General features: G+C 59.4%; 92 protein-coding genes (2 of these 92 cut by a window edge). 53 read left to right on the forward strand and 39 right to left on the reverse strand.

The genetic code is table 11. The features are described 5' to 3' along the window. Positions 1 to 916, forward strand: partial view of a hypothetical protein gene (locus AABB31_RS10070; RefSeq protein WP_342078852.1) — the 3' portion only. 35 nt of this gene lie to the left of the window's left edge; the window shows 916 of its 951 coding nt (coding positions 36–951); its start codon lies beyond the left edge, outside the window; its stop codon occupies positions 914 to 916. On the opposite strand, the gene AABB31_RS10075 is transcribed toward AABB31_RS10070, so the two are convergent. Then, positions 913 to 2,493 (reverse strand): hypothetical protein, encoded by a 1,581-nt coding sequence (locus tag AABB31_RS10075; RefSeq protein ID WP_373635703.1) that lies wholly within the window; start codon positions 2,491 to 2,493, stop codon positions 913 to 915. The two genes, AABB31_RS10070 and AABB31_RS10075, sit on opposite strands and share 4 nt — an antisense overlap. Before the next feature lie 194 nt (positions 2,494 to 2,687). Here AABB31_RS10075 and AABB31_RS10080 point away from each other — a divergent pair, with 194 nt between their 5' ends. Next, a complete protein-coding gene (locus AABB31_RS10080; protein WP_342078277.1) occupies positions 2,688 to 3,671 on the forward strand; it encodes a glycosyltransferase in 984 nt (327 codons plus the stop codon). 21 nt (positions 3,672 to 3,692) lie between these two features. After that, positions 3,693 to 5,801, forward strand: a complete 2,109-nt coding sequence (locus AABB31_RS10085; RefSeq protein WP_342078276.1) for an NAD-dependent epimerase/dehydratase family protein — start codon at positions 3,693 to 3,695, stop codon at positions 5,799 to 5,801. Between the two features lie 44 nt (positions 5,802 to 5,845). Here AABB31_RS10085 and AABB31_RS10090 read toward each other — a convergent pair whose 3' ends face one another. After that, positions 5,846 to 7,111, reverse strand: a complete 1,266-nt coding sequence (locus tag AABB31_RS10090; RefSeq protein ID WP_373635704.1) for a glycosyltransferase — start codon at positions 7,109 to 7,111, stop codon at positions 5,846 to 5,848. 92 nt (positions 7,112 to 7,203) lie between these two features. After that, positions 7,204 to 8,064, reverse strand: coding sequence for a glycosyltransferase family 2 protein (locus tag AABB31_RS10095; protein WP_373635705.1), 861 nt, complete (start codon positions 8,062 to 8,064; stop codon positions 7,204 to 7,206). A gap of 152 nt (positions 8,065 to 8,216) precedes the next feature. Between AABB31_RS10095 and AABB31_RS10100 the strand changes: the two genes are divergently transcribed. The 6 genes from AABB31_RS10100 (at position 8,217) to AABB31_RS10125 (ending at position 22,512) form a co-directional block, all read left to right on the forward strand. Beyond that, positions 8,217 to 8,975 (forward strand): WecB/TagA/CpsF family glycosyltransferase, encoded by a 759-nt coding sequence (locus AABB31_RS10100; protein ID WP_342078271.1) that lies wholly within the window; start codon positions 8,217 to 8,219, stop codon positions 8,973 to 8,975. Positions 8,976 to 9,247: 272 nt separating this feature from the next. Next, the gene (locus tag AABB31_RS10105; protein ID WP_373635706.1) at positions 9,248 to 15,700 is read left to right on the forward strand and encodes an SDR family NAD(P)-dependent oxidoreductase; all 6,453 of its coding nucleotides are present in this window, start codon (positions 9,248 to 9,250) and stop codon (positions 15,698 to 15,700) included. Position 15,701: 1 nt separating this feature from the next. Next, complete coding sequence (locus AABB31_RS10110; protein ID WP_342078270.1) at positions 15,702 to 16,715, forward strand: glycosyltransferase family 2 protein; 1,014 nt, start codon at positions 15,702 to 15,704, stop codon at positions 16,713 to 16,715. Positions 16,716 to 16,752: 37 nt separating this feature from the next. Continuing rightward, positions 16,753 to 21,354, forward strand: coding sequence for a MupA/Atu3671 family FMN-dependent luciferase-like monooxygenase (locus AABB31_RS10115; protein WP_373635707.1), 4,602 nt, complete (start codon positions 16,753 to 16,755; stop codon positions 21,352 to 21,354). Then, positions 21,351 to 22,025, forward strand: coding sequence for a 4'-phosphopantetheinyl transferase (locus AABB31_RS10120; RefSeq protein WP_373635708.1), 675 nt, complete (start codon positions 21,351 to 21,353; stop codon positions 22,023 to 22,025). The genes AABB31_RS10115 and AABB31_RS10120 overlap by 4 nt, the downstream gene beginning before the upstream one ends. A gap of 133 nt (positions 22,026 to 22,158) precedes the next feature. Next, complete coding sequence (locus tag AABB31_RS10125; RefSeq protein WP_342078267.1) at positions 22,159 to 22,512, forward strand: hypothetical protein; 354 nt, start codon at positions 22,159 to 22,161, stop codon at positions 22,510 to 22,512. Positions 22,513 to 22,549: 37 nt separating this feature from the next. Here the strand turns inward: AABB31_RS10125 and AABB31_RS10130 are convergent, their stop codons facing one another. After that, a complete protein-coding gene (locus AABB31_RS10130) occupies positions 22,550 to 24,961 on the reverse strand; it encodes a tetratricopeptide repeat protein (RefSeq protein WP_373635709.1) in 2,412 nt (803 codons plus the stop codon). 143 nt (positions 24,962 to 25,104) lie between these two features. Further along, positions 25,105 to 25,797 (reverse strand): sugar transferase, encoded by a 693-nt coding sequence (locus AABB31_RS10135; RefSeq protein WP_342078264.1) that lies wholly within the window; start codon positions 25,795 to 25,797, stop codon positions 25,105 to 25,107. 519 nt (positions 25,798 to 26,316) lie between these two features. Between AABB31_RS10135 and AABB31_RS10140 the strand changes: the two genes are divergently transcribed. Genes AABB31_RS10140 through AABB31_RS10150 form a run of 3 tightly spaced genes read left to right on the forward strand, consistent with a single transcriptional unit; the run spans position 26,317 to position 29,548 of the window. Further along, entirely contained in the window at positions 26,317 to 27,180 is an 864-nt protein-coding gene (locus AABB31_RS10140) for an ExeA family protein (protein ID WP_373635711.1), read from the forward strand. Then, a complete protein-coding gene (locus tag AABB31_RS10145) occupies positions 27,177 to 28,706 on the forward strand; it encodes a lipopolysaccharide biosynthesis protein (protein ID WP_342078262.1) in 1,530 nt (509 codons plus the stop codon). Before AABB31_RS10140 ends, AABB31_RS10145 begins: the two co-directional genes overlap by 4 nt. 2 nt (positions 28,707 to 28,708) lie before the next feature. Continuing rightward, positions 28,709 to 29,548, forward strand: coding sequence for a CpsD/CapB family tyrosine-protein kinase (locus AABB31_RS10150; RefSeq protein ID WP_342078261.1), 840 nt, complete (start codon positions 28,709 to 28,711; stop codon positions 29,546 to 29,548). On the opposite strand, the gene AABB31_RS10155 is transcribed toward AABB31_RS10150, so the two are convergent. Then, positions 29,542 to 30,126, reverse strand: coding sequence for an isopropylmalate isomerase (locus tag AABB31_RS10155; protein ID WP_342078260.1), 585 nt, complete (start codon positions 30,124 to 30,126; stop codon positions 29,542 to 29,544). The genes AABB31_RS10150 and AABB31_RS10155 overlap by 7 nt on opposite strands. Positions 30,127 to 30,372: 246 nt before the next feature. Between AABB31_RS10155 and xrtD the strand changes: the two genes are divergently transcribed. From xrtD to rfbA, 8 genes are all read left to right on the forward strand, one after another. Then, positions 30,373 to 31,968, forward strand: coding sequence for a VPLPA-CTERM-specific exosortase XrtD (gene xrtD / locus AABB31_RS10160; RefSeq protein WP_373635712.1), 1,596 nt, complete (start codon positions 30,373 to 30,375; stop codon positions 31,966 to 31,968). An 84-nt stretch (positions 31,969 to 32,052) separates the two neighbouring features. Continuing rightward, positions 32,053 to 32,892, forward strand: a complete 840-nt coding sequence (locus AABB31_RS10165; RefSeq protein WP_342078257.1) for a 2OG-Fe(II) oxygenase — start codon at positions 32,053 to 32,055, stop codon at positions 32,890 to 32,892. A gap of 170 nt (positions 32,893 to 33,062) precedes the next feature. After that, positions 33,063 to 33,665, forward strand: a complete 603-nt coding sequence (locus tag AABB31_RS10170) for a polysaccharide biosynthesis/export family protein (protein WP_342078256.1) — start codon at positions 33,063 to 33,065, stop codon at positions 33,663 to 33,665. A gap of 28 nt (positions 33,666 to 33,693) precedes the next feature. Further along, positions 33,694 to 35,070 carry a hypothetical protein gene (locus AABB31_RS10175; protein ID WP_342078255.1) on the forward strand — a complete coding sequence of 459 codons (1,377 nt, stop codon included), beginning with the start codon at positions 33,694 to 33,696 and terminating at the stop codon, positions 35,068 to 35,070. Between the two features lie 135 nt (positions 35,071 to 35,205). Further along, positions 35,206 to 35,784 carry a dTDP-4-dehydrorhamnose 3,5-epimerase gene (gene rfbC, locus AABB31_RS10180; protein WP_373635713.1) on the forward strand — a complete coding sequence of 193 codons (579 nt, stop codon included), beginning with the start codon at positions 35,206 to 35,208 and terminating at the stop codon, positions 35,782 to 35,784. After that, positions 35,781 to 36,824, forward strand: coding sequence for a dTDP-glucose 4,6-dehydratase (gene rfbB / locus AABB31_RS10185; protein ID WP_342078254.1), 1,044 nt, complete (start codon positions 35,781 to 35,783; stop codon positions 36,822 to 36,824). Before rfbC ends, rfbB begins: the two co-directional genes overlap by 4 nt. Continuing rightward, positions 36,821 to 37,681, forward strand: coding sequence for a dTDP-4-dehydrorhamnose reductase (gene rfbD / locus AABB31_RS10190; RefSeq protein WP_342078253.1), 861 nt, complete (start codon positions 36,821 to 36,823; stop codon positions 37,679 to 37,681). The genes rfbB and rfbD overlap by 4 nt, the downstream gene beginning before the upstream one ends. Then, positions 37,678 to 38,553, forward strand: coding sequence for a glucose-1-phosphate thymidylyltransferase RfbA (rfbA, locus tag AABB31_RS10195; protein WP_342078252.1), 876 nt, complete (start codon positions 37,678 to 37,680; stop codon positions 38,551 to 38,553). The genes rfbD and rfbA overlap by 4 nt, the downstream gene beginning before the upstream one ends. Positions 38,554 to 38,562: 9 nt before the next feature. Here the strand turns inward: rfbA and AABB31_RS10200 are convergent, their stop codons facing one another. The 4 genes from AABB31_RS10200 to iolD all read right to left on the reverse strand — a co-directional run bounded on the left by AABB31_RS10200 (position 38,563) and on the right by iolD (position 43,156). After that, positions 38,563 to 39,396, reverse strand: a complete 834-nt coding sequence (locus tag AABB31_RS10200) for a class II fructose-bisphosphate aldolase (RefSeq protein ID WP_342078251.1) — start codon at positions 39,394 to 39,396, stop codon at positions 38,563 to 38,565. A 65-nt stretch (positions 39,397 to 39,461) separates the two neighbouring features. Then, positions 39,462 to 40,301 carry a 5-deoxy-glucuronate isomerase gene (locus AABB31_RS10205; protein WP_342078250.1) on the reverse strand — a complete coding sequence of 280 codons (840 nt, stop codon included), beginning with the start codon at positions 40,299 to 40,301 and terminating at the stop codon, positions 39,462 to 39,464. Between the two features lie 9 nt (positions 40,302 to 40,310). Beyond that, entirely contained in the window at positions 40,311 to 41,291 is a 981-nt protein-coding gene (iolC, locus tag AABB31_RS10210) for a 5-dehydro-2-deoxygluconokinase (protein ID WP_342078249.1), read from the reverse strand. Next, positions 41,291 to 43,156: a 3D-(3,5/4)-trihydroxycyclohexane-1,2-dione acylhydrolase (decyclizing) gene (gene iolD / locus AABB31_RS10215; protein WP_342078248.1), complete on the reverse strand. Its 1,866-nt coding sequence runs from the start codon at positions 43,154 to 43,156 to the stop codon at positions 41,291 to 41,293. Before iolD ends, iolC begins: the two co-directional genes overlap by 1 nt. 115 nt (positions 43,157 to 43,271) lie before the next feature. Between iolD and AABB31_RS10220 the strand changes: the two genes are divergently transcribed. The 3 genes from AABB31_RS10220 to AABB31_RS10230 are packed head-to-tail and all read left to right on the forward strand — an operon-like array spanning position 43,272 to position 46,468. Further along, positions 43,272 to 44,369 carry a Gfo/Idh/MocA family oxidoreductase gene (locus AABB31_RS10220; protein WP_342078247.1) on the forward strand — a complete coding sequence of 366 codons (1,098 nt, stop codon included), beginning with the start codon at positions 43,272 to 43,274 and terminating at the stop codon, positions 44,367 to 44,369. A gap of 23 nt (positions 44,370 to 44,392) precedes the next feature. After that, positions 44,393 to 45,283, forward strand: a complete 891-nt coding sequence (locus AABB31_RS10225; protein WP_342078246.1) for a TIM barrel protein — start codon at positions 44,393 to 44,395, stop codon at positions 45,281 to 45,283. Positions 45,284 to 45,310: 27 nt separating this feature from the next. Next, entirely contained in the window at positions 45,311 to 46,468 is a 1,158-nt protein-coding gene (locus AABB31_RS10230) for a Gfo/Idh/MocA family oxidoreductase (RefSeq protein ID WP_342078245.1), read from the forward strand. 2 nt (positions 46,469 to 46,470) lie between these two features. Here the strand turns inward: AABB31_RS10230 and AABB31_RS10235 are convergent, their stop codons facing one another. Further along, positions 46,471 to 47,478 (reverse strand): LacI family DNA-binding transcriptional regulator, encoded by a 1,008-nt coding sequence (locus tag AABB31_RS10235; RefSeq protein WP_342078244.1) that lies wholly within the window; start codon positions 47,476 to 47,478, stop codon positions 46,471 to 46,473. A gap of 101 nt (positions 47,479 to 47,579) precedes the next feature. Next, positions 47,580 to 48,254 (reverse strand): aspartate/glutamate racemase family protein, encoded by a 675-nt coding sequence (locus tag AABB31_RS10240; protein ID WP_373635801.1) that lies wholly within the window; start codon positions 48,252 to 48,254, stop codon positions 47,580 to 47,582. Between the two features lie 138 nt (positions 48,255 to 48,392). Between AABB31_RS10240 and AABB31_RS10245 the strand changes: the two genes are divergently transcribed. From AABB31_RS10245 to AABB31_RS10265, 5 genes are all read left to right on the forward strand, one after another. Next, the gene (locus tag AABB31_RS10245; RefSeq protein WP_342078242.1) at positions 48,393 to 49,679 is read left to right on the forward strand and encodes an FAD-dependent oxidoreductase; all 1,287 of its coding nucleotides are present in this window, start codon (positions 48,393 to 48,395) and stop codon (positions 49,677 to 49,679) included. A 3-nt stretch (positions 49,680 to 49,682) separates the two neighbouring features. Continuing rightward, positions 49,683 to 50,672: a TRAP transporter substrate-binding protein gene (locus tag AABB31_RS10250; protein ID WP_342078241.1), complete on the forward strand. Its 990-nt coding sequence runs from the start codon at positions 49,683 to 49,685 to the stop codon at positions 50,670 to 50,672. 69 nt (positions 50,673 to 50,741) lie between these two features. After that, the gene (locus tag AABB31_RS10255) at positions 50,742 to 51,263 is read left to right on the forward strand and encodes a TRAP transporter small permease (RefSeq protein WP_373635714.1); all 522 of its coding nucleotides are present in this window, start codon (positions 50,742 to 50,744) and stop codon (positions 51,261 to 51,263) included. Positions 51,264 to 51,267: 4 nt separating this feature from the next. Continuing rightward, positions 51,268 to 52,581, forward strand: a complete 1,314-nt coding sequence (locus AABB31_RS10260; protein ID WP_342078240.1) for a TRAP transporter large permease subunit — start codon at positions 51,268 to 51,270, stop codon at positions 52,579 to 52,581. Positions 52,582 to 52,587: 6 nt separating this feature from the next. Further along, positions 52,588 to 53,508: a hypothetical protein gene (locus tag AABB31_RS10265; RefSeq protein ID WP_342078239.1), complete on the forward strand. Its 921-nt coding sequence runs from the start codon at positions 52,588 to 52,590 to the stop codon at positions 53,506 to 53,508. 204 nt (positions 53,509 to 53,712) lie between these two features. Here the strand turns inward: AABB31_RS10265 and AABB31_RS10270 are convergent, their stop codons facing one another. The 10 genes from AABB31_RS10270 to AABB31_RS10315 all read right to left on the reverse strand — a co-directional run bounded on the left by AABB31_RS10270 (position 53,713) and on the right by AABB31_RS10315 (position 63,659). Beyond that, a complete protein-coding gene (locus AABB31_RS10270; protein WP_342078238.1) occupies positions 53,713 to 54,204 on the reverse strand; it encodes a copper chaperone PCu(A)C in 492 nt (163 codons plus the stop codon). Between the two features lie 106 nt (positions 54,205 to 54,310). After that, positions 54,311 to 54,448, reverse strand: coding sequence for a cbb3-type cytochrome oxidase assembly protein CcoS (ccoS, locus tag AABB31_RS10275; protein WP_342078237.1), 138 nt, complete (start codon positions 54,446 to 54,448; stop codon positions 54,311 to 54,313). Continuing rightward, complete coding sequence (locus AABB31_RS10280) at positions 54,445 to 56,562, reverse strand: heavy metal translocating P-type ATPase (RefSeq protein ID WP_373635715.1); 2,118 nt, start codon at positions 56,560 to 56,562, stop codon at positions 54,445 to 54,447. The genes ccoS and AABB31_RS10280 overlap by 4 nt, the downstream gene beginning before the upstream one ends. Beyond that, on the reverse strand, positions 56,559 to 57,011 hold the full coding sequence (locus tag AABB31_RS10285; protein ID WP_342078235.1) for a FixH family protein: 453 nt from the start codon (positions 57,009 to 57,011) through the stop codon (positions 56,559 to 56,561). Before AABB31_RS10285 ends, AABB31_RS10280 begins: the two co-directional genes overlap by 4 nt. Next, positions 57,008 to 58,417, reverse strand: coding sequence for a cytochrome c oxidase accessory protein CcoG (ccoG, locus tag AABB31_RS10290; RefSeq protein WP_342078234.1), 1,410 nt, complete (start codon positions 58,415 to 58,417; stop codon positions 57,008 to 57,010). Before ccoG ends, AABB31_RS10285 begins: the two co-directional genes overlap by 4 nt. Before the next feature lie 144 nt (positions 58,418 to 58,561). Then, positions 58,562 to 59,425: a cytochrome-c oxidase, cbb3-type subunit III gene (gene ccoP, locus AABB31_RS10295; protein WP_342078233.1), complete on the reverse strand. Its 864-nt coding sequence runs from the start codon at positions 59,423 to 59,425 to the stop codon at positions 58,562 to 58,564. Beyond that, positions 59,418 to 59,657 (reverse strand): cbb3-type cytochrome c oxidase subunit 3, encoded by a 240-nt coding sequence (locus tag AABB31_RS10300; RefSeq protein WP_342078232.1) that lies wholly within the window; start codon positions 59,655 to 59,657, stop codon positions 59,418 to 59,420. The genes ccoP and AABB31_RS10300 overlap by 8 nt, the downstream gene beginning before the upstream one ends. Positions 59,658 to 59,664: 7 nt before the next feature. Beyond that, positions 59,665 to 60,390: a cytochrome-c oxidase, cbb3-type subunit II gene (gene ccoO, locus AABB31_RS10305; protein WP_342078231.1), complete on the reverse strand. Its 726-nt coding sequence runs from the start codon at positions 60,388 to 60,390 to the stop codon at positions 59,665 to 59,667. Positions 60,391 to 60,400: 10 nt separating this feature from the next. Continuing rightward, positions 60,401 to 62,005 (reverse strand): cytochrome-c oxidase, cbb3-type subunit I, encoded by a 1,605-nt coding sequence (gene ccoN, locus AABB31_RS10310; protein WP_373635802.1) that lies wholly within the window; start codon positions 62,003 to 62,005, stop codon positions 60,401 to 60,403. Between the two features lie 136 nt (positions 62,006 to 62,141). Next, positions 62,142 to 63,659 (reverse strand): trimethylamine methyltransferase family protein, encoded by a 1,518-nt coding sequence (locus tag AABB31_RS10315; RefSeq protein WP_373635716.1) that lies wholly within the window; start codon positions 63,657 to 63,659, stop codon positions 62,142 to 62,144. Between the two features lie 181 nt (positions 63,660 to 63,840). Between AABB31_RS10315 and AABB31_RS10320 the strand changes: the two genes are divergently transcribed. The 21 genes from AABB31_RS10320 to AABB31_RS10420 all read left to right on the forward strand — a co-directional run bounded on the left by AABB31_RS10320 (position 63,841) and on the right by AABB31_RS10420 (position 94,452). After that, positions 63,841 to 66,276 (forward strand): FAD-dependent oxidoreductase, encoded by a 2,436-nt coding sequence (locus tag AABB31_RS10320; protein WP_342078230.1) that lies wholly within the window; start codon positions 63,841 to 63,843, stop codon positions 66,274 to 66,276. Then, positions 66,263 to 67,825 carry a trimethylamine methyltransferase family protein gene (locus AABB31_RS10325; RefSeq protein ID WP_342078229.1) on the forward strand — a complete coding sequence of 521 codons (1,563 nt, stop codon included), beginning with the start codon at positions 66,263 to 66,265 and terminating at the stop codon, positions 67,823 to 67,825. Before AABB31_RS10320 ends, AABB31_RS10325 begins: the two co-directional genes overlap by 14 nt. Positions 67,826 to 67,938: 113 nt before the next feature. Next, positions 67,939 to 70,998, forward strand: coding sequence for a hypothetical protein (locus AABB31_RS10330; RefSeq protein ID WP_342078228.1), 3,060 nt, complete (start codon positions 67,939 to 67,941; stop codon positions 70,996 to 70,998). After that, positions 70,988 to 71,437: a hypothetical protein gene (locus tag AABB31_RS10335; RefSeq protein WP_342078227.1), complete on the forward strand. Its 450-nt coding sequence runs from the start codon at positions 70,988 to 70,990 to the stop codon at positions 71,435 to 71,437. The genes AABB31_RS10330 and AABB31_RS10335 overlap by 11 nt, the downstream gene beginning before the upstream one ends. Positions 71,438 to 71,520: 83 nt before the next feature. Next, on the forward strand, positions 71,521 to 71,835 hold the full coding sequence (locus AABB31_RS10340) for a hypothetical protein (protein ID WP_342078226.1): 315 nt from the start codon (positions 71,521 to 71,523) through the stop codon (positions 71,833 to 71,835). Continuing rightward, complete coding sequence (locus tag AABB31_RS10345) at positions 71,832 to 73,088, forward strand: ATP-binding cassette domain-containing protein (protein ID WP_373635717.1); 1,257 nt, start codon at positions 71,832 to 71,834, stop codon at positions 73,086 to 73,088. The genes AABB31_RS10340 and AABB31_RS10345 overlap by 4 nt, the downstream gene beginning before the upstream one ends. A gap of 2 nt (positions 73,089 to 73,090) precedes the next feature. After that, positions 73,091 to 74,935 (forward strand): hypothetical protein, encoded by a 1,845-nt coding sequence (locus AABB31_RS10350; RefSeq protein ID WP_373635718.1) that lies wholly within the window; start codon positions 73,091 to 73,093, stop codon positions 74,933 to 74,935. A 24-nt stretch (positions 74,936 to 74,959) separates the two neighbouring features. After that, positions 74,960 to 75,967 carry a trypsin-like peptidase domain-containing protein gene (locus AABB31_RS10355; protein WP_373635719.1) on the forward strand — a complete coding sequence of 336 codons (1,008 nt, stop codon included), beginning with the start codon at positions 74,960 to 74,962 and terminating at the stop codon, positions 75,965 to 75,967. Positions 75,968 to 76,182: 215 nt separating this feature from the next. Next, positions 76,183 to 76,869, forward strand: coding sequence for a hypothetical protein (locus AABB31_RS10360; protein ID WP_342078218.1), 687 nt, complete (start codon positions 76,183 to 76,185; stop codon positions 76,867 to 76,869). Between the two features lie 11 nt (positions 76,870 to 76,880). Continuing rightward, complete coding sequence (locus AABB31_RS10365) at positions 76,881 to 78,716, forward strand: S1C family serine protease (RefSeq protein ID WP_373635720.1); 1,836 nt, start codon at positions 76,881 to 76,883, stop codon at positions 78,714 to 78,716. Further along, entirely contained in the window at positions 78,713 to 80,014 is a 1,302-nt protein-coding gene (locus AABB31_RS10370) for a hypothetical protein (protein ID WP_342078215.1), read from the forward strand. Before AABB31_RS10365 ends, AABB31_RS10370 begins: the two co-directional genes overlap by 4 nt. 14 nt (positions 80,015 to 80,028) lie before the next feature. Further along, positions 80,029 to 83,187 carry a virulence factor SrfB gene (locus AABB31_RS10375; RefSeq protein WP_373635721.1) on the forward strand — a complete coding sequence of 1,053 codons (3,159 nt, stop codon included), beginning with the start codon at positions 80,029 to 80,031 and terminating at the stop codon, positions 83,185 to 83,187. Continuing rightward, positions 83,184 to 85,847 carry a virulence factor SrfC family protein gene (locus AABB31_RS10380; protein ID WP_373635722.1) on the forward strand — a complete coding sequence of 888 codons (2,664 nt, stop codon included), beginning with the start codon at positions 83,184 to 83,186 and terminating at the stop codon, positions 85,845 to 85,847. The genes AABB31_RS10375 and AABB31_RS10380 overlap by 4 nt, the downstream gene beginning before the upstream one ends. Positions 85,848 to 85,851: 4 nt before the next feature. Further along, positions 85,852 to 86,976: a hypothetical protein gene (locus AABB31_RS10385; protein WP_342078210.1), complete on the forward strand. Its 1,125-nt coding sequence runs from the start codon at positions 85,852 to 85,854 to the stop codon at positions 86,974 to 86,976. A 26-nt stretch (positions 86,977 to 87,002) separates the two neighbouring features. Then, entirely contained in the window at positions 87,003 to 88,898 is a 1,896-nt protein-coding gene (locus AABB31_RS10390; protein ID WP_342078209.1) for a vWA domain-containing protein, read from the forward strand. 3 nt (positions 88,899 to 88,901) lie between these two features. Then, entirely contained in the window at positions 88,902 to 89,642 is a 741-nt protein-coding gene (locus AABB31_RS10395; RefSeq protein WP_342078208.1) for an ATP-binding cassette domain-containing protein, read from the forward strand. Continuing rightward, entirely contained in the window at positions 89,639 to 90,835 is a 1,197-nt protein-coding gene (locus AABB31_RS10400) for an FtsX-like permease family protein (protein WP_342078207.1), read from the forward strand. Before AABB31_RS10395 ends, AABB31_RS10400 begins: the two co-directional genes overlap by 4 nt. Continuing rightward, the gene (locus AABB31_RS10405) at positions 90,832 to 92,403 is read left to right on the forward strand and encodes an SUMF1/EgtB/PvdO family nonheme iron enzyme (protein ID WP_342078206.1); all 1,572 of its coding nucleotides are present in this window, start codon (positions 90,832 to 90,834) and stop codon (positions 92,401 to 92,403) included. Before AABB31_RS10400 ends, AABB31_RS10405 begins: the two co-directional genes overlap by 4 nt. A 20-nt stretch (positions 92,404 to 92,423) precedes the next feature. Beyond that, positions 92,424 to 93,158, forward strand: a complete 735-nt coding sequence (locus tag AABB31_RS10410; RefSeq protein ID WP_342078205.1) for a hypothetical protein — start codon at positions 92,424 to 92,426, stop codon at positions 93,156 to 93,158. Between the two features lie 38 nt (positions 93,159 to 93,196). Then, a complete protein-coding gene (locus AABB31_RS10415) occupies positions 93,197 to 93,943 on the forward strand; it encodes a hypothetical protein (RefSeq protein WP_342078204.1) in 747 nt (248 codons plus the stop codon). Then, the gene (locus AABB31_RS10420) at positions 93,940 to 94,452 is read left to right on the forward strand and encodes a hypothetical protein (RefSeq protein WP_342078203.1); all 513 of its coding nucleotides are present in this window, start codon (positions 93,940 to 93,942) and stop codon (positions 94,450 to 94,452) included. Before AABB31_RS10415 ends, AABB31_RS10420 begins: the two co-directional genes overlap by 4 nt. A 22-nt stretch (positions 94,453 to 94,474) precedes the next feature. On the opposite strand, the gene AABB31_RS10425 is transcribed toward AABB31_RS10420, so the two are convergent. From AABB31_RS10425 to AABB31_RS10495, 15 genes are all read right to left on the reverse strand, one after another. Further along, positions 94,475 to 95,302, reverse strand: a complete 828-nt coding sequence (locus AABB31_RS10425; protein ID WP_342078202.1) for a 3-keto-5-aminohexanoate cleavage protein — start codon at positions 95,300 to 95,302, stop codon at positions 94,475 to 94,477. 9 nt (positions 95,303 to 95,311) lie between these two features. Continuing rightward, on the reverse strand, positions 95,312 to 95,914 hold the full coding sequence (gene pcaG, locus AABB31_RS10430) for a protocatechuate 3,4-dioxygenase subunit alpha (RefSeq protein ID WP_342078201.1): 603 nt from the start codon (positions 95,912 to 95,914) through the stop codon (positions 95,312 to 95,314). A 2-nt stretch (positions 95,915 to 95,916) separates the two neighbouring features. Next, positions 95,917 to 96,624, reverse strand: a complete 708-nt coding sequence (gene pcaH / locus AABB31_RS10435; protein WP_373635803.1) for a protocatechuate 3,4-dioxygenase subunit beta — start codon at positions 96,622 to 96,624, stop codon at positions 95,917 to 95,919. A 14-nt stretch (positions 96,625 to 96,638) separates the two neighbouring features. Next, entirely contained in the window at positions 96,639 to 97,019 is a 381-nt protein-coding gene (gene pcaC, locus AABB31_RS10440) for a 4-carboxymuconolactone decarboxylase (RefSeq protein WP_342078199.1), read from the reverse strand. A 26-nt stretch (positions 97,020 to 97,045) separates the two neighbouring features. Continuing rightward, complete coding sequence (gene pobA / locus AABB31_RS10445) at positions 97,046 to 98,215, reverse strand: 4-hydroxybenzoate 3-monooxygenase (protein ID WP_342078198.1); 1,170 nt, start codon at positions 98,213 to 98,215, stop codon at positions 97,046 to 97,048. Between the two features lie 115 nt (positions 98,216 to 98,330). Continuing rightward, the gene (locus AABB31_RS10450) at positions 98,331 to 99,344 is read right to left on the reverse strand and encodes an ABC transporter ATP-binding protein (protein WP_342078197.1); all 1,014 of its coding nucleotides are present in this window, start codon (positions 99,342 to 99,344) and stop codon (positions 98,331 to 98,333) included. Further along, positions 99,344 to 100,606 (reverse strand): hypothetical protein, encoded by a 1,263-nt coding sequence (locus tag AABB31_RS10455; protein ID WP_342078196.1) that lies wholly within the window; start codon positions 100,604 to 100,606, stop codon positions 99,344 to 99,346. The genes AABB31_RS10450 and AABB31_RS10455 overlap by 1 nt, the downstream gene beginning before the upstream one ends. Positions 100,607 to 100,610: 4 nt before the next feature. Beyond that, positions 100,611 to 101,825, reverse strand: a complete 1,215-nt coding sequence (locus AABB31_RS10460; RefSeq protein WP_342078195.1) for a carbohydrate ABC transporter permease — start codon at positions 101,823 to 101,825, stop codon at positions 100,611 to 100,613. Beyond that, on the reverse strand, positions 101,822 to 103,066 hold the full coding sequence (locus tag AABB31_RS10465) for a sugar ABC transporter permease (protein WP_342078194.1): 1,245 nt from the start codon (positions 103,064 to 103,066) through the stop codon (positions 101,822 to 101,824). The genes AABB31_RS10460 and AABB31_RS10465 overlap by 4 nt, the downstream gene beginning before the upstream one ends. Before the next feature lie 72 nt (positions 103,067 to 103,138). Then, the gene (locus AABB31_RS10470; RefSeq protein ID WP_373635723.1) at positions 103,139 to 104,491 is read right to left on the reverse strand and encodes an ABC transporter substrate-binding protein; all 1,353 of its coding nucleotides are present in this window, start codon (positions 104,489 to 104,491) and stop codon (positions 103,139 to 103,141) included. Positions 104,492 to 104,524: 33 nt separating this feature from the next. Then, positions 104,525 to 105,619, reverse strand: coding sequence for a substrate-binding domain-containing protein (locus tag AABB31_RS10475; RefSeq protein WP_342078193.1), 1,095 nt, complete (start codon positions 105,617 to 105,619; stop codon positions 104,525 to 104,527). 113 nt (positions 105,620 to 105,732) lie between these two features. After that, the gene (locus AABB31_RS10480) at positions 105,733 to 107,991 is read right to left on the reverse strand and encodes a PAS-domain containing protein (protein ID WP_342078192.1); all 2,259 of its coding nucleotides are present in this window, start codon (positions 107,989 to 107,991) and stop codon (positions 105,733 to 105,735) included. Beyond that, positions 107,991 to 109,145 carry an FIST N-terminal domain-containing protein gene (locus tag AABB31_RS10485; protein ID WP_342078191.1) on the reverse strand — a complete coding sequence of 385 codons (1,155 nt, stop codon included), beginning with the start codon at positions 109,143 to 109,145 and terminating at the stop codon, positions 107,991 to 107,993. The genes AABB31_RS10480 and AABB31_RS10485 overlap by 1 nt, the downstream gene beginning before the upstream one ends. Before the next feature lie 36 nt (positions 109,146 to 109,181). Beyond that, positions 109,182 to 109,877, reverse strand: coding sequence for a response regulator transcription factor (locus AABB31_RS10490; protein ID WP_342078190.1), 696 nt, complete (start codon positions 109,875 to 109,877; stop codon positions 109,182 to 109,184). Positions 109,878 to 109,997: 120 nt separating this feature from the next. Further along, complete coding sequence (locus tag AABB31_RS10495) at positions 109,998 to 111,761, reverse strand: PQQ-dependent methanol/ethanol family dehydrogenase (RefSeq protein WP_342078189.1); 1,764 nt, start codon at positions 111,759 to 111,761, stop codon at positions 109,998 to 110,000. Positions 111,762 to 111,954: 193 nt separating this feature from the next. Between AABB31_RS10495 and AABB31_RS10500 the strand changes: the two genes are divergently transcribed. The 4 genes from AABB31_RS10500 (at position 111,955) to AABB31_RS10515 (ending at position 114,644) form a co-directional block, all read left to right on the forward strand. Beyond that, positions 111,955 to 112,479, forward strand: coding sequence for a hypothetical protein (locus tag AABB31_RS10500; RefSeq protein ID WP_342078188.1), 525 nt, complete (start codon positions 111,955 to 111,957; stop codon positions 112,477 to 112,479). A gap of 73 nt (positions 112,480 to 112,552) precedes the next feature. Beyond that, complete coding sequence (locus AABB31_RS10505; RefSeq protein WP_342078187.1) at positions 112,553 to 113,524, forward strand: ABC transporter substrate-binding protein; 972 nt, start codon at positions 112,553 to 112,555, stop codon at positions 113,522 to 113,524. Positions 113,525 to 113,570: 46 nt separating this feature from the next. Beyond that, a complete protein-coding gene (locus AABB31_RS10510; protein WP_342078186.1) occupies positions 113,571 to 114,191 on the forward strand; it encodes an ATP-binding cassette domain-containing protein in 621 nt (206 codons plus the stop codon). Positions 114,192 to 114,323: 132 nt separating this feature from the next. Then, positions 114,324 to 114,644: a hypothetical protein gene (locus tag AABB31_RS10515; RefSeq protein ID WP_342078185.1), complete on the forward strand. Its 321-nt coding sequence runs from the start codon at positions 114,324 to 114,326 to the stop codon at positions 114,642 to 114,644. Positions 114,645 to 114,656: 12 nt separating this feature from the next. Here AABB31_RS10515 and AABB31_RS10520 read toward each other — a convergent pair whose 3' ends face one another. Both AABB31_RS10520 and AABB31_RS10525 read right to left on the reverse strand, forming a co-directional pair. Beyond that, the gene (locus AABB31_RS10520; protein WP_342078184.1) at positions 114,657 to 115,193 is read right to left on the reverse strand and encodes a sel1 repeat family protein; all 537 of its coding nucleotides are present in this window, start codon (positions 115,191 to 115,193) and stop codon (positions 114,657 to 114,659) included. Between the two features lie 59 nt (positions 115,194 to 115,252). Beyond that, on the reverse strand, positions 115,253 to 115,343 hold the 3' portion of the coding sequence (locus AABB31_RS10525; RefSeq protein ID WP_373635724.1) for an ABC transporter permease. 701 nt of this gene lie beyond the right edge of the window; 91 of the gene's 792 nt are visible here — the last part of the coding sequence; the start codon falls outside the window, past its right edge; its stop codon occupies positions 115,253 to 115,255.

Raw genomic sequence — 115,343 nt, forward strand, 5'->3', positions numbered from 1 at the left:
AGTTCTTTCTATTCTGGTACTGGCGGCCATTGCCGTGGTGATACGTCTGGCGATCCCGCGCGGTCTGGACCAGTCGCGTTTCGACGCGCTGTATGAAACCCCGCAGGCCGTCGCACCTGGCCCGCAGCGGGTCTTCCATCTGGGGCATAGTCTGGTGGGTCGTGATATGCCCGCAATGCTCGCCCAGCTGACCGGACAAAGCCACCGATACGAAAGCCAACTTGGCTGGGGCACCCCGCTGAAGGCGCATTGGGATCCCGACACGCCGATCAATGGCTTTGCCGAAGAAAACGACCATCCCCGCTATCGCGATGCCAAGGAAGCGCTCGCATCCGCAGAGTATGACGCGCTGATCCTGACCGAGATGGTCGAGATCAAGGACGCCATCAAACATTTCGACAGTCCCGCATATCTGAGCAAATGGGCGGATGCCGGTTGGGCGGCAAAACCTGAACTGCGCGTCTATCTTTACGAGACATGGCATCCGCTGGACGACCCGGATGGATGGCTCGCCCGGATTGACGCGGATCTCGCCCGCCATTGGGAGGGGCAGATCCTGCGCCCCGCGCTCGCTGATCGTGAGCCTATCCGCCCGATCTATGTCATTCCCGCCGGGCAGGTGATGGCGCAATTTGTCCGCGCGGTCGAAGATCAGGGCGGCGTTGATGGTATCACCAACCGACAGGACCTGTTTTCCGATGAAATACATCTAAGCGATCTGGGCGCCTATCTGGTCGCGCTAACCCATTACGCAGTCCTTTATCAAAGCTCGCCGATTGGACTGCCGCATCAGCTTGTCCGGGCAGACGGCACGATGGCTGATGCCCCGACAGAAGAGGCCGCCCGCCTGATGCAGGCGACCGTCTGGGACGTGGTCCGCAATTACCCGCGCGCCGGATTGCCAGATAACAGCTAGCGCCGCACCCGGCGTTTCGGTCCGCCAGCGCCTGCGGCGACCATATCCGGCGCGATATCAGGTTCCGCATGTTGTCCGGGCATGCCACGGGGTTTGCGCACAATCAGACCATTTGATGCGGGCGTCGCTGCTGGTGTTGCGGTTTCAACATCGCGCGGTACATCGGCCGCGGGCGTCCCTTCCCTGACCGCGATAAAGCGCCCGACCAGCGCGCCCGCGATCAACCATGTGAACGGGCGCATGCCCGAATTGGGCAGCATGTCGATCATGTTTGCGGTCAGCACAATCGCCAGACCGGCGGTGGCGACGGACACATCCAGCCTGCGCGCGTGAAGTGCAAACAACACAAGGGGTACGGTCAACAACCCAAACTGGGCAAGATAACCGACCCAGCCCGCCGTACCGATAATAATGATCCAGATCCCATCCGTGACGCTGGTCATCTCGCCGGTCACGCTGTCGTAGATTTGATTGCGCCCCCAGCTGCCCCAACCCAAAAGCGGACGTTCGTTCGCCTTGGCCAGCAGCGTGTCTTCGTTATCCAGTCGGAATTCCAGCGATTGGGCCCGATCCTCGCTGTATTGCAGGGCGATTTCGTGGATTTCATCCGTTGGAATATAGCCCGCACCGCGCAGAACCGGATAGAGCAGTACGACAACCGCCATCACCGCGGCGACCAAAAGCTGTGTCCGCACCCGTGTGAACAGCACCACAGGCAACAGCAGAACCGCGATTACAAAGGCGCCGACACTTTTGAACATGTAAAGCGACATCAGCAGCCAAATCGTGCAGAACGCCCAAAAAAAGGAACTCTCACCAACTGATTTCGCGTGCCGCCACATTGCCGCAGCCGACAGGATTGCCAGGGTCATGAAGATACCCAGGATCAAGCCGTGGCTGAGAAAAACCAACGGCCGAAAGCCCCCGGCCCGAATGTGCTGCAAGAAGGAATGCGGGAAAAACCCGTAGAACATCCGGTTCAGCTGCGGGCTCATCCGGACCTCGTAAAAGCCCAAAACCGTATATGCCATCAGCGATAGAACCAGAACCCGCAGGATGACGACATGGCTTTCCGGGGTCGTCAAAAACCGTCGGCCCACAAAAAACGGCAATAGCACAAACGCCTTGCCGCCGATCATCGACAGCGCGTCATAGACACGAAGCCCGGGGATGTAGGTGGGCCCTGCAAAGATCGGGTCGCTGTTATTCATGACCGTCATCAGCGGGGTGATAATCACAATCGCCAGCATGATATTGGTGACCAGCCGCATCTTTGACTTTCGGGCCGGTGGCGCAGACGGTGCCACTGGCACACCGGACGCATTGGCCGCCCATTGCCGGGCTTGTTCTGCCTCGCGCAGTTTGACGAAGGCCATGATCGCGACCATGAGCGACGTCAGCTCGTATTTCGAGATTGTCGGCAATGCGGGCAGATCAATCTCGACCCGTAGCGGCAACATCAAAAAGCCCACGAGCATCGACCAGACGATGGCAGGCACCAGATCCAGCTTGCGGAAAATCAGGAACACCACAAGCGGCCAGGAAAAGAAAACAAGATACGCAATAATACTCGGCATGCGATCTTAAACCATTTTTGGGCCGATTCTGGCTAGTAAAAAGGCCGTATATTTGGCAATCGCAGCGTGGTTGTTGCCGCATTTGCAAAGAATTCGCTGCGTTTGCGAAAAAGCCGTTCTGCAATTGCATCACTTGCCGGGACAAGTGCCTGCGCGTGTTGGTTTGCGGTCAATTAATGAGTAAGGACCTTGCGATGAGTAATATGTTGGCAAATTACGGTGTTGTGGCCATCGGGCGCAATGAAGGCGACCGGTTGGTCCGCTGCCTGAATTCGATCGCGGGCGGCGATGTCCCGGTTGTGTATGTCGATTCCGGATCGACCGATAACAGTGTGTCCTTCGCCAAAGGTCTTGGCGTTGAGATTGTTGATCTGGATATGTCAGTGCCCTTCACGGCAGCGCGTGCGCGCAATGCGGGGTATCAGGCGCTTGTCGCCAGTCATCCAACGCTTGAATATGTCCAATTCGTGGATGGGGATTGCGAGGTCGAGGCTGATTGGCTTGCCAAGGCTGCCGACACGCTGACCGCGGATCCGAAACTGGGGGTGATCACCGGCTGGCGGTCTGAAATCAAACCCAATGACAGTGTCTACAACGCGATCTGTGATGACGAATGGCATGCGCCCGCCGGACCGATCACCGCCTGTGGCGGCGACATGATGGTCCGCCGCACCGCCTATGATGAGGTCGGTGGCTTTGAAGATACCGTGATCGCAGCCGAAGATGACGAGTTTTGCATTCGCATTGGTCAGGCCGGTTGGACATTGCGGCGGTTGCCCCTGTCGATGACCCGGCATGATGCCGCAATCCGCAGTTTCACCCAGTGGTGGCGGCGGGCGACCCGGGCGGGCCATGGATTTGCACAGGTGGGCGACATGCATGCGGGCTACTTTGCCGCACCCCGCCGCCGGGTGTTGCTCTACGCCGGTGTCATACCGGCGATCTTCTTGATTGGGCTGGTGTTTTGGTGGCCGATGGCCCTTGGGGCGCTGGCGATTTACGCGGCCTCTTATGTCAAAACGGCCCGCGACCTGATGCGATCAGGAAAATCCAGAAATCAGGCCTTGCACCATGCGGTGTTCATGGTGATATCCAAGTTTCCCAACATGATTGGGTTTGTGCAGTATTACCTGCGCAAGAGGCGTGGCGCTGCCATGCAGATTATCGAGTATAAGTGATTTAAGTTCAGGACTTTGAAAATGACCCAGAAAGAAATGCGTGTTGGCCTGATCGGGGCCGGATATATCGCGTCCCGCCATGCCTCTGCCGTTGAACTGAACAAACAGGGCCGGGTCACGGCAGTTTGCGACGTCTCGGAAACAACCGCGCGCGAATTTGCAGGCAGTATCGGGGCGCAGCCCTATACATCGGTGGATGATATGATCGCTGCCGGCGTTTGCGATATCGTGCATATTCTGACACCACCGCACACCCATGCGCCGCTGGCCATCCAGTGTTTGAATGCCGGCCTGCACGTTTTTGTGGAAAAACCCTTTGCCCTTTCAAGGGACGAGGCTGCAGCAATCCTTGCTGCCGAAGAAGCCTCGGCCGGCCAAATTGCGGTGTGTCACAACTTCCTTGGGCTGCCATCTTATGCCAAGCTGAAAAAGCTGGTCGCCGATGGCAGCATTGGCCGGATCGACACGGTCGAGGTCAACTGGCGGTTCCCGCTGACCCCATTGCGGTCTGGGCCCTATAATTTGTGGATGCTGCGCGAACCGCAGAACCTCTTGTTTGAAATCGGCCCGCATCTTTTTGCCTTTGCAACCGATCTGGGCGGCGCATTGACCGATATTCAGGTATCGACCGGCAAGCCTATCACGCTGCCGGGCAATCTGGGGGTCAGGCATCAGACATGGCGGGTTCTGGCCAAAGCGGGCAGCATTGACGTGGCCATCAACATTTCGCTGGTCGAAGGGGTGGATGACCGTTCCGTCTATGTACGTGGCACCAACGCCGTTGCCCGACTGGATTATGCGCAAGACACCTTGAACATGCGCTACGAAAACGCGGCCGAGCTGGTCATCAGCCCGCTGTCGCAGCAATTGTCACAGGCCGGACAGAATATCAAAAACGGGGCCGTCAATGCGGCCAAGCAGCTGACCTCGCTCAATCGCAAGAACCCTTATGATCTGAGTTTCACCAACACGGTGCAGGCCATCTACACCGCACTTTCGGCCAACAAACCGATGGATGCCCGGTTTTCCGGTGATGCAGCGGCCACGGTCGTCAAGAATATCGCAGCCGTGGTGAACAGCGCGCCTGCGGCGGCCATTGCCGATATTCCAGCGGCCCCGGCGGGCAGTCCGAACCCCACCGTATTGGTCGTTGGCGGCACCGGCTTTATCGGGCGCCACCTGACCCGGTCGCTTGTGGCATCCGGTCGCGATGTGCGCGTGCTGTCGCGTGGCGCGGGCGGGCCCTTTTCTGACCTGTCTGACCGGGTTGAAATGTTTGCCGCATCGCTGAAAGACGCCGAAAGTCTGGAAAAGGCCATGCAGGGCATCGACGTGGTGTATCATCTGGCCAAGTCCGATAACGCCACTTGGGAAGGATATCTGGAAAACGATATCGGCGTCACCGAACGGCTCGCCGAGGCCGCGATGAAAGCCGGGGTCAAACGGTTCATCTATACCGGGACCATTGCGTCATACGACATGTCCGATCCGGCCCAGACCATCACCGAGGCATCCGGGTTCGGCGACGATATCGAATCGCGCAACCTCTATGCCCGCGCCAAGGCGCTGAGCGAAGAGCGGTTGATGGACATGCACCAGCTGCGCGGTCTGCCACTGGTTATCGCGCGGCCCGGTATTGTCATTGGCGAGGGCGGCCCGCTGCAACACTGGGGCATCGGCAAATGGAACGGCGCAGGTGCGGTCCAGCTTTGGGGGAATGGCAAGAACATCCTTCCCTTCGTGCTGATTGACGATGTGTCCGATGCGCTGATCAAGATGATCGACCGCGACGATATCCTTGGCAAAGACTATAACCTGATCGGCGAACCGATGATGACAGGCCGCGGTTACTTTGACGCCATTCACCAGTCGATGAATGCACGACTGCGGGTCAAAAGCTCGTCTTTCATTGCGCTGCATCTGATTGAAAAGCTGAAATATACGTTGAAAAAGAACGTCTTGCGCAAGCGGAACCTGTCGCAGATCTCACTGGCTGACTGGAAATCGCGCGGGCATCTGTCGCCATTCGACAATAGCAAGGCCAAGGCAGATCTGGATTGGCAGCCGGTCCGCGACAAGGATGAATTCATCCGTCGTGCCATTGTCGAGGCTAATCTTTTCGGGTTCTAAAGCAGTCAGGGCCGTCGCTGATTTTGCGACGGCCCAACCTGAAATCAAGCCAGGTCTTCATCAGGGCGCAACTGCCCGTCCCGGGCCGCACCGCGCAGGACCTGCAGCAGCCAGCCCGCCTCTTTATGAATGTCGTATTGATCGACAACCGTCCTGCGGCCGACCTGCCCCATGCGCTGGCAAAGTGCGGGGTCTGACAAGAGCTGATCCAGACGTGCGGTCAGCGTCGGCACATCGCCGGGTTGGGTCAAAAATCCCGAGACGCCGTCTTCGACCAGTTCGGATATCCCCGCAACCCGCGAGCCGATGACGGGAATGTGGCTGGCCATGGCCTCCATCAGGACGACGGGGACACCTTCGGCAAAGCTTGGCAAAACAAGCATATCCGCCTCTTCCAGCAGGTCGGCAACCTCGGCCTGGGTCTTGTAGCCGGCGAATGTGACCGTTTCGGCAACACCTAGTGATTTTGCCTGCGCCTCAAGCGCGCCGCGCGCCACCCCATCGCCTACAATCGTCATCGTTGCGTCAGGATGCTTGTCCTTGATCGCGGCAAATGCCTCCAGCAGGAACGGGCCGCCCTTGACCGCATCAAGCCGACCAACAAACAGGATGCGTTTGCCAAAATGATCACGCGGCTTGCGCCCGTAATTGTCTGGCAGAACGCCGCAATGCACGATGCTGATCTTTGACCAATGGGACTGATCTGAAAACAGCATCAGTTGCGAGCGGCAGAAATGGCTGATGCTGACCACATATTTGGCGCGGGCGACCTTTTCATCAATCCGCCAGCGTTCCGGTTCGAAAAAGATCGCCGGGCCATGTTCAGTAAAGCTGAACGGGATGCCGGAAATCTCGCTGGTCAGCATCGCAACCGTGCCGCTGGAATTGGCAAAGTGGTTGTGCAGATGCACTGCACCTTCGGATTTCAGATGCCGCGCCAAAACGCCCGCTTCGGCGAAATAGAACATTTGATAAAGCAGTGCCTTCAGGCCGGGTTGCCGTGTGCGAAAGGCAAGCCGCAAGGCGGAAAACCAACGCCCCGGCGCGTTCTTGAGCGCGCTTAGATGCGCACCGAACAACCGCTGGGGCGCGCGGGCCGCGTCAAGAATACAAAAAGTGTTGGCCTGCTCTTCAAGCTGATCATCGACCACATCCTTGGGGTTGGCCCGGCGCACGGTGCAGGTCAGCACCTCGGCCCCATGCGCGCGCAGCGATGCAATCTCGCGCTGGATAAACGTATGCGAGACCTTCGGATACTCGCCGGTCAGGTACGCAATCTTGCCATGGGCAGGGATAACAGGGTCGGACATCATCAAAATACTCTCGCTTTATAATATCGGCTAAATCCCGCAGCCGGGCCGGGCTGTCAAAGCAAATCGGCGTGGCAGCGACCGGCTGTGACTTATCGGCCTCGGGTCCATTCCTTGGATTGGCGGCCCATGCGCACCATGACATGCACGCTCATATAGACAGCAAAGGCCATTGGCATCCGCAGGGCCATGGATAACAGATCCTGCTTGCGCAGGCGTGCCTTGCCCTCGTTTTCGATCAATCCGGGATATTTCTGGGCAATCTCAGCGACACCAATATCCTGCCGGCGGCGCACCCGGACCAAGTTGCCAAACCCTTCCACCATGGGCCAGATATAGGTCGCCGGAACCTCAACCCGCTCGGCCGGGGTAAAATTCAACCGGACAAAGGTATCGTCGGAAATGATATCAGGGAAAGCGCCCCAACGGGCGCGACCGGCAGCGTTGACCGCGAAAAACCCGGCCCCCACAGCGCCGGATTTCACAAAGGGCAGCTGCGTCCAGATGCGCGCATAGGCGCGGGTCACCCAGGTCTGGGCCGGGGCGACCACCAACGTGCCTGTCGCATAAAGCCCGGCATCATTGCGCAAGACCTGCCGAATTTGGCCAAGCAACTCTGGACTACAGATCACGTCAGCATCCAGATAGATGCGACAACCGCCCCGGGCCTGCGCGTCTGCCGCATTCAGCGCACCAAGCTTGCCACCATCGGCAAGGTCCAGCACGACAAGCGACCAGCCTTTATCGGCAAAGGCCTGCGTCTGTTGCTGTGCAACGTTGACGGTTTGATCCGTACATGCATTCGCGGCGACAATCACCTCGACCGGGCCGGCAGCATCCGATTGCGTCAAAAGGGCCGTCAGACAGGCGGTGATCAAAGCCTCCTCATTTCGCGCGGCGATAATAACGGTTATAATGTCGGAAGTATCCGTCTGTGTTTGCAACTGGTTCATCGTCAAAATCTCAAAAAAATCAGGATCAGTATCCGTCGCGGTCACTTGGGTTGGACAGCACCGCCCTGCTGTGACATGACAATGACGGTTTTTGCAAACATTAGATGCAAGCAGGCCTGCCCTGCGTGATATTTTAGCCGCCGAGGATACGTATGACCGACAACCCGATTGCCTATGTCAATTTTCCAGATCGCGCGGCCCTGCTGGATGATCTGACCACGCGGATGGTGGCGCGCACCGGGTTTACCGTCGCCACGATCAACCTTGACCACATCGTCAAGATGCGCAGCGATCCGGCGTTCGAGGCGGCATATGGGCGCCACAGCCACATCGTGGCAGACGGCAATCCGATTGTGTGGCTGGCCAAGCTGGCCGGGCGCAAGGTCGATCTGATCCCCGGATCGGAACTGATTGCCCCACTGGTCGCCATCGCCGCCGACAAAGGCGTGCCCATCGCATTGCTCGGGTCGACCGAGGCGACGCTGGATTTGACGGCGCGACGCTTGCAGGATCAGCACCCCACATTGAAAATCGTCGCAAAAATCGCCCCGGCCTTTGGTTTTGACCCGCAAGGTGATGCGGCAGCGGCCGCATTGCGCGAAATCGACCAAAGCGGCGCGGGACTTTGTTTTCTGGCACTTGGTGCGCCCAAGCAGGAAATGCTTGCGATCCGCGGGGCCGATCTTGCCCCCGGCTGCGGGTTCGTTTCCATCGGCGCGGGCCTTGATTTCATTGCGGGCCATCAAACCCGGGCGCCGGTCTGGGTCCGAAAGCTGGCGCTGGAATGGTTCTGGCGCATGATGACCAACCCCAAAAGACTGGCCAAGCGGTATGCGCTTTGCGCAGCTGTCCTCCCGGGTCTTGCGCTGGCATCATGGCGAAAACCGCAAAGCGCGCAGCCAGATACCTGATTCGCCTGCGGCCAAATCGGCATGGCAAGTGCGGATCCGGTGACTTGAGCAGAACACCGCAGCAATCGCATGTTTCTGCCAAGCCACAATTTTGGCATCCGTTAACGGAGAAAAGTGTTAACAGTTCATTAATTTGTGAAAACGGGTTAGAACGGTGCGTGCTGACTCGTCATTTTAAAGGTCTGGTGTGAGCAGGTTGGTTTGCCTGTCTCAAATTTGCCAAAAGTTAGTTTTAGAACAGGATCGAAGATTCTGTCGGGAAGTATGAAGTAATGAGTATGGACGGACGCGAAAACGACATTGCAATTGTCGGGATGGCTGCGCATTTGCCTGGTGCGGATGCGGTGGCGACCTATTGGCAGAACCTGCGCGATGGCAAATCCGCAATTCGCAAGCTGGACGAGGCCACGCTGCTTGAAGCGGGCGAAAGCCCTGACCGCATGCGTCATCGCAACTATGTGTCCGCTGCTGCCATGCTTGACGGGTTCGAAATGTTCGACGCCGATTTCTTTGGCCTATCCCCCAAGGAAGCCGCCATCATGGACCCCCAGCACCGCCAGTTTCTGGAAGTGTCATGGGAAGCGTTCGAAGATGCAGGCCATCCGCCCGAGACATTTACCGGCCCGATTGGCGTTTTTGCGGGCTGCGGGATGGGCAGCTACTTCTATTTCAATGTCTGCTCGAACCCTGATCTGGTCCAAAGCACCGGCATGTTCCTGCTGCGTCACACCGGCAACGACAAGGATTTCCTGTCCACCCGGGTCAGCCATGTCTTTGACCTCAAGGGGCCGTCGATCAGCATGCAGACGGCGTGTTCAACCTCGCTTGTCGCCGCGCATTATGCCTGTCAGGCGCTGCTGAACGGCGAATGCGACATGGCGCTGGCCGGTGGGGTCACAATCGAGCTGCCCCACGGGCGCGGCTATATCTTTGAAGATGGTGAAATCCTGTCCCCTGATGGCGAATGCCACGCCTTTGATCATCGCGCCGAAGGCACCGTATTCGGGTCGGGCGCGGGCGCGGTCGTCTTGCGCAGACTGGAAGACGCGATTGCCGATGGCGATCACATCTGGGCCGTGATCAAGGGATCAGCCGTCAATAACGATGGCTCTGCCAAGGCTGGATATCTGGCCCCCAGCGTGGAAGGTCAGGCCGCCGCGATCGCCGAGGCGCATGCAATGGCCGGCGTCACCGCCGACACGATCGACTATATCGAATGCCACGGGACCGGCACCTATCTGGGTGATCCGATTGAAGTTGCCGCCCTGACCAGCGCCTTTCGCGAAACCACAGATGAGACGCAATTTTGCAAAATCGGCTCGGTCAAAACGAATATCGGCCATCTTGATACAGCCGCAGGGGTCGCAAGCCTCGTCAAGACCTCTATGTCGCTGCATCACAAGCAGATCCCGCCCAGCCTGGGCTATGAAGCGCCAAACCCGTCCATTGATTTTGACAACAGCCCGTTCAGCGTGAATGCCGAGCTCAAGGATTGGACGTCGCATAAGGGACCACGCCGCGCGGGGGTGAATTCGCTGGGTGTTGGTGGCACCAACGCACATGTCATCCTGGAAGAAGCCCCCGAACGGCCCGCCTCGGACGAATCCGATTGGCCATTTCACATTCTGACGATCTCGGGCCGCTCGAAAGCGGCACTTGATGCCAATAGTGCCGCGCTTGCCGCGCATTTGCGCGACAATCCCGATATCAACCTCGCCGATGTCGCATTCACCCTCAAAGAGGGCCGCCGCGCCTTTGAAAAGCGGCGTGTCATCGTTGCTGAAACGGCCGCAGAGGCTGCGGATATCCTGGAAGAGGCCGACCCGCGCCGTGTCTTCTCGCACACGGAACTGTCCAATCCGGACGTGGTTTTCATGTTCCCCGGCGGTGGCGCGCAATATGTGAACATGGCCCGCGATCTGTACGAGACCGAGCCGGTGTTTCAGGACTGGATGGATCAGGGTCTTGATATCCTGCAACCCAAGCTGGATTACGACATTCGCGCCCTCTGGCTGCCCGAGGCGGGGGCCGAGGACGCAGCCGCCAAGGAACTGCAGAAACCATCAGTGCAATTGCCGCTGATCATGATCACCGAATATGCGCTGGCGCAGCTTTGGATGTCATGGGGCGTGACCCCTGCCGCCTTTGTTGGCCATTCGATGGGCGAAAACACCGCTGCATGTCTCGCAGGTGTCATGACCTTTGAGGATTGCATCGGGCTGGTTCATCTGCGTGGGCAATTGTTTGATACTGTCCCCGCCGGTGGCATGATCAGTGTGCCGCTGTCGCTGGACGATCTGCAGCCTTTCATGGCCGATGATCTGGACGTGGCCAGCGTCAATGCGCCCGGGCTGACCGTGCTGTCGGGCCCGCAAGCGGCCCTTGACGCGCTGACCACCCGCCTGACGGAAGCTGAGGTTGAAAGCCAGCGGATCCAGATTGATATCGCCGCCCATTCGCGCATGCTGGAACCGATCCTTGATCGCTTTCAGGCCTATCTCGCATCAATCCAGCTGAATGCACCGCAAATCCCGATCATTTCCAACCGCAGTGGCGTGGAACTGACCGATGCAGAGGCGACAGATCCCGCCTATTGGGTTGCCCATCTGCGCAACACGGTGAATTTTGCCGATTGCATCACCACCCTGTCCGAAAAACCCAACCGCATCTATATCGAGGTGGGCCCCGGCAAGGCCCTGTCATCCCTGACACAGGCCCATGGCGCCGTGCCTGGCCAGCAGGTCATCAGCACCCTGCGCCACCCCAATCAGGACATCGCCGATGACGCCTATTTCATCAGCGTGTTCGGCCGCTTCTGGGCGCTGGGATATGAACTGGACTGGAGCCAGATCTGGGGCGAGGCCAAGCGTCATCGCCTGCCATTGCCCACCTACGCCTTTCAGCGAAATCCATATTTCATCGCGCCCGGCACCGCCGAAACCGCACTGGCGCCCGCGTCCTTGCCGATGCGGGTCGAAGATGTGTCCGACTGGGCCTATCGCCCGGTCTGGCATAACCGACTGCCGCAGATTGATGTCGCGGTGGACGGCACATTCAGCATCGACGGCGCGCCCGTTGCCCCCCAAAGCTGGCTGATCTTCATGGATGAGGCCGGCGTTGGCGCCAAGCTGTCTGCCCGTTTGACAGCGCAAGGTCACAGCGTGACCGAAGTGCATGCCGGCGACAGCTTTGGCCGGACAGCAGATGGCAATTACGTGCTGGCGCCTGAACGGGGCCGGGAAGGGTATGACCAACTGATCGCCGATCTTCTGGCCAGCGGGCGTGCGCCCGCCCGGATCGTGCATCTATGGCTGGTCACGGCGGCCGAAACATTCCGCCCCGGTGGCAGTTTCTTCCACCGCAATCAGGAACAGGGGTTTTACAGCCTGATGTTCCTTGCGCAGGCCCTGTCGGATGAAAGCCTGCCCAAACCGATCCATATTACTGCCGTCACAAGCGGGGCGGCATCGGTCAATGGCGAGGCCCTGCCCTATCCCGAGAAATCCACGATCATGGGGCCTGCCCGCGTGATGCCCCGCGAATTGCCCGGCGTGACCTGCGCGGTTGTCGATGTGGCCCTGCCCAAGGGTCTGGGAAGTCGGCGCAAGGGGCGCGATGGCGGCCTGGATGACTTGGCAGAGCGGCTGTTGCAGGACGCCATTGCCAAACCGGCCAATACCGTAGCCGCCTATCGCGGCGCCCAGCGGCTGGAATTGTCCTATCAACCCGCCCCGTTCCCGCAGGTGGAAACACATAAGGTGCGCGACGGCGCTGTCTGTCTGATCACCGGCGGCTTTGGCGGGATCGGCCTGACACTGGCTGAAAACCTGATCCAGACCCGCAACGCAAAGATCGTCCTGCTGTCACGCAACCCGCTGCCTGACGCCGCTGATCGCGCGGCCTATCTGCGTGACAATGGCCCGTTTGACAGTATCTCGCGCCGCATCACCGCCGTCCAGCGGCTCGAGGCATTGGGCGCCGAGGTGATGACCGTCGCCGCTGATGTGTGCAATCTGGAAGACATGCGCGCCATGACCGAACGGGTCAAAGACCGGTTCGGCAGTCTTGATGTGGTGATCCATGGCGCTGGTGTCATTGCCGACGCGCCATTGCTGACCAAGGACCAGTTCGAGGTCGAGGCCGTCTTTGCGCCCAAAATTCACGGCACGCAGGTGTTGAATACCCTGTTCCCGGATGGCGCGCTCGATCTGATGGTTGTGTTTGCGTCATCCTCCACCGTCACCGCCCCTGCTGGCCAGGTCGATTATGTGGCCGCCAACACATTCCTGAACGCCTTTGCCCAAAGCAGGCAGGGCGGCAAAACAGATGTTGTGGCGATCAATTGGGGGATCTGGTCAGAGGTCGGGATGGCCGCGGACGCGATGGCCGAAAGGCTGGGAACGGGTGCGCCTGCACCAGCGCTCCCGGTCGATGCGCCGTTGCTGGACGAGACGACATTTGACCGCGACGGCAACCGGATCTTTACCGCCACCTATGATGTGGGCGCCTGGATCATGGACCAGCACCGCACCATCGACGGGCAGGCGCTGTTGCCCGGCACCGGCTATCTGGAACTGATCACCCAGGCGTTGCGCGCGCAGGGCGAAACCGGTCCTTTCGAGATCAGCGATCTCTATTTCTTCCGCCCGCTTGATGTGTCCGACACCGGATCGCGCAAGATGCAGCTGCGGCTGACCCGGACAGAGGCGGGCTATACTGTCACGATCCAAAGCGATGTGCGCGTGGGCAGCCGCGAGGGGTTCGCGCTGAACGCGCAGGCCAATATCGCACTTACTGACAAAAGGGCCCCTGCCCCGCTAGACATAGCCGCCGTCAAGTCCCGCTGCCCCCAGAAACATGCCGACGATCCAAACGGGCATCGGTCACCGCAAGAGGAACACCTGAATTTCGGGCCCCGGTGGCGGGTTCTGCGCACGATGGCCTACGGGTCCGGCGAAGGGATTGCACAACTGGCCTTGCCCGCCGTTTTCCGCAGTGATCTGACAGATGGATATCACCTGCACCCCGCGCTGATGGATCTTGCCACAGGCTGGGCGATGCAATTGATCGACGGATATCAGGCCACCCATCTTTGGGTGCCGGTATCTTATGGCAGCGTTCAGATCTTTGGCCCGCTTCCCGCCGACATCTATAGCCATGTGCGCAATGCCGGCGCGAACACCACCAGCAATCCGTTTGCCAGCTTTGACATCACCCTGACGGATGCGGATGGGCATATTTGCCTTGAAATCAAGGGCTTCACGATACACCGACTTGAAGGCGGCTTTGCCGCAACCAAAGCCCCAAGCCCAAGCGAGGTTGAATTCCTCGACGGAGATCCGGCGGCAGACAAGCCACTGTCACCGGCCGAAGAACGGTTGCAGCACAATATCAGCCAGGGCATTCAGCCCGCAGAAGGGGCGGACGCGTTTGCGCGCGCTGTCTCTGCCGGGATGGGTCAGGTGGTGATTTCATCCCTCGATCTGCCGACATTGATTGCACAGGCCAATATCGTGGATGCAGGCGATGCGGGCGACGGGCAGAAATTCCAGCGGCCTGAACTGGACAGCGAATACGTGGCCCCGTCGACCGATATCGAACGCACCCTTGTCGGGTTCTGGGAGGATCTTCTGGGTGTCGATCAGGTTGGGGTGGCTGACAGCTTCTTTGATCTGGGCGGTCATTCCCTGATCGCCGTCCGCCTGTTTGCGATGATCAAAAAGGCGTATCGGACCGAATTCCCGATCTCGGTGTTGTTCGAAGCACCGACAATTGCGCAATGCGCCGCCCTGATCGCCGAACGGACCGGTGGTGACACAGACACGGACGGTGCCGCCGAAGGCAGCGGGCAAAAGGCCGCCCCAAAGCGCCGCTTTACCCATCTGGTCGCCATGCACAAAGGCGAGGGCGGACCAAAGACGCCGTTCTTCCTTGTGGCTGGCATGTTCGGCAATGTGCTGAACCTGCGGCACCTGGCGCATCTGATCGGGCAGGATCGCCCCTTTTACGGGCTTCAGGCGCGTGGGCTTCTGGGAGACGAGCCCCCGCATGAAACCCTGGCCGAAGCCGCAGCAGACATGATCAAGGAACTGCAACAGGTGCAGCCACATGGCCCCTATATGCTGGGTGGTTTCTCTGGCGGGGGTCTGACCGCTTACGAGATGGCGCACCAGCTTGAGGCGATGGGTGAAACCGTCAGCGTCGTGGTGATGCTTGATACGCCATTGCCCATGCGGCCTGTGCCAAACAAGGTCGACAAGGCCCTGATCAAGCTGCACGAGCTGCGGGCCAAGGGGCCGAAATATTTCATCGAATGGGCCAAGAACCGGATCGCCTGGGAGTTGGGCAAGAAGGACCGGGCAACCATTGTCCGCGCCGACGATAACCAGTTCCAGGATGCCGCAATCGAGGCTGCATTCTACAAGGCCCTGCCGCAATTTGATCTGCGCCCATGGGATGGGACTGTCGCGCTGTTCCGGCCCCCGCTGGATAAATTCTACAAGGTGTCGGGCGGCAAATGGATCTCGGCAGGGAAGGAATATGTGTTTGAAGACAATGACTGGGGTCGCTGGTTGTCGGATCTCGAGGTGATCGAGGTTCCGGGCGATCATGACAGTATGGTCCTGGAACCCAATGTGCGCGTCCTGGCTACGAAGATGAAAGCGATCATCGTCGCTGCAGAGGCGGATGAACCGGTGGACGTGACAAAGATGGCGGCAGAATAAAATGTCAGACCCAACCCTGTGGACCATTATCCTCAACTACAAGACTGCCGAAATGACCCTGCAATCCGCCGAGGCGGCGCTGCGCGAAATGGCCGGGATCAACGGCCAGATCATCATTGTCGACAACGACTCGCAGGATGGATCGTTCGAGGCGCTTGAAAAAGGTGTCGCCGACAAGGGGTGGGACCGGGTCAAGGTCGTGCAATCCGGCCATAATGGCGGTTTTGGTGCCGGCAATAATTTCGGGATCCAGCACGGTCTGCGCGGGGGGCCACCCCCCGATTATGTCTATATCCTGAACTCCGACGCGTTTCCCGATGCGGGTGCGATCAAAATCCTGCTCGATCACCTTGAGGCCAACCCAAAGACCGGCTTTGCGGGCAGCAACATCCACGGCCCCGACGGGGACTGGCATTGCACCATCTTCCGCTATCCAACCATCTGGAGCGAGCTGGAAGGTGCCGCCAAGACCGGCCCGATCACCAAATTGTTCAAAAAGCACGTGATCCCGCAACCGCTTCCGGCCGGTCCGAAAGAGGTGGATTGGCTGGCCGGGGCAAGCATGATGATGCGCTACGATACCCTGGCCGAGATCGGGCTTTTTGATGAAACCTTCTTTTTGTATTTTGAAGAAACCGATCTGTGCCGTCGGGCCAAACTGGCCGGTTGGCCAACGGTTTATCTGCCAGACAGTCAGGTCACCCATATCGGGTCGGTCTCCACGGGCATGAAAACATGGGCGCGCAAGCCAAGCTACTGGTTTGATTCCCGTCTGCATTATTTTGTCAAAAATCATGGGGCGGCCTATGCGGCCGCTGCGACACTGGCCCATGTGGCAGGCGGGCTGATCTGGCGGCTGCGCTGCCTGATCCAGCGCAAGGATGTCCAAAGCGAAAGCCATTTCCTGCGCGATCTGATCCGGCATGATCTGGGGGCGGCCCTCCGCCGGGCCAAACCAGCAGCGGCCAAGGCCGCGACCCAAAACACACCCTCGGTGCAGCCGGGGCGTATCTGAATTTGCCCATGACGGGACACGCATATTGGAGCCACCTATGAGCAGCTTTTCCTGCATCCTGATCGGAAATGAAAGCCTTCTGACCCATTGTGGCGATATGCTGCTGTCGCAGGGCCACCAGATCAACACGGTGGTTACCCGCGATGCCGATATCCAGATATGGGCGCAGGAAAAGGGGATCGCCACAACAACACCGGGTGCCGGACTGGCAGGGCGTCTTGGCCCCTGCGATTGGGTGCTGAGCATTGCGAACCTGTCGATTGTGCCAGACGATGTGATTGCGCTGGCCGATAAGGGTGCGGTGAATTTCCATGACGGCCCGCTCCCGCGTTATGCGGGGTTGAACGTGCCGGTCTGGGCGATCCTGAACGGGGAAACGCAGCACGGCATCACCTGGCATATGATCGAAGGGGGCGTTGACGAGGGGGCGATCATCGAGCAGCGCATGTTTGACATTGCTGCCGATGAGACTGCGCTGACGTTGAACGCAAAATGCTTTGCCGCTGCCATTGATGGGTTTGAGGCGGTGATCGCCCAATTGGCGACCGGCGCCCCGGCCACCACGGCGCAGGATTTCACGGACCGCCAGTTATTTGCGCGTGCGGATCGCCCCGCAGCAGCCGGGGTTCTCGATTTCACCACCGACACCACCACCCTGTTGCGCATGGTGCGCGGGCTTGATCACGGGCATTACTGGAACCCGCTGACATGCCCTAAAATCATGATTGGTGATAAGGCTGTCGTTGTCGGAAAAGCAGAGATTGCCGAAGGCAGCGGCGCGCCCGGCACTATTCTGGCCGCAGACACTGATGCGCTGACGGTTGCTACCGCAAATGCTGCGATCCGCCTGTCCGATCTGAAAGATGTCAACGGACAACCCCTGGCTGGTGCGGCCATGCCCGCGCAGGGCGATGTTTTGACGGCGCCCGATGCCGCGGCACTGACATCGCAAATGGCACAGATCGCCCCAGGCGAGCTGCATTGGCGCCGGATGCTCAAAACGGCAAGCCCGATGACCCTGGCCGAGATTTGCGAAGGCGCCGACGGCACCCCGGCGCAGCAGCCGATCAACAGCAATCTGCCGCCAGAACAGCTGATCACCGCCTTCTACTGCCTGATGTCCCGGCTCAGCGAAGAGGGCAATATCAGCCTTGCATTGCACGGCAATGGTCTACCGGACGCGCCCGGCATCCTGAGCCGTTGGGTGCCGCTCTATGCACCGGGTGAAACGGTGCGTGATGTCGCCGCCAATCTGGCCGAAGAGCTGAGCTTTGCCACCAAACATCCCGCATTTGCGCTGGACCTTGTGGCGCGCGATCCAGAGATCGAGACCCTTGCGCAGCCGCAGGTCGGTATCGCGCTTGGCGGTGACGGGCTTGTTGACGGGACCGCGGTCACCATGGTCTGGGGCGATAATGGCCCCGCCCTCGCCTATGATACGGCGCGCATTTCCGACGCCGGGGCCGCCCGGATCATTGACCGGCTTGGCTGCCTGGCAACGGGTTTTGCCGAGGATGCGCGCGTCGCTGACCTGCCGATCATGCCCGAGGCCGAGCGCGCGATGGTGCTGCATGAGTGGAACCAGACGGGCACCGCATATGACCCGACGCCCATGCATCAGATGTTCGAGGCGCAGGTATCGCGCACCCCCGACGCAACCGCGCTTGTCTTTGAAGGGGCGACGTATACTTATGCCGCGCTGAACGCGGCCGCCAACAAGACAGCCCACATCCTCAAGGAAAGTGGTGTCAGCACCGGCACGATGGTGGGTCTGCACACCCACCGCTCCGCTGAAATGCTGATCGGTGCATTGGCGATCCTGAAGGCCGGTGGCGCCTACGTTCCGATGGATCCCGCCTTTCCCGCAGACCGGATCGCCTACTATATCGCGGACAGCACGGCCCCCATCATCGTGACCCAGTCCGATCTGGCCGCCAAGCTGCCCCCGCATCAGGCGCAGGTTCTGTCCATCGACACTGATCCGCGCCTTGCGGCAGCACCAAATACCAATCCTGACAGCGCCTCTGGTGCGGACGATCTGGCCTATATGATCTACACCTCCGGCTCGACGGGCAAACCCAAGGGCGTCATGGTTGAACACGGCAACGTTGCCAATTTCTTTGTCGGCATGGATGACCGGATACCGCATGATGGCGACGGGGTGTGGCTGGCCGTCACAAGCCTGTCATTCGATATCTCGGTTCTTGAACTTTTCTACACGCTGGCCCGCGGTTACAAGCTGGTCATCTCGGGGGACGAAAGCCGCGCGCTTGTCTCTGGCGGGACAGGCGGGGCCGTGCCGGTCAGCGACCAGAATATGGATTTCAGCCTGTATTACTGGGGCAATAATGACGAAGTCAGCGACAATCGCTATGAATTGCTGATCGAGGGTGCGAAATTTGCGGACGCCAACGGGTTTTGCGCCGTCTGGACGCCCGAGCGGCATTTCCACGCCTTTGGCGGCTCGTACCCCAACCCATCGGTGACCGGTGCGGCTGTTGCCTCTGTCACCAAGAACCTTGCGGTGCGCGCAGGATCCATTGTCGCCCCGTTGCACCACCCGGCCCGCATCGCCGAGGAGTGGGCCGTGATCGACAACCTGACCGGTGGGCGTGTGGGGCTTGCCATGGCTTCAGGCTGGCAGCCGGACGATTTTGTGCTGCGTCCCGAAAACACCCCGCCTGATAACAAGCCCGCGCTTGCAGATGCCATCGACAAGGTCCGCCGTCTTTGGGCCGGTGAAACGGTCGAATTCGAACGCAAAGACGGCAAGATGCATGGGGTGGTGACACAGCCACGGCCCGTATCAAAGAAAATCCCGATGTGGGTGACCACCGCGGGCAACCCCGCGACATGGGCGCAAGCTGGCGAGGTTGGGGCCAATGTGCTGACCCATCTTCTGGGCCAAAGCATTGATGAGGTTGGCGAAAAGATCAAAGTCTACCACGATGCGCTGCGCAAGGCCGGCCACGATCCCAAGGATCACAAAGTGACGTTGATGTTGCACACGTTCCTGGCGGATGACCGGGAAAAGGCCCGTGACATCGCCCGCGAGCCGATGAAAGACTACCTGCGCGCAGCGGCCGGTCTGATCAAGCAATATGCCTGGGCTTTCCCGGCCTTCAAGAAACCTGAAGGGGCCGCGAACCCGATGGATATTGATCTGGGGTCACTGGAACCGGACGAGCTTGAAGCGATCCTTGATTTTGCGTTCCTGCGCTATTTTGACGATTCCGGTCTGTTTGGCACGGTTGATGACGCGGTCGCCCGTGTTGAGGCGCTTAAGAAAATTGGCGTCGACGAGGTGGCCTGCCTGATCGAATACGGGATCGACACCAAAACCGTTCTGGACGGGCTGCGTCCGCTGGCACAAGTGCTGGCCGCTGTAAATGGGCCAGTGGCCGAAATTGCCGCCGATGATTTCTCGATTGCCGCCCAGATCAAGCGCCACAAGGTAACCCATCTGCAATGCACCCCAAGCATGGCGCGGATGATTTGCATGAATGATGACGCGGCAAACGCGTTGTCCCATGTCAAACATCTGATGATCGGCGGCGAGGCTTTGTCGGGCTCGCTGGTTGCCGAACTCAACGGGTATACAAGCGCAAGCGTTGAAAACATGTATGGGCCGACCGAAACAACGATCTGGTCCACGACCCAGACTGCATCTGCCGATGATGGCATCGTCAATATCGGCAAACCGATTGCTAATACCCAGATCTATGTGCTCGACGAGGCGCAGCAGCCCGTACCCATCGGGGTGCCGGGTGAACTTTATATCGCTGGTGATGGTGTCACGCGTGGCTATTGGCAGCGGCCGGAACTGACAGCAGAACGATTCCTGCCCGATCCGTTTGTCCAGACAGACAAGCCCGGACCGCGCATGTACCGCACCGGTGATCTGGTTCGGTGGCGCGCTGATGGGCGGGTCGATTTCCTTGGCCGGACGGATCATCAGGTCAAGGTACGCGGCTACCGCATCGAACTGGGTGAGATCGAAACCCGGCTGGAGGCCGTCCCGGACGTGACCCAAGCCGTTGTCATGGCCCGCGAAGACACCCCGGGCGACACGCGATTGGTTGCCTATATGACGACGTCAGGCCCAACCGATGACAGCAAACTGCGCACCCATCTGGCCGCTGACCTGCCGGCCTATATGATCCCGGCACATTTCGTGACCTTGCCCGCATTTCCGCTGACTCCCAACAAAAAGGTCGATCGCAAGGCGCTGCCCAAACCAATTGCCGCGCGCCCCGCACCACCGCCAAAACCCGTGGTTGCTGCGACACCGACCGCGGCTGGAACGGACGTTGTGGATGCAATGACGCAGATATGGTCGGGCATTCTTGGCGTCGCCAAGATCGGGCCAGACGACAACTTCTTTGCCCTGGGCGGTCATTCGCTTTTGGCGGTGCAGGCCCATCGCGACATGCGCGATCAACTCGGGCTGACGCCCCTGTCGATCACCGACATTTTCAGGTTCCCGACAATCGGCGGCCTGACCCAGCATCTGGGGGTCGGCGCGGCGCCCAAACCGGCCGCCGCACCAGCGGCCGTGGCCGGCCGCGCGCAAACCCGCGCGGATGCAATGGCCCGCCGGCGGAACATGCGGGCCAATCGGGCTGGCAGCAATAGATGAGCAGCAGCGCGGGCAGCTTGCCCGCCCTCGCGACTATGGCGGCCGGGATGTTCCCGCCGCCCTTTGTCGTTGCGGTCACTGATCCGCGTGCTGACTATCCCGATCTGCACCCGACCGAAGCGCCGCACACAAGCGGTATGATCGCAAAGCGTTTGCGCGAATTTCGCGCCGGGCGGCATGCGGCGCGAACGGCGATGCGCGAATTGGGGCTTTCTGATCCTGCTGTGCCGGTGGGACCGGATCGCGCCCCAATCTGGCCCGATGGGATCAATGGCAGCATCACCCATTGTGACACGGCCTGTATCGCGATTGCACATCGGGGTCGCGAAACCGTCGGCATCGACATCGAGCCTGATCAGCCCCTGCCTGACGAACTGATCGACCTGGTTTGCAGTCCAGCCGAACAGGCACGACTGGCCACGGCGGATAGAGGCCGCATGGCGCGCGTGATTTTCAGCGCGAAAGAGGCCGTGTTCAAGGCGCAATACCCAATCACACGGCAAATGATTGACTTCAACGCGATGGACATCACGCCCGATCTGGCCAATCAGAAGTTCCTGGCCGTGTTCCAGACACCCGTCGGGCTCTTCGAAAAAGGATTCGCGATAACGGGTCGAATCGCCTTGGAAAACGGGTTTATCCTGTCCGGCATGACGCTCAACCCTAGGTAAGCCCAAAATTTAGGCGGAAAAATAAGCGGCCATTTGCCACGCTTGGGCAGGAAACTGCCGTATTCAGCCGAATTATGCGCAGACCGTGGAAAATGAGACGAAATTTACCAATTGTTAAGACTATCGGGAGGCAATGGAGTGGCGAGTTTCGTCATCGCACATCGTCTTCGGTGAAACGTTAACTTGGAAACAGGCTCATATGCCCGGACAGAACAGATCAAACGCCGACGCTGACAACATGGAATTCCATGGGGGAAATCCGTTGGTTACCGCAATCTTGGCGGGTGTGGTCGCTGGTACCGGTGCCAATATCGCGGCGCTGCTTCTGGGGCAAGGTTTCTTTTCAGCCCTCTTGTGGCATAGCCTGATTGGGGCCATGGCGTTTTTTTTGGCTCTGTTCCACGGAATGACCAAGAAACCAACTATTGCTAAAATGTCCACTCGCCCAGAGCGTGTGGCAAGCCGGGTCAAGACTGCTCACTACTAGACAGGTTTCATAGGACCGCGTCGGCACCGAGCGCTATCTACTGATCAATTTGGCCCAGCAATTCCTGCGCATTCGCGATCTGCGGCAATCCGCTGCCCTCACCCAGAATGATGGCCCGCGACAAAAGCCGCCGTGCGTCCTCTGAACGTTCCAGCGCGAGGTAGGTCAGGCCAAGGTGATAATGGGTCAACGCATCATCAGGAAGGCCGGCAACGGCGGGTTCCAGATGCGCCAAGGCATCCTCGTAATCCCCCTGACGGTAGGCAATCCATCCGACCGTGTCCTGAAATTGCGGCAGATCAGAGCTTCGCAGCCGCGCGGCAATACGTTTCGCCCGATCCAGGCTCTCTTCATCGTCGCGATGAGTTGTAATCAGGCTGGCAAGGTTGTTCGCAGCAATCAGATTATCAGGATCCCGTGCAAAGACCCCATCATAAATCGCGATGGCATCCGCGATGGCACCTGCGTTTTCCAGCCGCGAGCCCTTGATCATATTTGCCATGACAGCCTCTGGCGCGGCGGCAAGGACCTCATCAAGGATGGCCCCTGCATCCGCATCACGTCCCTGAGACATCAACAGGCCGTAGAGCCGCCCGAGCACCTGTTCGTTCAGCGGGGTCTCTTGCAGCAATTCACGGTAGATGGCCTCGCCAGTTGCGGGGTCTTCCAGCAACACATGGATATCCGCTTCCAAAAAGCGCAACAGCGGATTGTCAGGGGTTTCCGCCAACTCTTGCTTGAGGAAAGCGCGCGCGTCATCCAACCGGCCGGATCTGATCTGCGCCTCGACCAACTGGGCCTTGGCGGCCATGCTGGTCGCACCATCAGCAATCATCTCTTCCAGCACCTGTCGGGTTTCGTCAAAACGCTCTTGCCGGTTTAGCAGCGTGATGCCGATCTGGCTGGCCAGTGCTGTTGTCTCTGGCGTGTCCAAGGCCCGAAGCTGCCAGATAACGCGGGTGACGCCGTTCCAGTCCCCCTGGCGAAGCTTGATGTCAGCCATGGTAGACAGCAACTGCGTATTCTGCGGCGCAACTGTCAACGCGCTCGCGATGACGGCCTCGGCGGAATCGACACGGTCGCGGTCCAGCAGGAATTCCGCATGAAGCAGTGACGGCGCCGGCGCCTGCCGCGACACCTCGACCGCCAGCGCATAACGTTCGCCCGCCAGATCAAGATCGCCCGCCCGCTCATGCGCGCCGCCGATGGCCGTGATCAAACCGACATCGCGGGGGGCCTGTGCAAGAGCCTGCCGCAAGACGATAATCGCCTGCTCTGTATCGCCTTCGGTAATCAGCCACGCCGCCTGCATTCGCAACGCATCCACATGACCAGCATCTTCGGTCAGAACCTCGGTGACGTATCCTTTCGCCTCTTCGGTGGCACCCTGATTGCTTAGCATGCGGGCCAGAACGATCTTGGCATCACGCAGGGCGTCGGTGCTTTCAGTGCCGGCAATCACATCCTTGATCTCGGCGATGGCCGCATCCGCGCCATCGGGTTGCGAGAACGTCATGGTCGCGCGCAGCACACGGTATCTGGCATTGTCCGCTTCGGTCGAAATCAGGCGATCCAGTTCCGCGATGGCATCTTCGGCACTTGCCGTTTGCTGCAGAAAATCAACGACCGCCACTTTCTGGGCCGGGGTCGCGCCGTTAGCCTCGGCGCGGCTGCGCAAAAGGGCCTCCGCCGCAGCGACGTCATTCTCGGAAAGATACCAGCCAATCAGTTCTTTTTGTATCTCGGCATTATCGGGGAATTGGGCCGCCATATCTTCCAGCGCTGCGCGGGTGCGCGCAGCATCCTGGCTTGCGTTGAAAAGGCCAACCCGAATGATGTGCAGTTCCGATTGCGCCGGATCAATCTGCAAACCGTCTTCAACGGCTTTGATCGCGGCCGGAATTTCGCCCTGCATGATGGCATTGTCGATGACAACCTTGCGCGCGATCACGCTGGCGGGATCTTCGGCCAAGGCGGCGGCGGCAGTTGCCGCCGGGCCCGCAGCAGAGCGTTCTGCAATCACGGCGTCGCGGTACTCAAGCATCGCTGTTGTGGCGACGACGCGGTTATCCTCGGGGGCAAGACGTTCAGCGGACCGGCCAAAGCTATCCGCTTCCTCCCAGTTATTGCTGAGGATGGCGAGTTCGGTCAGTGCGATCAGCGCCTCGACATCACCCGGGTCCTGCTCGATCAGGTGGACATATTGGCCATAGGCATCGGCAATGAACCCACGGTCGCGTTGAACCTGGGCATAGACGAGGCGGGCCTCTTGGTGTTTCGGATTGCTTTGAAAGACATTGCGGAACTCGATCAAGGCACGATCAACGTCCCCCTCCTCCAGCAAGGCCATGCCGGATTGGAAGTACCGTTCTGCCCGTTCCTCGGCGCTTTCGCAGGCAGCCAGGGCAAAGAACAAAAGAAATGTGAATTTCAGCGGAAAACGCAGCATGTCAGGCAACAACTTTATCAGGGCAAAAACAAAAACGCTGGTCGCGCTATCGCCCGTTGAGACGGGGGTCAAACACGACCAGCGTAGATTGCAAGAAATCTGCGGTCAGACTGCAAAAGTCAAATCAAATCCGGGGTCAGGGTTTAGTAGCCTGTCCCGCGGACAACGACGCCAACCGTGGCGACAAGGATGCGGCAGTCTTCGACAAACGACATCTGCTGATGATACTTGGTGTCGAATGATGCCCGGGCTGCAAAGGTGCAGTTGTTCCGGTCAGAAATCTGCCACAGACCTGTCAGGCCTGGACGCATCTCATAATATGCCTGTCCTTTGTACAGATCTTTCTGATCCGTCATCATCGGACGTGGGCCAACCAGGCTCATATCACCGCGCAGAACGTTCCAAAGCTGCGGCAACTCATCAATCGAGGTTTTGCGCAGGAATTGACCGATCTTCGTGATCCGCGGATCATTTTTCAGCTTCTGATCCTTGTTCCACTCGCGTGCAACAGCAGGATCAGCCTTGATCAGCTCTTGCAGGCGCAGTTCGGCATTCGGCACCATTGTCCGCAGCTTCCAGAGCTTGAAGACTTTACCGTTCAGACCAATGCGCTTCTGGCTGTAAAGCGGCGAGTGGCCATCACGCGCAATCAGCAGTGCCACCACAATCAGGATCGGCAGGATAAAGGGCAGCGACAAAAGGATGCAGAGCGTGTCAAATCCACGCTTAACGACAGACTGGTATACAAAAGAAGGTTTGGCGGCGGAGGTCGTCTGATTTTGGACGTATACGAGTTCGTCACTTGCGCTGCTACGTGCAGCCTGATGATTGAACATTATATTACTCTCTCAAATCGTCTTAAACACATGGCAAATCAGCCATTACTCACATTACGAGGCGTTGGGCGGTCTTGATTGGAAACCGTTCTACATCGTTGAGCCTGAATTGGCTCGGGCCGACATTAACAAAAAATTAATGCCGTTGGGAAGGGCTTGATTACGTTTTTGGGGGTATTCCTTACTTATTCAATTTTAAGTTGTATTCACGTGACAGCATTAGTTCGCCCGGCGCAAGAATGCAGCAAAAACGAAATAATTGGCGCAAAAATCGGCACAGTGATATCCCAATAGGGCGATTCGACGGTGCGAAGCATGCCCGGTTTTTGCTGCAATTTTGCCACATTTCTTTGTACCTATGGCGCCACACAGCCCGTCGGCACAGCCATCATCGCCCGGAACTGGTTCATTTGTCACATTAACAGTATTTCTTTTGTCACCGACCATCGCTTCGGCTAACAGCACTCTGCATAATATGAGACCTGACAGAGCGCAGCGAGTACATCGGCACCCAATCTTATGAGTAACGCACTGAATTTATATAACGAGCATTTCGGGCTGTCAGAGCGGCCATTCTCGCTCTCGCCTGATCCGGATTTCCTGTATTGGACGGACGAGCACAAGCGCGCCTACACCATGCTGGAATATGGTGTGGCGACCCGTGCGCCGATCACCCTGATCACGGGCGAGATCGGCGCGGGCAAGACCACCTTGATGCAGCACCTTCTCAACAACCTTGATGATGACCTGACGGTCGGGCTGGTCGCCAACGCCCATGGGGACAGGGGCGAACTTCTGCGCTGGGTCCTGATGGCGCTGAACCAACTCACCGAGCCCAGCGCCAACTATGTTGATCTCTTTACGAAATTTCAGGAATTCCTGATCGCTGAATACGCGGCCGGACGCAGCGTCATGCTGATCTTCGACGAAGCCCAGAACATGAGCCGCGAGTCGCTGGAAGAATTGCGGATGTTCACCAATATCAACGCAAACAAGGATGAACTGCTGCAGTTGATCCTGATCGGACAGCCCGAATTGCGCGACATCATCCGCAGGCCCGACATGCGGCAATTTGCCCAACGGATCGCCGCCAGCTTTCACCTGACCAACATGGATGAAAAAACGGTGTACTCTTATATCGTACACCGTCTTGAACGGGTGGGCGGGCGCGAACATATGTTTAGCAGGAAAGCGGCCAAACTGGTGTATCAGGAAACCAACGGGATACCGCGGCTGGTCAACCAGCTTTGCGATCTTTGCCTGCTCTACGCTTGTATCGCCAAGCGCGAAATCGTCGGCGTGGAACATGTACGTTCCGTGCTTGCCGACGGGGCCTATTTTGGACCGAATGCAAACACCGCCGGGGACGACAGCACGATATGATTGCTGACATCAAGTTCTACATCTCACTCTTTTTCAGGCGTCTGCATTATTTTTTGCTGATCCTGATCCTGTGTACCGCCACCGGTCTCGTGCTGGCGCTGACCCTGCCGCCGGTTTACCGGGCAGAGGCCCGTTTGCTGGTCGAGTCACCGCAAATTCCTGATGATCTGGCCGCCTCGACCGTTCGCGCCGGCGCGCCCGAGCTTTTGCGGGTGATTGAACAGCGCCTGCTGACCCGCGCCAATCTGCTTGATTTGGCCCGTCGCTTTGATGTCTATCCGCCCGATAACGACATGAGCGCGGACGAAATCGTGCGCGACATGCGCGACCGGATCGGTATTGGCCTACCCTTGGACGGTGAAACCACCGGGCTTGTGTTTATCGCCTTTGACGCATCAACCGCCGAAACTTCGTCGGAAGTGACCAATGATCTGCTGACACAGATCCTTCAGCAGAATGTCGAGTTGCGGACAACTGTATCAGGCCAAACCCTTGATTTCTTTGAACAGGAAGTCACCCGGCTTGACGCGCAACTGGCCGCGCAGGGTGCGCGCATTCTTGAATTCAAGCTGGAACATAAAGACGCCCTGCCGGAAAGCCTCGATTATCGCCGCACCCGGCTATCGGCGCTGCAGGAACGTGTGCTGCAAATTGATCGCGAGTTGGCGGCGCTTTCGGACAGGCGGTCCCGTCTGGCTGAACTGTTTGAACTGACCGGCAGAGTTGACCTGAATGAGGCCAGCCTGCCCCCAGAAGAGCGCCAATTGCGCGAACTGCAGGAACAGCTTGCCTCGGCGCTGGTGATTTATTCGGCAACCAACCCGCGGGTGCGGTCGCTGCAGGCCCAGGTCGCTGCATTGGAAGACCTTGTCGCCCAGCAGCGCGAGGACAATAGCGGCAGCCGAAACGAGTTGCTGACGACCTATGACCTGCAAATCTCGGATATTGATGGCCAGATCAACTTTCTTGCCGAACAGAAGTCGCTTGTCGAAACCGAAATGGAGCAGCTGCTGGTCTCGATCAACGCCACGCCGGAAAACGCGATCACGCTGGGCACGCTGGAACGCAACTACGAGAATATCCAGACCCAGTTTGACCAGGCGACAGAAGCATTGAGCGAAGCCCGCACAGGTGACCGGATCGAGGCATTGTCAAAAGGTCAGCGGATCGTTGTGATCGAACAGGCCAGTCCGCCTGCGGGGCCGTACAAGCCCAACCGCAAGCTGATTGTTGCCGCCGGTATGGCAGGCGGCATGGCTGCGGGCGGTGGTCTGATCCTGCTGCTGGAACTGCTGAACCGGTCAATCCGCCGCCCGGTCGAGATCACCAACGCCTTGGGCGCAAAGCCATTTGCAAGCCTGCCCTATCTGACCACCGGCAAGCAGCGCGCTACCCGGATGTTGATCATCCTGCTGATTTTGACGGCTGTTGGCCTCGGCGTGCCGGCAGCGATCTATTATGTGCATATCGAGATCATGCCCATTGACCTGATCATCGACAAACTCATCGACATGGCGGGGCTCTAGCTATGGATCACATTCGCGCAGCCATCGAACAGGCCCGCAAAGAGCGCATGGCCGTCAAGGCAAAGGCAAACGAGCCTGAGAAGCCCGAAAAGCTTGACGGCAAGCGCATGGCCGAGCAGGGCAATGTCGTGCTGGAACGGGCCTGGCAGGCGCTGCCCGCCTTCACCGTCAAGCCCAAGCGTCTGGTCCGCAACCGCATCATGACCTACGAGGCCAACGCAGAGGCAACCCCGTTTGATGTGGCCCGGACCAATCTGCTGCACGAGATGCGCAGCAAGAGCTGGCGTCGCGTTGCGATCACCTCGCCCAGCAGCAAATGCGGCAAGACGACAATGTGCCTGAACCTGGCATTCAGTCTGGCCCGGCAGCTGGATATCCGGGTGATGGTGGTCGAACTGGACTTGCGCCGTCCTTCTATCGGGCGCCTTTTGCGCGTTCCGAACAGCACCAGCTTTGCCGATGTTCTTGGGGCAAAGGCAAAAGTGCAGGACAGTATCCAGCGGATCGGCCCCAACCTTGCCTTTGCCTTGGCCAATGGCCCCGTCCGCAGCCCTGCCGAATTGCTGCAAAGCGTTGTCGCAGGCCGGGTCATGGACGCGATCGAGGAACGCTATAAGCCCGACGTGATGATCTTTGACATGCCGCCCATGTTGATCGCCGACGATACAATGGCGTTTATTGATCAGGTCGACTGCGCCCTGCTGGTTGCCGCCGCCGAGGCCACGACCATGGCCGAAATCACGCGCTGCAAACAAGAGCTTGATAGCCGTACCAACCTGATGGGCGTTGTTCTGAACAAGTGCCGCTATCTTGACGGGACCGAGGCCTATGGCAGCTACTGATCGACCGCGCCGCGCCGCATATTGATCAGCGCAGCCAGCAGAATCAGTACGGGGCCCGTGATCTCAAGCGCCCAGTTCACGCGCACCCCCTGAACCCGCATATTGATCAGCGCATCCATGCCGTGAAACCCAACCGCGCGGACCGCCACAAAGCCCAGGACAAAGATCAGCCCGATCAGTGCCAGACCATTGCGCCGCAATGTCCCCCGCACGATTGTCCACAACAGCAGCGCAAAGAGCAGCATGAATGCAAGGATCGCCACGATAAAGGCAACCTGCACCACGCGCCGGTTTTCGTACCAGCCCTGCAATTGTGCGGCACAACGCGCTGATGCGGTCAGCAAGGACTGCAGATCAAGTTGCTTGTTGACCGCCAATGCCAGCAAAACCAGTCCCAACGCCCGCCAAAAGAACTTTTCACGGCGCGCAGTGTACCACGGGAATGCGGTTCGGCCCGCCGCGACGAAACAGATCAGCCCGACAAGCAGATAAAGCCCGACGATGACCCACCCCGTGACGCCCGGATCGCCGATCCCCACCTGCCATGTGCGCAAGGCGCAATTCCAAATGGTATTCATCTCCGGACCTCGGCCTGTCTGACGTCGTAGCGTTGCCTTTCACATTTATGAAACGCCGCAATGCCAAAGGTAAAGGTCTGTGTCTGCAAGTGGCCACAGCAGCTCACCCCCACGTTGAGCGCTGCGCCATACTCACACCTGACCAAACAAATATGTCGCAAAGAACGCGCTTTTGCCTTAAGATAAACGTGGTGCAACGATATAAGCACCGCATGTATTTTGATTTTTGAGTGATTAGTGCGCCTGATGTCTGACTCACATACATTGTCACAATCCAGATTGATCCCCGGCGCATTTGCGACCCGGGGCATGTTCTGGTTTGTTCTCATGGTCATCGCGGCGACAGTGTTCTTTTTCGACGGAATAAGAGAGTTGTTCGTGGCCTGGCAGTTGCCGGAATACAGCCACGGCCCGATCATCCCGCTTTTGTCGCTGCTGCTGTTCCTGCGGCAACTGAAAACCGAACCGATCCACCACACACCCGTCACCGACAGGGGGCCGGGCATTGCGCTGCTGGTCTTTGCGCTGCTGCTGGCATTTGCGGGCAAGATCATCGGGATCGGCGATATCGTCACTTACGCGCTTATCCTGTGGGTCGGTGCGGTGCTGCTGATCTGTTTTGGCTGGAAACAGGGCAAGGCTTTCTGGCCACCAGTCTTTCATCTGATCTACATGCTGCCCCTGCCCGGCGCCTTGTATTATGGGCTGTCCACCTATCTGCAGGGCGTGTCATCCGAACTGGGCGTGTATTTTCTGCGCCTGCTCAACGTGCCCGTCTTTCTGGAAGGCAACATCATTGATCTGGGGGTCTACAAGCTTCATGTGGCCGAGGCCTGTTCCGGGCTGCGCTATCTGTTCCCGATCCTGAGCTTTTCCTACATCTTTGCGGTGCTCTATCGCGGATCAAACTGGCATAAGGCGATCCTTTTGCTGGCCGCCGCACCGATCACCGTCCTGATGAATTCGGTCCGGATCGCGATTGCCGGTGTGATCGTCAATCAATACGGCGTGTCCCATCTGGAAGGTTTTTCGCATTTCTTTGAAGGATGGGTGATCTTTGTCGCCTGCATCGCATTGTTGTTTCTGCTGGCATGGGCGTTGCTGTTCTTCCGCAAGGATCGGGTCAGCCTGCCACAGGCGCTGGATCTGGACACGAGTGGGCTGGGCGCGCAGGCCATGCGCCTGCAATATATCCAGCCATCTCGCGCCCTGATCGGGGGGGCTATCGCCCTCGCGGTACTGGCAGCCGTCTGGCAGGCCATCCCGGCCCGCGAACCCGTGACCGTTGCACGTGACCCGTTTGCGCTGTTCCCCACAAGCGTCGGCGCGTGGGACACAGGCGCCCAGCGCAGCCTTGATCCGGCCATTGAACAGATTCTGGCGGCTGACGACTATTATTCCACCGAGATGCGGCATGCCTCGTCAGGCGCATCGGTAGACCTATTCCTTGCGTGGTATGCCAATCAGGAAAACGGCGGCGTGCACTCGCCCGAGGTTTGCCTGCCCGGCGGTGGCTGGGAAATCGCCGCGCTCGAACAGATTGACGCGCCATTTGCAGCCGATGCGCCATTCCGGCTGAACCGCGCCATCATCCAGAAAGATGCAACCCGGATGCTGGTCTATTACTGGTTCGAGCAGCAGGGCCAGCGGACGGCATCGGGTCTGACTGCCAAGTTGCAGTTGTTGCAGGGCAAGATCGCCAATGGACGCAATGACAGCGCCATCGTGCGGATCATCACACCGATTGAGGGTGCAGGCGACATGCCAAATGCCGAAGCCCGGCTGAACGATATTGGCCGCGATTTGATCGGCCAGTTACCGCGGTTCATTCCAGATGTCTGAAACCGGGGATCATATAAGGACCTAGCCACAACATCGCTTTTGCGAGGGAGGCGTAGAAGCGGTGTCATTCCAAAGGGGGAAAAAATGAACACACCAGTCTACGCCATGGACCCCGAGACATTTTTGGTCTCGACCGCCGCTGCACGCGAAGCCGCGGCACCCCACGCAGACGCATATCAATCCCAGACACCCTATCCCCACGGATCATTTGAAAACTTCCTTGATCCGGCGATCCTGATGAGGGTCAAGGAAGAGCTGCGACAGCTTCCGGAGGCGGAATCAAGTTTTGACCGGGCGCAGGAAAAGCTCAAAACCAGCTACATCCCCGAACGCCTGCCCAGCTATACGCGCAATCTGTTCTACGCGCTGAATTCCCGGCCCTTTGTCGCATTTCTGGAAGAACTGACAGGCATCAAGGGGCTGATCCCTGACCCCTATTTCATCGGGGCCGGCATCCATGTGGTCGCAAATGGCGGGCATCTGGATATTCACGCCGACTTTAACCACCACGGCAAGATGAACCTGGAACGGCGGCTGAACGTGCTGATCTACCTGAACGAGGACTGGGAAGAAGCATGGGGCGGGTCGTTCGAAATCTGGGATAAAGAGATGAAAGGCAAGGTAAAAAGCTTTGTGCCACTCTTTAACCGCATGGTCTGTTTCAACACGTCGTCGGACAGTTGGCACGGCAATCCGGAAACCGTGAACAACCCCAACGGGGACCCGCGCATGTCAATCGCGCTTTACTATTACACCGCCTCTTGGGACGCGTCGCGCAAATCGCATAGCACTTTGTTCAAACCCCGGCCTGGCACGGCCGACCAGCGCGACAGAATAGAGGCCCGGCATGCCACAATGCAGAACCTGTTGCCACCATTTGTCTATCGCCGGGTCGCCAATCGCCTGCGTCGCCTGGGTATCTGAGAGGGGGCAGCCCCATATAGCGAAGCGTTGCCTTAACGTTACGCTTCGCCCCGCAACTTTCGGAGGCAAATGAATTTCGCTTTAAGTAAGTCAGTTAAGGGCCTAGACTCAAACACGGATTCAGTTTGATCAATGCCCACACCGCAAAAAGAAGGGCCAAGAGGGAAGTTATGAGCAAATTCTTACGTGCGATATGCACCGCAATGATTGTCGTCCCGCTGATGACCGTGATGGCCTCGGCGCAGAGCGACTACCGCGTCAGAAGCGACGATGTCCTGCAGCTGGAAGTGCTGGAAGACCCCAGCCTGAACCGGGACTTGCTGGTGCTGCCTGATGGGCAGATCAACGTGCCCTTTGTCGGCAACGTCCGCGCCCGTGGGCGCACCCTGGCGCAGATCAAAAGCACCGTCATGAACGCACTGGCGCCCAGCTTTGCAGAGCCACCGAATGTTTTCATCGGCCTGCGCGCGCTGGCTGATATCGAAGACCCCGAGCCGGTGACAATCGACGTCTATGTCATTGGCGAGGTCGAAACCCCAGGCAAGCGCGAGATTGAACCCGGCACGACCGTTCTTCAGTTCCTCGCAGAGATGGGCGGCTTTTCCACTTTCGCGGCGACCAAGCGTATTCAGCTGCGCACATCACGGACAGGGGTCGAACAAGTCTATAATTTCAACTATCAAGATGTTGAGCTGGGCGGCGGCAAAGGCACGACCACGATCATGGCGGATGGCGACGTGATCATCGTGCCGCAACGGCGCTTGTTTGAATAAATAAGGGGTTTTTGTGGTGGGGAAAAAGTTGTGTATGCGCTCCGGTCTGGTCGGGGCGCTGGCCGTTGGTGCGACGCCGGGATTTGCGCAGGATGGCGGCATTCAAACGACATTCGGTATCGCACAGAGTATCGAAGGCGTGCGCAATCCTGCCTTGGCCATCCCGGCCGAGGACGCCGATATCGCGGCCACAACCACCCTGTCCTACAGCATCGTCAGCGAAACACGCACCCAACTGTTCCGCTTCGGCGCGGATAGCAGCTTTCGCATCGAATATGACGACGATGATGAACTCATCGGCGAATTCGAAGCACCAACACTGACATTCGGCTATACGCGGGCTGGTGCCACATCGTCCTTCTCGGCCTCGGCCCGGTTCCTGCGCGAAGAAATCGACAGCGCGCCGGATTTCTCGGATTTTGTGACCGATGATGGCATCCTCGAAATTCCGGATGATTTCACCGATCTGTCCGGAACCGGGCGTCGGACAGGCTATACGGTCGCCTCAATCCTGACCCTAGGCCGCGACCGCCCCCTGGGGTTCGAGTTCGAGATCGGCACAAGCGGTGTTCTTTACGAGGATGTGACCGATCCAGATCTGACTGATGTGACCAATGTGTCAGCCCGTGTCGGGACATTGCTGCGCTTTTCCGACGTTCTGTCGGGCAGGTTGTCATATGGTTATTCGCTGACCGAAGAAGATGACACCGCCGAAACCGTCCGGCGGACCCAAAGCATCGGCGCGGGCCTAACCTACAACCTGTCCCCGCGCAGCACGTTTGATATCGGGATTGGCGCCGAACAGACCGAAACCGAGGTCACAACAGGCACAAGCGAGGTGGACGGGCTGACAGGTCGGCTTGGCTACCGGCAGGTGATGCCAAATGGTGACCTGACGGCCGTTCTTGATGCCAGCCGCGATGTTGCCGGCGATCTTTTGTTGGAATTCCGGCTTGGGCGCAGCCTTGCATTACCGACCGGCACCCTGGCGGTCAGTGTGGGTGCCACCCGTCCTGATGGCGACGACCCTGCATTTATCGGCACGGTCGACTATACATATATTCTGCCCGATCAGCGTATCCTGCTTCGCCTTGATCGCAGTGTGACCATTGACCTGGAAGATGACATCAGACGGCGCACCCTGCTGGGGGCGTTCTACAGCTACGACATCAACCGTTTCTCCAGCCTCAGCCTTGGGATCAGCCACATCGTGGCCGAGGAAAGCGACGCAGCTGGCCGGGTCGAGCGGACCGACCTGACCGGTTCATACAGCTACGCGTTGACCGCCGATTGGGATCTGAGCGCAGGTTTTGCGTATAGCGTCCGAGACGAGGAAGCTGTGGGCGAGGCGGACTCGTCGCTGATCTCTATCTCGCTATCGCGTGAATTCACCTCGCGGCGCTGACCGCGGGGGCGGGGCCAAACCGTAGCACCCCAGACACGGATCGCTTCGCTGACGCAAAAAACCGGTTTGAGGCGTGGCATTGACCGACCGCATCCCCTATGACGATCAGCGTAAGTTTTAGGTATTTTAAGAAGGTTGGCTGCGTTGATTGAACAGACAGCACTGCCCGGTGTCCGGATCATTTCACCACGATGGTTCGCCGATAATCGCGGCGCGTTTTGCGAAACATATAATCAGGAAAGCTGGGCCAAGCTCGGCGTGACCGAAACATTCGTTCAGGACAATCATTCGGTCAGCCGTGATATCGGCACGGTCCGTGGCCTGCATTTCCAAAGCCCCCCCAGCGCACAAGCCAAACTGGTCCGTGTGATCGTGGGCGCAATCTGGGATGTCGCCGTTGATATCCGCAAGGGCTCACCCACCTATGGCAAATGGGTCGGCGTTGATCTGACGGCCGAAAACAAGCGCCAATTGCTGATCCCGGCAGGGTTTCTGCACGGGTTCGTCACCCGCGCGCCCAATACAGAAGTGGTCTATAAATGTTCTAGCACCTACGCGCCCGCGACCGAGGGGGCCGTACGCTTTGATGATCCGGAACTGAATATCGACTGGGGCATCCCCGGCAGCAACGCCGTTCTGTCTGACAAGGACGCCGTTGCCGGCCGCTTTGCCGACCTCGACAGCCCGTTTGCATTCGAAGGGGACGTGCAATGAAGATTCTGATCACCGGCGGCGCGGGTTTCATCGGCTCTGCCGTTGTCAAAACCGCCATCGCCCAAGGCCATCAGGTCGTGAATGTTGACAGTCTGACCTATGCGGCCTGTCTGGCCAGCCTTGATGATGTCAAAGATAACCCCGCCTATGCCTTTGCGCAGGTCGATATCTGCGACCGGGCCGCGCTGAATACGGTGTTTGCCGATCATCAGCCCGACGCCGTGATGCATCTGGCCGCTGAAAGCCACGTGGACCGGTCCATCGACGGGCCAGAGACTTTTGTGCAGACAAATGTCATGGGCACCTTCCATATGCTCGAGGCCGCCCGCGCCCTGTGGGAAGCAAAAGGCCGCTCCGCCGATTTCCGGTTCCACCATATTTCCACCGATGAGGTCTTTGGCAGTCTGGGCGAGACCGGCAAGTTTGACGAAGAGACCCGCTACGACCCGCGATCGCCCTATTCGGCCAGCAAGGCGGGCAGCGATCATCTGGTCCGCGCCTGGCATGAAACCTATGACCTGCCGGTTGTGCTGACGAACTGTTCCAACAATTACGGCCCCCGGCAATTCCCGGAAAAGCTGATCCCAGTCACGATCCTGAACGCCATGGCAGGCAAGCCCTTGCCGATCTACGGCGCTGGCCTGAACGTGCGCGATTGGCTGCATGTAGATGATCACGCCGAAGCCCTGTTGCTGGTGCTGACAAAAGCAGCACCCGGCGCGACCTACGCGATTGGCGGCGAGGCTGAGGCCCGCAATATTGATATCGTCAAAACCATTTGCGACATCCTTGACCGCAAACGGCCCGGCAACGCGCCTTACGCCGATCAGATCACCCATGTCACCGACAGACCCGGCCATGATCAGCGCTACGCCATTGATCCGTCCCGGATCAAGGCAGACCTGGGCTGGACCCCTGCGCATAGTCTGCAACAGGGGCTCGAGGAAACCGTGGACTGGTATCTGAACAACACCGCATGGTGGGAACCTTTGCAGGCCCGCGAAGGCGTGGGGCAGCGCCTTGGTCAGGGCAAATCATGAAAATCCTGGTTTTCGGGAAAACCGGGCAAGTGGCCCGGGCGCTGACCGATGCAGCGCCAGCGCACGGCGTGGATCTTGTCATGTTGGACCGGCGCATGGCTGATCTGTCCGCACCTGAAAGCTGTGCCAGATTGATCGCCGAAACGGACGCCGACGCCGTGATCAACGCCGCCGCATGGACAGCCGTAGATGCCGCCGAAGAGGCGGAGGCAGACGCAACTGTTGTCAACGCCGCTGCACCGGGTGCCATGGCAGCCGCCGCTGCCGCCCGCGATCTGCCGTTCATCCATATTTCGACCGATTATGTCTTTTCGGGTGCTGAAGGCCCGGCATGGAAGCCTGACGATCCCACTGCCCCGTTGGGCGCCTATGGCCGCAGCAAGCTGGCAGGCGAACAGACCGTGATGGCCGCCAATGGCAACGCCGTCATCCTGCGGACGGCTTGGGTGTTTGACGCGGATGGCAAGAACTTTGTGACCACCATGCTGCGCCTTGGTCAAACGCATCCGACATTGCGTGTGGTGGCCGATCAGTTTGGCGGGCCGACCCCTGCATCCGCGATTGCGGACGCATGCCTGCGGATTGCGCAGGCGTTGCATGATGGCGTCGGGCAACCCGGTATCTATCATTTCAGTGGGGCGCCAGACATCAACTGGGCTGGATTTGCGCGCGCAATATTCGCCCGCAGCGGGCAGGACGTCACCGTCGCGGATATCACCACGGCAGACTACCCGACCCCCGCTATGCGGCCTGCCAATTCGCGGTTGGATTGTACCAGCCTGAAAACCGCATTTGGCATTGACCGGCCCGATTGGGCCGCAGCCCTCGACCAGATCATCAAGGAGCCATCGTCATGAAGCAACGCAAGGGTCTGATCCTCGCTGGTGGCACCGGATCGCGGCTTTGGCCGATCACGCAAGGTGTGTCCAAGCAATTGATGCCGATCTATGACAAGCCGATGATCTATTACCCGTTGTCGGTGTTGATGCTGTCGGGCATCCGCGACATCGGCGTGATCACCACGCCCGAGGATGCCGCACAGTTTCAAAACCTGCTGGGTGACGGCACCCAATGGGGCCTGAACCTGACATATCTTGTGCAACCCAAACCCGAAGGTCTGGCGCAGGCCTATCTGGTGGGTGAGGCGTTTCTGGATGGTCACCCATCGGCGATGGTTCTGGGGGACAATATCTTTTTTGGCCATGGGCTACCCGAATTGCTGCAGGCCGCCGATGCGCGCCCCAGCGGCGGCACGGTCTTTGGCTATCACGTCTCGGACCCGGAACGGTACGGCGTGGTCGGTATGGACAAGGACGGGCGGGTCACCCAGATCATCGAAAAGCCTGAGGTGCCGCCCTCGAATTATGCCGTAACGGGCCTCTATTTTCTTGATGAAACCGCCCCCGACCGGGCGCGCGGTATCACCCCATCCGCCCGCGGCGAGTTGGAGATCACTTCGCTTTTGGAAACCTATCTGACCGAAGGCGCGTTGGAGGTCGAGCGGATGGGCCGTGGCTTTGCGTGGCTCGACACGGGCACGCATGGCAGCCTGCTGGATGCGGGGAATTTTGTACGCACGTTGCAGTCCCGCCAGGGCATGCAAACCGGCTGCCCCGAAGAGATCGCCTTCCAGAAGGGCTGGATTTCGCGCGATGCATTGCAGGACATCGCCGCAAAGTACTCCAAGAATGAATACGGTACTTATCTGGAAGGGTTGCTGGCCGAATAATCCGCTGGATTACGAGGCGCGGCCCATCGCGCGCAGGACCTCTGCAGCGGCGCTGACAACCGGGTCATGGGTGTCTTTGAGGATGCTCAGGCGGTCGAACCGCTGCGGGTCGATATTCACCGCATTTCGCAATGCATCCCCAAACGCCATGCGCAATTCAGTGCCGATATTGAACTTGCAGATATGCGAATTGCGCGCCAGTTCCGTACGCTGGGTGACCGGTACGCCTGAGCCGCCGTGAATGACCAGCGGCACCTCTGTCACGGCCTCGATCGCGCGGATGCGGTCGACGTCCAGACCGCCCTGCTTATCCTGCTGCAGATGCACATTCCCCACCGAGATGGCCATCGCGTCAACACCCGTTTCGGCCGCAAATTCAGCCGCCTCTTGCGGATCCGTCCCAGCCGAGCTTTCGCCATCGGCATAGCCGACAAAGCCGATTTCACCCTCGCACGAGATCCCGGCATCATGCGCCATTTGCACAATGGCCGCCGTTTCCGCAATGTTTTGGGCAAGTGGCTTGCGTGAGCCGTCATACATCAGTGACGTGAACCCGCTATCCAGCGCATCCTTGCATTCGTCCAAAGTGTAGCCGTGGTCCAGATGTGCCACGACCGGGACCGATGCATGTTCCGCCAGATGGCGAAACATCTTGCCAAGGATCGGCAGGGGCGTATGCGCCCGACACGACGGTCCGGCCTGCAGGATCACCGGGCACCCCACCAGTTCGGCAGCGGCCACATAGGCGCGCATATCTTCCCATCCCAGCGTGACGAGGCCCGCAACGGCGTAGCCCTCGCGCAAGGCAGGCTGCAAAACATCTTTCAGTGTGACAAGCGGCATTGGTATTCCTTTAACGCCCCGGACAGGATCCGGGGCCGCATGATCGCTGGCTGTACGCCGCGCGCTTATTTGAATTTGGCAACCATATCCTTGATGCCGGGTATCGTTTCGACCTGATAGGCATGGGTCGGCTGAAAGAACTGCACCAGACTACGCTGACTTAATCCGCCCAGAATGGTGAAGTAATACATCTCGTAGCCCGGCATCACAGCACAGGGGTGGTAGCCCTTGTCGATGCAAATCGTTGACCCATCCATCAATTGATACGCATCACCCGGCTTGCCCTCTTCGCGCTGCAGGATCTGCACACCCGAGCCGTGGTTTGGCTTGAACCGGAAATTGTAGGTCTCGTCATGGCGGGTTTCATGCGGCAGGTTATCAGTGTCATGCTTGTGCGCCGGAAAACCGGACCAGCCACCTGCGCCCACGGTGAACAACTCGCTGACCAACAGCCGCCCTACCCTATCATGCTGTTTCTGGCCCAGAATATGTTTGATCTTGCGATGTGTTTTGGTGTCGTCAGACCCGTATTGCACCTTGTCCAGCTCGGGGACACGCACATCAAAAGGCTCTAGGACCTTGTCGTATTTCGCGCCGGCAATAAAGGTTTCGGTATCATTGACGGCCACCATGCTGACCTTGGCACCTACCGGCACGTAGACGCCCTCGGGCTCGCCATCCCAGACGTCAACACCCCGGTTGCCCAGCGCGTCAAATGCGACGCCCTCGACATTCACGTTGATCGTGCCGGTCGCAGGGACAATGCAGGTCTCGTATCCAGGAACCTGATATTCAAAGGCTTCCCCCGCCTTCAGCTTGACGATGTTGAAGTAATTCAGCGGCACTGTCGGGTCGTCGGCGTCGACGATGGGTTTGTTCTGGTTGTCATGGGGCGCGATATGCATGTGTTATCCTCAGGCAGGTTCCGCCGGACCGGGATGGTCGGCCAGAAAGGTTTCGAGATCATCAGGAAAAGGCATTGCAGGTGCGCAGCCGGGGCGTGCCACAACATAGGCCGCGCAGGCGGACCCCCGCAGCACCGCAGTTTCAAGGTCATGCCCGTCAGCAATTGCGCAGAGCATGCCAGCCATGAAACTGTCGCCCGCCCCGGTGGGTTTGAGCGCATCAACCCTGTAGATGCCCGTGCGCAATTCCTGGCCGTCCGCAAATGTCACCGCGCCATGCTCGCCCATCTTATAGACCACGATGCTGGCGCTGCTGCCGGCCAGCGCACGTGCCTTGGCAAGCCCCTTGTCTTTACTGCCCGCCATGAAACCGAATTCGTCATCATTGCCGACGATCACATCCGACATGGCACCTGCCTTTGACAGCACCTCTTCGGCGACTTGTGGTGATGGCCAGCTATAGGGCCGGTAATCGACATCAAAAATGATCGGCAACCCGGCAGCCCGCGCCAGTTCAAATGCCCGAAACGCAGCGGTGCGGGACGGTTCGGCCGCAAATACCGTGCCTGCAGTCACCAACGCCCCAAATTGGGTGTAGTCCACGGCCTCGACATCGGCGATTGTCATCTCAAAATCCGCCGCACCGTTACGATAAATCACCGACTGGTGCCCCTCGATCCGGCTTTCATACAAGGCCAGCGAATTGCGCGCCTCACCGCCGACCGACCTGACATAGGTTGTCTGGACCCCGTAATGCCCAAGCTTGTTGACGCAAAAGCGGCCAACCGCGTCATCTGAAACAGATGTCACAAGGGCCGCCTGCCCGCCCAGCTTGACAATCCCCGCCGCAATATTGGCCGAAGAGCCGCCCATGTCGGCAGTAAACTGTTCCGCATCCTCGACAGCCATGCCCGGTGCGGGGAAGAGATCCATCCCGACCCGACCCACAACAACGAACCGGTTCTGCCTGATGCCATCAAGAACGTTCATCAAATTCCCCTGCGCTGCTTGACGCGCGAGGCTTCGATCTCGGCATGTTTTTCAGCGACTTTGGGGTTATCGGTGACAGATGGTGTGCCGACCTCCCACCATGTGTGGCCTTCGGTTGTCCAACCCTCATAGGCATCAACTTTCATGACGATCACGCTTGTCTTGTCGGCGGCCTTGGCCCGTTTGAACGCATCCGCAAAGGCGGCGGGGTTCGCCACGGTTTCGGCATTTGCACCCATGGCGGCGGCATGCGCCTCGAAATCAACGGCAAAGGGTGCGGGCACCGTAGGGCAATCTTCGATCAGGTTGTTGAAGCTTTCATTGCCGGTGTTGTTCTGCAACTTGTTAATCACGGCAAAGCCGCCATTGTCCAGCACACAGATAATCAGCTTGCGGCGCGTCAGGACCGACGAATAGATGTCCGAATTCATCAACAGGTAAGACCCATCACCGGTAAAGATCACGGTGTCTTTGTCGGGTTCACGCTCGAACTGCGCGATCCGTGCGCCCCAGCCGCCTGCAATTTCGTATCCCATGCAGGAAAAACCAAACTCCACATCGACGGTACCGATATCCTTGGTCTGCCAATGGGCCGTCACCTCGGCGGGAAGCCCGCCAGCGGCAGCCACTACCCGATCACGCGGATCACAGAGGTCGTTAACGACGCGGATCGCCTGACAATAGGAATTGGGGCCATTGCCCGGTGTGGTGATGTCATCTGTATAGGCGACCCATTCGGCACGCGCAGCCTGCGCCGTCTCTGTCCAAGCAGATGGCGCTTTGAAATCGCCCAATGCCGCGTCAAGTTGCCCGATGCTTTGCTTGGCATCACCAACAACCGTTATCGACATATGCTTGGCCGCATCATGGCGTCCGACATTCAGGGTGATGATTTGCGCGTCCTTGGAAAACGCGGTCCATGAGCCGGTTGTGAAATCCTGAAGCCGGGTGCCAATCGCCACAATCACATCGGCCTTTTCGGCAATCGCATTGGCGCTGTCAGATCCTGTCACGCCCAATGGCCCAATATTCAGTGCATGATCCTGCGTCAGGTTGGCCCGCCCGGCAATGGTTTCCACAACCGGTATATTGCGCGTTTCGGCAAAGCGGGTCATCTCGGCCACGGCGCCCGCATATTGTACACCACCACCAGCGATAATCATCGGCCGGGCAGCACCTTTCAGCAGCGCAGCAGCCGCGCCAATTTCCGCCGGATCAGCCGCCTGACTGCGGATATGATGGACCCGTTTGTCAAAAAACGCGGTTGGATAATCATAACTCCAGCCCTGAACATCCTGCGGCAGACCAATGAAGGCCGGGCCGCAATCGGCAGGGTCAAGCATTGTCGCCAAGGCGGCAGGCAGTGACTGGATGATTTGCGCGGGATGCGTGATCCGATCCCAATAGCGGCTGACAGCCTTGAATGCGTCGTTGACGCCGAATGTGGGATTGTTGAAATGCTCGAGCTGTTGCAACACCGGGTCAGGCAGACGCGTCAGAAAAGTATCGCCGCACAGCATCAGCATTGGCAGGCGATTGGCATGCGCGAGAGCGGCAGAGGTGAGAAGGTTCGCAGTGCCGGGTCCGGCGCTTGCGGTGCAGAACATAAATCGCTTGCGCAGCCATTGCTTGGCATAGCCAGCTGCTGCAAAGCCCATGCTTTGCTCATTCTGGCCACGATAAAGGGGCAGTGCATCCTTTGCATCATAGAGCGCCTCGCCCAGACAGGTCACGTTGCCGTGGCCGAAGATGCCAAAGCCACCGCCGCAGACCCGCATCTCTTGCCCGTCAATTACAATATACTGGTTCGCAAGAAACCGGATGATGGCCTGCGCCGTCGTCAGGCGCACTGTCTCGTTTGTCATCTGTCTATTTTTTCCTCACGTGCGGCGACCAAGCGATTGACGCTTGCGCGTTTTCGAATCTGAGGATACTAATTTTGCAACCGGTTGCAAACTAATAATCGAACAGGACCCTTTCATGACTGAATTCGGCATCGGCATTGTAGGCGGCGGCTATATGGGTAAGGCCCATGCTGTTGCAATGGCCGCGGTCGGCGCGGTTTTCGAAACGACATTGCGGCCACGGCTGGAAATGGTTTGCGCCAGTTCGGTTGCCAGTGCCGAGCGGTATCGCGCCGCCTATGGCTTTGCCCGCGGCACTGATGATTGGCGTGTGCTTGTGAATGATCCAAAGGTCGAGGGGATCATCATCGCTTCGCCGCAGGAAACCCATCGCGAGATCGCATTGGCCGCATTTGCCCTGAACAAGCCCGTCTTTTGTGAAAAGCCATTGGGCGCGTCGCTGGATGACAGCCGGGCCATGGTTGACGCCGCACAGGGTCAGATCAGCATGACGGGGTTCAACTATATTCGCACGCCTGCCAGCCAATATGCCCGTCAGTTGATTGCCGAAGGCGCCATTGGCGATATCACCTGGTTTCGTGGCGAACATACCGAGGATTTTCTGGCTGATCCAAACAGCCCCGCAACCTGGCGCACCACGGGTGATGCCAATGGCACGATGGGTGATCTGGCCCCGCATATGATCAACGGCGCCCTGGCCCTGATTGGTCCGATGACATCGCTGATTGCCGAAATCGAGACCGTGCATCCGACCCGGCCCGGCGGAACCGTCACCAATGATGACCACGGCCAGATGATGTGCCGCTTTGAAAACGGCGCCATGGGTCAGCTCTATTTCAGTCGGGTCAGCCATGGCCGCAAAATGGGCTACGCCTACGAGATCACAGGCACCAAGGGTGCTATCAGGTTCGATCAGGAAGATCAGAATGCCCTGTGGCTCTATGATATGGACGAACCCGAGGCGACGCGCGGCTTCCGCAAAATTCTGACCGGGCCAGCACATCCGGATTATGCGGCTTTTTGTCAGGGCCCCGGTCACGGCACCGGATATCAGGACCAGATCATTATCGAGGCCAAGGATTTCCTTCAGGCGATCGAAACCGGAAAACCTGTCTGGCCGACCTTCAAGGACGGCATGGACGTCAACCAGATTGTGACAGCGGCGATGGCATCATCCCGGGCCAAGGCCTGGGTGGATGTGGACGCCTTCTAACGAGACTGCGAAAGGCATCAATTATGACAATCAAGATCGGAAATGCCCCCTGTTCCTGGGGCATCGAATTCGCCAGCGATCCAGCATATCCCACATGGCAATCCGTTTTGGATCAATGCGCAGCCGCTGGCTACAAAGGTATTGAGCTGGGGCCGATCGGCTTTATGCCGGAGGACCCGAACATCCTTGGCCCCGCACTTGCAGAACGCGATCTGGAACTGATTGGCGGTGTGATCTTTCAGCCCTTTCATGACGCGGCCAAATGGGATCAGGTCATGGATGCCTCGATCCGGACCTGCCGGTCACTATCCGCGCAGGGCGCCAAGCATCTGGTCCTGATCGACAGCATCTCGCCCCGGCGCGCACCCACCGCCGGTCGCGCGGACGAGGCAGAGCAGATGGACAATGCCGAATGGACCGCCTTTCGCGACCGGATCGCGCGGATCGCGCAAATGGGTACAAATGAATACGGGCTGACTGTCGGGATGCATGCCCATGCGGGCGGATTTGTCGATTTCGAGCCCGAACTTGATCGCATCCTCAATGAAATCGACGACAGCATTCTGAAGATCTGCTTTGATACCGGCCATCATTCCTATGCGGGTTTCGATCCTGTTGCATTCATGCGCCGCAATGCCAGTCGGATCAGCTATATGCATTTCAAGGATATCGACCCGGTCGTAAAGGCCGATGTCGTCGCCAATCGCACGGATTTCTACAAAGCATGCGGACAAGGCATTTTCTGCAATCTCGGCGAGGGTGATGTGGATTTCCCCGCGGTCCGGCAGGTGCTGGTGGATGCCGGGTTCGAAGGCTGGTGTACGGTCGAGCAGGATTGCGACCCAGCGCTGCCCGGCACCCCGCTGGAAGATGCAACATCCAACCGCACCTATCTCGAAAGCATCGGCTTCTAACGGGGCTGCGAAACGAAAGACAAAACCATGACAAAACTCAAATGGGGCATGATCGGCGGCGGTGAAGGCAGCCAGATCGGACCGGCACACCGGCTTGGGGCCGGCCTTGACGGATTATTCACATTCACGGCTGGCGCGCTTGACCATCGGCCTGACGAGGGCCGCGATTACGGGATCCGCCTTGGGCTGGATGCCGACCGGGCTTATGGCAGCTGGCAGGACATGCTTGCCGGCGAAAAGGCCCGCGATGACCGGGTCGATCTGGTCACTGTCGCGACCCCCAACAGCACGCATTTCGAAATCACCAAGGCCTTTCTGGAGGCCGGTTTTCACGTGCTGTGCGAAAAGCCCATGACCATGACGGTCGAGGAAGGCGAAGCCATCGTCGAGGTCGCCAAGAAGACCGGCAGCATATGTGCGGTCAATTATGGCTATACCGGTTACAGTCTGGTCCGCCATATGCGGGCGATGGTCGCGCGCGGCGATATCGGTAAGGTCCGCCTTGTAAAAGCTGAGTTTGCGCATGGCCACCATGCCGACGCGACCGACGCCGACAATCCGCGCGTCAGGTGGCGCTATGACCCTGCACAGGCCGGTGTCTCGGCCCAATTTGCTGATTGTGGCATACATGCGCTTCACATGGCGTCCTTTGTCACTGGCCAGGAGGTGACAAAACTGTCCGCAGATACGGTGTCCTGCATCCCTGTCCGGACACTGGAAGACGATGCCATGGTCAACTTTCGCATGGATGGCGGCGCCGTTGGCAGGCTTTGGACCTCATCCGTTGCGATCGGACGACAGCATGGGCTGACCATTCAGGTCTTTGGCGAAACCGGCGGCCTGCGCTGGGCGCAGGAACAGCCCAACCAGCTATACTACATGCCATTGAACGCGCGGCTGCAGATCATCGAACGGGGCGAAGGAAACCTGTCACCCGAGGCTGATCGGACATCGCGCGTCACGGTAGGCCATGCAGAGGGCATGCCGCTTGCCTTTGCCAATATCTACGGCGATCTGGCCGAAGCGATCAACGCCCGCAAGGAAGGCCGGGTGATGGATCCTGCGGCCAATCTTTATCCGCGCGCCGAGGATGGGTTGCGGTCAATGGCGGCGGTGTTCGCGGTCGCCGAAAGCGGTAAGGCAGATGGGCAATGGCTGGACGCCCGCCCACCCATGTTCCGCTAGGGTCAGGACCCATTATCGCGGGGCCGCAAGGTCCCGCGCTCGACAATCTGGCAGGGGAACAACCGCGCCTCCGGGTAGCGATCCGGGTCGTCCAGCATGGCCACCATCAGGTCAACCGAGGCATCAACAATCTGGCGGATTGGCTGGCGGATCGTTGTCAGCGCGATGTTTTCCCAGCCTGACATCTCCATATCGTTAAAGCCGATCACGCCAATATCGTCCGGGGCAGATAACCCAAGATCGCGGATCGCGCTTAAGACACCGATAGACAGCACGTCATCGCCGCAGAAATACGCCTCGGCGGTGCCGGTTTGGGCGAGGCGCAGCATCTCGGCCCGCCCGGCCTGAAACGAATAATCATCCGCAAAGGAATAGCTGCACGACATCTGCGGATGTTGCGCGACCTCGGCCTGAAACCCTTGCAAACGATCCTGGGTCGACGTCGCCGCGCGCGGGCCGCCCAGAAAGGCAACCGACCTATAGCCCCGCGCCGCAAGCTCTGCTGCGGCCATCCGACCCACATGCATATTGTCGATCCCGACCACGTGAACGTCCGGGCTGCTGGAATAGCGGCCAAACGTGTTGACGACCGACATCTGCTTGTCCCGAAATGCCTTGGAAAAGGCGGGTGGCAGGGTCGATGAGGCGACGATCACGCCGTCTACGGAATACTGGTTCAGCATCCGCACAGATTGGGCAGGATCGGTTTCATTGCTCAGATTCACCAGCAGGGGGCGCAGGCCCCTGTCCTGCAAACCGCAGGTGAACAGATCAAAAACCTCAAGAAATATAGGGTTGTGAAAATTGTTGGCCACAAGACCGATCAGTTTGGTCCGCCGGGTTGTCAGGCTGCGGGCCAGAAAGTTGGGGCTGTATCCCAGTTCGGCTGCGGCCTTTTCGACCTTGCGGCGCATCTTGACCGAAACAGAGGCCCCATCGGTAAACGTGCGCGACACCGCCGAGGTAGAAACACCCGCCCGGTTTGCAACATCTTTCAAGGTCGGCGACATGGCCACTCCGGTTTCCTAGGCTTGCCGCAACATAGAATTGGGGGCGGCGGCTTGCAACCGATTGCAAGGCGCGATCCATGATTTGAAAGCGCTGCAACAGTCTAATCGGTACGGCCCGCGTAGTTTTTTGGCGCAAGCCCGGCCTGAAACCAGTTGATAAAGCTGACAACCGAATAAACCGGCAACCCGGTCGCCTGCCTGATATCAGGGGCATATGGCGTCATATTCGTGCATTCCAGCACCAGTGCGCCAATGTCAGGATGATCGGCAACAAGTGCCCGCGCAGCCGCGACATTGTCTGCCCGCGCAAGGGGCACATCCAGCGTGGGGGCGTCGGTCAATATGGCCCGGGTGAATTCCTGCCCGCCCGCTGTCGATCCGATGGGCGTATTTGCGGGCACGTTTGCGGCGGCCAGATGGGTTTTTTGCAAGCTACTTCCCGAGATCGTCAGAATGCCCGCACGCTTGCCCGGCGGCAATGTCGCGTTGACCATGGCGACCTGCATCAGGGACGAGCTTGCGACCGGCACGCCAACAGCCGCAGAAAGCTGGTCCTGAAAAAGAGACAGGAACCCGCAGGTCGTCGTAATGCCATCTACCCCGGCAGCAACCAGCGCCTTTGCGCCCTTGATGAATGCGGCCTGCGTCCCCGTCGCCCCCTGCCGGACCACTTTGTCAGGCGATGCGCCTTGCACGACCTGGTAGCGGACCGGGAAATCCCATGTCTGCGGATTCCCCATATCACCGGGGATCCGCGGGAACCGACTGTCCAGCATCAGGATCCCCACACATCCCTGGCCTGCGGACCTGCTGCCGTCGTTTGCCACTGTCAGCCCCTTTATTGCGCCCACCCGCATCTTGACCAACCGCGCGCAGATTTCCAAGGTGCAGCATACCGGGAGGAGATCATCCGCATGACGCATACCAAAAAGGTCGCGGTGATCGGCGCAGGCATTGTTGGTGTGGCCACGGCCATCTGGCTGCAACGGGATGGCTATCAGGTGACGCTGATTGACAAACAGGGCCCCGCCGCCGGCACAAGTTTCGGCAATGGCGGGGTGCTGGCCTCTTGCGCCGCTGTTCCCGTGACCGGGCCCGGCCTGATCCGCAAGGCCCCGCGCATGCTGCTGGACCCGGCACAGCCGCTATTTCTGAAATGGCGCTATCTGCCGCGCCTGCTGCCATGGCTGACCCGCTACCTCAGACACGCCAATGCGGCCGATACCAGACGGATCGCAAAGGCAATTGCCGGGGTCACAACTGACAGCCTGGCAGAACATCAGTCCCTTGCAGACGGAACCATCGCAGCCCGATGGATCATCCCGTCAGACTATATCTACGCCTACAAGGATCAGGCGGCCTTTGCCGCCGACAGCTTTGCCTGGGATATCCGGCAGGCCCTCGGGTTTCGCTGGGATTTATGGGATAGCGCGGCCTTTTCTGCCTATGACCCGGTCTTTTCGCCTGACCTGGGCTTTGCCGTGTGCATGGGCAATCACGGGCGCATCGCGGACCCCGGTGCTTATGTCAAAGATCTCGCCCGGCATTTTGAACGGCAGGGCGGGACGCTGCATATTGGCGCCGTGACAGATATCCTGCGCACCGCCGGCGACGTTTCAGGCGTGCAGGTGGATGGCACGGTGATCCCTTGTGACATTGCGGTGCTGACGGCGGGGGTCTGGTCGAAAACGCTTGCAGCGGCGCTGGGGCTGCACATTCCCATGGAAACCGAGCGCGGCTATCATCTGGATCTTTGGGCGCCATCTGTCATGCCCAAAGCCCCGGTGATGATCGCGGGTGGCAAATTTGTCGCCACCCCCATGGATGGCCGGTTGCGACTGGCCGGCATTGTGGAATTTGGCGGCCTTGATGCGGCGCCATCGCGACCGCCTTTTGCACTTCTCAAGCGGAATATCCGCAAGGCCATTCCGGGGCTGACCTGGGACCATGCAACCGAATGGATGGGGCATCGCCCGGCCCCCGCGGATTCCATTCCGGTTATCGGCGAGGTCCCGGGGATCAAGGGCGTCTATGCCGGATTTGGCCATCACCATATTGGCCTGACAAGTGGACCAAAGACAGGACGGCTGCTGGCCCAGATAGTCGCGGGCAAAAAACCAAACCTTGACCTCAGCGCCTATTCGCCCGCACGCTATGCCAGTGATGGGCAACAAGACCCTGACGTGAAACTGGGAGACTGATTGATGAAAAGACTAACAAGCCTGATGATGGCAACGGCATTGACCGCAAGTGCGACCCTGCCCGCCCTCGCTGACGGACACGCACAGACCTGGGATATGCCCATGGCGTATGCGGCCAGCAACTTTCATTCCGAAAACGGCGTGAAGTTCGCCGATTGCGTCCGCGAAGGCACCGGGGGTGCGATTGATATCACGGTGCATCCGGGCGGGTCATTGTTCAAAGGTGCGGATATCAAGCGGGCCGTTCAGACCGGTCAGGTCCCGATCGGCGAGCGGCTGCTGTCAGGTCACCAGAACGAAAACGCGGTCTTTGGCTTTGACAATGTCCCGTTTCTGGCCACCTCATTTGACGACGCGGAAAAGCTGAACGCCGCCGCCGCCCCCAAGATCGCCGAGATTCTCGCCGAACAGAACCTGACTGTGCTGTATTCCGTCCCATGGCCGCCGCAGGGCCTCTATTTCAACAAAGAGGTGAACGCGGTTGCGGATATGGAGGGGCTGAAATTCCGGTCCTACAACAATGCGACCTCCCGCTTTGCGGAACTGACAGGGATGTTGCCTGTGACGATTGAGGCCGCTGAAATCAGCCAGGCTTTTGCAACCGGCGTGGCCGAGGCGATGATCTCGTCAGGTGCGACCGGATATGACCGCAAGGTCTGGGAATCATTGTCTCATTTCTACGAGGTCAATGGCTGGCTGCCGCGCAACTATGTCATGGTTAACAATGACGCCTGGGCTGAAGTGTCCGAGGAAAATCAGACCGCGATCATGGCCTGTGCCGAAACCGCCGCAGCCGACGGTTTGCAAGCGTCCAAGGACTATACCCAGTTCACCATGGATGGACTGGCAGAAGGTGGCATGACTGTCGGGCCGGCAGGTGATGCGCTGGTCGAAGAACTGAAAGCAATCGGCGAGACGATGACAGCCGAATGGCTGGAAAATGCGGGCGCCGATGGTCAGGCCATCGTGGACGCGTTCAAAGCCGCGCAGTAAGCGCAGACCAATCCGGCCGCCCGCATATCATCGGGCGGCCATTTTTCCGATCAGAACTGGGGGCCAGCTATGGGTATCGTCCGACGGACGCTGGATGGGATGTACACGGTTTCCGGGGTCCTTGCCGGGCTTTGCCTGATCGCGATCCTGTGCCTTATCATCATCCAGATGCTGGCCCGCTGGACCGGCGAGGTATTCCCCGGAGCCCCGGATTATGCAGGCTATGCGATGGCGGCTGCGTCTTTTCTGGCCTTTGCCAACGCGTTGAACAAGGGCAGCCATATCCGGGTCTCTATCGTTTTGAATGCGGTTGGCCCGCGCGCCCGGCTGTGGCTGGAAATCTGGTGTTTTGCCATCGGGGCGGCGACAGCCTGGTATGTCAGCTATTACAGCTACCGGATGCTGGGCTTTGCCATCAAATTCAATGATGTCAGTCAGGGGCAGGACGCAACACCACTTTGGATACCGCAATCGGCCATGCTGGTGGGCATGATTATTCTGGCCATCGCCCTGACCGACAATTTGCTGACGCTTTTGACCACCGGCCAACATCGCATCATCCGCGATGTGACCGATACGCAGGCGGAGTAGGCAGATGGACCAGGCATATGTGATTATCCTTTTTCTGTTCGTGCTGTTTACCTTGCTGGGTTCAGGCGTCTGGGTCGGTCTGGCGCTGATGGGCGTTGCCTATGTGGGGATGGAGCTGTTCGCATCAGGCCCAACCGGCGACCGTATGGTCACCACGATCTGGAGCGCATCATCCAGCTGGACCCTGACCGCCCTGCCCTTGTTCATCTGGATGGGCGAGGTTTTGTTTCGCACCCGATTGTCGCAGGACATGTTTCAGGGGCTCGCACCATGGATGGCCCGGCTTCCGGGGGGATTGGTCCATACCAATATCGTCGGATGCACGGTTTTTGCCGCTGTCTCGGGGTCCTCGGCGGCGACGCTGACAACGGTCGGCAAAATGTCGATCCCGGAACTGCGCAAGCGGCAATATCCCGAACATATGGTCATCGGCACCCTGGCAGGTGCGGCTACATTGGGCCTGATGATCCCACCCTCGCTGACATTGATCGTCTATGGCGTGTCGATCAACGAAAGCATCATCAAGCTGTTCTTTGCGGGGATCGTTCCCGGGCTGGTACTGGCCGCGATGTTCATGGCCTATGCGGGGCTTTATTCGGTATTCGGCAAGGATTGGCGGCCGCTGCAGGAAACCGGGCTAAGCCTTGCCGAAAAGCTGAAAAACTCGCGTTTCCTTATCCCCGTCATGCTGCTGATCAGTGTGGTCATCGGCTCGATGTTTCTGGGCTATGCCACCGCGACCGAGGCAGCGGCCATCGGCGTTGTTGGCTCACTGGTTCTGGCGGCCTTACAAGGGTCACTGTCCTGGGCCACATTCACGCAAAGCCTGATGGGTGCCACCCGGACCTCGGCCATGATTGCGCTGATCCTTGCGGGGGCTGCGTTCCTGTCGCTGGCGATGGGCTTTACCGGACTGCCCCGGGGCCTTGCGGATCTGATCGCCGGATGGGAGTTGTCGCGGTTCGAATTGTTGATGGCGCTGCTGGTCTTCTACATCATTCTGGGCTGCTTTCTTGACGGGATTTCGTCCGTGGTTCTGACCATGGCCGTTGTCGAGCCCATGGTCCGCGAGGCCGGGATTGATATGATCTGGTTCGGTATCTTCATCGTGGTGGTTGTCGAAATGGCACAGATCACACCACCGATCGGGTTCAACCTGTTTGTGCTGCAGGGCATGACGGATCACGAAATGGGATATATCGCCAAGGCGGCGATCCCGATGTTCCTGATCATGGTGTTGATGGTGTTTGTGCTGATCCTGTTCCCGGATCTGGCGACCTGGCTGCCGGACTATGTGCGCAACAGCCCGGGCGGCTGACCCCCGGTGCTAGGCCTTCTGGAACGCATCGCACCTTACGGGCGATGGTGTCTGGTCATCGGGCTTGTCGCGGGGCTTGCCTTGCCGGGCATTGCAGCACTGCTCCGACCCTGGTTGCCGGAATTGATTGCCGCACTGCTTTGCCTTGCCGCATTGCGCATCGGGCCGACCGCGTCCACCGGTGGTCTGCGCGATCTGGGACAAACATTGCGTGTGCTGGCGGTGTTTCAGGTCCTTGCACCGATGCTCGCATTGGGTGCGCTGCATCTTTTTGGCGTAACCCACGCCCCGTGGGCATTGGCGCTGGTCCTCGTGCTGGCCGCCCCATCCGTCACGGGCAGCCCACATTTCGCGATCATGATGGGCAAAGACCCTGTCATGCCCATGCGCCTGCTGCTGGTTGGCACCGCGATATTTCCACTGACGGTCGTTCCAGTCCTCTGGCTATCGCCCGCCGCCGAAACCACGGGCCAAGTCATCGCGGGCGCATTGCGATTGCTTGGCGTTATTGCCGGGGCGGTCGGGCTGGCCTTTGTGATCCGGTCAACGATCTGGCGGCAGATCAAGGACAATCAGCGAAACGCGCTGGACGGCGCATCAGCGGTGTTGCTGGCGGTGGTCGTGGTCGGGCTGATGTCTGCGGTGGGGCCCGCGCTCGCGGACAGGCCGGTCAGCCTGCTGGGCTGGCTGTGTTTTGCGCTGGTTCTGAACTTTGGCCTTCAGCTGCTCACCTGGCACGCCCTGCCGTTGGACCACCCCGAACGGGATCGGACCGGTGCCGCCATCGTCGCGGGAAACCGCAACATCGCGCTGTTTCTTGTCGCCCTTCCCGAAGCGACCACCGATGTGATCCTGCTTTTCATCGGCTGCTATCAGGTGCCCATGTATCTGACGCCGCTGTTGATGAAGCGGCTCATCGCAAGATGACATCGCGTGGCCGACCCCGACACCCGACACCCGACACCCGACAATCTGATCAACATCGCATCATTGGCCAGATGCGCGCTTATTGCGCCCGCTTCACAGCCGCCGTTGCAACGCCCATCGCAATCAAGGCGCTGCCACCAAGGCGCGAGAACCATGCCAGCACAGCAGGACGTGCGATCCCCGCTATGGGATCGTTTGACCTGATCAGCTATCGCTGCCGTGTTGGGAATGGTCCACTTCCTCGGTCGCGGCGTCGCGGGTTTCGACGTTAAAGATGATCTCGAGTGTCCCCGCCTTTTCAAAGGTCAGGGTCGCGTCAAAGCTTTCGCCTTCCTCGAACGGATCGCCGCCAAGCCCCATAAACATCACATGCAGCCCGCCAGGTGCCAACGTCACGGTTTCGCCTGCTGCGATCTCAATACCGCCGTCCTGATGGGGCATGGTCGCGACGCCTTCTGCGTTCACTTCGGTCTTGTGGATCATCACCCGATCAAAAGCAGCCTCGACGCCGATCAACCGATCAGCCTCGGTACCGGTATTGGTGATCGTCAGATATCCCGCACCGGCCATCGCTGTCTTCGTGGTTTCAAAGCTGTAGGGGTGATCAACGACCAGATCACCAAGCTTGAATTCATGGGCGGACAATGTGCTTGCTGCCATGGTTGCCGCAGCAACAAGTGACCCAAAGAGGCGCATTTTGAAATTCCTTCTCTCAGGCGTGCTGACCGCGCGCGCAGTTCTTGGCGCTTGTTAACCGTTTGCGTTGCCGATGTGAACGGGCGGATTGTCCGTTGCCCTGCGGTCAATCGTCCAGCAGGATCCGGGCGGCATTTCCTTTCTCATCGTCATATTGATCAGACCGGACCGTCCACAAAAAGGCGGCAAGCCCCAGGCCCCCAAGGATCAGGGATACCGGGATCAACACAACAAGGACATTCATTTCACCCACCTCATCCGTTGGGAATTTGCAAGCACTGTCAGCGATGATGCCGACATCGCAAGGGCCGCGGCGAGCGGTGTTGCCAGACCGGCAAGCGCAATCGGCACCGCGATCAGGTTGTAGATTGCCGCAATCGCGAAATTCTGCTTGGACAATCGTTGCGTGGCCCGTGCGATGCGCAGCACCATGGGCAAGGCTGCGAAATCATCTTTCAGCGCGACAACATCGGACGCGCTGCGCGATGCATCCAGCGCGGTTGCCGGTGCGATGGATGCATGTGCTGCGGCCAATGCGGCTGTGTCATTCAGACCGTCCCCGACCATCAGAACATGGTGGCCCGCCTTGGCCAGCGCCTTGAGATGGGCCAACTTGTCGTGAGGCCGGGCGCCATGGATCACCGGCAGCCCCACCGCCGTGGCAATCCGATGCGCGGGACCTGCCGCATCACCCGTCACAATCTCTCCAGGCAGTTGCAGCCCCGCCAATGCCGCCTGCACCCCGGGGCGAAGCGCCTCAGGTGCTGCAAGCGGCACTGCCGCGCCCTCCCCGATCCTGAGGCCCAACCTGTCAAACCCCGCACCCAGCCATGGACCACGCCCCAGCATCACCTTCTGGCCGCGCCATTTGCCGGACACCCCCTGCCCCGGGATTTCCGCAATATCAGACACGGCCGCAGGGCAGATATCCGCCAGCGATTGCGCAAAGGCCCGGGCCAGCGGGTGATGCGACGCCTGCGCCAGTGCCAGACCAACTGCCTTTTCAGCGTCAGTCAGGCCCGACAGCTCGGCAACCCCCGGTTTGGTCAGCGTGCCTGTCTTGTCAAACACGACGTGATCAATCTCGGCCAGACGTTCCAGCGCCGTGGCGTGTTTCACCAGAAACCCGGCCCCGAACAACCGGCTGACCGCAGCAGTGGTCACAGACGGAACCGCAAGGCCAAGCGCGCATGGGCAGGTGATAATCAACACGGCAATCGCCACATTCAGTGCCTGACGGATATCGCCGGTCCCAAGGACCCAGCCCAGAAATGCAAACAGGGCCAAAAGATGCACGGCAGGGGCATAAATCTGCGCCGCTCGGTCTGCCAATGCCGTATAGCTGTTGCGCCCGTTTTCCGCCGTCTCGACCAGTTTGGCCATGCGGCGCAGGGTCGTATCCTCGCCCACGGCCAAGGCCTGCAGGGTGATCGGGGCTGCAAGATTGATCTCGCCCGCCTGCAGATGTTCGCCGGCCTTTGCAGATACGGCCGCACTCTCGCCAGTCAGGAAAGCCCGGTCCAGCAGGGCGGCATGCGACAACAGCCGACCATCTACAGGGATGCGCGCCCCTGTGGGGACCAAAAGCCGATCACCTGGGGCAATATCCGCAACAGGTACCGTCACGGCCTTGCCGTTTTGCAGGCGTTCGGCCGTGTGGACCTCTAGCGCTGTCAGTTCCTTGGCTGCGGACCGGGCGGTGCTGCGGGTCTGATGGTCAAGATAGCGGCCGATCAACAAAAAGAAGGTCAGCGAAAGGGCCGCATCGAAATAGGCATGCGCGCCGCCGTTCAAAGCCTCGAACAGCGACATGCCTGCGGCCAGTATGATGGCCAGCGAAATCGGAACATCCATGTTCAGGCGCCGCACCCGTAGCGCCGACCACGCATTCTGAAAGAACGGCTGACCGGAATAGGCAATCACCGGCAATGTGATGCACGCCGAGATCAGATGAAACAGATCGCGCGTCGCATCCGCCGCACCCGACCAGACGGCAACCGATAACAGCATGACATTCATCATCGCAAAACCGGCGACAGCCATGCGGGTCAGAAGGATACGGCCCGCCTCGTCACGGGCCTTGCCAAGGGCGGCCTGATCCAGCGGATAGGCTTCAAAACCCAGATCGGTCAGCAATTCGGCAATATGATCCGGATCGACCGGACCGGTCACCGACAGACGTTTGAGCGAGAGATTGACCCTGGCCGTCTGCAAGCCCCGCACGCCCATCATGGCGCGTTCGATCTTGCCGATGCAGGCCGCGCAATGAATGCTCGGCACCGAGAATTGCAGGGCAGGGCCATACGCAATTTCCTGCGCAAGCGGCGCGGTCGCGCAGGCGGGACAAGCGGTGGTCATGACGTGCGCTTTCGTACAATGATGCGTTGCTGGAACAATGTGCCATCCGCGGCCCGGGCCTTGATGCGCAGGTTCCAGTTCCCCTCGCCTGCCACCACGGGCGCAGTCATGGCGGTCCCGTCAAACGTAAAAACCGGTATCTGGTCCTGTGCCACATTCGTGGCCCGCCCAAACACGGCCGCGTCGATCTGCGGGGCGATTGGCTTGCCGTCCTGAATAATGCGCAGAACCAGCATGTCACCTTCCAGCGTGGCCGCGACCGTCCAGTCCAGCGCCAGTTGCGCCTGTCTGTCCGCATCAAATGCCTGACTGGCCACATATGAATTCTGGACCTCCAGCCCCGGAAACGTCCGAACGGCGTTGAAGGCAAGCGTCAGGTTCACCGCGATGATCAGCCCGAAGGCGAGGGAAAAGCCGGTGAATACATGCCATCCTTTGATCTCTGTCATGGGGTAACCTTTCCGCTGAATGTGGTGGCGCGGCTTGCGCGGTCGCCGCTGCCCAGATCCTCGACCCAGAGCCGCAGATCCGTCCGGTCAATGCCAGCGGCGGGGTCTTGCGGGCGGGCGGTGACGTAGACACGTTGTAATACCGTGCTATCGGCTGGCACTGTCAGGGTCAGATTGCGCGCGCGATCATCCAGATCAATGCGCAGAACCTCATCGCTTGTCAGGCTTAGCCGGAACGCTCGGTCCTCGCCCAGTTTGTTGCGCAGGCGCACGTCATAGATGTTGCGGATCGCCCCGTCTGATTGGACGACATAGGTCGGGTTGCGGACCGGACTGACCGTCAATTCAATATCAGAGCGGATGAACAGTGCATAAACCAGTCCAAGCCCGATAAGGGACCACATGGCGGTGTACAGAATTGTGCGCGGTCGCAGGATATGCCGCCAGACGGGTTTGGGGGCTTGCCCGGCCCGTTCGGCAGGTTCGTCGGACAGGGCAAGATAATCCACCAGACCGCGCGGCTTGCCGATCTTGGCCATGATGTCGTCGCAGGCGTCGATACACAGGGCACAGGTGATGCATTCCATCTGCTGGCCATCGCGAATGTCGATACCGACGGGGCAGACATTCACGCATGCCATGCAATCAATGCAATCCCCTGCCCCATCGGTCCCTTTTTTGCCACGCGGCTCGCCCCGCCATTCCCGGTAAGCCACGGTGATCGTATCGCTATCCATCATCGCGGCCTGAATGCGCGGCCAGGGGCACATGTAGATGCAGACCTGCTCGCGCATGAAGCCGCCAAAGACAAAGGTTGTGGCGGTCAGAACGGCGATGGTTGCATAGGCGACCGGATGTGCCGAAAAGCTTAGCAGATCGCCAAGCAATGTAGGCGCGTCGGTAAAATAAAACACCCAGGCCCCGCCGGTCGCCAGCCCGATCAGCAGCCAGACAACCCATTTTGTGATCCGCAACCGCCACTTGCGGACATCCCACCCCGCGCGATGCAGGCGCAATCGTGCATTGCGGTCCCCCTCGATCCAGCGTTCGACAAGAATGAACAGATCCGTCCAGACGGTCTGCGGGCAGGTATATCCGCACCAGACCCGGCCAAGCGCCGAGGTGAACAGGAACAGGCCAAGCCCCGCCATGATCAGCAAACCGGCCACAAAATAGAATTCATGCGGCCAGATCTCGATCCAGAAAAAATAGAACCGGCGGCTGGCAAGATCGACCAGAACAGCCTGATCCGGCAGGTTCGGGCCGCGATCCCAACGGATCCAGGGCGTGAGGTAGTAAATCCCCAGCGTGATGGCCATGATCCACCATTTGAGTTGCCGGAACTTTCCGGAAACCCGACGCGGGAAAATCGGCTCGCGGGCCGCATAAAGGCTGGGTGTATCCATTGGTTCAATCCTGTTCGCAAAGCCGGTCTAGCGCGGGCCGACTGGTCACACCTTGATCTGTGTCAAGAACCCCCGAAGCGGCAGCGTTTTGCGAACAGGGCCGCTTCGGGGACAGACCGCCGTAGGGGACGGCCTTGCCTGCCTTTATTCACCACCACCCAGGCTGTGAACATAGACAGAAACTGCACGGATATCGGCATCACTCAGCCGCTGGCCCCATGCGGGCATGACACCGTAGCGGGCATTACGCACCGTATATGCGACCGCCTCGGGGCTATCACCATAAAGCCATATCGCATCCGCAAGGTTGGGGGCGCCCAGATCCCTGTTCCCCTCGGCCATGTCGCCATGACAGGATGCGCAATTATCCAGAAAAACCGTATTTCCGGCCTCAGCAAGAACCGGGTCGCGATCCGGTTTTGACAGGCTCAGGACATATTCGACGACGGCGTCAATCTCATCCGCTTCCAGGATGTCCGCAAATGCGGGCATCTCGGAATAGCGCGCGTCGGGATCAGTCTCGTTGCGGACGCCATGGGCAATTGTCCAGACGATATTGTCGATATCCCCGCCCCATAGCCAGTCGTTGTCCAGCAGGTTGGGATAGCCAGTGGCCCCCGCGGCCCCGGACCCATGGCACTGGCTGCATTGGGCGCGAAAGACCGCCCCGCCACGGGCAGTTGCGTAGCGGTGCAGATCATCACCCGGCGCCAATTCGGTCAGCTCTGCCGCGACCAGCGCAGATGCCAATTCGGCGTTCTGCGCCTGGTGTGCGGTGATCTGTTCGGCCACTTCGGCCCGGGTCGCATAGCCAAGCACACCCGACGTCGCCCCCGAGATCAGCGGCCAGGCAGGATAGGCTATCGTGTAGGCAATGCCCCAGAAAATCGTGGCGTAAAGGGTCCAGAGCCACCAGCGCGGCAAGGGGTTGTTCAGTTCCTGAATGCCGTCCCAGCTGTGACCCGTGGTTTCGATGCCGGTTGTTTCATCAATCTTTTTGTCAGACATCAAACTGGCCCTTCAATTTGCCCGCAAGCGCATTGCAGGCGCAGGTTTCACATGTGCCGGCGCAGGACGTCTTTGGGCTGTCGTTTCGAAACGGGATCATCCGCGCATCTTCGCGCGATTTGCTTTGGCTGGGCAGAAAGGCCCAGATCGCCACGCCACAAAAGAACAGAAACATGGCCAGCAAACCCCAGCTGTCGGCCAGTTGCCGCAAGAATGAATAGGTGTCCATCATGCCCTCCTTACCGGCTTGCATCCGGGGTGAATGTTGAGAAATCGACCATGGTGCCCATCACCTGCAGATAGGCGATCAACGCATCCATTTCCGTCAGCGCAGCCTGGTCATCAAAGTTCGACACAACCGCCCCCGGATATCGTTCAAGCAAGCCATCCCAGTCACCGTCAGGATCGGCCTGCACCCGGAAATCCGCCTGTGCGGATGCGATCTGCGCATCCGTATAGGGGACCCCGACAAACCGGTGGGTTGCCAGCAAATCGGCAATATGCGCGCCATCCAGCGTGACATCGGCCAGGAACGCATATTTCGGCATGATGCTTTCAGGCACAACGGATTGGGGGTCCATCAGGTGGTCCACATGCCACGCGTCAGAATACCGGCCGCCCACACGGGCCAGATCCGGTCCGGTCCGCTTTGATCCCCATTGGAACGGGTGGTCATACATGCTTTCGGCGGCAAGGCTGTAATGGCCGTAGCGTTCGACCTCATCGCGCATGGGCCGGATCATCTGACTATGGCAAACATAGCACCCCTCGCGGATATAGATGTCGCGCCCGGCCAGTTCGAGCGGAGCGTAAGGCCGCACGCCCTCGACCTCTTCGATGGTGTTTTCCAGCCAGAAAAGCGGGGCAATTTCCACAATCCCGCCAACCGTCACAACCAGCAGGGAGGCGGTCAAAAGCAGTGTGGGGCTGCGTTCCAGAATGGCGTGTTTATCAAGAAAGGCCATGATGTGCTCCTTACTCTGCCGGTGTTGCGTAGGGGGTGGCGACCGTGGCGGGCTTTGCGCCGCGAATGGTCATCCACATGTTCCAGCACATGATCAGCGCGCCTGACAAAAACAGGACCCCGCCCAGACCACGGACCACATACATCGGGAATTTGGCACTGACTGTGTCGGCGAAAGAGTTCACAAGGAAACCCTGATCATCAACCTCGCGCCACATCAGCCCTTCCATGATGCCGGTGACCCACATGGAAGCCGCGTAAAGAACGATGCCCAGGGTCGCCAACCAGAAGTGCCAGTTGATCGCGGCCATGGAGTGCATCTCTTTGCGCCCCCACAGCTTGGGCGTCAGGAAATAGATGCAGGCAAAGGTGATCATCCCATTCCAGCCAAGCGCGCCCGAATGCACATGCCCGATCGTCCAGTCGGTGTAGTGCGACAGGGAGTTGACCGCCCGGATCGACATCATCGGCCCTTCGAATGTGGACATGCCGTAAAAGCCCAGCGACAGCACGAACATCCGCAGGATCGGATCGGTGCGCAGCTTGTCCCAGGCCCCTTGCAGGGTCATCAGGCCGTTGATCATCCCGCCCCAGCTGGGCATCCACAAAATGATGCTGAACACCATGCCCAGCGTCGACGCCCAGTCAGGCAACGCGGTATAGTGCAGATGGTGTGGACCGGCCCAGATATACAGAAAGATCAGCGCCCAGAAATGGATGATGGACAGCTTGTAGCTGTAGACAGGTCGTTCTGCCTGTTTGGGCACAAAGTAGTACATCATCCCCAGAAAACCGGCTGTCAGAAAGAAGCCGACCGCATTGTGCCCATACCACCATTGGGTCATGGCATCCTGCACGCCTGCAAACACCTGCACCGATTTGCTGCCCCAGAAGCTGACCGGGATCGACAGGTTGTTGACCACATGCAGCATCGCAACGGTGATGATAAAGCTTAGAAAGAACCAGTTGGCGACGTAGATATGCCGTTCCCGGCGCTGGATGATTGTTCCCATGAACACCGCCAGATAGGCGAGCCAGACAATGGTCAGCCAGATATCCACGTACCATTCGGGTTCGGCATATTCCTTGGATTGGGTTGCGCCCAGCAGATAGCCTGTGGCCGCAAGAACAATGAACAGCTGGTAGCCCCAAAAGACAAACCAGCCCAGATTTCCGCCCCAAAGCCGCACCGCGCTGGTCCGCTGCACCACGTAGAATGACGTGGCAATCAACGCGTTTCCTCCAAACGCAAAAATTACCGCACTTGTGTGCAGCGGACGCAAACGGCCAAAATTCGTGAAAGGCTGCCCCCAGTCAAAATTCAGCGCCGGGAATGCCAGTTGAAAGGCAATGAACGTCCCCACCAGAAATCCGGCAATCCCCCAGAACGCCGTCGCGATCACGCCTGCGCGGATGACCCCGTCAAAATAAGTGCCATCCTCGGCCACGGCCATCTTGGGTTCATCCGTCTGACGCAGCACCCGGATCATCATCCCAAAAGCGATCACCATGATCAGAAATGCGTGGACCTGATAGGCCAGATCATGCGCCCAGTTGACCGCAATCGCGGCAACAAGCGTGACCAGCCCCAGCAGGAGGAGTTTGATGTAATCCATAACAATGCCCTCATCTTCAAAGAGCATCGCCATGGACACTCCTGTTCGCATTGTCTGATTAGGGGCTCGGGCGGGGGTCTTCCTTGATCTGAATCAACTCCGCCGTTTTTTGCAGATGAATGCCCGGGCGCCTGCGCTAGCCCAAAATGTTGAATTGCTCCCTGATCTGGCGATCCTGATCAGGGCTCAGATAGTCTGGCCGGTGGGTTTTCAGGATCGCCCGCGCCTTTGCATTGGCCCGCTGCCATGCGTCTGCACCGCCCGCCTCAGCCCAGGTTTGGGGCTGCGCGCGATCCGCCAGCTTGGGATAATGATAATCCCGCTCCATCGCCTGATAGGTATGGTCCGCACCCAGAAAATGACCATCCCCACGCACGGCTGCACAAATAGCCGCAAAGCCCAGATTGTCGTCAGACACCTCAACCCCGCGCAGGGCGCGATAGCTCATCGCATGCATTTCATCATCCAGAATAAACGCCTCAAAGCTGGCACCCAGTAGGGCCGCTGTCATGCCCGAGCTTTCATAGATCAGGTTCCCCCCGGCCAAGGCAGCCGCAAGGCTCGTCATGCCTTTTTCCACCCCATATTGGGCGTCAATCGCCTTTGCATCGGTCATCGAGCTTGCGACCCCCGATGGCAGGCCCAGCCAGTTTGATATCTGGGCCGAGGCCGCATTGACCAATGTGGTCTCACCCCCGCCGCCCGCGAACGCCCCGCTGCGCAGGTCAATCACAAAGGGCCAGTTCGAGAACACCATCGGGAACCCCGGTGCGATGGCGTTGACCATCACCAGACTGGCAAGGGTTTCGGCCAATGATTGCGCCAGCAGCCCCGCCATGGTTGCGGGGGCCGTGGCCCCGGCCTGTGCGGCCGTAATGCAGGACATCGGTATATTATGCGCGATACATTCATAGACAACATCCACCGCATCCGCCCCGAACCGCATCGGCGAGATGACAGGGCTGATATGTGCCTTGACGAATGGCCGCTTGGCGAACGTCCCTTCCCCGCCACCGGCCATGTCGAACATCGCCACGATGGGCGCCACATGTTGGGCCAGCGTGAACGCTGTTGCCACCGGTTTGGTCGTGTGCCGCAGCAGCGCGTAAGCCGTGTTCACATCAAGGTCGAAATTGTCGGGTATATCGGTCGCAATACAGCACCGGGTGAACCAGGCCACATTGTCCAGCGTATCCTGCAACCGGGTGAAATCGTGCAGATCTGCAAGGGTCGCTGGCCGGTAGCTGCCGCTATCAAGGTCAAGCGTATTCACCGCCGCCCCGCCAGTGCCAAAGAACACCTTGTCCCCGCCCACCTCGATAGAGCGGGACGGATCCCGCCCATGCAACACAAACTGCTTGGCGGCTTTGGCGATGCAATCCTCGACCATCGCGCGCGGCAGGCTGATACGGCCGTCGGGCAAAAGTGCCGCCCCTGCGCCCAGCAGGTCACAGCACAGGCGCGGTGGCACCTCGCCCATCCCCAACTCGGCCAGGAGGCGCAGCGCTGTTGCGTAGATTTTTGTAATGTCGCCTTCGGCCAGGGGGCGATATTGCCCGCCCACCTGACCGGGTGGTGCCGGGTTGACCGCAGGCGGGGCCGCGCGTTTGGCAAGGCGGGCGTTGCGTCCGGATCGTTTTGGCAAGTTGGCCATTGGCATCCCTCGTCAGGCTGGTTTTCAATACTGGGCACGGCGCAACCCGATCACGCAATCACTTTCCCCTTATTTCCGGTTTTCAAAAGGGGCGGTCCGGAAAATCGGAAAGGCGAATATTTTGATTGACCCGATGGGGCAGAGCGTTCTGACTTCTCCTGAAAACAAGGTAGGTGCCGATATGAAGTCCCAGACACGGGTTGTTGTGATTGGTGGTGGCATTGCGGGCTGCTCAACTCTTTATCATCTCACGCAGGAAGGCTGGACCGATGTGGTGCTGGTCGAGCGCGATGAACTGACCTCGGGGACGACATGGCATTCGGCAGCCCAGGTCACGAATTTCGGGATGAACCAGACGATGGTCGGGCTGAAGACCCATTCGATCAACCTGTATAAGGAACTCGCCGCTGATCCCGACTACCCGATCAACTACCATCACGGGGATGGGGGCATTCGGCTGGCGAACACAGCCGCGCAAATGGATGGTTACCGGCATTTTGCATCAATGGCGCGCGGCATGGGGGTCACGTTCGAGGTCATAGATGCTGCTGAATGCGCAAACCGGCACCCACTGATTGCAACCGACAATCTGGTTGGGGGGCTGTGGGACGGCAATGACGGCGATATCGACCCTGCCCAGCTTTGTCAGGCGCTGGCACGCCGGGCACGCAAGGCGGGCGCCGAGGTTTATCGGCACACTGCCGTGACCGGCCTGACCCAGCACAAGGATCATAGCTGGACTGTGCATACAGCCAAAGGCGATATCACCTGCGAGATTGTGGTCAACGCCTGCGGCTACCGGGTGAACGAGGTAGGCGCGATGATGGGTGTTCACCATCCGGTCATGTCGATGGAGCACCAGTATTTCGTCACCGAGGATATTCCCGCGATCCGGGATGCGGGCCACCGGATGCCTCTGCTGCGGTGTCCGATCAGCGACTACTACTGCCGGCAGGAAAAGAACGGGCTGCTGGTTGGTTTCTATGAACAGGATTGCAAGACCTGGGGCATGGATGGCATCGACCCGCACTTTACCAATGCACTTTGCCCCGATGATCTGGACCGTGTCACGGATGTGCTGGAAGGTGCCTTTGCCCGCATGCCTGCCCTGACAGAGGTCGGCATTCATACAATCGTCAACGGCCCGATCACCTACACGATTGATGGCGCGCCACTTGTCGGGCCGATCCCGGGCAAGCGGAATGCGTTTTGCATTATCGGTCTGCGCGCGGGCCTGGGCGAAGGCGGCGGCCATGGCTGGCTTTTGGCCCAGCAGATTGTGCATGGCGAGGCGTGTTATGATACCTGGTGTCTCGATCCCCGCCGTTTTACCGGCCATGCCAATGTCGAATTGACGGCGCTGAAGGCCATCGAAGACTATCAAAATGAGTTTCGTTTCCATTTCCCGAATGAGCATCGGCCAGCCGGACGCATGGCCAAGACAACCCCGCTGACCCCTGTCCTTGCCGCAGAAGGCGCCGCGTTCACCACCGTCAATGGATGGGAACGGGCCGAGTTTTTCAAACCGGACCCCGATTTCGACGTCACACATGGTTTCCGGTTCGACGAAAGCTTTGACGTGGTCGCCGCCGAAGTCGCCGCTGTGCAGAATGCCGTTGGCCTGTGCGAGGTCAGCGGCTTCAACCGGTTCGAACTGACGGGCGCGGACGCCCCGGCATTTCTTGACCGGATGATTTGCGGGCGGCTGCCCCGCAAACCGGGACGCGTCGGACTTGCCTATTTGCTAAACGACCACGGCATGCTTAAAGCCGAGGCCACAATCGCCAATATCCCGGCCTCGGACAGGGGGCCTGCACGGATCTGGTATGGCTCGGCCGCTGCGGCAGAGTTTTATGACATGGACTGGCTGACACAGCATATCCGCGCTGGCGAAGACGTGCAGATCCGTTCGCTGACCAACGATATGACAACCCTGGTCCTGGCCGGGCCAAATGCCCGGGCCGTGATGCAGGCGGTCAGCCGCGCCGATTGGTCGGCGGCAGCCTTTCCATGGCTCAGCCTGCGCGAATGCTTTATCGGCATCGCCCCGGCCACGGTCATGTCGGTCAGCTATTCAGGTGAACTGGCCTATGAAATCCATGTGCCCAATGCGTCGCTTTATGCGGCCTACACCGCATTGCGGGCTGCAGGGGACGCGCATGGCCTGACCCTGTTCGGCGCACTTGCGGTCGAGTCGATGCGTCTGGAAAAAGGGTATCTGCATTGGAAAGCTGATATTTTGACAGAATTCGATCCGTTTCAGACCGGGCTTGCCCGTTTCGTCGACATGACAAAAGAGGATTTCATCGGCAAATCCGCGCTGGCCGCACGGCAAACGGATCAAGAGACCCCGCATCTGGTGTGCATGATTGTCGATAGCGACGCGGCTGCCGTGCCCGCAGGGGCATCAATGATGGCTGGCGATACCGTTATCGGGACGGTCACCTCTGGCGCGTGGGGTCACAGGATCAATAAGAACCTGGCGTTGGGGTTCGTGCAAACCCGGTACGCGCAGACCGGAACGCAGGTTGACATTGATCTGCTTGGGCAGCGTGTGCAGGCGCAGATCTGCGATATCTGCCAATATGATCCGGACATGCGCAATGTCCGACACTGACAAACCGCCATCCGCTGCCACACCGCGGCCCAAACGTCGCCGCGGGCGCAAGGCGCATGCCGCAGCCCCCACGGCCCGGCAGCCAGACTATCGCCAGTTGCGCCACCCTTTCCCGCAGCAAACCATGTTTTCGGAGGACGAGATCATGTCGATCCACAACACAGCCTTGCGTGTGTTGGAAGATTTGGGGATCAAAATCCTTCTGCCCGAGGCGCGTGATATCTTTGCGCAGGCGGGCGCGCGCGTGGACCACGAGGACATGGTCTTTATCGGCCGGGACATCGTGCAGGCGGCGTTGGACAGCGCACCCAAAGAATTCAGGCTCAGGGCGCCAAACCCGTTGCGCGAACAGGATTACCGGCTTGGGTCAATGATCTTCATGCCCGGCGTTGGTTGCCCGAACGTGAATGATGCAGAACGGGGCCGCCGGGCAGGGGATTGCAACAGCTTCACCGAAGCCATCAAACTATGCCAAAGCTATGATGTCATGCACACATTCGGGCCACTGACCGAACCACAGGACAGCCCGATCCACTTGCGCCACTACGAAACCATGCGCATTCAATTGGAATATGGCGACAAACCGATGTTTGCCTATGCCCGCGGGCGCAAGCAGGTGCAGCAGGGGTTTGACATGGTGCAGGAGGCCCTGAACCTGTCATCTGATGATTTCGCGGATGGTGTCTGGCTGACAACGGTGATCAACACCAATTCGCCCCGAATGCTGGACAAACCGATGGCACAAGGGCTGATCGACTTTGCCCGCGCCAAGCAGATGAGCATTGTCACCCCCTTCTGTCTGGCGGGGGCGATGGCCCCGATCACCCCGGCAGGCGCGCTGACCCTGCAACATGCCGAAGCCTTGATGGGCATCACCCTGACCCAACTGGCCCGCGCGGGCGCGCCGGTCAGCTATGGGGGGTTCAGCTCGAACGTGCATATGAAATCCGGGGCGCCCGCCTTTGGGACGCCTGATCACCTCAAGATGCAGTTGGGCGGGGGGCAATTGGCCAGGTTGATCAAGTTACCATGGCGCACGGCGTCAGGGGCAGCCTCGAACACGGCTGACATGCAAGCGGGGCTTGAGACGGTGATGGGGCTGTGGGGCGGGTCGCTGGCCCATGGCACCCTGCTGGTCCACACGGCAGGCTGGCTCGAAGGGGGGCTGACCTTTGGCTATGAGAAATTCATCAATGACATCGAAGGCCTGCAGATCTTCGCGGAACTCTGCACACGGCCGCGGGCAGACGCCGCCGAGATCGGCTTTGATGCGCTCAAGGATGTGCAACCGGGCGGTCATTTCTTTGCGACCCAGCATACGATGGACCGCTATGCGACCGCGTTTTATGATCCCATCGTCGCCGATCTGCGCAATTTCGGAAGCTGGCGCGACGCCGGCGCGCAAAGCTCTGCCCAGCGCGCAACGGCTGTCTGGAAAGAAAAGCTTGCCACATATACCCAACCGGCTGGCTGCGCAGAGGCGGCGGCGCGGCTGCAACCCTATGTCGCAAAAGCGACCGCTGCAGGTGGTGCGCCCCCTTTGGATTGACCCTAGGTCAGGATAAAAATTGATTTGAGCCTCAACTTGCGCAATGCTGCCATCCAGCGGGTGGGATATTGCCTCATTCCGCGAAATACGCGCATGCAGAGGGGCCAATTACGGTGAAGCTGAGCGAATTTCAAAGTGCCGATGCCGGCAGTTTTTCACGCGTTGCAGGCATCGCAATGGCAGGGGTGCTGACCGCAGCAATACGGCAGTATCCTGATTTTTCACGCGCCGATCTGGAATGGCTTTCCCAAGAGGTCGACCGCGGCTACCTGCGTTGGGCACCGCCATTCGACACCGACTTTTCTGCGTTTGACTGTGTGTTTCCCAATGACCTCGCCAATTTGTGGCAGGATCACTTTGTCCAATCGGATATGTCAGGCCGCTACCGGCTGCTGATCGACCTGTCCGATATCGAAGCGGTTTCGCGCATGCATGACATGCGCGACGTTCTGGATCTATTTGCCGATATTGACCCGTTCCAGCCCTTTGGTATCGGGGCGATACATATCGCGGTGCCGGGCAGCGCCAAATCTGTCGCCTGGCAATGGCCGCCCCGCATTGCCATGCCCGACAACGCCGTGTTGGACGCCCAGAGTGGCAGTTACGGGATGTTTGCGCGGGGGCTGGCAAAAGCGGTCAGCATGGACGATGCGGCAGATATCGCCATCCATACGGATGGATGGCCGATGCTACGCAATGGCAATCTCAAGATCTGGGCAACGGGTGACGCAGGATTTCGCCGCAGCACGCTGGACGGCGCGGCACGCATGGTCGCCAATACCGGTTGCGCCGTCGCCATTTGGCATAGCGACCTGCCCGAAATTCCGACCCTCGCGGACAACCTGACGCGCGAGCTGTGCCACGATCTGGCCCCGGATCTGGCGCTGACCTTCGCGCATCGCCAACTGCGGCAGGCTGGCCTGTGGCTGCCCCTTGTTCTGCTGGTTCCGGAATCCGGCTTTGCCCGACAAAACGAAAACGGGCGCATCAGCGCGCGATTCCGCGACCTTCTTGATGATCTTGAAAAACTCCCCACCGATATGCCACTGGGCGACGTCCCCGCCGGCATTTTCGAACATCTGCCCGGCGCAACGCCCCCGCGTAGCATTGGTGGTCTGCGTGTTCTGCTTCGATTTGCGCTGCGCAATCCCGAAGAGACGTTTCAGTATGAACGCGATGGCGCCTCTGCCTATGAAGGACTGCGCGAGAAAACGACTGCGCTGGCACGCGGTGACGCCGGGCAAGAGGATGCAGGCCCTGCGGATTTTTTCGCCCCATCCGACATTCCCGACGATTTTGGCATCGGCGAACCCGAGGCCATGCCATATTTTGAGCCCGAACCCGTGGCGAGCCCTGCCAGGGATTTTCTTCCGCCAAGTCCGTCCGCGCCCCCGGCAGCCCCGCAGGACGACCGCTTTATTGCGCGTGATCGCCCACCCGATGCGGCAGAAACCGACCGGTTTCTTGATGTTACCCTATTTCCCGATCATCTGGTTGCGGCAACCAGCCCCGCCCATCAGGTAGCGCAGGATGCGGTTCTTGATCCGCATTCGCCCTATACGCTTGAGGTTGCGATCCGTGCCAGACGTACCGGCATCAGCGCCGCGATGCCAATGGCCGCCGTTCTCAACCCCCGCCAGGATGTCGAACCCCTGACGGTTTGGGTGCGGGTCGAAACCTCCACGCCCGACCTGTTCGACTTTTCCAGCCAGTTGCGCCGGATCACCTGGCTTGCCAACGCAGATAGCGACAGCGCCCTGATCCACCTGAGCACACGCGAGGCAAGCATGGGTCGCGAAGGCAAGCTGGAAGTGCGCCTGTTATCGGATAGTCTGGAACTGCTGGCGCTGGTTGAATTGCGCGGGATCAAAATCCGCGAACCCAGCACGCTGGAACTGCAAACACCCCTCGGCGCCCCAACCCGGCTTGACCCGGCCCTGATCGGACAACCGCGTACGCTGAACCTGCATTTCCGCCCCGATGCCAATGGCTATACCATGGATGCGATCTGGCGCCGGGACGGCAAGACGCTGGAAGGTGTTCCGCTGGGACGCACTGTGCTGATGGAAGAACTGCAATCCCTGAACGCCGATATCCGGGCCTACTGGGCCAAGGCGGCGCTGGGCGTTCTGGAAAACAGGGAAAGCGCCACCGAACAGACCCTTCAACGGATGCTGGATCAGGTCACGATTTACGGCGAACGGGCGTGGCGGGTGCTGTTTGGCACCCAATCGCCAGACCACGGGGACACGGCCGCCGCCTTGGGCGGAATGCTGGCAGATGCGGTTGATAGCCCGGATCAGCTGATCCAGATCACCTATAAATCCGGCGCGCAGGGATTTGTATTTCCATGGGCACTGCTGCGCCCGCCCCGCAAAAGGGGCGAGGCCGCTGATTGGTCTGCACTTTGGGGCCTCAAGCATCGGGTTGAACAGATCATGGGTGTCAAACAGCCCGACGGCCTGGCAACCAGCCCTGTCAGTGTTGCAACCGCGCAAGACCCCAATTTTGCGCAGACAGGCCCGCATTTCGACACGCTTGCAAAGATCGCACAGCAACACGGCGTTGCGCTGAACGCACCTTTCGACAGTGTCGATGCGCTGAAAGAGGCACTGAACGCCGCCACGCCTGCGCATCTTTTCTACTTCTTCTGCCACGGCTACACGCCGTCGCCTGCGCATCTGCCCCGCGACGTGGAAAAGGCGTTCAAGGCGTCCGATGACTATGCCTTTCTGGGCCTGGGCGAACGGCCCGATATGGCGGCGATCTCGTTCGGGGGCGGGCGCATCACCGAACATGAACTGGCGGCATTGCACGCCTTTGACGTGCCGCGCCCTGTCTTCTTTCTGAATATGTGCCAATCCGCCGAGGCCGCACCGGGGCGCAGCGACGGTCTGTTGCTGCGCCTTCTTGACCGGGGGGCCGCCGCGGTGATCGGCACCGAATGCGAGATGACAGCCACATTTGCCAGCGCCTTTGGCGAACACGTCCTCGACGCTATTCTGGGCGGCGAGGATCTGGGCAGCGCCATGCTATCCGCCCGCCGATATTTCCAGAAATCCGGCAACCCGCTTGGGCTTGCCTACAGCCTTTATGGCCAGGCCGAGACACGCGTCGGCCCACCCAAGTCACCCCCACCCGATATTTTCCAAGGAGACATGCATGAGCATTGAAGAAAAGACCGTCGAGACGGCCCAAAACTACGCTGATCGCAGCGAGGAAGACCTGCTGATGCTGCTGGCCCGGCAGGAGGTTGTCATCAAGTCCGACCCGGCAAAGGCCGAGGACCCCACACTTGACCCCAGTTATGAAAGTGCGGGGATGCCAGCCGAAGCCCTGCGTGCCATCGGCAAGAAGATCATGCGCCGCTGGAACCAATCCCTGTTTGAACTGATTTGCAAGCAAAAGGACGACAAGAACCGCCAGAAACTGATCGAGGCTGCGGGCATCGGTGAGACCGCGTTGATCGGGGCCGTGGCGTCTGTTTTGCTGACTTTGACCTCACCTGCCATCGCGGCGGCGGCAGCTGCAATCATCGTCAAGCATTTCCTTGTACCAGCTGGCGGCGTTGTCTGTGATGCATGGGAAGAGGCAATTGCACTTGATGGTTGAACATTGATGCGATTTTTTTTGCCAAGCCCATCTTTTTTGGGGCAGTATAGTTCTATTGAAAACAAACTGTTGACCATTTGGCGATGACCACAATCTGTCCCGGTGATATTATTGCGCGTGCGGACGCATTGGACGAGTGTGTCAAGCTGGGCGACTATGCGGGGTTTCACACGGAACTTCTGGACTTGTGCAAAGACGCGTCAGAAGAGCTGAAACAGAAGCAATTCAAGTTCGAAGCGCTTGTGCTGCACGGTGAATTTACCCAGCTCAAGACCAAAAGCAGGACCCGGATGATCTCGGAAGATGATTTCGGCATGCAGACCCGGCGCATTCTGTTCCAGGGGCTGGAACTTAAGGAAGAAGTTGTCGCGGCCTATCATTCCAAGGCGCCGCAATGAACGACCAAACCGTTCACGCCCGGATGGCCGACCTGATGGAACGGCTCGATGATGACACACAGGCCGGGCTGCCCGAATTGCAGGAACTGGTGCGCGACTATACCAGCAGCAGCCAACTGAAGGCCCGCACCATCATGCTGGCCGCCGACATCGAAAAGGCCCGGCGGATCGGCAGCGATCAATCCTTTCAAAGCGAAGTGCTGGAACTGGCCCAGGAAGCCGCCGCAGAACTGCAAGAGGTTGAGCCCGACAGGCTGGCATCCCGCCTTGCCCGGCGGCAAGAGGCCCGCAAATCGCTTGCAGGGCGGCAGATTGATGACCGTCTGGTGGTCGAGGCAAAGGGCCTTGGCAAACGCTTCAAGGAATTCCACCTCGACAATGTCGACCTGTCATTGCGTCTGGGGCGGATCACCGGCGTGGTGGGCGAGAACGCAAACGGGAAGACCACGCTGTTTCGCCTTTTGGTGGGCCAGCTGAAACATGACGAAGGCACCCTGGCTTATCCGGAATTCGGCTCTCCCGATCCGGACAAGGTCAAATGGGCCGAGGTGCGCAACAATATCGCCTATGTCCCCCAGACCCTGACCCCATGGCACGGATCGCTGGAAGAAAACCTGCGCTTTGCCGCCGCGTCGCATGGGATTCTGGGTGCGGAAAACGACAATGAGTTCCGCTATATCACCGAGCGGCTTGGACTGACTGAATATCTGGGCCGTGATTGGTCCGAGATTTCGGGGGGCTATCAGCTGCGGTTCGAGTTGGCGCGCGCGTTAATCTGGCATCCCAAGCTGCTGGCGCTGGACGAACCGCTGGCAAATCTCGACTTCAAGGCCCAGCTGACGCTGCTGCGCGACATTCAGGCCCTTGCCCGGTCCTACACCTCGCCCATCGCGGTTGTCATCAGCTCGCAGCACCTGCACGAGGTCGAGGCCGTTGCCGACGATATCCTGTTCCTGCGTCGGGGCGACGTTGTCTATAACGGGCGGCTGTCGCTTATCGGGGACAACCGCACATCCAACACGTTCGAAATCAACTGCGATGCAAGCGTCGCCCAAATCAAGGCCATTCTTGCCGACCAACCCGTTCAGCGGGTGTATTTCAACGGCCTGTCGATTGTGATCGAAAGCGGTCTGGCGCTTGATGCAACGGGTCTGCTCAGCCACCTGACCGACGCTGGTGTCGCCCTCAGCTATTTCCGCGACCTGTCGAAATCGGTCAAGCAACTGTTTGACCAGACGGTGATTGCCCCGTGAAAATGGGCCAGATCATCCGGGCGCCGCTATGGCTTCTGGACCGGCTCAATCCGCTGGCGGCCGGGTCGCAATGGATGCTGCGCAATGCGCCCACATTCTGGCGGGCATCGGTTCTGAAGATGGTCTGGTATCTGCTGCTGGCGCATGTGGGTTTGACGCTGTTTGGGATGATCGTCGCACGAAACATTACGACAATTCCGATCCACACCGAACTTATGGTGTTTCGGGCATGGGTCTGGCCCATTGCCGCCTTGGTCGCCATCGGCTGGATGAGCACGATCTGGACCACCCCCCTAATCGACCAGCGTCCGCGCAAGAAACTGATCACGGTTGCGATTTACACCGCCTTTTTCTACGGGCTGACAACGCTGACAAACGCGTATTTCATGCCCGTTTCAGGCGCGATCACCAAACTTTACGACGGGGACAATCTGGCCAGCGACCAGCGCGCGCTGAACCAGGGCCTGGCCGAGATCTGTGGCGAGATCAATCCAAAGCAATACGGGCTTATCGCAACGGTAAACCGGCTCTATGTGGGCGATCCACATCTGGACGACATGCGCTGGATCATTGAGACGCTGAAATCCAACGCACCCCCATATTGCGGCGGGGATCGTTCGCTGAGCTTCGATTTGCGCTACTATGAAGTCAGCGATGTCGATGGGTTCGTCGACGCGTTGGCCAATCCGGATTGGGGGGGCTATTGGGTCCAAGAGCTTTTTGGCCCAGCGGGCAGCGCCGCCCTGACACGATTTGACAGTATCAGTTTCCATATGAATATGCAGGGCCGTCTTGATGCGGCCGCAGCGGCAACAGCGATATCATCACAGCAAGGGTCACTTCGGATCCTGCACGGGCTTCTACAGCCGACTGCATTGCTTGTCTCATTCATCATGGCCTTGATCCTGTTTTCCACCGAAAATTCTACCGGGACATTTCGCAGGTTCTGGAGCCGGGCCATCAGCTTTCTGCGCCTGCGCTGGTTATCTTGGTTGGGGGGGCCGTTTCGGGCCATCGACAGGGTGCTTCTGGCGAATGCCCCGCGCCTTTGGCTGGCCCGCTACCACGTGGCTATCCCGCTTTCGGCACTGGTGCTGTGCTTTGGTTTTTTTGCCTTTGAGTTGTCTGAAATTGCCTATCAATACGCCGACCAGAACTTTGGCCACTGGCTGAGCACGGATGTTTTCGGGATCGCCTATGCAACCGTATTTTGCGTATCGCTGGTTGTTATCGGCCTCATTCTGCTGCGCTCGCAATCGCGTTTCATGGCAATCGACCGAACATCGCCCGGGGCGGCGGCGCGTGCGTTCACGGCACTTTTTGGGCCACCATTTGTTGCGGTATCAATACTGTTTGCCATCGGGGCCCTGCGCGATGACGACGGTCTGCTGATCGTCACCCTGTCAGGGATTATTCTGGCCTTTGTGGCGGCCGCACTGACATGGGGCCTGTGCTTTGCCGGCATGTGGGACACGTTGAAAGGGTTTGGTGCAGCGCTTATCGTCAGCAATCTCTTCGCTGCGATCTTGATCATTCTGAACCCGTCAGACGCGCTGTTGAAGGGCGTGTTTCATGCCTTTGTGATCGTCATGATCCTGCTTGTCATTCGCTGGCCCCGCTGGCTGGGCAGGCTGTTATCGTCGACAGTTGTGGTGATATTTGTGACGCTGATGGCCGGTTTTGTCCCTTTTATCACCGCCGCAACCGCAGCGGTCTACCTTGAGGGGACCGTCAATGACGATCTGTTTTTCGCAATATCGGTTCTGGGATTTGCCCCGCTGATCCTGCTGCTGTTACCCACGTTGAACCAGATGCAGCGGCGCTGGATCGAACCACAGGATAGCTGACAGATGCACCAGGCTTTGGAAGAAATGCGCGATTTGATCGCAGATGGCGCAAGCCAGGATGCGATTGATGCCTTGCTGCCCTTTCTGGCCAGTCAGATGGGGCCAGCGGCTGAACCGCGCACCCTGCGCCGGTTCAAGGCCTTCCGTGACGAGGCATTGTTGCACGCATCTGGGCTGGCCCGCCTGCCCGCGCGGCGGCGCAAGGGCATTGATGATCCTGACAGGCTGGACCGCGAGGAAATGCGCTTGACCGGGGCGGTGACCGAACTGATCAGCGATATCGACGACGCGTTGCGCAGCGCAAAGGCCGCCGTTCCTGCAGCCCCGCCCCCCATGGCGGATGATCTTGCCAGTGCGGTCCCTGAAAAGGTCATCGGGCGCGGAAATCTGCAAGGGCTGGCCTGGCTGTTGCAAGGTGCAAAGGCGGGCGCGCCTGTCTGCCGGGTCATGACGCCAACGGCCATCGGCACCGGCTTTCTTGTGGCGGGTGGGCTGGTTGTGACCAACAATCATGTGGTCCCCGACGCGATGATGGCCGCGCAGGCAACCGTCGAATTCAACTACGAACGTGACGAGGCCGGCCAACTCAAGCAATCGGTCATCTACAAGATCAGGGCAGATGGCTTTTACACACTTCCGGGTTCGCTGGATTGTACGGTGATGCAAATTGACGCACCGGCCGACGATTTGGCCCAATGGGGCCATTTGTCAATTGATCCGCAAAGCGCGCCCGCCATCGGCGATCCGGTGGCAATCATCCAGCATCCCAATGGCGGGGAAAAGCAGGTGGCCGTCACCGCGAACGAGGTCGTGGCCGTGCAGGATGGCAGGTTGGCCTATCTGACCGACACGCTGGGCGGATCCAGCGGCGCACCGGTTTTCAACGAACGCTGGCGGGTCGTCGCCCTGCACCGGGCAGGCGGTGCCTTGGTCGACGGGCCGGATGGGCGGCATATGCGCGCAAATGAGGGCGTCATGTTCAGCCGCCTGCTGCAGGATGACGGCCTGCGTGACGCCCTTGGCCTGTCGTGAGCGGTCGCCGGAAAAATCGCGCGTGGGTTGATTCGAGACATCCGTGACAGGTGGCATTCAAAGCAAGCGGCTGATGGGCGCCGTAGGCGGCAGTGGCAAGCTGAAATATCCAGCGAGACACCAGCAATTCGACCACCCGCCCCAATAAACCCCAAAGTCCCATTGACCCATAATTGGTGATCTGCTTTCCTCGACGTCAGGGGTTTTTATTTTTTATGTTTCGGTTTTTTTCCTTATTGGCCATTTTTGGAACGATCACGGCGGCTGTGCTTGTATTTGCGTTGTCGCGCAGTGTGTTGCCGGCTTGCGGTGTAATCGCGCAATGGTTCAATGCAACGGCCAGCTATTGCCCGGAACAAGACGTTACCCGCGCCGAAACCATTGATGATCTTGATCAGCGGCGGGCCGACCTGCTGGCGCGTATCGCAGACCTGGAAGGCCGGATCGCGGCACAGCATTGTCCGGTTCCCGTCCCACAGGACGAGGCGGTGCTCGACCCTGACGAGCCGGAACAAATTGACGAAGAACGGTTTGCCGAACGTGATGTGACCCTGCTGGAAGGCTGCTGGCAGCTGGAACAGACGCTGACCGTTGAGGATATCCAGACCGGCGCGCTGACCATCTTTGATGATTGGCAAATGTGCTTTGATGCAAATGGTCAGGGCCAGCAGATCATGCGGTCAAATAACGGGATCATTTGCGAGGGTGGTGTGCCCGGCCAATTTGACGATGGCGGCCAGCTTTTGATTGCAGAGCCCGGCAATCTGCAATGCTCGGACGGCAGCTTTATTTATCGGCGCGATATCAGCTGCGGGATCGGCGCGGATGGCTACCTGTCCTGCACCGCCCGGCAGCCAGAGATCAACCGCCAAAACGATCCGTTTCGGATGCGGCCTGAATAGGAAGAAAGCTCATGGCGGAATATTTCATCACCAAGACCTCATTGGAGCAATCCAGCCTTTTGCTGGTGGATGACAATCCGGTCCTGGCCGCGAGTAGTGAAATTCTCGATGCCCTGCGCCAGTCGGGCGATCCGGGTCTTGCAAGCTTTCTGGCCGAACCGCTGTTGTCGCGCCCGGATGCGCAAGGTCAGGTGGCCGTGTCATGGTATTGCGACACCGAAGGCACACCCCGACCGATGGAAGGCCTCAGCGGTGCGATGCGCGAAGACGTGGCTGACCGGCTGGCCGAGCGGGTCGCCGCAGTGCGCGCCGTATCCGCCGCCAACCCCGATCTTTCCGCCAAGATTGATGCGGCCCTGTCGATTATTGCCAGATCCGATGTGCTGGTGGTGGGCGGGCAGCCTGTGCTGATCAACTGGGGGGCTGTTCCGCGCGCCGTTGTCGCCGGGCAAATGACCCAGGCTGCCCATTTTGACGCGACATTTGGCGAATTGCTGCCCCGAACATCCGAAGCTGCCGTGCCATTCACCAAAGCCGCCCCGGCCGCGGCTGTCGTCGCCGGGGCCGCCGCAACCGGGGCTGCCGCAAATGCGGCCCCTGCAGATACGTCCGATACAGCCCAGGACCCCCTGGGCGCCGTCCCCGTCCCTGACCCTGACCCTGAAAATGGCGATGGCGGCAACAGGCCAAGCGTACTGGCCGTTTTCTGGCCACTCGCAGCACTTTGTGTTCTGATGCTTTTGGTCTTGATCTGGCTGCTGCTGCCCGGCACCCGCCTGTTTCCGCCGGAACCATCAGCCGTGGCGCTTGAAATGCGGGATGGGTCCGAGGAAGCCCTGCGCGATATCAACCGCGGGTTGGAAGAACGGATCGCGATGCTCGAAGATGGGCTGGAAAACGGGATCTGCACGCCGGAAGGTGATTTCATCCTGCCCAGCGGGCGCACACCGGAAGGATTGCTGCCGCCCTCTGCCGACCCATCCACCGATGATGCCCGCCTGCAGGATAGTCCGCCCGAGGCATTGGTCCCCCCCAACCCCGAACGGGTTCAGGTGCCCCAGAACCGCACCGGCGAAGGCGAAACCGAAGACCAGGTCACCGGTATTGTTGATATCATCGAACAGAAAACCGTCCTGGTCATTGCCTCTGCCGCGGATGGTACCGGGTTCGGCACGGGGTTTTTTGTGGCACCGAACATCGTCTTTACCAACCACCACGTGATTGAAAGCGCCATCGTCAGCGGCGAGGTTCTGGTCATGAACGAGGCGCTTGGGGTGCCGACACCCGCCCGGATCATTCGGCATGATGGCCCGTTCGAGCAGACTGGCGGGGATTTCGCGCTGTTAGAGATTGAAGGGGCAAACGCGCCCTATTTCGATCTGCTCGCACCCGAGCAGGAGGTCAAGGGACAAGCCGCCATCGCCGCTGGTTTCCCCTTTGATATTGTTGGCAGCGATGTCCGTTTTCAGGACCTGATGGAAGGCCGCAGTACGGTTGCCCCTGATCTGGTCATCACCAATGGGATCGTGAACACCCAGCAGCAGATCGCCACAAATGTCAGCGTGCTGGTGCATTCGGCCTCTATTTCCAAGGGCAATTCCGGTGGCCCACTGGTTGATATGTGCGGCCGCGTGATCGGAATGAACACATTTGTGTCCGAACAGGCCTTCCGCAACCTCAATATTGCCCAGTCGATGCCATCGCTGCTGCGTTTTCTCGGCGCGGGTCAGGGGGGCGAGGTCACGATTGCCGATAGCGGCTGCGCACCAAATATCACACCGCCGCAGGCCCCCACGCCCGCACCCGAGGCCGAGGCAGCACCCGCCCCCGAGGACACCAGCGAATGACGACACCGCGCAGGATCGCCATTACGGGAACGGATGGCCTGCTGGTTCTGGGATCAGCGGGCCAACGATCTTACGAGATGATCTCGGCCACGATTGGCCGGTCCCTGTCGGATGCGCATGTCAATCTTTTTGCCGAACCTGTCGCATCGGATAATGGCGAGCTTACCGATTGGTATTCCAGCTTGCCGGGCGAAACCATGGCCCTGTCCGATCTGCCGGATGCGGACCAGCAGCTGGTTGAGGACAAGCTGTCCACACTGATGGATGACATCCGCGGTCTGGCGGCCGAGATGCGCGCATCGAAAGACGCAGCCACCCAACGACTGGCCGAGGCGTTGGACAATGCGGTGAAAATCCCCGGACCCAAAAGCGTCTTTGTCATCGCTGGCACAACCGAAGACGGCACCCGGGACCTGCAGCCTGTCCTGGTCGATTGGGCCAGCGTCGCGGAAAGCACCGCCGCCACAAATTCGGCGGGCCTTGTGGCCTGGACGCCCCGGCGCAGGCCCGTCGCGCCGCCGCCCTCGCCCGCACCAGCGCCACCCGTGGCCGAAACCGTCACCCCGGTTGTGCAGCCCGTGCCGGTTGCCGTCGATGATCGCAGGCAACGCTACTGGATTGGCGGACTTTTATCCCTGCTGCTGGCGCTCTTGACGGGCGCCGTGCTGTGGCTCTTGCTGCCTGCGTGCGGGGTCGCCTTGTTCGGCGGCAATTTCTGCCCTGCCGAAAGCACGGTTGCCGAAATCCGCGATGCGGACACGTTAGGCACGCTTAGCCGGGATCGGGCGGTGCTTGAAAACCGCGTCGCCCTGCTGGAGCGCGAGTTGCAGAACGTCCAGAACGCCTGCGCGCCGCTTCCGCCAGAACCCGAACCGGAACCGACACCACCCGAAGAACCGCAGGACGAAATCGACGAACGTCTTGAGCGCGAAGACGCCAGTTCGGGCGATCTGGATTTCGCGTTGGTCTGGGATTCGCAGGCGGATCTTGATCTGCATGTCACCTGTCCTTCGGGCGAGACAATCTATTACGGCAGAAGTTCGGCCTGTGGCGGTACACTGGATGTTGATATGAACGCCCGTGGCGTCCGGTCGGATGATCCGGTGGAACATATCTATTTCGTCGACCCGGCCGGTGGAACCTATAAGATCAAGGTCGTCTTCTACAATGCCACTAGCTTTGGGGGGACGCATGACTTTACGGTCAGAATTGCCTTTGGCGACAGACAGGAAGTGTTCCGGGGCAGCGTAAGCCAGTCGCGCACCACCTGGACCCAAGACTATGTCTATACTGAATGAGGAACGCTGACACGATGTTTGACAAGAATGAAGGGCTCGCAGACCTCCCCAAGTGGCAGGATGAGGTGACGATTGTACCTTTCTCAGGCATTCAGATTCTCGATTTCGGGTTCAAGATGGATGATGTGGCCAGCAAGGGCCGCTATCTGGAAAAGACCGTCGGCCATGAAGGCGACATGACCAAGCGGATGCTGATCCCGCTGCCGGCCAATGTTGATGAGGCGTCAGAGATCATCGACACCAAGGCCGAAGATGACCCCGATCCGTACACGATTGATCAGGAACGCGCCCTTGCCCCGTTTCTGAATACCTGGGTGCCCGTCCCCGTCTTGCGCATCAAACGTGACAAGGGGATCAAGCTGGGCGAGCGCTATGATCCCGGCCCCACATCATGGGCGCGCGTTCGGGTGACGGAACTGGAACAACCCGACCCCAAGACGGGCCACACCCACCGGGTGCATCTGGCGCTCGACACGATGCTGGGTGCAAAAAATGCGGCCGAGCGGTTTGTGGCCCCTGATGAGGATGACGTCAAAAACCCGCGCGAGTTCCGGTTCGTCAGCGATTCAAGTGCGGTCACCTGGTTTCTGAGCAACCCGCAATCATCCGAGGCCAGGCCCGACCTCACCGTCGATCATCAGCGCTGGGTCTCGGACTGGGTGCGCGAGCTGTTCATTGACTTCAAACAGCGCGAAGCCGCCGAAATGGACCGGGTCTTTCGCGAAGACAGGCTTAAGTATCATTTCGAACACTGGTCGCGCTATTTGCAGTTTCTGGCGACGGTTGATGCAGCGGTCGATATTCCGAAAATCCGGTTTCTCGATACCGTGTCACCGCGCGATGCGGTGCCGCCGGTCGAGGTTGATCTGGTTCTAGATATCGGCAACAGCCGCACCTGCGGGATTTTCATCGAACGTTTCCCCGATGGCAGCCAAGTTGACCTGACACGCTCGTTTCCGCTGCAGCTACGCGATCTGTCGCGTCCGGAATTCACCTATTCGGGGCTAATCGAAAGCCGGGTCGAATTTGCTGATCTGACCTTCGGCAAAGATCGTTATGCATCGCTTTCCGGGCGGGGCAACGGGTTTTTGTGGCCAAGTTTTGTACGCGTCGGCCCCGAGGCCCAGCGCCTGACCCAGGCCGAAATGGGGACAGAGACGACGTCGGGGCTTTCCTCGCCCAAGCGTTACCTTTGGGACACCGCCCCGACACGTCAGGACTGGCGGTTTCATAACCACACCGACCCCAACAACCTGCCCCGCAACGCGCGCGCGATCATGCTCTACCTCAATGAGGCGGGCGATGAACTGGCCGAGGTCGAACGCGAGATCAAGGAAGGGTTGCGGCGCAAGGAAGACACATCGCTTGCCTCGGCAATCCGGCCCCGGTTCTCGCGCTCTTCGGTCTATACGTTCATGCTGTGCGAGCTGATCTCGCAGGCCCTGATCCAGATCAATGATCCTGCGGGCCGTTTGCGCAGATATCAGACAAACCTGCCCCGGCGCCTGTCCCGGATCATCCTGACATTGCCCACTGCCACACCAGTTCAAGAGCAAAAGATCATCCGGTCACGCACCAATGCGGCCCTGTCACTGGTCTGGAAGCGGCTGGGGATCGCCAAGGGCAGTTCGAATATCTCGATCGAACCGGAACTGATTGTCGAATGGGACGAGGCAAGTTGCACCCAACTGGTCTATCTTTACTCTGAGATCGCCCAGCGGCTGAACGGCCAGATTGACGCCTATCTCGACCTCAAGGGGACCCGTCGCAGGCATCACGTCACCGGTGAGGTGCAGCCATCCATGCGGCTGGCCTGCATTGATATCGGGGGTGGGACAACCGACCTGATGATCACCACATATTTCGGCAAGGACAACGCGGTGCTGGACCCACACCAGACCTTCCGCGAGGGGTTCCGGATTGCCGGGGATGATCTGGTGCGCAAGATCGTCGCCGATATCGTGCTGCCGGAACTGGCCGCATCGGTCGAGGCGGCAGGCGGTCGCGACGTGGCAGGCCGGTTGCGCGAGCTGTTCGCGGGTGATGTGGGCGGGATCGACGCCCAGCAGGTACAAAAGCGGCGCCAGTTCACCTTGCGTGTTTTGCAGCCCCTTGCGGTTGCCCTGATTTCGGCGGCTGAGACCGCGACCGATGACGCCGATATCGTGGCATCCGTCAATGATATCCTGGGTGTATCCCCCGATCCAAACCACGCGGCAGAGCTGGCCGCGCAGGAAAATTTGGCGCCCGATGCCCCGGTGCCGGAACCGCGCATGCTTTTGAATGTGCCCGAAACCGTCCGCGACTACCTCGAAACGCCGATGCGTGCACAAGGGGCGCCGAACTGGACCCTGCAGGATCTGGAGTTCTCGACCACCGTGACCGCAATCGACACTGTCGTGCGTGATGTGTTTCACGGCGCGCTGGACAACATGCTTGAGGTGATCGACCACCTTGGCGCCGACGTCGTGCTGCTGACAGGGCGGCCCTCGCGCCTGCCGGTGGTCCGGGCCATGGTCGAAGAGGCGATGGTTGTTCCCCCCGACCGCATTGTGTCCATGCATACCTACCGGACGGATCGCTGGTATCCTTACAGAAACCTGATCACCCAGCGCATTGATGATCCCAAAAGCACCGTTGCGGTTGGCGGTATGCTGATTGCGCTGTCGGGCAGTCGCATGCCGAATTTCAAGGTCCAGACCGAGGCTTACCGCATGCGTTCAACCGCCCGCTATATCGGCCCGATGGAAAATAACGGCCAGATCATGCAAGCCAATGTGTTGTTTCACCCCGGTAATCCCGCGGCCGGGCAAAAGGCCAATACCCGCGCCGAACTGAACCTCTATAATCCGCGCCCAATCGGGTTCCGGCAGCTCCCGCTTGAACGCTGGACGACGACGCCGCTTTATCAACTCGATTTTGCAAATGATGCCGCACGCGCGCGTCCGGCCCCGTTGCGGGTCATTCTGGCCCGGCCCGAAACCGAGGATGAAGAAGAAAACATGTCGCTCGAAAAACTGATGCATATCGAGGCCCTGCAAGAGGCGTTTATCGTCGACGAGGTGTTCGACGGGATCGGCGACGAGTTAAGCAAGTATGACGTGCATCTGGGGCTGCAAACGATGGGGCTGCAAACCGCCTATTGGCTGGATACGGGGATTGTTGGGGAATGAGCGAGGCACAAACAGACGGCCAAACCGCCCTGATCGCACGGTGCAACACATTCATCGAGCAGACGAAGGCGGGCATCGACTGGGTCAAGCTGGAGGAGAATGCCGAAACGGTCGGCGTTCAGCGCGAGTCGATTGAACGGAACTTTCGCCGGTCCATCCGCAGGGCAGGCAAGCTGCGCGATGCGGCAGGCACAAATATGGCCGTCAGCGTCTTTGGCCCCTCGCAGAACGGCAAATCCTTTCTGGTATCCGTGCTGGCACGCCCCGAGAACAAACCGCTGATTTCTGCATTCAACGATCCCGACGGCGCGCTGAGCTATATTCGCGACATCAACCCCGCCGGCGAGGGCGAAAGTACAGGCCTTGTAACCCGTTTCACGATGGAACGGGGCCAGACGCCGGCGGGCTATCCGATCATGCTGCAGATGCTGACTGTTTCGGACATGGTCCAGACCATTGGCAACACGTTCTTCATGGATGGCGACCAGTCCGAACAATCCCCCGAAGTCAGCGACATCGCCGCGCATGTGGGCAAATTTGCGGATCGAGCCAAGGCAGGCGGGCTGACCAATAACGGTCTGACCGAAGATGATGTCTGGGAAATTGCCGACTATGTCGAGCGCAATTTCAAAAGCTATGCCTACGCCAATGCGCTTGCGCCCTTCTGGCCCGAGGCGGCCAAGATCGCGCCTGCCCTGCCGCTTGCCGATCTGGGCAGTTTCTTTGCGATTGTCTGGGGCAACCACAAGGAATTCACGCAAGTTTTTCAGCGCCTTGTCGAGGGGTTGAGCAAGATTGGTTTTGCAACGACGGCCTACGCGCCGATGGCCGCGCTTGTGCCGCGCCAAAGCTCTATCATCGACGTTGCACAGCTTTATCTGCTGGATAAAGACGACACCTCCATGCTGGAACTGTCGCTGCCCGATGGCCAGACCATGAGCCTGCAACGCAGTGTCGTCTCGGCGCTGACCGCAGAATTTGTCCTGCCGATGCAGGATCTGCCTGATCCGATGTTCCAGCAAACCGATCTGTTGGATTTCCCCGGCGCCCGGAACCGCTTTTCCGACCCGCTAGAGCGGACATTCGTCGACCCCGAAGGCGGCATTGGCCGTCTGCTATTGCGCGGCAAGGTCGCCTATCTGTTTGATCGCTATGTCGAAGACCAGAAGATCAACGCGATGCTGCTGTGCATTCGCGACAGCAATATGGATACGATTGATCTGCCCCGGCTGATCGAAAACTGGATCGGGTTGACCCAGGGGGCAACCCCGCAGATGCGCCAGCAGGCCGCCTGCATCCTGTTTTTTGTCATGACATTCTTTGACAATCATCTGGTGGACAGTGCCGCGGCCAGCGAGGATTCATTCCGCTTTGAAAAACGGGTGGACGAATCCCTGTTGAAAGGGTTCCGGTCCGGTGACTGGATCGCCGAATGGACCCCGGGGCAGAAATTCAACAATTGCTACTGGATGCGAAACCCCAATTATCCCGCAGAGCCGTTCTTTACCTATGACCGCACGCAGGATCCCTGGCTGGAAACATCAAATCCCGACAAGGCCGGTCGTCTGGCCGAACTGCGCAACGGCTGCTTGTCCGCACCGCTGGTACAAGCGCATTTCGCCGATCCCGAAGCCGCGTGGGATGCCGCTATGACCGCCAATGACGGTGGGGTCAGTTATCTGAAAACCAACCTGCGCCCGGTCTGCAAGCTTGATCGCAAGCTGGACCAGATCAACGTTCAGGTCGCCGCACTTGAGGAAAGCGTCGCCTCGACCCTGCGCCCGATGTATGTTTCCGACGATTTCGAAAAACGGCGCAAGGAAAAGCAACGGGCCGCCGATGCGGTGCTGGATGGGCTGCTGACATCGCTGGATCGCCGCAACTTTGCGCAGTTTCTGGCCGAAATGATGGTGGATTCCGACGTCGTCGTGGATGAGATGTCGAAAGTCCCCGGCAATATCAGGATCAGCAATGCGGCAGGCAGCGCATCAGCTGCGACAGAATCGTCGACCCGCCGGCTTTTGCCGCGTCGTGGCCAGGCCGCACCCCCACCCCCGGCCGAGGATGCACCCGCTGGCGAATTGCAAACAATGACCCGGGCCGAGTTTCAGACACAGGTTGTTCTGAAAAACTGGTTCGACCGGCTTGAAGCGCTCAAGCGGGATCGCGAATTGTTCAAGACTTACGGGCTGACCCGCGAGGCAATGACAGATCTCGCGGCCGAGATGGTGCAGGCAAGCCGCCGTATCGACTTGCAGGGGGCGATCCGCAAGCAACTGGACGATTCAGGCTATGGGTTGACCCTGGATGGTCAGGCCCGGCCTGCGGCACTGCTGGCATGCGAGCGGCTCAACCGGTTTGTCACGACCCTGGGTCTGGAGGACGTAGCCCCCACTGATCGGCCCGTGATCGAACCGCATCCCGATGACCCCGGTGCCGACGCGGTCACCGTATTTGCACCCCGACCCGTCAGGTCGTCGGTCATGGACCTGCCGCAGACCCCGCGCCCGACGCTGACGGATTTCTTCCAGAACTGGGCCCATGCGCTGGATTACGCGTTCGTCGAAAACGCGTCATTCCTTGGTGGCGGACAGGTCAATTCCACCCAAAATCGCGCGCTTGGGGCGATCTTGCATGAATTGTCAGGTGAGGAGGAGTAGTCAGATGTCAAACTCAGTCACGCTGCACCCCTCGCCCAACCATCCCTCGGGCGGTTTTGCCATTGTCAGGGTGTCAAACCCGCTTGGCCTGTCCCAGACCGCCCGGATTTCTGTCTATCACATGTTCATGGAACGCTACCTTGGCGAACATGACTGGCAGCCCGACAGCCATGATTTTGGCCCCTACGAGATATTGCAGGCCGAGGATCCACATGCGATCGAGTTCTGCATCGGCCCCGAGATCGTTAATCGGGTCGAAGGGTTCACCAGCGTCAAGGTCGAGGTCGGCGGCCACCCGACCACCCTGACATGGCCCGAAAACATCTTGCAGGACGAATCCGCCGTTCCCTATGGCACGATCTATCGCCCACCAGAACCCACAGAACCCCCGCAACAGGACCTTGTGGGGCAAACGCAGGATGCGCCGGTCGCACCACCGCCAGAGCCCGAGGTCATTGCAGAACCACCTGCTCCTGAACCCGAGCCGGAGCCGACACCCGCCCCGCCGACACCGCCGCCACCTGAACCCGAGCCGGAGCCCGAGCCGGACACAGGCAAAGGATCACCACTGCCCTGGATCATTCTTGGCATTTTGCTGCTGTTGCTGATTGCGGGCGTGGTTTACTGGTTCATGTTCGTGCGCGATGCGGATGGTACCGACGATACCGACACGACGCCCCCGACGGAAACAGAGACAAGCGATGGCGGACCGGTGCTTCGCCCACCCGAGGAAACCAATTGCAGCGTCAGCTATGCTGCGAATTTCCCGCAGGGTCCGTTGGCCGCACTTGTGCAGTTGGCCGACCTGTCTGACGAGGGCAATTGCGAGCCGCCCATCGACGACCAGTTCGCGTTGCGCGTCATCGAAAGCGCCGCCGCCGGCGGATCAGCCGAAGCGCTTGCCGCATTGGGTGACGTCTATAACGGCTTTGTCGACGACCCCATTATCGAGGGGCGCCTTGGCCTGGCACTTTCCGACGATGCGGCGATTGCGTTTGACTACTACCGGCGGGCGCAGGCCGCCGGTGCGACAGACCTGTCCGCACAGCTTGGTCCGCTTTGCGACGGCACTGCTGACACGCAGGACTTTCTACTGATCCAGGACCGACAGGAGCTATGTGTACCATGATTTTCAGCCACGCATCACGACCCTTGATGGCTGCGATTGTGGCCGCGGGACTGGCATTTGCGGCGCCTTTCGCCGAGGCCGCCCCCCTATTGGTCGATGGCAAGCAAACCGTCTATCAAAGGGTCCTGACCCGGCCCGATGTCAGCCTGTATGACGCGCAGGACGGGGCAGTCCAAAGCCAGTTCACCCCGTTCGAGCCGCTTTATGTATTCGAGCGCACGGCCGCATGGCTGCAGGTCGGCCGGTCCGCCAGCGGCGAGCCGATGGGCTGGGTCAAGGTCGAGGATGTCGTTGACTGGAACCAGAATATCGTGGCGGCCTTTACCAACCCCGCCAACCGCACCCGGCAGATCATGTTTGATACGCTTGATGATCTCTATTGGTTGATGAACCACGAGGCCGTGATTGACCTGCACCCTCAGCTGGTCACGGAAATCGACGCAGGCTCTGTCCGCGATGGCCGTGGGATTGTGGGTGTCGAGCCCCCAGAATTCATTGATATTCAGGGCAATTTCTACATCATGCCAATCCTTGATTTCACCGAGGACCTGCACCCGCTTTCCGCCGAACGAAACCTGATGATGGAAGTTGCCACCATCCCGCTGGAAGAAAGCGACGGCGGTGCGGGCCTTGCGGACCCGTTTGATGTGGGCGTTGTCTTTGTCATCGACACAACCGCGTCCATGGATGTGCATTTCCCGGTCGTGCAGGCCCAGGTTCAGGATTTGGTCAACCGCATCGCAGGATCCGATGTGGGATCGCGAGTGAATTTCGGGATTGTTGCCTTCCGCGATGATACCAGCGGCGATTATGATGCGTTGGAATACCGGGTCCGCGAGGTCTTGCCGCTGGAACGGCGGGCCGATCAGACCATTGTCGTGGATACGCTGGGTGGACTGGAAGATGCTGGTATCTCCAGCCCCGGGGTCAGCGAAGACAGCTTCTCTGCCGTCAGCTATGCGCTGCAGGATGTGGATTGGTCCGGTGGCGGGCGCCCGTTTGGCGGCAAATACATCGTGTTGATCACGGATGCGGCCCCAAAACTGCCCGGACAATCGGGCGGCACCAATGCACGCGACACCTACGATTTCACTGCGCAGGATTTGCAGGCCACGGCAGAGGCGCTGGGAACCGGCATCATTGCTATTCACCTCAAGACCGCGACCGCGGGCGAGGCCAATCACCAACTGGCCGAAACGCAGTATGACATTCTGACCAGCTTTGGCGGTACAAGCCATTATTCCGGGATCGAAGGTGGCAGTGCCGATGCGCTGGCCGCCGAAACGGACCGTATCGTCACCTTCGTCAAGGATGAGGTCTTGCGCGCGGATGGCGCCACACCGGAACAATCCGACGATGACACTGGCACGGCCTTGCTGGAATTGGGCAATGAATTGCGGCTGCGCTATCTGGGCCAGCAACGTGGAACCGCCGCCCCCGATATCGTCCGTTCATGGGTATCGCAGCTGGGGGTCGATGATCCGCGCCGCGAGGCGATGTCCTTCCGCCTTCTGGTCACCCGCAATGAGTTGGCAACGATGGCCGACTTGCTGGACGAATTCTACAATATCGGGAACACCTTTCAGGACGACACCGATATCGAGGATTTTCACACCAATATTCGCGAGGCCATTGTCAGGCTGGCACAAAACCCCGAGCGCGTGATCAACCCGTCGGCAGAACGATCAGGCGACGCATTAGAGTTCCTGTCTGATCTTCCCTATCGCAGCCAGTTGCTGCGGATGAGCGCGGATTTCTGGATTGAAAACCCCGGACAGCGTCGGGTGATTCTGGACGGGCTGAACTCCAAGAAACGCAGCTATCAACGGTGGCTGACAACCCCCGATGTCTGGGTTCCGCTTTACGAGGGTGCGCCAGACAGCGAATGGGTCACCGCCCTGCCGATAGAGTTTCTGCCCTAACTCATGGAGGCGCTGATCACCTGCCCCGCGCTAAAGGTCAGCCTGCAGGATGCCGCAGGTGTGTTCACGTTGCAGGCAGATGATTTCCGGATCACACCGGGTGAGGCCGTGGCCATTACAGGCCCCAGCGGTTCGGGCAAGTCGCTGTTTCTCGAGGCGCTATCCCTTGTCCGCCGGCCGGATGATGGCAGCGCCATCGTGTTTCATTTTCCAGATGGCGACATCGCCCCGGTCCCGTTTTGGGACGCCCCGGGCGGCGATACTGATCTGGCCTTTCTGCGCCGCAAACGGTTTGGGTTTGTGCCGCAAACGGGCGAATTGCTGCCATTTCTGTCTGTGCGCGAAAATATCATGCTAAGCCAGCAGATGAACGGGATCACCGACACCGATTTTGTGGCCTATCTGCTGGATCGGCTGGACCTGACGCAGGCCATTGACGCTGCCACCAGTCGCCTGTCGGTTGGTGAGCGCCAGCGCGTGGCCATTGCCCGCGCCCTTGCCCATCGCCCGGCCATCATCATTGCCGATGAGCCGACCGCGCCGCTTGACCCGCAGCGCAGCGATGTGGCGGTGCGTCTGCTTGTCGAACTGGCCAAGGCGCAAGATGCGGCATTGATCCTGTCCACGCACGATATGGGAATTGCGCGAGGGCATGGATTGACCCGCTGGGTCTGTGCCGTTGGCGGAAACGAGGATCACGTGATCAGCCGTCTGATCCCCCATGCCCAATCGGTTGCTGCATGAAGGCGCTGGTGCTCAAATTATCCCTGCGGGACATGCTGCATCACCGGCTTGAGCTGCTTTGCAATCTTGCGCTGATCCTTGGGATTGTCGTGCCGTTGCTGGCGGTTCTGGGCGCCAAGAACGGGCTGACCGCAGGGCTGCTTGACCGGCTGAACCAGCAACCTGGCTTGTTGGACATCGAAACCACCGGCAACGAGGCTGTCTCTGACGCGCAGTTTGATGCCGTCGCAGCGCTCGACGGCGTGGCCTTTGCCATCCAAAAAAACCGCAGCCGCAATGATTTCATGATTGCGAAACTGGCAGAGGGCACCCGGTTTTCAAACGCCCGGATTATTCCGACCCGCGCCGGTGATCCGCAACTGGGGGCGTTGGCGGCACCAACCATGACCAACGTGATTGTCAGCGCTGGTCTGGCAGCAGCCCTTGGCGCAGAAACCGGCGACAGCCTGACCGTGGCAACCGACGCGCCCGGCCGATCCAGACAGGCCCGGACCAGCCTGATCATCGACGCGGTCTTGCCCGAGGCTGCGCTGGACGGCGTCGCCATCCTTGTCCCCCTCACATTCGCCGAACAGCTCGAGGCTTTTGCCGAGGGTTTTGCGATCCCTGATTTCGGGATCACCGAAGGGCGGGACCTGTCGCAACGGATCACCACATATGAGGGCCTGCGGGTCACGGTCGATCAGCTTACCGATGTGGGACCTGTCGCCAGCCAGATACAGGCCATGCTGAACCGCAATACAAATTCCAAGGCCGCACAGATCGCAGGCACCTTGCTGACCGTCCAATATCTGGCCAGGGCCTTTGCAATCATCGCGCTGGTCGGGGCGGTGGGGGTGACAGCCGCACTTGCCGCGTCGCTGGTGAACGCGGTTGTTCGCAAAAGGCGGGCGATTGCCACGGTCATGCTGCTGGGTGCTGCACGCAAGGACATGGTGCTGTTCCCGGTCGCCCCTGCGCTGATCACGATCATGGTAGGGCTGCTGCTGTCGCTGCTATGCTATGTGGGGCTGGTCGCATTGGCCAATGCGCTGCAGGCAGGTGGCGGCCCGGGCGTGGCAATGCGGCTGCCGGGTGCAGATATCGCGCTGCTGCTTCTGGGGGGCATCCTGTTGGCCGGGCTAGTCAGCGCGCTGGCCATCCGAAAACTCTTTTCCGTTGATCCTGCCATCATATTGAGGGACCAGTCATGATCAGATTTGCACTTGCCTTGGCCTGCCTGGCCAGTCCGGTTGCGGCAGACATCACCTGGCAGCCGAATTTCTATGACCGGGGGCGCAGTCTGTCGCAGGCCGATGAACCCGATCTGATCCTGCCGATGCCCTGCGGCGGCGCGATGGCATTTCAACGGGTTGATGTTTTTGTCGATGGGAATGACCGGCTGAGTGACAAGGCGCTCCGCCACGGGGAATCCAGCACGCAATACGGCTATCGGAATTATTTGCGGCGCGAGCATTTGCGCGGACCATTCCAGGGGAATGAGCCGACGAAAACCTACTTCTTTCTGGCCCGGTACGAGCTGACGGAACTGCAATACAGCGCTCTGACCGACCCCGATTGCGGCTTCCGGCCATCCGCGATCATGACTGTGCCCAAAACCGGCGTGTCCTGGTTCGAGGCGCAGGATATCAGCCGGATCTATACCGAATGGCTCTTGGCCAATGCGCCCGACAGCCTGCCAGAGCCGCGCGATGGCGGCCTGTCATATCTGCGCCTGCCAACCGAGGCCGAATGGGAGTTTGCGACCCGTGGGGGCGAGACAGTTGACGACCTCGACTATACGGGCCTACGGCATCCGATGGACGAGAATCTGTCATTCTACGCCCAGTTCGGGGGCGACGGTACAGCACCGGTCGGGACGCGCGCACCGAACCCGCTTGGGCTTTTTGACATGCTTGGCAATGTTGAAGAGATGATGCTGGAACCATTTCGGCTGAATGCGCTGGGGCATACCCATGGCCAGATCGGTGGTATGGTCACGCGCGGCGGGTCCTACCTGTCGGAACCCGGTGATTTGACCAGCGCCGCCCGCACCGAATGGTCGTTCTACAACACCCGCCGCGGCACCGCACAGGCCCCCGAAACCGTCGGGTTCCGGTTGGTGATCGGGGCAACCGCATTGGGCCGCACCGGGGCAGAGCAGATCGGCGAAGACTGGCGTGCCCGGTTTGAAGGTGATCCTGACGAGGTCGACTCGCCCATTACAATCCTGATCGACATGATCGACGAAAGCATTGACCCGACCCAGACAGAGGCGCTTGAAACTGTCGTACTGGACCTTGCAACAGCCGAGGACGCGGCGCGCACCGCGCGGGCAAGTCAGCTGAATGCAACGCTGGAACTTGCCACGACCACCTTGTCGATGATCCGATTTCAGGGACGGCGGGCCGTCTCGATCCAGGACAGGATCGACAAGGACCTCGCCGATATTGCGTTTCTGGAGGGCAAGACCGATCAGGTATCAATTGACGCGCGCGATCAGATCATCGCCAGCATGCCGCAATTCGAGGCGCTGTTGGCCGATGTCACCCAATCCATCCGCAACCAGGTTGGTGCCTATGCGCGGGGCTTGAACCTGCTGGCCGATGCGCAACCCGCAGAGGTTGAAACCGCATTCACCATCTACCGATCCGAACTGGAAAGCCGCAATGGGGATGAATTTCTGGACCTGCTGGTCAAATTACGCGATCATTTGGATGTATTGATTGAGAATCAGGGCCTTTCCGCCGACGCGCTTATCGAGTTGGCATTGCGGCCATAGGTATTTGTTTTGAGGGTTTTATGTTTCGCATGACCGGCATCGCATTGGCATTGACCGCCACAATTGCATGCGCCCCGAACGCATATGACGAAAGTGGCGCGGTCATTGCGCCGCCGACAGCGCGCGCCGCACAGGTCCCGACACCCGCCCTGATTGACCGCGAGTTGCGCAATCTGGCCACGTCACTGGACGAGACACAAGCGCTCAAGACCGTTGCGGCGTTTACCGCAGCGGCCATCATTGCATGCCAGATACGTGACTGCCCAAAGGGTTTCGAGGCGCAGGTGATGCTGAATGGCACGCAATCATCCCTGCAGAACACATCACCGGTCAATCCGGATATCGCCAATTCGCGCGGGCAGGCCTTGCGTGGTTTTGAATATGCCCAAAAGCAAACCGTGCAGATGGAACAGCTGGCATCCGTCGCACAGGCGATGGCCTTTATCGCCCGGCGGGATGCGGATGCTTTGACAGGCACGCAGCCCCCCGCGACCACCGCGCAAAGGGCTGCCTGGGCCGACCTCTATGCAGATCGCGAGGCCCGGCTGTTCACGCTTGTTCCCGTGGTCGCGCGTAAGGCTGACAATATGCGCCGCACTGCCCAAGGCGTCGCGGCCCGCATCCCGGATCCGCAATTGGCAATCAACTACCGCAATCTGGCCCAGCGCCAGACCGCAGCCGCCCGCGACACGCTGCGCTATGCATCAGGTGTTCGCGCCGCAACGAAACGGCTGCGCAGCGAAACAACGCAATAATCAATGAAACATATAAATAGTTCATAATGGGGATAGAAATGAGAAAATTCAGGATATTAGGCGCAGGCCTTGCGCTGACTGCGATGCTGGCTGCCTGTGCGCCCGATGGTCAGGGTGGCACGAATAATCTTGCGTCTGATCTTGTCACGCTCAGCGGCGGGTCGGCGGGGCAATCACCACAACAACGCGAATTGTCAGCCCGGCAGCGCGACTATGCCAAGGCGCGCGTTCAGGCCGTTGGCGTATCGGTCGCAACCGTGCTGATCGGCTGCCAGATCAGGGGCTGCACCAATGAACAACGCAACCAACTATTGGCGACGGCGGTTGTTGGTGGGTATCTTGTCGGTGGCTATCTGACGAACCGTGACGCGGAATTCCAGGGCACCCAAGAGACCCTGCGCAAGGATATTCAGGTCGCGCGCGAGGACAATGCCCGCCTCAGCCGCAGTGTCAGTGCCGCCAAAAGCGTTGTCAGCTATCAGCGCCAGGAGATAGCGACCCTGAACCAGGGCCTTGCGAATGGCTCAGTCACGACTGCAAACTACAAGGCCAAGCTTGCCGGTATGCAGCAGGATGTTGCCGCAACCCGCAATATCCGCCGTGATGCGGAACAGAACGTGCAAGCGCTGAACAACTCGATCCAGCGTCACCAGCAAGCAGGGCTGAGCACTGCGCAGCTTCGCCAGGAACGTGCGCGACAGCAGGCCCGGATCAACGAATTGCGGTCCGAAGAAAACCGGATGCTGGCCAATATCGCCCGCGCACCAGCCGAGGTGCGGGCATGAGCATTATTGGCATCAAGGGGACAGGCATTGTTGCCGCGTTCGTTCTGACAGGGCTTGCCGCCTGCACAGACCCAAATCAGGACGCTTGCGGAAACGCCAATCGCTCTGCCTCTTTAGGTAATCTGGCGGGCAATGCGCTCAGCGGGTCCTATGGCGATTGCATCGACAGCCTGCAGCAGGAATTGCAGGGGCTGCGCCTGGAAGGCCGGCAGCTTGAGGCCGAGGCAAGCAGGCTGAACAGCTTGTCCGCCAGTCTTAGCGGCGAACGCCGGGCCGCTGCGCAACGGCTTGCCAGCCTGAACGCGGAACAGGCTAACCTTGTCAGCCAAATCGCACAGGCCGGCCAAAGCGGCAATGCATCCGAGGCGCAGGTCCAATCGGTCATCAATCAGGAACGCAACCTGCGGTCTGATATCGCAAGCGCCGGTGACGGGGTTGATCCCGATACAGCAGCCCTGCTGGAACGCAGACAGGCCGAGCTGGATCAATTGGCGCTGGACCTGCTCTAGCACACAAAAGCGGGCCTTGCCGTCAGGCGGCGAGGCCCAGTATGGCCCGGGCCTGTTCCGGGCTGGCAATCGGGCGATCATGGCGGTCGCAGATCTCGACCGCCCGTTTGACAAGCGCCGCATTGGACGGCGCCAATGTGGTCCGGTCAAGGCGCACGTTATCTTCCAGCCCGGTGCGAACATGCCCGCCCGCAGCGATCGCCCATTCGTTCAGTTCAATCTGATGCCGCCCGATCCCGGCCGCACACCACGGCGTTCCCGGTGCCAGCCGCTCAAGCGTTTTGATATAGTAGTCAAATACATCGCGATCTGCCGGCATCGCATTTTTCACCCCCATGACGAACTGAACATAAAGTTGGCCATAAAGCGCGCCGGCCTTGTGCAGGGCAACCGCTTGATGAATGTGGGACAGATCAAAGGCCTCGATCTCGGGCGTAATCCGGTACTTGCGCATTTCACCTGCCAGCCACGTCACAAGATCGGGCGGGTTTTCATAAACCCGGGTCGGGAAATTATTGGACCCTACCGTCAGTGAGGCCATGTCCGGCTGCAAAGGCAGCATTCCGCCCCGCGCTGCCCCTGCCCCGGACCGGCCGCCTGTCGAGAACTGAATGATCATCTGGGGACAATGGGCGCGCAGCCCCTCTTGCAGCTGCGCAAACTTGTCGGGATCACTGCTGGGGCTGCCATCATCGTTGCGCACATGACAATGTGCGATGGTGGCCCCTGCCTCGAACGCCTCATGGGTGCTTTCAATCTGTTCAGTCACCGTAATCGGGACCGCCGGGTTATGCGCCTTCGTCGACACTGACCCGGTGATCGCGATGCAAATGATACATGGTTTGCGCATCCAAGCCCCCTAGATATCCAGAAAAACAGTCTCTGCCGCACCTTGCAGACAGATGTCAAACCGGTAGGCATGATCCCCGGTTTTCTTGCAGATCAGTGTACCCCGCCGGTCCGGGTCCACAAGCTGCCCAAGCAGCGGATCACGTTGATGGGCCGTCTGATCCTGCGGAAAATACATACGCGTATGCAACCCGATATTGATCCCGCGCGCCACAATCCAAAAGGTGATATGGGGCGCATTTTGCGTGCCATCGGGTAGCGGCCGGGCACCCGGCTTGATCGTCTCAAATTGGAACAGCCCGCTATCAGGGTCGCAGCCGCTGCGCGCCCAGCCCAGAAAGTTCGGATCGGCCTTGCCCCGCGTCTCAAGGTCCGACGGGTAAAGGCCGGTCGCATCGGCCTGCCACAGCTCGACCATCGCGTCCGTGACCAGCGCCCCCGTCCCGTCGGTGATGACCCCTTCGACAGTAATGGGCGGTCCGCTGATCGAACCGCGCCGAACCGTGCTGCCCAAATTAGCGTCGGGGCGCTGGATACCCACCACTTTCGGCAAACACCCGATATGCAAGTAGGGACCTGCGGTTTGAGACGGTGTTTCCTTGTGCTGATCCATCGTCACAAACCCGCGGTCCGGTTTTCAAATGGCGTCTGATGGCGTCCGCGCAGCGTGATATCAAACCGGTAGGCAAGCATATCCATGGGGACGGCCCTGTCCATATCCAGCCGGGCGGTCAGCCGGTCGACCGCCGCAGGATTGCCAAGGCTGTTGACAATGGGGCAAAGCGGGATCAGCGGATCCCCCTCGAAATAGAATTGTGTGATCAGGCGCTGCGCAAAGCTTGGGCCAAGGATGCTAAGATGAATATGCGCAGGTCGCCACGCATTCGGGCCATTTGGCCACGGGTATGCGCCAGGCTGGATCGTCCGGAATGTGTAAGCCCCGTGCGTGTCGGTCATCACCCGGCCACAGCCGCCAAAATGTGGATCTAGCGGGGCAAGGTAGCCGTCATTGTGATGCCGGTAGCGCCCCGCAGCATTGGCTTGCCATATCTCGATCAGGGTGTCGGGCAGCGGCCTGCCATTCTGGTCAGCGACCACACCATGAACCAAAATCCGCGGCCCAATCGCCGCCTGCCCTTCCGCTCCGTAATTCAGGATCAGATCGTCATCGCGCGGCTGCAGGACGTCATGGCCAAAAACCGGCCCGGTTTCTTCGGGCAGCGCCGTCGGCATGTGCAGAAGTGGCGCATGCGGGCTGCGCAAGATAGTTGTTTTGTAATCCGGGGTCAGTGCAGCAGGTTGCCAATCACGGTCCCGCGCCATGAACGGGCCTTTGGTCACGACGGAATTTCCATCTCGGCAATGGTTTCCTTGGCGAGGGTGATCGCATGGTTGGCTTTGGGCACCCCGGCATAGACCGCCACATGCAGGAAAGCCTGCATGATATCCTCGGCCGAGGCGCCTGTGTTGCGGCAGGCGCGGACATGCATCGGAATTTCGGCGTAACTGCCCGTTGCAGCCAGAACCGCCAGGGTCAGCATCGACCTTTCCCGCCGCGTGATTGTATCATCAGCCCAGACCGTGCCCCAGGCCGCGTCGGTGATCAGGTCCTGAAACGGGGCGTCAAATTCTGTCTTGGTGGCTTCGGCCCGATCAACATGTATATCACCCAAAACTTCGCGTCGGATGGCCATTCCGCGTCTTGCCTTGTCGTCCATGGATCCGCTCCTTTGTTTGTGGTTCATCAATACGGCAGGCCGACATAGTTTTCGGCCATCGCCCTTTGGGCGGCTTCACTGCTGCGCAGCAAGGACAGCTCGGCCGCCTGCAGCTTTTGGTCAAACCCGGATTGGTCCGGATAGCGGTGCAGAAGGGATGAAAACCACCACGAAAACCGTTCGGCCTTCCACACCCGTGCAAGGGCCTTTGCCGAATAACCATCAATCCCGCCTACACTGCCGCTTTCGTAGAAATCGACCAGGGCGTGATAGAGATAGTACACGTCCGATGCCGCCGTGTTCAGCCCCTTTGCACCTGTTGGCGGCACGATATGGGCCGCATCACCGCACAGAAACAGGCGGCCCCAGCGCATCGGCTCTGTCACGAATGAGCGCAAAGGCACAACGGATTTTTCAATGGATGGGCCGGTGACCAATGCGGCGGCTTGATCGGGCGGCAACCGCAACCGCAATTCATCCCAGAAGGTGTCATCGCTCCATCGTTTTACGTCGTCGGATGCGTCACATTGCACATAGTACCGGCTGAGATTTTCATTGCGCATCGAACACAGGGCAAAGCCGCGCGGCGCGTTGACGTATATCAGTTCGTCGTTGACGGGTGGTGTCTCACTCAGGACGCCCAGCCATCCAAACGGATAGACCTTTTCGAATTCCTGCCGCTTGTCCGCGGGAATGGTCTTGCGGCTAACGCCGTGAAATCCGTCGCAGCCCGCGATGAAATCGCAGTCTATCCGCCGGGTCTGGCCGTCCGCGTCATAGGTCACATGCGGGGTTTCGGTATCTGCGTCATGGATGGTGACATTCTCGGCGCAGAACACGGTTGGCGCCCCGCTTTCGGCGCGGGCATTGTAAAGATCGCGCGTCACTTCGGTTTGGCCGTAGACCATGACGGGCTTGCCCGTCAGCGCCACAAAGTCGATGCGGAACATATCGTTGCCATCCGATAGCAGCGTGCCATCATGGACGAACCCTTCGGCGCGCATCCTGTCGGCGCAACCGGCCTCGGCCAATAGGGACACTAGCCCCTGCTCCAGTACACCTGCCCTGATCCGGCCCAACACATGGGCCTTGGTCTGCCGTTCCAGCACAACCGCATCGACCCCGCGCAGATGCAGCAACTGCGCCAGCAGCAGGCCAGACGGGCCACCCCCGATGATCGCGACCTGTGTTCGCATCTCGCCCTCCCCGCGATTGCAAACAGAGTGATCGAATGTCACCCGCAAGTAAAACGCAAAAACGGTCTCAAAACGACCGAAGGCGGGCGCGGGTTATGATCTGGTCTGGAACGCCTCAGATCACCTGATCGTCTGCGTCAAAGAAATGCACCCGCCCATCTTCACAGATGATGCTCATCGGGTCACCGGGGCCAAGCGTGGTATCCCCCGAGATCCGCACATTGATCTGCACACCATCACCGCAATCCATGACCACAAATGTATCCGCGCCCAGATATTCCAGCACATCGACCCGCCCGTCGATATGACCCGCGCCCGGTTCTGCCAGGCGCGCATGTTCGGGGCGAATGCCCACCTGCACGGCACCATCCGGTGGCGTCAGCCCGGTCATATGCCGGGTTGGCAGAACATTCATCCGGGGCGACCCGATGAACTGGGCCACAAAAAGGTTCGCAGGGCTTTCATAGAGCTCGCGCGGGCTGCCGACCTGCGCGATCCGGCCCCCTTCCAGCACCACGATCCGATCCGCCAGGGTCATCGCCTCGACCTGATCATGTGTGACGTAGATCATCGTCGATTTCAGGGTCTGGTGCAGTTTGGCGATCTCGTAGCGCATCTCGACCCGCAAGGCCGCGTCCAGATTTGACAGCGGCTCGTCAAACAAAAAGGCGGTCGGGTCGCGGACAATGGATCGGCCAATGGCCACCCGCTGACGCTGCCCGCCGGACAGGTCCTTGGGGCGGCGATCCATATAGGCGTCAAGCTTCAGAACCCGGGCCGCCTCGTCCACCTTTTCGGCGATTTCCGCGGCAGGCAGCCCGGCGGATTTCAGGGGAAAGCCCACATTGTCGCGCACCGACATATGCGGATAAAGCGCGTAGGACTGAAAGACCATCGCCAGCCCGCGTTTGCTGGGCGGTTCTGCCGTGGCATCCCGATCGCCGATCATGATCTGCCCCCGACTGGTTTCTTCCAGCCCTGCGATCATCCGCAGCAACGTCGACTTCCCGCAACCAGACGGCCCGACAAAGATGACAAACTCGCCCTCTGCAATCTCCAGATCGACGCCTTTGATTACCTGGATATTGCCAAACCACTTTTCGACATTGCGCAGCGCGATAGAGGACATCAGGCCGCCCCTTTCATTTCACTATCGGGTTTATGACGCGCCCAGGTCAGCCAGATTGCAGCGGTCCAGGTGAAATCTGCCCCACCACAAGGGGCCGCATCCAATGGATCGAAATATTCCCAGAACCCATGTTTCTGCAGCATCATTTCCGTCTCTGCCCGCAGCCTTTCAGCCAGATCCGCACGACCGTTTTCCGTAAAACCAATCGCCAATAGCGCGTTCAGAAACGGCCAGGACGGCCCGCGCCAGTATTTGCGCGAATGAAAGCTCGGCGCTTCGGGGTCCGCCGAAGGGATACCATAGCTGACCGCGTCCCAGACCCGCATCAGTTGCGTATCTAGTTCGGTGTTTCCGGCACCGGCCAGATAGGCAAGAAACGCCCCCGACCCCAGGACATTTGCAAACGCGCCGGTCCGCAGGTTGCGCGCGTCATACGCGCCGAGTGCCGGGTTCCAGATTTGCGGCAGCGCGGATCGCAATGCGGCAGCCCATTCTTCGATCTGCGAGACATCATGGCCCAGCGCTTGGCCAAGTACCGCCAGATCCCGGTGGGCCCGCAACAGCACAAAGGTGGTTCCCGGGTCCGACATCAGGAACGGCCCCTCATCCACGATGGTCTTGTCATCCCAACCACAGTTTCGGCCAAATTCCACAATGGTGATGTAGCGGTCGTAATCCTCTTTTGTGGGGCGCATGTCGGGATCGACATGGCCTGTATCCCGGCGGGTATATGGCCCGACCGATGACCCATCGACCCCAGCCATCCCAATATCCCAATCCGGGCAATTGTCGCGCCCACTTTCCCATGGATGCACGATTGCCGCAGGGCCGTGGGTGCAGCGGACCTCGTGCCACCAGCGGTGCCAGGCCAGAAGTTTGGGGTAAAGGGCTGCAAGCCTGTCCCGGCCTGCGTCGGGGTCCATTTCCCAGACAAGCCGCGCCATGGTGGCCGCAACAGGAGGTTGGGTGATCCCCGATGTGGGCGGCGTCTGCCCCGTTCCCCAAACGTCCGGTCCGGGGAAATAGCCCGGATCAACCTTGTGAAAGATGATGTGGGGAACCATACCGCTGGGCCATTGGCTGGCCATCAGCGTATCAAGTTCATCCCAGGCACGCGGATTATCGAATGTCGCAAACCCCCATGCGGCAAAGGCGCTGTCCCAGTTCCATTGATAGGGATAAAGCCCGTGAGTTGGCAGCGTATAGCCGCCTTTGTCATTCAAACGCAGGATCGCGCGGGCCTTGTCATCAAGATCAGTCATATCGTTATCCTTTGACGCTGCCCGCAGTCAGGCCTTTGGTCATAAATCGTTCCAATCCCAGAAACAGCGCCATGATCGGAACAGTGGCAACCACGGAACCGGCCATCAGGTGCTGCCTTGGAATTTCAGAGGAATTGAGCGAGGCAATGCCCCGCGTAAGGGTGAATTTGCTGGGGTCATCCAGCAACATGAAGGCCAGCAGGAACTCATTCCACGCGATCATGAACACATAGAGCGACACTGACGCCATGGCAGGCAGCGACAGCGGCAGCGTGATTTTCCAGATCACCTTGAGCCGGGACAAACCATCCATCAGCCCCGCCTCTTCGACCTCGGCCGGTAGCCCGCGGAAATACCCCTGCAGCATGTATAGCGCGACCGGAATGGTCGTGACCGGGTAGATCATGATGATCCCCACCAGCGAATTGCGCAAACCCGTCATGGAAAAGGCAATATAGATCGGCAAGGCCAGAACGATCATCGGCACCATGTAGATCAACAGAATAGAGCGCGAGAAGGCCGCCCGCCCCTTGAACCGCAGCCGCGCAACCGCATAGGCGCCGGGCACCGCAAACAAAAGCGTGATAAAGACCGTCAGCACGGAAATCAGAAATGAGTTGACCAGATAGGTGCCGAAATTGAACTGGGTGAACAACTCGTCGTAGGATCGGAACAGATCCCAGCCCTTGGACAGATCAACCGAAAAATCCAGCGGGTTCTGGATAAGCTCTGCCTGATTTTTCAGGCTCGTCAGCACCATCACATAGAATGGGATCAGCACGATAGCCGTGAAAAAGATATAGCCAAAGCCGGTCAGGAATTTAATCACTGCGCCCTCGAACTCGTGACGGGTCAACGCCTTGGCGGGCATATCATCAAGGATCACATGAACCGACCACACAAAAGCCACCGACAGGGCGGTTGCCGCAAAGATCGACGCAAAGGCGCTGGCCTCTGGCCCGACAACCAACGGCCCAGAGGCCAGCAGGATCAGAATAACAAGCGAGGCCGTGCCCATAACTTCGCCCCAGAAGTCGCCCAGACGCTGCGAGATCGTATAGCCGATGATCCCGCCCCATAGCAGCGACAGCAGGATATGGGGCCGGAACGCCTCGCCCGTCGAAAAGCTCATCGCGACGGCGACCGTTGTCGACAGGACAACCATCCACAGCGCGCCCAAAAGCGGGCCGATGACAAAGCCGTAGCGAAGCGCACTCATAGCCCTTCCTCCCGACTGATGAATTTGAAGAAGAAGGCCGAAAACAGCAGCAGGCAGCCAAAGATCACCACCGCCACAGCCGCACCCGCACCGATATTGGACACGGCAAAGGCCTGCTCGTAGACATTGACGGTCAATGTCCGTGTCCCTGCATTGCCTCCCGTCAGCAGAAAGATGTCGTCGAACTTGTTAAAGGTCCAGATAAAGCGCAGCAGGAACAGCACCGACAGGATGCCCAGCAATTGCGGAACGCTCAGCGCCCAGAATTGCTGAAACGGCGAGGCCCCGTCCATATCGGCAGCCTCGTACATGTCGGTATCAATGCTTTGCATCCGGGCCAGGATGAACAGGAAAGACAGCGGAAAGTACCGCCAGATTTCAAAGATCGTCACCATGATCAGCGCCAGTGGGCGTTGACCGAAAAAGTTGATCGCTTCTTGCGTGACGCCCATCTGGATCAGCAACGCATTGGCCGAGCCCGAGAAGGGGTCAAACAGCAATATCCACGCGAATGCGACCGCAATAATCGGTGAGACATAGGGAAACAGATAAAGGCCCCGCAGAATGCCCTGCCCTTTGAAAGACTTGTTCAACAGCAGCGCCGCGAACAGGCCAAAGAGCAGCGCACCTATTGTGCCAAAGACGGTGTAGAACATCGTGACCCAAAACACCGACCAGAACTCTGCCCCGTCAAAGACACGCTTGAAATTGTCCAGGGTGAACGTGGCATTGGTCAGCACATTGGACGCACTGCCAGTCACGTCAGCGGCGCTGTCTTGCGGCCGCAAGGCGTTGTCGAGATAGGGTTGTGCGACGATCGCCGGGAAGGTCAGGCTTTCGCGGTATCCACCCTCGATATCGCCAAGGTCACAGCGCAGGGCGCGGTCATCCAGCGTACAACGCGGATCAACCTCGGTGATGGTCAGGCCTTCGGGGACGGTATCGGCGAAAGTGACCCCAAGGATCGGTTGTTCCTGCGAGGAATTGCGCAAGCGGTATCGGATCGTCGCCTGATCGCCCACGGCCTCGTCATCACCACGGATATCCTCGCGCAGCACCACCTCGGGGGCGCGCAAATCCGCAAGCGAGACGGGTTTGACGCTGATCCAGAAGATCGCAAGCAATGGCAGCAGCACCACCAGCGCGACGGCGGTGATCGTGGGGGCCAACAGACCCCAGGCCAGACGCGCCTCTATCCGCGCAAGCGGGCCGGTGCCCTTTGGTGGGGATGTCTCAGACATGGCAGATGTCGCATTTCATCGGGAAAGGCCCGCCCCGGAATACAATGCCCGGGGCGGGATGATTTTCAGCGTTTACTCGACACCGGCAATAGCCGTGTTCAGCTCTGCCACTGTCGCGGCTGCGTCACGCTCACCATCAATATACTCTCTGACCAGACGATTGATCACTTGGGAGTTGATGATTTTAGAGGCCGTGGCCAGCTGCCCATCTGCAACGCCCCAGCGCTGTGCGACGTCCAGACCACCAACGATCTCGCCGATCATCGCCGCGTCATACAGATCGCCAAGCGGCGCCTTGCGGTCCACGCCGACATCAAGGGTCGCCCACAATTCGCTGAACTTGCCGGGCTCGTCCACCGTACCGCGACGGACCGGGAACTTGCCTTCCGGTGCAATTGCAAGGGTCTGCCCGTAGCCTTCGGTCATCGAGTATTCGACAAATTCCATCGCCGCATCTGTTGACGCATCTGATGTGATCCCGAAATAGCGCACGTCACCCCAGGCTGCCCCGTCAGGGTTGGATGGCCCCGAGAAGTTCGTCACGATGCCTGTCGCTGCCGCCAGATCGGTGCTGGTTGGGTCATCGTTGATGGTTGGCGGGGCGCTGTCACGCAGGCCAGCAAGTTCATCCAGAATGAACGGCGACCAGATGATCATCGCCGCATTGCCCGAGAAATAAAGCGACCGCGACTGATCCCAGTAAAGATCGCCGGGGGGCGAGGCCTCGGCAATGGCCTTGTAGAATTCCAGCACCTCGATTGTCGCGGCTTCATCAAGTTCGGCAATGCCGTCAGGTCCGACAGGCGAGACGCCATTTGCAAGGAACACATGTTCCAGCACCTGGCTCATGAAGTTTTCATCAATCTTGGTCGCGGCGACAAAGCCATACATCTCGGGCGGGTTGTGCAAGGCCTCAACCGCTGCAAGCACGTTGGCATAGGATGTTGGTGGCTCCAGCCCCGCTTCGGCGAATTTATCGGCACGGTAGACCAGCATCTGGGTCCAGCCATCGACCGGAACTGACGCATACCCACCATCAGCAGCGGCCATTGAAAGGGCGCCGGGCGCGAAGGTTGACGGATCAAGGTTTTCCACCACATCCGTTGCCGCGTCAGTGTCGAGGATTCCCGCCTCGGCCCAAGGCAGTGCGTATTGCAGCGGGTGATAGATGATGTCGGGCAGATCGCCTGCCGCAAATGCGGCTGTGGCCCGTGTGCCCAGATCGGTCTCTGACACCGGGATCACCTCGACCGTGTGGCCCGATGCAGCAGCAAAATCAGCCGCCATCTGTTCCTGACGTGCCAGACGCTCTGGCTGTTCTTCGGTTGTCCAGAACCGGAGCGTTTCTGCACCGGCTGCAACAGATGACAGCACCAAGGCGGTGGCTGCCCCCATCAGCAACGCAGATGTTTTATTCAGTTTCATGGTGTTCCTCCCTTTGAGTATCTTGGATTATTCTTATTGCGCCATCTGTTTGGACGATGATGGCCAATTCCGGGCTGGCGGGCCAACGGACCCGCGATTGAGAAAAGTGGCTGGGACCTCTTCGCGCAGCGTATCCAGGGGTTCGCCCTTGATGCGCCGGATCAGCAATGTGCTTAACCGCTTGCCGGAATTTGTGAAATCAACTGCAAATGTGCTGAGCGGGGGTTGGGCATGCCCGCCATCGGGCGTGCCATCATAGGATATGACAGAAACATCCTTGCCGATTGTCAGACCCCGCGCCGCCGCGGCCCGGTAGACACCAAGGGCCGCAAAATCGACAGCACAGACGATTGCCGTTGGCCGTTGCGGTGTATCAAGCAGGGCGTCGGCTGCGGCGGCCCCTTCATCCACGGTCACGGCATTTTCCTTGATATGTGCAGGATCAACGGGCAATCCCGCTGCGGCCATCGCCTGCATGAACCCCGTGTGGCGCAAGGCGGCATATGTGTATTGCCGCCCGCCATTGATAAAGCCGATGCGCCGATGCCCCAGCCCCACCAGATGCCGCACGGCCTCTTGCATGGCCCCCTCGCCCAGAACATCAAACCACGCGCAGCCGGCCGGATCGGGGTTGCGTCCAAACAGGACAAACGGCACATCCGCCTGCCGCAACATGGCGACGCGGGCATCATTGATCATCGGGCGCGGCAGGATGAACCCGTCAACCTTGCGGTCCGCGATCATGCTACCAAACATATCCAGCGTATGCTGCGGGCTGTCAGAGGCGGCGATGGTCAATGTCCAGCCTTCGGCGCTGGCCCCTTGCGACAGGCCGGACAGGAATTCCGCCAGAAAGGGCCGCTGGGAATCGTGATCGGCCATCTGGATCACCAGGCCCAGCGACTTGGTCAGACCGGTACGAATAGCCTGCGCATGGCTAAGCGGGCGATAACCCATCTTGTCCGCCATCCGGCGCACACGCAGCTGGGTCGAGGCCGAGATATCCGGATAAGCATTCAGCGCTCGTGAGACAGTGGATTTGGTCACCCCCAAGGCGCGCGACACATCCGCGATGGTCACACGCGGTGACCTTGCCGTCAGATGACCTTGCCGACCGGTTACGCCCATGATGTCCCCCCTTGGAGAATCAAGATCGGTTCCGAAACCGGTTTCGGCAAGAAAAATATTAAATTAGTTCCCGCCAAGGCGCCGAAAGACCCGTCATCGCAGCGCATCGCAAGCTACGTTTCGGGCGATGACACCAGTTTTGCGATCGGAAATTCGAAGCCGCCCATCCGCGCAGGCTGGGCGCGCGTGCCGGTCAGAAAGGTCAGCAGCTTGTCACGGTCAATCGGCTTGGCCAACAGGCTAAGGCCCGCTGCATTGCAATCCTGCTGCAGCTCCCTGCTGCGATCCGCGGAAATGATCGCTGCAGGCACAGCGCCGAATTTCTGCTGAATATCGCGGTACAGCATCAGACCGTCTGCGCCTGCCCCAAGCTGATAGTCCAGCAGCAGCACATCCGGCACAAGCTGGATTTCACGCAAAAGCGCCAGCGCCTCGGCGGCGTTCTGGGCCAGCAGCACCTCGGCCCCGTGGTTTTCGACCATCAGTGACATCGCATGAGCGACCTGTTGATCATTCTCGACCAGCAACACGATCATGCCGCGCAGCACATCACCCAGCGCTGCCGGATCATCGGACGGTTTTGGTATGCTCGCGGCATCGACCGTTGCAACCGGCACGTTGATCGAAAAGCAACTGCCATGCCCCGGACGTGACCAAAGGCTAAGCTCGTGACCAAGCCCCATGGCAGCCCGTTCGACAATGGCAAGCCCCAGACCAAGCCCGTCATTTGTGGCAACACCGTCCAGGCGCGCAAATTCCTGAAAGATCGTTTGGGTATCATCTTCGGCAATGCCGGGGCCGGTATCCCAGACCTCGACCCGGGCAGAGCCGCCATTGCGCCGCACACCGACAATCACGCGCCCCGTCACCGTGTATTTCACTGCATTGGCAATCAGGTTCTGCAGGATGCGGCGCAGATAGCCCGGATCACTGATCACACTCAGACTGCTATCAACAACCGTCAGCTCCAACCCCTTCGCCCGCGCCACCGGCGTCAGTTCATCCCGCAATGGCCCGAGGATGGCCGAAAGCTTGACCGCCCGGACATCAAAGACGGCCTTGCCCGCATCAAGTTTCGAGATATCCAGCAGCGCCTCGATTATATTCTCAACCCCGGACAAGGCCGTTTCGGCCTGTGCCAGCACCTTGCGCGTCTGCGGTTCGGTCAACTGGTCCGACAGCGACGACATGAATAATTTTGCGGCTGACAGGGGCTGCAACAGATCGTGGCTGGCCGCCGCAACAAAGCGGGATTTGGAGGCATTGGCGCGCTCTGCCTCGGCCAGCGCCTCGCCCAGCTCTTCGGTGCGTTCCATCACGCCGCGTTCCAGCGTTTCATTGATATCGAACAGCGCCTGGGCCGCTTCGCGTTCGGCGGTCACATCCGTGAAGCTGATCACAAATCCACGATCCGGCATTTCCTGCGCAAACACGCTCAGGGTCTGGACATCGTTGCGGGTGATCTCGAATGCAATGGGTTTGCGGCGCGACCGGTGATTGGCCCAGCGCGCCAGTCGCGCCCTGTCAAAATCGCCATGGAATGTCAGCTCGCTTTCGAGCATGTTCAGCAGGGCGGAAAAGGCAAGGCCACGAATAGCCCTGTCAGGGGCGACCGCAAGGATGCCGTTCATCGTCTTGTTCCAGCCCACAAGCGTCTTGTTGTGATCAAAGATGCAGACACCCTGATTGAGGTGATCCAGCGTGGCTTGCAGGATGCGGGCCTGCTGGTCCAGCATCTCATCGCGCTGCTGTCTTTCGGATCGCATCATCTCGGTCACGTCGGTCTGCAGGATCACCGTTCCGCCGCGCGCGGTGCGATGTTCGCTGATCTGCAGCCACCTGTTCCACATCAGGCGCACGTTGAACACAACATGGTCGCTGCTATGGCGTGACAGGCGTTTGGCAGCCCAGTCCTGCGGCGTTTCGTCCGAGGACAGCGCCAGATGTGTGCTTTGCGACACCAGATCAACGTAATCGGTAAAGTGCAGCCCTTCGGACAGGTGCTGGGTAATGTCGGCGACGTCACGACAGAAACGGCTGTTGAACAGAACCAACCGCTCGTCAGGGTCGAACAACGCAAAACCCTCGTTGATGGTTTCAATGGCCTCGGTGATGTTGGCGCGGGCGCGTTCGGTCTCGGTATGGGCGGCCTCAAGCTGGGCGTTGGATTCCTGCAGCAGATCCAGCGTGCGCTCAAGCTCCTTGGTGCGTTCGCGCACCTGCGTTTCCAGCAAGGCGGCGCGCTCGAACTGCTGATAGGCCAGCCCGGATTGGTCGTTCTTCTGCTCGACCCGGCGCATCAGCGACTGGGTGATTTGCAGCAGTTTTTCGTTCTGACGCGACAGGGTATCGTTGGGATTGATGATCGACATTACGGCACCTGCGCCTTGCGATAGAAGGCGACGCCCGTCATCGTCTGATTGACGTGAAGCGGCCCGATCTGTTCGCCATAGGTCGAAAAGCCGGTCACGTTATATTCCGACAGCAAGGTCGAGATTTCGCGGCTCATCTGGGTTTGTTCAGCCTCGATGCGCCGCAGAATGCAGTCACACCCGATGATATCCGTGGGGGTGGCATCTGCGGAAAGGACCTCCATCCGCGCCCGCAGATGATCTGCCATATTCTGGGGTTCGGCCACGGTCAGCACCATCCCCTCGTCAATGGCAGAGAAAAAGACAAGCTCGCCCGCCTCATTGACCTGCTGGATCGCGCGGACATGGTGATCGCCCCCAATCCGCACCACAACCGGGTGCGAGGCAAATGTAAAACGATCCAGCTGATCGGGGTCCTTGCCGACGATGCGCGCATATTCCCGTGCGGCCGGTTCGGCATTGATAGATTTCACGATGCGACGTTCGGGATCCGCATCGGTCACCACCATCTGCGTTTCGGTCGGGATCAGATGATCCAGGCTAAAGACCTGGGTCTGATGTTGGCTGCGGATCAGCGTCAAAACCGCGCCATTGGTCATGATCTGCCCGTTCAACGCCACCAAAGTGGCCTGAAAATCGGTCCCATCCCCTGCAGATGCCCCGAAAAGCGGCATATCCCGCAACGCAGGCGAGATCGTGGCCGTCAGCGTGTCTTCCCGCCGGGACAACCCGTCGACAATCAGAAAGGCAAAGCCGGTCTCCATGTCCGGGTTGCGATCTTGCAAGGCGACCCGTTCCTGGGCAATGCGGTCTGTTTCGGCCTCGGCCTGAAACCGGTCCAGATTGGCAATCGCCAGTGACGTGGCCGCAAAATCCGCGCTGGGAAAACCGATGGCGACAATCAGCCCCTCGTCATATCCGCCAGCGCCAATTTCACCGGCTGTGGTGCAGGCCACAACCACGGTATCGGGGTAAAGCGCGCTGGCCTCACCAACCACCGCTGCAAAGTCAATTTGCGGGGTTACAAACAGGATCAGCAGGCAAAGCGGCGTGTCGCCCAGACGGCTGCCAAGTGCGGCAACAGGCGATGTCGTTGAACAACGCACCTCGGCCTTTCGCAAAAGGCCGGATTGCAACGGAAGCTCCGTTGTCATGTCTGATAGTCCTCCCGGAACAGGAGGATAGGACGTTTATTTTGCGTTTGGCAATGTGTTAAAAAACCGCGCCTCTTGGGCCACAAGCACTGCTTGTGTTCGGCGCTGGACACCCAACTTGCGCATGATCGCCGTCACATGCGCCTTGACCGTGCCCTCGGCAATCGACAGGTCATAGGCGATCTGCTTGTTCAGTTTACCTTCGCAGATCAGTTCCAGAATGCGGCCTTGCTGATTGGTCAGGGATGACAGCCGTGCGAGCGTCCGGGCATAGTCGTCCCCGTCCGGGGCATCGACAAAACCGGCGGGCTTATAGACCTTGTTTTCGGCGATCTCTGCCAGCGCCTCTTTGAACACGGCGCGTCCCGAATGTTTCGGAACAAAGCCTGATGCGCCAGCGGCAATCGCTGCGTTGATGATTGCGTTGTCCGTCACGGATGAGACGATCACAACCGGCGACTTGTCGGCGCATCGCTTGATCCGGATCAGGCCGTCCAGCCCGCTGACATCCGGCAGATTCAGATCCAGCAGGATCAGTGCAGGGGCAGGCGCGTGCTCTAGCTGTTTGAGCCCGGCCTCCATGCAATCGGCGGTCTTGACGTCATCGAACCGGTCAAGCGCGCGCAAGGTCAGTTCCAGCGCATCACAAAAAAGCGGATGATCATCAATGATCAGCGCCCAGCCACGCTGTGCCTGTGTTGTTGCAGATGCCGAATGTTCAACCATTGCCATGGGTCAAGCCTAGCAACACCGCGATCAATTTTCCAATTCGCCAAAGGTCCAATACAATAAAAAAGACGCGCCACCGTGGGGGAGGCGCGCCTTTTCATCGGCCGTTCGAAGTGTCTAGACCTAGTTTGCGGCCAATTGCTGTGGCAGTCGGAAAGTCCAGAGCAGACCACCCTGATTGAGGTAGTTGACCGCACTTGCGACCTCACCGCCCCAAAGTGGTACCGCACCACCCCAACCGGAGATGACGGTCACGAACTGTTCGCCATCCTGTTCCCAGGTCACAGGCTGACCAACGATGCCCGACCCCGTCTGAAAGGACCACAGAACCTCGCCGGTTTCATCGTCAAAGGCAATGAACTCGCCCTCTGGCGTGCCGGTAAAGACAAGCCCACCTGCCGTTGTCATCACGCCGCCCCACAATGGGCCGGGGTTCTTGAACTCCCAACGAAGCTCGCCAGTATCAGGATCCATTGCCTTGAGGCTGCCGATGTGATCGGCATAGTTCGGCTTGATCGTGAAGCCCGCGCCAAGATATGCGGCGCCCTGCTTGTAGGTGATCGGCTCGTTCCAGATATCCATGCCCCATTCGTTGGAGGGCACGTAGAACAGGCCGGTCTCGGGCGAATGGGCCATTGGCATCCAGTTCTTGCCGCCAAGGAAGGATGGCGAGGCAAAGATCACTTCGCCCTTGTTGCCATCGGCCGCCGCGGCCGGATCACCGGGCCGGTTTTCTTCGACAAAGATCGGCCGTCCGGTGTCATCAATCCCTTCTGCCCACGAGATGTCTTTGACAAACGGCGTGGCCGAAACAAAGGCACCATCTTCGCGGTTCAGAACGTAGAAGAAGCCGTTTCTGTCGGCGGTGGCAAACCGGTCGTTTCCGTCCCGGTCGGTATAAGCCACAACCTCGTTCACACCATCATAGTCCCAGCCTTCGCGGGGCGTTGTCTGGAAGTGCCATTTGATCTCGCCGGTGGCCGGATCAATGCCGATCCGCGATGCAGCATAGAGGTTATCACCCGCATTGCCTTCGGTTGGTGTGCCTGCATTGCGCAGGTGGCTGTTCCACGGTGCAGGGTTACCCGTACCAAAGACCAGTGTATCGGTATCGGCATCATAAGAGCCGCCAAGCCAGGTGGCCCCACCGCCAGTCTTCCACATATCGCCGGGCCATGTGGCGTTCAGTTCACCTGTCATGGTGCTTTCTTCGCCGTTCAGGGTGCCCATATGGCCTTCGATCACCGGACGAGTCCAGACCAGATCGCCGGTCTCGGCATCGCGCGCCTGAACTTCACCGACAATCCCGAATTCGCCGCCCGAGTTACCGGTGATGATCAGCCCGTTCACAATCAGTGGCGCGGCGGTGTAGCTGTAGCCGGCCTTGTAATCGGCGATCTTCTTGTTCCAGACCACATCGCCAGTCATCCGGTTCAGGGCGACGATACGTGCGTCCAACGTGCCGAAATAGACGTTGTCACCATAGATCGCCGCACCCCGGTTCACCACGTCACAGCACGGCAGAATGCCTTCGGGCAGCCGGGCGTCATATTGCCAGATCTCGCGTCCGGTCTTCACGTCGATGGCATACATCCGGCTATAGGACCCGGTGATGTACATCATGCCGTCATAGATCAGCGGCTGGGTTTCCTGCCCGCGCTGCTTTTCACCGCCAAGCGAAAACGCCCAGGCGGGAACAAGGTTTTCCACATTGTCCTTGTTCAGAATATCAAGCGGTGAGTGGCGCTGCAGATTGCGGCCCATGCCGTTGGTCAGCACATCCGCGGTGCTGGCGGCATCGTTCAATAGCATTTCTTCGGTGACCTGCGCCAGCGCAAGACTTGCGCTGGCAATTGCGGCGGCCACAACAGTTACGAACCTTTTCATCTGGTTCCTCCCATTTCCCATTTGAGATCGCAAAGTCCACGCATCGGGCAGACTGATCCGCCGCCAGTAAACGCCCAAAAGGCAAACTGCGCATATTGAACCTTGGTCGTACGACCCCTGCGGGCTTGACGGCGGGGGCTGACCCCCGTGCAGAATGCGACTCGCACCAGTTGGCGTGATGGGGGGATAACCGATGGTAAAGTGGCTGCCGGTTTTGATAGTGACGGCACTGGCCAATCCAGCGGCCGCCGAAACCCGCGATGTTTTTCTGCAAGACGCGGACGGCGCCCGGATCAAGGTGGCCACGCTGACCCTGGCCGAGAATGACAGCTACACCATCACCATGAACGACGCTGCATTCAGCGATCATTTTCTGTCCATGCGCCCGTTCAAATGTCTCGAGGGGCCAGCCAAACATTGGTGCCATGTCCCCTATCCATATGACATCAATCGCAGCCTGTCAGATGACCTGATTGATCTGGAATATGATCTATTATTCGTGTGGAAAGGTGCGACCGAATACGGGATCAACATGTGGAACGGGGTCTATTACCAATTGAATACGGTGGACGGAAAACTGCTGGGGACCCTGCACGAGATTGATATGGAAGGGCTTGCCGTGCCACCGGGTGCGGGCGTGATGCGCCCGGTCCGCGCCCAGGATTTGCACCCCAGTGACCCCGATGGCCACTGGTTGCCCTATCTGATTGTCGAATGACCAAACCCCGCCTTTGGTCGTATTCCCGGGCGGTCAGATATCGCTAGTCTAAATGCCGAACAGGGAGGCTTAGATGACATTTTTCAAAACGCTTGGCGGCGCAGTTGCGGCGGTCTGTTTGGCCACAGCAGCCATTGCCGACACGCCCACATTACGCGCGGCCGTGCTCAAATTCGGCACCGTCAACTGGGAGCTGAACACGATCAAGCATCATGCGTTGGACACCGAAAATGGCTTTGTGCTTGATGTGCAGGGCGTTGCCGGCGGATCGGCGGCGAAGGTTGCGTTTCAGGGTGGCGAAGCTGATGTCATCGTATCCGACTGGTTGTGGGTGGCGCGTCAGCGCGCAGCAGGCAAGGATTTTGTGTTCATTCCGTATTCCAAGGCCGTTGGTGGCATCATGGTCCCCGCTGACAGCCCCGCCCAGACCCTGCCTGATCTGGCCGGCACCAAGATTGGCATCGCCGGTGGTCCATTGGACAAAAGCTGGCTGATCCTGCAGGCCTACGCCCAGAAAAACCACGATATGGACCTCGCGGATCAGACTGAACAGGTCTTTGGCGCGCCGCCGCTGATCTTCGGGGCGGCCACCTCGGGCGAGGTGGATGCCGCCATCAATTTCTGGCATTTTGGCGCAAAGATGCAGGCCGGTGGCATGCGGACCCTGATGGATGTCTCGCAAGCCTCTGCCGATCTGGGGCTTGATCCCGAAACGCCCCTTTTGGGCTATGTGGTCAAGGGCGAGCTACTGCGTGACAACCCTGATCTTGTGAACGGGTTTGCCCAGGCGTCCCGCAGCGCCAAGGACATGCTGGCCGCTGATGATGCGGAATGGGACCGCCTGCGCCCGAACATGAACGCCAAGACTGATGCGCAGTTTGACGCCCTTGTTGCGGGGTTCCGGGCCGGCATTCCCGCCCCCGGACCAATTGACGAGGCCGCCGCCGGTCGCATGCTGGAATTGATGTTCCAGCTGGGCGGCGCGGAACTACTGGGCGAGGCCACAACACTTCCCGACGGTACATTCGTCCAACCAGCAAGCTGAATTGAACCAGACTGCCACTCACCATGACCAAAGAACGGGCGCCACGGTGCCCGTTCTTGATTTACGACTGCGCGCATTGGGCTTTGGGGGCAAGCAAATCCTCGGGCCGATCAACCTTCAGCTTCCCCGCGGGCAAACACTCGCCCTTGTGGGGCCATCGGGCATCGGGAAATCCTCACTTTTGCGCATCTTTGCGGGGCTAGTGCGCCGCTATGAAGGCGATTGCGCCGTGCATGGCAAAACCGCCATGGTTTTTCAGGAACCCACGCTGCTGCCCTGGCGCAGCGCGCGCGACAACATCACCATTCCAACCGGCGTGACCAGCGATATTGCCGATGCCGCATTGGAAAGCGTCGGGTTGGGTCAAAGGGCCGCGGCCTATCCCGCACAGCTTTCACTTGGGCAGCAGCGCCGCCTGTCACTCGCCCGCGCCTTTGCGGTACAGCCGGACCTGCTGTTGCTGGACGAGCCCTTCGTCTCGCTCGATCCCGCACTGGCCACCGAAATGATGGATTTGTTTTCCGAACTGCGCGCAGCCCATGGCGTGACCACCGTTCTGGTGACCCATGTCGTGCAGGAAGCCAACCGGCTGGCCGACAGGATCGTCACACTGGCCGGTGATCCGGCTGTCATTCACGATGACAGGATGGTAAGAACCGGCAGTTGACGCCAAAGCGGGAGGATCCCATCGCACCGCCCAAGCCAGGTCTGTCCTTTCAAACGGCATCTGCGCGATGACAACCTGTTCGCAATCATCGAGGGTGACGGGCCGCATGACCCGCCATGGCAGCATGATTGGATGGATTTTCTGCAAAAATGGGTGCCCGGCGTGACCGGTGCGCCGCTGTCAACCGACCGTGGCAAGACGATCTGGGACAAGCATCTGCCATATGTCAGGACCACCGATAGCTTCGATCTGATCTCGGACCCGGTTGTGCAAAGCATTGCCGATTTCGTGCTTTGCCAGCACTCCCGCAACACGTTTGCGCCGTCGAAAATGGGAAACCTGCGGGATCAGTTTGATGCAGAACTGGTAGCACTATTGCGGCCCCATGCGGATAGTGCCGGCAATCTGACCTTCCGGTCATCCACCAGGCTGACGCTTGTACAAATCCTCTGACATTCTGCGCATTCAGAACAATGGCGCGTATTTCCAGTTATCCGCGTCAGGCGTGACCTCGTTCAGGTCATAGTCGGCACCTTGCAGCCGCTGCGCGATCTGCAAACCGGCACCGGCGGCCTCATCAACCAATTGCCGACCCAGGACCTCGTCACGGGCGACGCCGTGACCGCGCATCAGGTTGATCCCGTAGTTGAATTTGCCCACCGGATCCCCCAGATCGGCCGCGCGCCGGTCCCATTCGGCGGCAGCATCAGGGCTGTAGGGCGCCCCAAGACCGTTATTGTCCAGCTGGCTCATCCAGGTCATCGCGCCGGTATAGCCATCCTCTGCGCAATTGCGAAACAATGTGCGCGCCGTGACGTGATCGCCGGATTTGGTCAACGCGTAGCCCATAGAGCAAAGCACCATATCCGTCTCGCCATTTTCGGCCCGTTCCAGATAGCGCTGCCAGGTCATCTCGTCGGGGTTGGTGGTCCCGTATTGGTCAAGATCTTCGGCAAAAGCGGGTGCAGCCAGCAGGGCAAGAGGCAGGAGTATCTGTTTCATATGCAGGGCTATAGCATATCCCGCTGGTTACTTCATTGTTCAATTGGTCATAGAATGGGTCAGGATTTGCGACGTATCCCTGTGCCTTCCGGGCTATAGCCCCACAATGCAGCACCGGAAAAGGCAATTGCCGCCAGCAAGGTCCAGCCC

It is taken from the genome of Yoonia sp. SS1-5, from assembly GCF_038443705.2.
Taxonomy (GTDB): Bacteria; Pseudomonadota; Alphaproteobacteria; order Rhodobacterales; family Rhodobacteraceae; genus Yoonia; species Yoonia rhodophyticola.

Coding starts and splice junctions, on each gene's coding strand:
- ccoG (WP_342078234.1), bottom strand. CDS start 58,417: ATGGATACACCCAGCCTTTATGCGGCCCGCGAGCCGATTTTCCCGCGT.
- AABB31_RS10455 (WP_342078196.1), bottom strand. CDS start 100,606: ATGACTGATCTTGATGACAAGGCCCGCGCGATCCTGCGTTTGAATGAC.
- AABB31_RS10165 (WP_342078257.1), top strand. CDS start 32,053: ATGAACACACCAGTCTACGCCATGGACCCCGAGACATTTTTGGTCTCG.
- rfbB (WP_342078254.1), top strand. CDS start 35,781: ATGAAGATTCTGATCACCGGCGGCGCGGGTTTCATCGGCTCTGCCGTT.
- AABB31_RS10340 (WP_342078226.1), top strand. CDS start 71,521: ATGACCACAATCTGTCCCGGTGATATTATTGCGCGTGCGGACGCATTG.
- AABB31_RS10495 (WP_342078189.1), bottom strand. CDS start 111,761: ATGAAAAGGTTCGTAACTGTTGTGGCCGCCGCAATTGCCAGCGCAAGT.
- pcaH (WP_373635803.1), bottom strand. CDS start 96,624: ATGGCGCGGGACCGTGATTGGCAACCTGCTGCACTGACCCCGGATTAC.
- AABB31_RS10500 (WP_342078188.1), top strand. CDS start 111,955: ATGGTAAAGTGGCTGCCGGTTTTGATAGTGACGGCACTGGCCAATCCA.
- ccoO (WP_342078231.1), bottom strand. CDS start 60,390: ATGGCCTTTCTTGATAAACACGCCATTCTGGAACGCAGCCCCACACTG.
- AABB31_RS10315 (WP_373635716.1), bottom strand. CDS start 63,659: ATGGCCAACTTGCCAAAACGATCCGGACGCAACGCCCGCCTTGCCAAA.
- AABB31_RS10475 (WP_342078193.1), bottom strand. CDS start 105,619: ATGGGCGTAACCGGTCGGCAAGGTCATCTGACGGCAAGGTCACCGCGT.
- AABB31_RS10115 (WP_373635707.1), top strand. CDS start 16,753: ATGAGCAGCTTTTCCTGCATCCTGATCGGAAATGAAAGCCTTCTGACC.
- rfbA (WP_342078252.1), top strand. CDS start 37,678: ATGAAGCAACGCAAGGGTCTGATCCTCGCTGGTGGCACCGGATCGCGG.
- AABB31_RS10405 (WP_342078206.1), top strand. CDS start 90,832: ATGATCAGATTTGCACTTGCCTTGGCCTGCCTGGCCAGTCCGGTTGCG.
- AABB31_RS10225 (WP_342078246.1), top strand. CDS start 44,393: ATGACAATCAAGATCGGAAATGCCCCCTGTTCCTGGGGCATCGAATTC.
- AABB31_RS10485 (WP_342078191.1), bottom strand. CDS start 109,145: ATGACAACGGAGCTTCCGTTGCAATCCGGCCTTTTGCGAAAGGCCGAG.
- AABB31_RS10245 (WP_342078242.1), top strand. CDS start 48,393: ATGACGCATACCAAAAAGGTCGCGGTGATCGGCGCAGGCATTGTTGGT.
- AABB31_RS10450 (WP_342078197.1), bottom strand. CDS start 99,344: ATGTCCTCTATCGCGCTGCGCAATGTCGAAAAGTGGTTTGGCAATATC.
- rfbD (WP_342078253.1), top strand. CDS start 36,821: ATGAAAATCCTGGTTTTCGGGAAAACCGGGCAAGTGGCCCGGGCGCTG.
- AABB31_RS10325 (WP_342078229.1), top strand. CDS start 66,263: ATGTCCGACACTGACAAACCGCCATCCGCTGCCACACCGCGGCCCAAA.
- AABB31_RS10370 (WP_342078215.1), top strand. CDS start 78,713: ATGACGACACCGCGCAGGATCGCCATTACGGGAACGGATGGCCTGCTG.
- AABB31_RS10465 (WP_342078194.1), bottom strand. CDS start 103,066: ATGTCTGAGACATCCCCACCAAAGGGCACCGGCCCGCTTGCGCGGATA.
- AABB31_RS10110 (WP_342078270.1), top strand. CDS start 15,702: ATGTCAGACCCAACCCTGTGGACCATTATCCTCAACTACAAGACTGCC.
- AABB31_RS10505 (WP_342078187.1), top strand. CDS start 112,553: ATGACATTTTTCAAAACGCTTGGCGGCGCAGTTGCGGCGGTCTGTTTG.
- AABB31_RS10135 (WP_342078264.1), bottom strand. CDS start 25,797: ATGTTCAATCATCAGGCTGCACGTAGCAGCGCAAGTGACGAACTCGTA.
- AABB31_RS10385 (WP_342078210.1), top strand. CDS start 85,852: ATGTCAAACTCAGTCACGCTGCACCCCTCGCCCAACCATCCCTCGGGC.
- AABB31_RS10390 (WP_342078209.1), top strand. CDS start 87,003: ATGGCTGCGATTGTGGCCGCGGGACTGGCATTTGCGGCGCCTTTCGCC.
- AABB31_RS10270 (WP_342078238.1), bottom strand. CDS start 54,204: ATGCGCCTCTTTGGGTCACTTGTTGCTGCGGCAACCATGGCAGCAAGC.
- AABB31_RS10130 (WP_373635709.1), bottom strand. CDS start 24,961: ATGCTGCGTTTTCCGCTGAAATTCACATTTCTTTTGTTCTTTGCCCTG.
- pobA (WP_342078198.1), bottom strand. CDS start 98,215: ATGCGAACACAGGTCGCGATCATCGGGGGTGGCCCGTCTGGCCTGCTG.
- AABB31_RS10085 (WP_342078276.1), top strand. CDS start 3,693: ATGACCCAGAAAGAAATGCGTGTTGGCCTGATCGGGGCCGGATATATC.
- pcaC (WP_342078199.1), bottom strand. CDS start 97,019: ATGGACGACAAGGCAAGACGCGGAATGGCCATCCGACGCGAAGTTTTG.
- AABB31_RS10170 (WP_342078256.1), top strand. CDS start 33,063: ATGAGCAAATTCTTACGTGCGATATGCACCGCAATGATTGTCGTCCCG.
- AABB31_RS10095 (WP_373635705.1), bottom strand. CDS start 8,064: ATGAACCAGTTGCAAACACAGACGGATACTTCCGACATTATAACCGTT.
- AABB31_RS10360 (WP_342078218.1), top strand. CDS start 76,183: ATGTTTCGGTTTTTTTCCTTATTGGCCATTTTTGGAACGATCACGGCG.
- AABB31_RS10220 (WP_342078247.1), top strand. CDS start 43,272: ATGACTGAATTCGGCATCGGCATTGTAGGCGGCGGCTATATGGGTAAG.
- AABB31_RS10230 (WP_342078245.1), top strand. CDS start 45,311: ATGACAAAACTCAAATGGGGCATGATCGGCGGCGGTGAAGGCAGCCAG.
- AABB31_RS10420 (WP_342078203.1), top strand. CDS start 93,940: ATGAGCATTATTGGCATCAAGGGGACAGGCATTGTTGCCGCGTTCGTT.
- AABB31_RS10300 (WP_342078232.1), bottom strand. CDS start 59,657: ATGATGGACACCTATTCATTCTTGCGGCAACTGGCCGACAGCTGGGGT.
- AABB31_RS10240 (WP_373635801.1), bottom strand. CDS start 48,254: ATGCTGGACAGTCGGTTCCCGCGGATCCCCGGTGATATGGGGAATCCG.
- AABB31_RS10395 (WP_342078208.1), top strand. CDS start 88,902: ATGGAGGCGCTGATCACCTGCCCCGCGCTAAAGGTCAGCCTGCAGGAT.
- AABB31_RS10205 (WP_342078250.1), bottom strand. CDS start 40,301: ATGCATATCGCGCCCCATGACAACCAGAACAAACCCATCGTCGACGCC.
- AABB31_RS10260 (WP_342078240.1), top strand. CDS start 51,268: ATGGACCAGGCATATGTGATTATCCTTTTTCTGTTCGTGCTGTTTACC.
- AABB31_RS10320 (WP_342078230.1), top strand. CDS start 63,841: ATGAAGTCCCAGACACGGGTTGTTGTGATTGGTGGTGGCATTGCGGGC.
- AABB31_RS10125 (WP_342078267.1), top strand. CDS start 22,159: ATGGAGTGGCGAGTTTCGTCATCGCACATCGTCTTCGGTGAAACGTTA.
- AABB31_RS10490 (WP_342078190.1), bottom strand. CDS start 109,877: ATGGCAATGGTTGAACATTCGGCATCTGCAACAACACAGGCACAGCGT.
- AABB31_RS10335 (WP_342078227.1), top strand. CDS start 70,988: ATGAGCATTGAAGAAAAGACCGTCGAGACGGCCCAAAACTACGCTGAT.
- AABB31_RS10345 (WP_373635717.1), top strand. CDS start 71,832: ATGAACGACCAAACCGTTCACGCCCGGATGGCCGACCTGATGGAACGG.
- AABB31_RS10350 (WP_373635718.1), top strand. CDS start 73,091: ATGGGCCAGATCATCCGGGCGCCGCTATGGCTTCTGGACCGGCTCAAT.
- AABB31_RS10520 (WP_342078184.1), bottom strand. CDS start 115,193: ATGAAACAGATACTCCTGCCTCTTGCCCTGCTGGCTGCACCCGCTTTT.
- ccoN (WP_373635802.1), bottom strand. CDS start 62,005: ATGGATTACATCAAACTCCTCCTGCTGGGGCTGGTCACGCTTGTTGCC.
- AABB31_RS10075 (WP_373635703.1), bottom strand. CDS start 2,493: ATGCCGAGTATTATTGCGTATCTTGTTTTCTTTTCCTGGCCGCTTGTG.
- AABB31_RS10515 (WP_342078185.1), top strand. CDS start 114,324: ATGGATTTTCTGCAAAAATGGGTGCCCGGCGTGACCGGTGCGCCGCTG.
- AABB31_RS10415 (WP_342078204.1), top strand. CDS start 93,197: ATGAGAAAATTCAGGATATTAGGCGCAGGCCTTGCGCTGACTGCGATG.
- AABB31_RS10155 (WP_342078260.1), bottom strand. CDS start 30,126: ATGAATACCATTTGGAATTGCGCCTTGCGCACATGGCAGGTGGGGATC.
- AABB31_RS10460 (WP_342078195.1), bottom strand. CDS start 101,825: ATGAGTGCGCTTCGCTACGGCTTTGTCATCGGCCCGCTTTTGGGCGCG.
- AABB31_RS10090 (WP_373635704.1), bottom strand. CDS start 7,111: ATGTCCGACCCTGTTATCCCTGCCCATGGCAAGATTGCGTACCTGACC.
- xrtD (WP_373635712.1), top strand. CDS start 30,373: ATGTCTGACTCACATACATTGTCACAATCCAGATTGATCCCCGGCGCA.
- pcaG (WP_342078201.1), bottom strand. CDS start 95,914: ATGGATCAGCACAAGGAAACACCGTCTCAAACCGCAGGTCCCTACTTG.
- AABB31_RS10365 (WP_373635720.1), top strand. CDS start 76,881: ATGGCGGAATATTTCATCACCAAGACCTCATTGGAGCAATCCAGCCTT.
- AABB31_RS10145 (WP_342078262.1), top strand. CDS start 27,177: ATGATTGCTGACATCAAGTTCTACATCTCACTCTTTTTCAGGCGTCTG.
- ccoP (WP_342078233.1), bottom strand. CDS start 59,425: ATGTCTGACAAAAAGATTGATGAAACAACCGGCATCGAAACCACGGGT.
- iolD (WP_342078248.1), bottom strand. CDS start 43,156: ATGACAAACGAGACAGTGCGCCTGACGACGGCGCAGGCCATCATCCGG.
- AABB31_RS10410 (WP_342078205.1), top strand. CDS start 92,424: ATGTTTCGCATGACCGGCATCGCATTGGCATTGACCGCCACAATTGCA.
- AABB31_RS10120 (WP_373635708.1), top strand. CDS start 21,351: ATGAGCAGCAGCGCGGGCAGCTTGCCCGCCCTCGCGACTATGGCGGCC.
- AABB31_RS10470 (WP_373635723.1), bottom strand. CDS start 104,491: ATGAAACTGAATAAAACATCTGCGTTGCTGATGGGGGCAGCCACCGCC.
- AABB31_RS10355 (WP_373635719.1), top strand. CDS start 74,960: ATGCGCGATTTGATCGCAGATGGCGCAAGCCAGGATGCGATTGATGCC.
- AABB31_RS10100 (WP_342078271.1), top strand. CDS start 8,217: ATGACCGACAACCCGATTGCCTATGTCAATTTTCCAGATCGCGCGGCC.
- AABB31_RS10140 (WP_373635711.1), top strand. CDS start 26,317: ATGAGTAACGCACTGAATTTATATAACGAGCATTTCGGGCTGTCAGAG.
- AABB31_RS10285 (WP_342078235.1), bottom strand. CDS start 57,011: ATGACAGAGATCAAAGGATGGCATGTATTCACCGGCTTTTCCCTCGCC.
- AABB31_RS10375 (WP_373635721.1), top strand. CDS start 80,029: ATGTTTGACAAGAATGAAGGGCTCGCAGACCTCCCCAAGTGGCAGGAT.
- AABB31_RS10255 (WP_373635714.1), top strand. CDS start 50,742: ATGGGTATCGTCCGACGGACGCTGGATGGGATGTACACGGTTTCCGGG.
- AABB31_RS10400 (WP_342078207.1), top strand. CDS start 89,639: ATGAAGGCGCTGGTGCTCAAATTATCCCTGCGGGACATGCTGCATCAC.
- AABB31_RS10150 (WP_342078261.1), top strand. CDS start 28,709: ATGGATCACATTCGCGCAGCCATCGAACAGGCCCGCAAAGAGCGCATG.
- iolC (WP_342078249.1), bottom strand. CDS start 41,291: ATGAACGTTCTTGATGGCATCAGGCAGAACCGGTTCGTTGTTGTGGGT.
- AABB31_RS10250 (WP_342078241.1), top strand. CDS start 49,683: ATGAAAAGACTAACAAGCCTGATGATGGCAACGGCATTGACCGCAAGT.
- AABB31_RS10235 (WP_342078244.1), bottom strand. CDS start 47,478: ATGTCGCCGACCTTGAAAGATGTTGCAAACCGGGCGGGTGTTTCTACC.
- ccoS (WP_342078237.1), bottom strand. CDS start 54,448: ATGAATGTCCTTGTTGTGTTGATCCCGGTATCCCTGATCCTTGGGGGC.
- AABB31_RS10380 (WP_373635722.1), top strand. CDS start 83,184: ATGAGCGAGGCACAAACAGACGGCCAAACCGCCCTGATCGCACGGTGC.
- AABB31_RS10200 (WP_342078251.1), bottom strand. CDS start 39,396: ATGCCGCTTGTCACACTGAAAGATGTTTTGCAGCCTGCCTTGCGCGAG.
- AABB31_RS10080 (WP_342078277.1), top strand. CDS start 2,688: ATGAGTAATATGTTGGCAAATTACGGTGTTGTGGCCATCGGGCGCAAT.
- AABB31_RS10105 (WP_373635706.1), top strand. CDS start 9,248: ATGAGTATGGACGGACGCGAAAACGACATTGCAATTGTCGGGATGGCT.
- AABB31_RS10280 (WP_373635715.1), bottom strand. CDS start 56,562: ATGACCACCGCTTGTCCCGCCTGCGCGACCGCGCCGCTTGCGCAGGAA.
- AABB31_RS10425 (WP_342078202.1), bottom strand. CDS start 95,302: ATGCGCAAACCATGTATCATTTGCATCGCGATCACCGGGTCAGTGTCG.
- AABB31_RS10480 (WP_342078192.1), bottom strand. CDS start 107,991: ATGTCGATCATCAATCCCAACGATACCCTGTCGCGTCAGAACGAAAAA.